Consider the following 92,010-nt stretch of genomic DNA (forward strand, 5'->3'; position numbering starts at 1 on the left):
CTTCACCACTACGCAACTGCTGAGCTGCTTTCTTGTAATCAATTTCTAAGTTGTCCATAATATAAAAACTGTGTTAAACTACTTTTATTGTAGCTTGACACAGTTTAATTTACACTCTCGCGAAGGCAAAACCATGTTGGTTTGCTCTTTGCTTGGCCGATGTTTTTATTTTTCTTCAGTTAGATACTCCTTTATTTGTTGCTCTAATATCGGAAGGTCGTTTGTAATCACATCCCAAACAACGTTGTTATCAACTTGAAAATATTCATGAACGATATAGTTCCTCATGCCGTTCACTTGTTTCCAAGGAGTCTTAGGATGCGCTTGTCGAAATTCTTCAGTTAGCATATTCGATGCTTCTCCAAGAATTTCGATGTTCTTGACTACTGCGTAATACATCATGTCGTCTGCGATAAAATCCTCAAAGTTTTTACCTTTTGTATATCGGCAGATTCTTTCTATCGCCTGGAGCATGTGCTCTAGGCGGTTTTTATCTCTACTTCGTTCTCTCATATACTAAGATTTTATCACGTTCTACTGATTCCTGTGCAAAAGGAAGTAAGGTTCCTTCTGATACCAAATCAACTTTTCTACCTAAGAGTTCTTCCAAATCACTCCACATGCCGAAGAATTTTAAACCAATAGGTTTGCTCTTGTCCAAAGAAACCATAATATCGACATCGCTATCCTTCGTTTCTTCCCCTCTGGAGAAAGAACCGAACAGCCAGGCTTTCAGTACGGGTTGGGTGCTGAAATAATGGCGTAAAGCTTCTATGATGGCTCGTTTACCCATAATATAATGATGTTGTTTCTTGGTGCAAAGATACACTTTTTATTCGAAAGAGCAAGCTTTTTTCTAGTTTTTTATTACCTTTGCATCGGTTTTTCGAAAATAATCTATGTTTTGCTTAGTTTTTCGCTTGGCTCAACTGTATGGATTATAAGTAACAGAAAAAAGAAAGACTGATGTATATGAAAATACTTTTTCGTGTGCATATAAGCTCGATGTTAAATCAAAAAAGAATTTGATATGAGACCTTATAGATACCCCAAAAAATTACGTCCCGATGTAGACTTTACCACATTGCGACGTAATCTTTCCTACATCACGACACAGATATTCCTGCGTCGCCATGTAATTTCAAGGACATCGGGAGAGATTACACGGATTCTTTATGAGATTATAATCGCTTCATGTAGCTTTTTCCAGAAAGAAACTCTCTTAAAACAATGAATATATGACAATCGGTCAAGCGAAGGCAAAACCATATTGGTTTGCTCTTTGCTTGACCGATGTTTTTTATTAAGCCCCTTTGTTGTTTTGTTATATTTTAGTTAAATATGGTTAAATTCTGTCGTTTTGTTTTGTTGTTGTTTTTTTTTTGTACTTTTGTAAGCGAAATATAAGGTTTTACTAACTCGAAAGAAATATGAGGAGATTTTTATTCGTTATAATCAGCTTGTTATCATTAGTCATAGTAAAAGCGCAGGAGCCCAATTCTGGAGTTTCACAGCAGAATGTTTTTCATGGAGAAATTGTGTCGAAGGAAGGAAATGGCGGAATTGCAGATGGCTATGTCCTGCTTATACTAGATGGAAAGATATTTAAAACCACTGCTTCTGATAAAAAAGGGCATTTTTCAATGAAGAATATTCCTGACGGTAATTATATTGTAGAGGTGACGTGCTTGGGTTATCAGTCGGTAAGTGATTCTCTTAAAATAAAAGGTTCAACCTGTCGTAATTTTCAGTTAACAGAAGAGGCAAAGGAATTGGGAGAAGTGACAGTTGTTGCAGACCGTAGCCAAATAGTAAAAAGGACAGCTAATGGTGAAGTGTTCTATCTGTCGTCTGCAGCCAAGAAAATGAGCAATCCTTTCAGAGCTTTGCAGGAGATTCCTGCCATCATATCAGATGCTAATACTTCGTCTGTAAAGACACTTGACGGTAAAGCTCCTTTGATTCTCATCAATGGCAATATGGTCAATTCGGGTATCGGACCGATTTCTCCAGCAGACATTGAGTCTGTTGAGGTTGTAAACTCAGTATCTGCCCGCTATTTGCAAGAAGGTGTTACGAGTATTTTGAACATAAAGCTAAAAAGACATACCAAACCATATTTATGGCTTGAAGGGGCAACACGTCATGAAATTCCTGTTGGCAATGGTTTTGGTGTGGGGTATTTTGAAGTGGGAAACCATAAGATAAGTCTTTATGGTAGAGCTGCCTATCACTATAAATATCATGAAGATGTGGAATCTTCTGTTAATCGCACGAACACAGGTTATAAACAGACTTATGACCAGTCAACTCGTAATGACACTCACAAATGGATAGGGGAATTGTTACTGAAGTATCTGATTACGTCTAATGATTACTTTGCGGCTCAGTTCTACGACTCATATAATTCTACAGAAGGAAAAAGCTTGGCACAGGGAAATTATCTTACGGATATTTCGCAGTTGTATAGCTTTCAATCCTTTGATAAGAATAAGAGTAATATTCTCACCACGAGTCTGTATTACAAACATTCATTTTCAAAAAGTAGTGATTTGGAGTTGCGCTTAGCATACAATTTCAATAAAAACGATTATAGTGCCAATCGTGTAGATTATTACGACGAGCAGCAGGTTGATGCTAATACTCTATATAACAACAAGCGTCATTCTGGAAGTTTTAATATAGACTATTCCAAAGAATATGCTAACAATAGCTCTCTTATAGCGGGAAGTCATAGTACGCTTATTATGGATGACATCGATAATGCCATTGGTGAAAATCCTCTTTTCAAACATCATAGCTATAATCAATATGTGTATGTAGGTTATGGTGGTTCTTTCAAGCAATTACGCTATAATGCATCAATAGGAATGGAGGGTATATGGGCAAAGGCAGGCGAAGCCAGCTACAGTTATTTCCGTCCAAGGGGCAATGTTAGTATGACATGGATAGCCAACAAACACAACTCTGTTCGCTTAAGTTACCAGCTTACAAATATGGCTCCGAATGTCGCCTATCTGAATCCTTACAATACATCAACAGATTCATTGTTTGTAAGTTTAGGTAACCCGAATCTGAAACCTCAGATGACACATTACGCCTCTATGTCATATACTTTGAATGTCGGAAAAATCTACTTTATCCCTACTGTTGGGTATAAATACGTAAGTGATGTGATAGAAAACTACGGTTATTCCGATGGGGGCATTTATTATAGCACTTATGCCAACACTGGGCATTTCTCCCGAGTATCAGCAGGCGCAGATTTGAGTTATCGTTTTAAGTGGGGACGGGTCTATGCCGGTGGGGGCTGGAAAGCCGATCATTATATGGGGCAAGATGCCAAAAACTCTGCTTATGCTTCATTTGGCTTTAACGCACAAGTGAAAAACTTTTCATTCTATGGTGATGTAGATTATAATTCAAGAGATTACACGGCATTGGCTTGTACCAGATATAAGCATCCGTCAGTTGCCAATCTTCAGGTAAATTTCAATTTTACGCCAAACTTTTATATGGGTGTCTGCTTACAGCATCTTACGGGTGAATATCAAAGCAAGGTGACGACGGTTGACGGATCTTTCCATTCTGTAATAGAGAATCATTACAAGGACCAGAAATTCCGTCCATGGGTAATTCTAAGATATACTTTCCGCAAGAATGCTGAGAAGAAACATAAACTCGGCAAAGTCTTGAATAGCACAGAAGAGGGTATCTCTATTTTGAAAAAGTAGAGTTCTTAGGTTTGAAATCGGTCAAGCGAAGGCAAAACCATATTGGCTTGCTCTTTGCTTGACCGGTTAAAATTTTATATACATATTTCTAAATCCTGATGAACTACATTTAATATCGGAGCTTGGAGAGCATCCTCAATAGATACAAGAGTGTCTATTGTAAAATTATGTGTTCCCCGCATCCATTTGCTTATTTCCGCTTCCCGTTTTCCGAGTAGAAGGGCTAGGTCTTTCTGCTTCATCCCTTTAGAAACCAGAATGTCATGTATCCTATCTACGATTTGGAAAGACAAATCTACAGACTTGCGAATCTCAGGATCAACATGTTTGCGGCGTTCTTCTAAAATCTTACTTCTTTTCATTTCTTGTAAAGTTTAAATTTCCAATTATTTCTTTGTCAACTAATACAATTGTTCCATCTTTAATTCTCGATTGAATGAAACGACTTGTATCTATCAAGAGTTTTACATAGGGAGCTAGTGTTGTACTTTGTTGCCAACTTTTAGCATCTTTGACTCCTCCGTTTCCGAAAATCAGAATTTTGTTAGATAATCTGATACAGTAGAGTCGAATCTTGTTACCAATATCTATTGGGATAACTCCAACACCATCTCCATAGTGGCCTTCCGGACGGAAATAACGTTCCAAAGCTCCTCGTTCGGAGATTTTGTCCAACCATGAAATGACGACATCTATTTCTTCATCGTAAGAACATCCTTCTGGAAATTTCTCAAAGAAATTTTCAAATTCAGAGAGTTCTTCTCCTTCAAGATGAATACTATAGAAGTTTATATCTTCATACTCTTCTATAAGCTCTATGTTGTACTTCTGTTCCATAAGCTTAACTTTTAAGTTATTTCGTTGCAAAGATAATACAATCTTCTTTAAGTTGTTTATAAATTAACTTAAAAATGAAGAGTAGATATGTTTTTTAACTATTATTTATTAGTCTTATAATGAAATTAGGATTACCTTTGCATCGTTTTTTCCAAAGAAAGTAGAAAATTTCTTCATTTTAGGGGTAATTAATTTCAGAAAAGCTTGTATATAAGAGTAGAAACAAGAAGAAAATGACGTGATGACAGAAGAAAATGAACAGCGGATGGAACGGCTGTTCCACGACCATTACGAGCAGATGTATCGCTTCGCTTTTGCCTTGCTCCATGATAATGAGGAGGCGAGGGATGTGGTGAGTGATGTGTTCTCCAGATTGTGGGATAAACAGCTGCTTCCAGACCGGGCTTACCTGATGCGGAGTGTGAAGAATGCCTGCATCAATCTTATAGCCAGAAAGAAGAGAGATGAACGACTGAAACGGCTTCTCCCTCTCTCGGAAGAGAAATTGACGGAGGAAGAACCTTCTCGTCTGGAAGAGCGATGGCAGGCTGCCGTGGATTGCATCGACCACGACCTGACCGACCAGACTGCTTCCGTCATCCGATTGTGCTATCGGGAAGGAATGTCGTATAAGGATACGGCGGAGGAGCTGGGCATCAGCGTCTCGGCAGTGAACAAGCATATCGTAAAAGGTTTGCGAACGCTCAGAGAAAAGTTGAAAGGAAAACAATAACCCTAAAATGAAGAAAGGAAAGAAAATGAAACATGAATTATCTGACATAAATCCTCAGAAGATGGATTCTCAGAAATGGGATATGCTCCTCGATCTCCTGGAGCATCCCGAAAAGTATTCCGAAACCCAGAAGGATGAACTTCTGGGCGATGAGGAAGTGAACGAACTCTATCAGCAGCTGATAGAGACCCGACAGTCTCTGGATTTCGCCAAGTCGAAGGAAGAAATGAAGATGCCTTCGATTGATGCAGAATGGGAGAAGCTGAAAGATGAGATGAAGCTGAAAGAAGAAAAGCAGCAGAAAGAAGAGATGAGTCAGAATGCAGAAACCCAGCAAACCACCAAGTCGTTTCCTCTCTGGAGCCCGATGAGAAAGGTGGCTGCCGTTGCAGCCGTCCTTGTCGTCTCCGGCATCACCTTTGCTGCCATTCATCTGGTAACCCGTTCTCATCAGGCATCAGATAACAGCAATACCGAACTCGTATCATCCCGAAAGGATTCTATCCAGCAGGTTTCTACTCCTCAGAAATCCAACATAGAAGAAAAGGCAGATTCTGCAAGTCTTGCCCAGCTCCCATTGGTTTACGAAAACGCTGAGCTTCAGAATATCCTGACTCCTATTGCCGGGCATTTCCATCTCCAGGTAACTTATCAGAACGAGTCGGCTCGCCATATCCGTCTCTTCCTGCAACTGGAGAAGAACATGAGTCTGGATGATATCATCGAATTGATGAATCATTTCGAGAAAGTGAATATTCGTCATGAAGGTCAAACTTTAATCGTGGAATAAGATGAAAAGATTAAGATATATCATGCTGCTGGCAGGTTTGATGAGCCTTTCTCTTCAGACCATCTATGCCCAACGCATCACCCGCAGCTTCCGCAATACTTCTATGTCAGAAGCGCTCACCATCCTTGCCAAGAGCACCAAGGATTATCGTATCAACTTTATGTATGATGAACTGGAAGATTTCACGGTTACCACAAGTATCGTGAAGCGAACTGCTCCGGATGCCATCCGCCAGATTATGGGCTTCTATCCGATGAAGATGACGATAGATGGCGAAAACATCTTTGTGGAGTGTACGCAGAAGACTCCCACCAAGATGATAGGCCGTATCATCGACAATAAGAAACGCCCTGTAGATTTCGCCAATGTAGCCCTGCTGAATGTTCGTGACTCTTCATTGATTAATGGCGGTGTGACGAATGAGAACGGCCAGTTCGTGATTCCCTGTGGAGCCAGAAAGGTGATAGTAAGAGTAAGTTGCGTGGGCTATAATACGACAAGCAATACATATAATACAGGTAAGATTGGTTCAATTACTCTGAAGGAGGCAACGATGAACCTGCAGAAGGTGATAGTGAAGGCGGTTCGCCCCAAGACAAAACTGACTCGCGAGGGATTCCAGACCCAGGTGCAGGGTACAATACTGAGTGATGCAGGTATGGTTGCCGACTTGTTGAAGCAGGTTCCAAGAGTGCGTGTGGATAAGGATGGAAACTGTTCGGTGTTTGGAAAAGGCACACCGGAGATTTATGTCAATGGCAGAAAGCTGACCGACAAAAATGAATTGCAAACCATATCTTCAAAGGATGTGAAGAACGTGACGGTTATCACGACTCCTGGTGCGCAGTATGATGCCCAGGTCAATTCGGTGATTCGTATAACCACGGTCAAGAAGCAAGGTTATGGATGGAGTGGTAATTTCCAGGCAAAATATGGTTTTGCCATGAAGAATACCTGGCAAGAGCAGGCTAATCTCAATTACCGTGTGGGTGGACTGGATGTATTCGGTGGATTGATGTGGTCAGATTCGTATTTCTATGATAAGTTGGGATTGGATGAATATATCAATGGAAATCAGCATCAGATATATCAAAAATCAGTAGGGCGCATTGATTCTAGAGATTATGGACCTGATGCCAATCTGGGTTTCAATTATGAATTCAACGAAAATCATACCATCGGTCTGAAATATAAGTTTGGTTCTGGCAATACTAAGTATTTTACTGTTAGGCAGAACTATTCCATCTTTCAGGATGGAGTTCACCAGGGAGATGTAAATTATCTCAACGATGAGTCTGATTCCAAGCAGACTCCTATTCATCAGGCTGACTTTTATTATAATGGTAAGATAGGCAAGTGGAGTATAGACCTGAATGCATCTGCTATGTGGCGGACGAAAGACCAGATACAGAAAGCCACCGAAACCAGTACTGAGTTGGGCGACCAGATTGTATGTTCAGATAGTCATACCAAAGGAAAGTTGCTTGCCGGTAAATTGGTTGTTTCTTATCCTTTGACCGACCAGTTGAACATAGACTTTGGTTCGGAATACACAAATTCTGATAGTCATACCAACAACCAGAACGAGGGTGGTGTGGCTGCATCCAATGATTCCAGAATCAAGGAACAGAACATAGCCGCTTTTGCTGAGGCTGCATGGTCGTTGGGAGATTATTCCCTGAATGCCGGTGTGAGATATGAGCATGTAAAATCAGACTATTATGCCGAAGGAGTGCTCAATCCGGATATGAGCAGAAAGTATGATAATGTATTTCCTAATGTATCCTTGGGATATGACAAGGGCAAGTGGCATTCTTCGTTGAGTTTCACGGCGAAGACCTATCGACCAAGTTACTTCCGTCTTTCCGGTTATACCCGATATACGAGTCGTCATTCCTATGAAAGCGGTAATCCGAACTTGCGACCAAAGGATGCCTATCATCTGGAATGGGATGCGCAATATTCCTGGTTGAGTTTCTCTGCTGAATATATTTACAACAAGAATGCCTCGGTATATATGATGAAGCCATTCCAGGGCAATAAGGATATAGCCCTGTCATATTACGAGAATGTAGATAAGATTCAGAACCTGAAGTTCTATCTTGAGGCTACTCCGGTGATAGGCTTATGGCATCTTGACTATACGGTAGGTCTGGTCAATCAGTTCTTTGATGCCAGCAAATACGTCAACGACTATAATGCCAACCGTCCTTCTCTCTATCTGGATTTGGAGAATACCTGGGTATTGCCACATCATTGGAAGGCTCGATTGGAATACGCTTACCAGTCGCGTAATTATAGCGAATTGGGTGTCAACTATGCATGGAATTCCCTTGATGCGTCTATTTCCAAGTCGTTCCTGAACAACCGACTGGTTGTGAGATTGGAAGCAGAGGATTTGCTTCATGGTCAGAACGAGAGTTGGAAATATAATAATTCGTATGCGCACTTCACCAGAACCGGTATAGATAATACCCGCATGTTCTTGGTCAATGTAACTTATAACTTCAATGCCACCAAGAGCAAGTATAAGGGTACGGGTGCTGGTAATGCAGAAAAGAGCAGATTATAGCTCATTTTTAAAACACGGACAAATTGAATTTGTCCGGACAATTTGTCCGGTTGGTTCTAAGTGGTTGATATTTAGAATATTATAAGCCGTCGGACAAAAGAGCCGGACAAATTCAATTTGTCCGTGTTTTTTTTTTCAGTGATTTTGGAGTCAAAATCATGCTTTTTTAGCTTTTCTCCCTATAGTTTTCTTCTCGTAACCCTATGCTTTTCTCCCCGTAACTCTATGACTTTTGGATGTTAACTCTATGAGTTAGGTTTTTTAAGAGATGATGTATGACAAAAAACGGGAATACATTCAGGCTAGGAGGGATGAAGAACTGGATGGAATCGGTAATTTGATGCAGTTATACAAAATTAACGGAAGAGATGTAATGGCTTTGGATAATAATGTGTACTTTTGTACTAGAATAATGATGAAATAAAAACATATATAAAACAAAAGATATAGGAACGGATGAAAATGTTAGATTTTAAGGTAAAAAGATTTGTTGGTATTATATTTCATTTGATTTTAGCTCAAATCTGTTTAGCTCAGACTGGTATCGCTAACCAAAATTTTGGAAAGGATACTCTGCAATTAAGGGAGGTTGTTGTTAGAGCAACCCGCCCTATGGCAAAGTTGAACAGCGAAGGCTTTGTGACAGAAGTCAAAGGTACCGTTTTGGAAAAACTTGGTTTTGCAAAAGATGTTATGGGTATGTTGCCTGGTGTACTGAATAATAATGGTTCCATTGAAGTCTTTGGCAAGGGAAAACCAGTCTTCTATATCAATGGACATATTGTCCGCAATAATATAGAAGTTGAGCAATTGAAGGCTAACCAAATAGATAAGATAACAGTTATAACGAATCCAAGTTCACGTTATGCTTCAACCGTAGGTTCCATCATAAAGATAACAACCATTAAAAAGGTTGGGGATGGTTTCTCCTTTGATAACATTGCTACTTTTGGTTGTCGTAATTATATGTATGGCAAAGACAATTTGGACTTGAACTATAGAATTGACAATTTGGATGTTTTTGGAACGTTGGGATTTGAGAAAGGCAAGAATACGAACTTTAGTAAAAATGTTCAGAATTCATGGCTCTCATCACATCATCAGCAGAATACGACTATGAAATCGACACAGCACTCAAAGTTGATTGATGGTAAATGGGGATTTGATTTTTCCTCGTCTCCAAAACTCTCATTTGGCGCATTTTACCAAGTGTCTTATGCTCCAATAAAGACCAATTCGAGCATTATGTCATCATTATATTCTAATGATGTAATTGAAAGTGAGACTTCTGCATACAAGGATATCAAATTAAGAGATTTGGAACATTTGTTAGATGGATATTGCCATGGGGTTTGGGGAAAATGGAATTTGGAAATGACTTTTGATTTAATGTGGAAAAAAACACGTGAAAATCAAAATGTTATAGAGCAAATCGGTATCAATCAGGATTTCGGAATAAAAGATGTTGGGCATGCTAGGTTAATGGCAACGGAATTATATGCGTCACACCCGTTTCTTAAAGGAAATTTTAGCTTTGGAGTAGATTTCACCAATAGTAGCCGTGAGGAAAATTCAGAAAGTGAAAATAGCATTATGGCAGGCGAGAACAATAAAATACAGGAGCTGAATATGGCATATTACGTTGAAACTATGCAGCATCTAGGCAATGTAATATTCCGTATCGGTGGCAGGTATGAGCATGTGAACAGTGAATATTTTATAGGTGGCAGAAAAAATCACGAACAGTCACAAGTTTATGATAAGTTTTTCCCGACTGCTTCATTGTCTCTGCCCATTGGAAAAACTATGGTGCAGCTGAGCTATTCTAAGCAATGCTGTCGTCCATTGTACTCTCAGTTGAGCAACACGGTTCACTATGTTAACAAATATCTCTATCAAAGTGGAAATCCGTATTTGCAACCATCCTATAGCGACAACATCTCTTTAAATTTGAGGTATCGCTGGCTGGCATTAACTGCTAATTATAAAAAGGTGCAAAACCAAATAATAACATCATATACATATTATGATGATGCGAAGACTATTGCTTTGCTCAAAAAGGAAAATTCTAGAAACAGTCTGTCTAACTTACAGATAATGGCTTCTTTTATGCCCGGATTCCTTTGGAAATGCTATTATCCTGTATTGGCATGTGGTGTTGTCTCGCAATTTTACAAGATTGATTACAGAGGAAATATAAAACACGTGGACAATCCTTTGGTTGTAGTTAAGTTCAATAATATTTTCAAATTCCATAACAACTATATGGCGACAGTAAATTACAGTTGGCGTAGTGAGGGAAATAGTGAGAATATTAAGATGGGGAGTGTTGGACAGATAAATCTTTCTTTGGCTAAGGACTTATCTGAAAAATGGAATGTCAAGTTGTCTGCAAATGACATCTTTAATACTGCCCGCAAAAATACTTTTACCATTTTCAGCGGAATGAATGATGTCTATATTGAAAAGGCTGCGATTGTAAGGGCAGTGGAATGTATCGTAAGATATAAGTTTAATACAGTTAAAACAAAATATAAAGGTAAAGGGGCAGGGAAAAAGGAAATGGATAGATTGTAAATGTTTAAACTCTATCCTTTCTGGGATATGCTTATCGATTGTTAGTCGTAGTTCATATACCCTTATAAATGCAGCTTTATGCTTCAATTTAACAGGATTTTTTCCTCCGTTTCTTTGCCATTTCCATCTTTTTCCTTAATTTTGCAGCGGAAACTCAATAATAGATATATGTAATGGCAATAAGAATGAAGATGAAACAGGAAAAGATAAGAAAGATTGGCATCGCTTCGGCTCTGGGCTTAGTGGTGCTCATGATGTTGGGACTGTATGGTGCCAGCAACTATATGCTCAATTATTCGCTTAACTATCCGAAGGAGGAGAGAATGACAGCTGAGCATTGGAAGAACAGAATGAAGAACGAGTGCCCCTGGATGATTGGCTGGATGGACTCTGTGTATCAGCACCATTGCGTGAGGGATACCTTTGTCACGATGCCATCGGGCTACAAGGCCCATGCCATCTATCTCTATGCACCGAAGACTACGGAAAAGACTGCCGTGGTGGTGCATGGCTATCAGGTGCGCTCCGAGGGAATGCTGCACATCGCCTATCTCTATAATCACGATATGGGGTATAATGTGCTCCTGCCAGATCTGTATGGACATGGAGAGAGCGAGGGCGACCATATCCAGATGGGATGGAAGGATAGATGGGATGTGATCAAATGGTCGGAAATCGCCAATGAGATTTTTAAAGTGAAGGGTGAAGAACGGAGAGTGAAGAATACCCGTCAGGTGATTCACGGCATTTCGATGGGTGCGGCAACCACGATGGCAGTATCGGGAGAGAAGACTCCCGATTACGTGAAGTGCTTTGTGGAGGACTGCGGCTATACCAGCGTATGGGATGAGTTTTCCGCTCAGCTCAAAGACCAGTTTGGCTTGCCTGCCTTCCCGCTGATGAATACCACTTCCGCCCTTTGCCATCATCGCTACGGCTGGTCTTTTGCCGAGGCTCAGCAGATAGAGCAGGTTCGCAAGAGCACCAAACCGATGCTCTTTATCCATGGCGATAAGGATGCCTTCGTGCCCTACGCCATGCTTCATCCCCTTTACGAGGCAAAGACGAAAGGCAGAAAAGCCATCTTCATCTCTAAAGGCTCCGTTCATGCTATGGCATATCGCGACCATCACGAGGAATACACCCGCATCGTGAAAGATTTTGTTTCTAAAGAGGAATAGGCTATTCTCCTATATGTTGTCCCACCACATACCCCGTGGTCCAGGCAGCCTGCAGATTGAAGCCGCCGGTGATGGCATCGATGTCGAGCACTTCGCCGCAAAGAATTCTGCGGCACCCCCACCAATAATTGCAATATGTAGTGATTGTGGCATATCGTATTTTTGGTTGATTAGGGTGCAAAGGTACTGCTTTTCTTTGATAAAAGAAGAAAAGTTCTCCTTTTTCTTTTGCAGATACGATAGATTTTTGTAACTTTGCGCAAAAATCATAGTATATCAAGAATCCAAATAGATTTATGGCAAAAAGAGAATATGTTGAGGCCAACAAACGTTGGCTGGAGGAAAAGGCAAAGGAGAAGGGCGTTATGGCGCTGCCTCGTGGTATATATTATAAGGTGTTGAAGCAGGGCGACCCGAAGGGAGCACAGCCTAGCCGACGCAGCATCGTGACGGCTCATTACACCGGTTGGACCATCAATGGCAAGAAGTTTGATTCCAGCCGTGGCGGTACGCCTTTCGCCATGCGATTGAGCGACCTGATAGATGGCTGGATTGTTGCCATGCAGCAGATGCACGTGGGCGACCAGTGGGAACTTTACATCCCTGCCGAGATGGGATACGGCAAGTTCTCGCAGCCGGGCATCCCAGGCGGTTCTACCCTGATATTCGAAGTAGAACTGCTGGGAGTGGGATAACCCGGATACTTGAAATTATAAAGATCATTAAGATAAGAGAGTCTTGTCCGGCTATAGTCGGTTCAATTCATCTTCCGCACTGTTCATGCCGTTGTATCTTCCCTTGCGCTTGTTGAATTTCCAGGTTACGGTCAACTTGTAGCTCCATAGCTTGTAATCCTCAGTCTGGGAGAAGTCAACGGCATGCTCGTGGGTTCGCTCCTTGAAGAGCTGCTGATGGAAGAGGTCGTTGGCACTGAAGGCAACCTGTAATCTGCCGTCCATCCACGATTTGTTGGCACCAAGACTCCAGTTCTGAGTGGGGCTGAACTTCGTTTTGCCCACTTGTCCTCCGTTGTCAAAACTGTAGGAGAGCGACAGCTGATAGTCGTTTGGTAGCGTGAAGTAATTGTCAAACGATGCATTCCAAGTTGCTCCGTTATAGCTGATTAGCTCTTTATGATCATTTACGGAGAAGCGCTGGTAAGTGATGCTTGCATTTACATTTGGGCGCCAGCAGCCGAAGACGTGACCCCAGTTGAGATATGCCATGTATTTCTGAATCTTGTTGAAGTTCATGAATGTACTCACGTATCTTACGGGCTTGTCTTCCGGCATCTCATGCACGTACATGATGGAGTGGTCGGTACGGGTGTATCTCAGCATTCCCATGAAATCTTTCCACTGCACCGAGTAGGTCAGACGATAGGTGTTGACAGGCTGTAGCTTCGGATTGCTGATCTGATACTGAAAGCGCGAGGTATAGTAGATGTTCCCACTGAGCTGACTGAAAGAAGGTCGGGCGGTGGTAGTGCGGAAGCTGAGCGAGTGATGCCATGATGGTTCTTTGATAGTGATACCGAACGATGGAAACCATTGGTCGTAATGGCGCTCCATATTATCGGGAGATATCTCCGACAGATTGGTGTATCGGGAGGTGAGATGCTCATATCGGATGCCTGCCCACCAGTTCCATTTGCCTGCTTCACCCTGATATTGCAGGTAAGCAGCCGTCTTGGTATCGTGGTTTTTGTATTCCGTAGTTCCAAGCATATCGGCAGAACTTTCGGTTTTTCCCTTGCCTTCCATCAGGCTCCATTCGCCACCATAGTTGATGGAATGTTTATCAGAGATGAGTTGCTTGACTTCGATTTTTCCACTATAGATATCGTAGTTGGAATTAGAGCGGTTGAGGGTTTCCTGCATCTCGCTACCTTCTTTCTCCGTGATAGGCTGGCTGTCAGAATCCTTGTTCCTGGCATAGTCCAGATAAATCTGTGATGAGAAATGCTTCGACCATTTAGCCAGATGGAAGAGGTTGAAGTGGTGACTGCGCTGGTGTCCCCATTGCTGGCTCTCCGCATCAAAATACTTCATCTCGCCATCCGCATCAGAAAGCTTCATCTCTCTATTTGTATCTTCTCCTGCTGGGTTAGGATAGCGATAGTACTGCTGCTGTTTCTCGCTTCTACCGCCATTCAGCCAAAGCCCTTCCCATTGTATTCCCACTTCGTGTTGCTTGCTGAGCAACCAGTCGAAGTTGAGTTCTGTAGCGTTATGATTTGCCTTGTTCTTGCCATGGCGGTCGGTTCCGAAGAGATATTCGCCATCTTTGGCTCTTACGAGCGCTTCCTGTGGCTGATGCACATTGTAACGGTTGTCTGTGTAACCGTAAAATCCTGTGAGCGAAATTTTCTTCGTTACCCAACCCAGAGTCAATTCCTCGTGGTTGGTGTTCACCTCGCTCAACTTATCATACACCTGCATCTTGCCGAATATACCCTCGTCTGTTCTTCTCGTCAGGATTCTCAGTACGGCTCCCGTCGTTGCATCATATTTTGCACCAGGAGTGGTAATGAGTTCTATTTCATCTATCAGCTTCACATCGAGATGAGAGAGTTCGGCTGAAGTCGCCTTCTTGTCGCTGAGGTAGATGGTGGGGGCTCCCAGTCCGTTTACTTCCAGAGTTCCATCGGCGGTTTGTTTCATGCCGGGTATGTGCTTCAATACATCTTCCAGCGTTGGCTCCTTTGCCAAAGGAGTATTACGGACACGGGTAACCAGGGCATCGTTTCTCATTTTGTACATCGGGCGATGACCTGTTACGGTTACGGCTTGAATCTCGGCCTCCTTATCAGCTTTGATTGAATCTTTTTCCGTCTGTTCTGAGTCTGCGGAAACTCCGGATGCCGGGAAAATCTCGTTTTGTGCTGTTGCACAGGTGGCGGTGGCTAGCATCGCACATATAACTGTTTCTTTCTTCATATTCTTCCTTGTTTTTTGTTTTCGTCTGCAAAGGAACAGCTTTTCGGGCTCAAAATCGCAAATAATCATTACTGAAACATTACGCTGGCAAAATAATCTTGCTTCACCTTATTATGTATAATGAAATCTTCGTACCTTTGCACTAAAAAAAAAAAATGATATGAATAGAAGAATCAAACAAGTCTGGCTGCTCGCCATCCTTTCCTCTTTCCTGCTGATAGGCTTGCAGACTTATTGGCTATACAATAGCGTGATCTATTCGATGGGAGAGATGGGGAAGAAAAACGCCGAAAAGGCGGAACAGGCGATTATTGCCTATCTGACAAATATCGGAGCGGCGGTAAAAGAAAAATCACATATCGGTTATGTCGTCTCGGCATATTTTTCAGACTTCAAGGGTCCCTGTACTACGGTTTGCTCTCCGCTGGATACGGATACAATCATTGGTGGAGTGGTGTATAGCAAGCCGGGATTCGGCAACGTGATGGAGAAGAGAGATACTTTCGATTTGCGTGAGACGGATTCCAATAATTCTTTTGATTGCCTGAATACTTACATCACTTACCAGCTTACCCGTTTTGACAAGGTGCATTTTGATCGTTTCGTCAGTAGGAAACTGGGCAATGGGTTCATCGAGTCTGAGATGAAGACGGGTAAGCATCGCCTTTGGCAGACAAGAATCGTAGAGCCTCCTACCTTGTTTCATCACGAAATGCTGGTAGAAGTGCCTTTCAATCCTATCCAGTATCAGTCGATGCAGATGAGGATGCAGGTGCCGATGCTGCCCATCCTGAAGGGAATGATGTGGCAGATGATAGGAAGTCTCCTGGTTACCATCATGCTTCTCCTGAGTATAGCCTATCTCATCAAGGTGATGCTCCTGCAGAAGAAGGTGGATAAGATGCGAAGCGACTTTGTGCATACGATGATTCACGAGTTGAAACGCCCCGTGCAGACGCTGAAGATGTGTGTATCTGTATTCTCTGCTCAAAAGACAGATGAGAAGGATGAGAATGCCCTTATCATGGAGACCGTAAGAGAGGAGAGCGATAACCTGACCGCCTATCTCGCCAAACTCCGGGAAGTAATCAGGGCAGAGGAACATATCCCGCTCCAGATAACTTCTTTCGATATCCACGCCGCCTTGCAGAATCTGGTGGCTGTGTATCGAAAGAACAGACAGAAGGAGGTGAATGTTTCGCTCGATTACCAGCGCACTTCCGACCGGATGATGGGAGATAGAGACCAGCTTCTGAATGTGGTCAGCAATCTGATGGAGAACTCGGTGAAGTATTCCGGCGATATTGTCAATATCCATGTTGCCTGTCGAGATACCGAGAAGGGGGAAGTCATGATTTCTGTATCAGATAATGGTATCGGAATTTCGCCCGACGAGCAGCAGAGAGTCTGGACGAAGTTCTATCGCAGCAATGCTTACCCGGATATGATGCAGCCGGGCATCGGCTTGGGTTTGAGTTTTGTGGATATGATTGTGAAGGCCCATGGGGGCAGGAAAATGATGCAGAGCGAAGTGGAAAAGGGAACCAGGATTTCGATTGTCATCCCGCAGCACTCCTGATGCATCCGGTTTAACGCTATAAAGAACAGAAAAAATGATCAAGATATTATTTGCAGACGATGACTTGAAGTATTCCATGTTGCTGAAGAGTTTCCTGCAGCAGCATGGCTACGATGTGACTTATGCCGGCAATGGCAAGAAGGCATGGGAGCAGTTCCCGGAAGTGAAGCCCGATCTGGTATTGCTCGACATCAATATGCCGGAGATGGATGGCTATGAGGTGGCTGAGCGCATCAGAGCTATCGACCCGAAGGTGCTTATCTTCTTTCTCACCGACCGTACGGAGAAGAATGATCGGCTGAAAGGTTTCTCCCTGAAGGCAAACGATTATCTTGCCAAACCCTTCTATCCGGAAGAGTTGCTGGCAAGAATAGAGGAGCGGTTCTCTATGAATGAGAGTGAGACGATAGAAGAGGAGGTGTATCATTTCGGTGAAACCACCTTCTGCTATAATAACAATGAGCTTCGTACCCGTTCCTCTCGTGTGCTCATCACCAGCCGACAAGCCGACATCCTCCGTCTGTTGGCGAAGAATATCGGCAATGTAGTAAGCAAGGAGATGATACAGGAGGCGGTGTGGGGTACCGTGAGCTATGCCAACTCCCTGGCTGTGAATGTGCAGATGACGTATCTCCGCCATGCTCTTCAGCATGATGCGACCGTTAAGATTGAGTCGCTGAAGAAAAAGGGATACGTTTTGTCTGTTATTTCTCCAGAGTAACGATGATGTAGCTTCTGCCATCCTTTTTCAGGCCTCTTTCCTGAATGGCTTTGGTGCCCTCTTTCAAGATCTCGATGGCTCTGATCTTGCTGGGAGAAATCTTGTTGAATTCCTCTTTGCTCAGCTCCTGCTCTCTGCCCTTGATCAGATAGTGAGGGTCTGGCTTGGGGGCAGGAGGTGTGGTAGTGGTGATGATATGAATCTCTATCACATCTCTTTTGGGTGCCGGCAGGACGTTGGTGTTTACCTGGTAATTCTTGATGGTTTTACCGATGAGTTCCTTGCCGGTGAAGTTTGGAATGCGCTCGCCGTCGATGCTGTAGATACGCAGGGTATCTGCCTTGGATGCCATACTGCTGGTTATGCCCAGCAGGGCAAATGCAATGGTGAAAATATACTTTTTCATAAGCGTGAAATGTTTTATCATTCGTTTAATTGTGCCAATGGAAGTAGCTGATAACTACCATCTTGTGTTTCTGTGATATTGATGGTGTAATGCTGCATGTTGCCGTCGTTGTCCAGGGTTGAGATAACGATGTTATCGCCTTGGCGGTTGATGGTAAGCTGCTCGGCAGAAGGCAGGGCGGCAGAGGCTACTTCATAAATCTGATTGAAATCTTCATGAATGCTTCTTTCTGTTTCAGAAGAGGTCTTTTCGGCATATTCTGAAGTCTTCTCTTTGTTTTCTGAAGTCTTCTTCGTATTACCTAAAGAGGTCTCTGCTGTCTTCCCAGCATCTTTCTCACTTCTTCCTGCGATATTCTTTCTTTTGGCAAGGGCCATCTTGCTTGACTTCATTTCCTGTGGAGTCACGATATTCTGGGTTGCAGCCAGGAAGAGGGAGTCGGCACGTTCCATCTTTTCGTATGCGTTCAGGTTCCCGTCTTCATCCTCGGAAGATGGCTGCGAACGAACCATCTGCTCTGTAGGAACCAGATTGGCAAGACCAGGTTGTTCGGAAGAGGATGAGAAATAATCCTTGATAGGGAAGAGCAGGAAGATGAGTCCTGCCAGCATTGCCGTAGCGAGAAGAAGGGCTGAGAGGCGTACCCATCTTGTTTCGTGCGTCTTAGAAGTTGCAAGGGACATCTCTTTCATATCTGACTGTTTATCTTCCTTTTCCACCTGATGAATATTCGGAGTATAGTTCTCCATTCCCAGCATCAGGTTTCTGATGTCGAGATCCTCATCCGTTAAATCCTTATTCTCGCAATGGCGATAGAAATCAGCCAATGCCTGTTCTTCCTCCACGCTGGTATCAGCATCGAGGTAGCGCTCTATCAGCTCGTGGCGATAGGTTATATCTTCTAGTTTCTTCATTTCTTTCCTTTTTAGAGTTTATGATGCAAGAAGAGGCGAAAGGTAAACAAAAAATGCTACCTTCGCACATTTCTGTGCAAAGATAGCATAAAAAATTGAGATATAGACATATCTTTTATTTTATTTGCGGATGAAGTGGTTTATTCCTCTGTTTTTGCCATCATTACAATGATATTACAGGTGCAGAAAATCAGTGATGTAACAGCTTTGTAATACTTATGTTTTACGGTAGAAATATCTTCTCCTTACCTTTGCAGTCGAAATGAAGAAGATGTCTTTCCGCATCATCGGAAAAGATTTCATTCGGAATAAACAAAATCAGATTTTCGTGTATATAATAATAAGGTAAGAAAGATAAGACATGAAGAAGAAAACGTATTTGTTGATGGCACTCACGATGGTGTCAATGGGAATGAATGCCCAGAATTCTGGAAACAGCTCTTTGGAGAAGGGCATCGAGGAGTTCACCAAGACCATGACCATTGGTGGAACCATCCGCTCTAAGTATGAGTACCAGACCGAAGAAGGGGAGGGACGATTCGAGGTGCGCACAGCCCGCATCAACGTGGCTGGCAATGTAACACCTCAGGTAAGCTATAAGGCAGAAATCGACCTCTGCGACGAGGGTAAGATCAAGATGCTCGATGCCTATACCCGCATCAAGCCTTGGAAGACTCTGCAGTTCACCATCGGTCAGAAGCGCGTGCCATTCACTATTGATGCTCACCGTTCTCCTCATCAGCAGTACTTCGCCAACCGCTCGTTCATCGCCAAGCAGGTGGGCAACGTGCGCGACGTGGGTGCCGAAATAGGATACACCTGGAATGTAGGTTTCCCAATCGTGGTGAATGCCGGTATCTTCAACGGTTCGGGCTTGACCAACCAGAAGGATTACTGGACCAAGGGCGTTAACTATTCAGCCAAGGCTCAGTTCCTCTTCCCGAATGTGAACCTGGTGTTGAGCACCCAGAAGATCAAGCCATCTGATGTTACGGTAACGATGTATGATGGCGGTATCACCTTCCACAAGGGTGGTTTCATTGCTGAAGCTGAGTATCTTTACAAGCATTACAGCAAGGATGCCTTCCACGATGTTCATGCATTCGATGGTTTCGTATGCTATGACATTCCGGTGGCTAATCCTAAGAGCCTCATCAGGAAGGTTTCGCCTTTGGCAAGATATGATTTCATGAGCGACCACAGTGATGGTACAAGATATGGCGGTTCTGATACAGAGCTTGGTGCCTTGAAGGTTAATGATTACAAGCGCCATCGTGTTACGGGCGGTGTAACCCTGAGCCTTGCCAAGCCATTCATCTCTGATATCCGTATCAACTACGAGAAATATTTCTATCGTAAAGGTGGTATAGCTAAAGTTTCAGAAAAAGATAAGATTGTTGTGGAGTTCATGACAAAGTTCTAATAATAGTTTATAGTTAAGAGTTTATAGTTTATAGCAACAGTCATCTATAAACTATAAACTCTTAACTATAAACTCCTTACAGCATTCCCTTAGAGCTAGGAAGTTCGAAGTGGTAGATGTCTCTCTTTACCGCCATTTTCAGCGAACGGGCAAGTGCCTTGAAGATGCCTTCTATCTTGTGATGCTCGTTCTCGCCCTCAGCCTTGATATTGAGGTTCATCTTTGCCGCATCACTCAGACTCTTGAAGAAATGCTTGAACATCTCGGTTGGCATTTCGCCCACCTTCTCTCTGTGGAACTCTGCATCCCAGATCAGCCATGGACGGCCACCGAAATCCAATGCCACCTGACAGAGACAATCATCCATCGGCAGACTGTAGCCGTATCTTTCGATGCCACGCTTGTTGCCCAGCGCCTGCAGCAGGCATTCGCCCAGTGCAATACCCGTATCCTCAATGGTATGATGCTCATCCACATAGAGGTCGCCCTTGGTATGGATGGTGAGGTCCATCATGCCGTGCTTGCCTATCTGTTCCAGCATGTGGTCGAAGAAACCGAGACCGGTAGAAATGTCGCATTTGCCTGAACCATCGAGATTTACCTTGATGTAGATATCCGTTTCCTTGGTGGTGCGCTTCACTTCTGCGATACGGTCACCGGCAAAGAGAATCTCGGCTATCTTGTCCCAGTCCATGCCATCCTTTCCGAGAATCAGACTCTTGCAACCCAGGTTTTCGGCAAGTTGGGCATCGGTTTCACGGTCACCGATTACATAACTGTTTGCCATATCGTAGGCAGGATTGTCGATGTATTCGGTCAGCATGCCTGTGCCCGGCTTTCTCATTGGCGAGTTATCCTCCGGGAAGTGGCGGTCGATGTGCTGCTTGGCGAAGTGGATGCCCTCGCTCTCCAGGGTCTGGATGATGAAGTTGTGTACTGGCCAGAAGGTGTCCTCTGGGAAGGAGTCGGTGCCCAGTCCGTCCTGGTTGCTCACCATCACCAGCTCGTAGTCGGTGTGCTGGGCAATGAAGGCGAGATTGCGGAACACGCCCTTGGTGAATACCAGCTTCTCGAAGCTGTCAATCTGTTCGTCCTCTGGTTCCTGAATCAGAGTTCCATCGCGGTCGATGAAGAGTAATCTTGTCTGTTTCATGTCTCTTATATATTATGTTAATACGATTAATATTTTTCTATCTCTGTAGTTGCCATTTTCTGGCTTTCCTTCATTCTCTGTTTCTCTTCGTCTTGCACCTTGTAAGAGCCGAATTGATAGGCAAGTGAAATGCCGAGCCAGCTCAGGGCGTAGATGATGAGCAGGAAGGTGATGGTGAACACCAGGAAGAGGAGTGGGGTGAAATAACCCGGCACACCGAGCGGGTCGCCATCAAGTGCACCGAGCTGTGAATAGAACTGTGCGATGATGAGGATGATGGAAGGCAGGGCTGCGATAAAGGTAGCGATGCCTACGATAATCATGCCGAGAAAACTGGTCAGAAAGAAACCTCCGAAGTGGCGGAGAATGCGGAGGAGGGATTTTCCTATCTTGCGCTTTTCGCCCTTAGGACACAGCTGCTTTCTTGGCAGAAGATGCCAGAATGATACGATAGCCATTACGATAGTGGCTCCGTAAATGATGGTTTGCAGAATGAACGAAGCCATCGGATTCACGGCTCCCCAATCGTGAAGCGGTTTGTTGGGGAGGAGGAAATAGAGTACGATAGCCAGCAATACAGCAAATGGAACATGGGTAGTCCATGTCTGTTTTACGAGTGATCTGAAGTCACTTGTTATGGTATCGTATGATGCTCTCATGCAGGAAGTTATACTTCGGTGCTTAAATAATTCATTTACTTCCATAACTATCTTGTTTTAATTTCTAATTATCGCTTTTGTATTTTTTACCTTTAAAAGTTTTTTACCCTTTTACTTTTTTACCCTTTTACCTTTAAAAGTTTCTTCTGAATTCTGAGCAGGTAATGGCGGTAGCGATAGCCACATTCAGACTGTCGGCGGTAGCTCTACCTTCCGGAAAGTTAGGGATGAGCAGCTTGTGGTTCACCTTTTTTGCCAGAGCAGGCGAAATACCTTTTCCTTCGTTTCCCATCACGATGAGTCCTCGGTTTTCGAGCGTTTGCTGATAGATGTTGTCGCCATCGAGCAGGGTTCCGTAAACGGGAACATCGGCAGGAAGTGATTCTACCAGTCCCAGCAGGTCGCCATATTCTACCTTCACTCTTGCTATGCTGCCCATCGTGGCTTGCACCACCTTCGGATTGTATACGTCGGCAGTATCCTGACTGCAGTAGATATGGGTGATGCCAAACCAGTCGGCGATGCGGATGATGGTGCCCAGATTGCCTGGGTCCTGAACGCCGTCGAGCGCCAGACTCAGTTCGCTGGTATTAATAGAGTAATCTCCTGATGTTGCCTGTCTGAATACGGCAAGCACCTGCTGCGGATGCTGTAGGAAACTCACCTTCTTCAGTTCTTCATCAGTAACCTCTATCACTTCGGTTTCAGCCCCGAAGTGTTTGCCCCGGAGCCATTCGCCGGTAGCCACAATCAGGTCGGCAGGTTGCAGAGCGAGCAGATCGTCTACCACCTTGAAACCTTCTGCCACGAACTTTCCTTCTTTATTTCTGTTCTTCTTCAGTTCGAGCGAACGTATGTACTTTATTTTATTCTTGCTAATCATTTATTTTTTGTCTATATGTGTGCAAAGGTAACATAAAATATAGACATTTCAAAATAAAAAGTGCTAAATATTTTGTATTTAATTTGTTTTGCATTATCTTTGCATATCAAAAACGATAGATATTTTGAAAATACAGAAGATTTCATTACTTGCCTTGCCGCTGCTCATAGCATCTTGTTCTTCAAGCAAAATGGTGCCGGAAGGGGAGTATATATTAAATAAGGTGGAAGTGAAGAGCGACTCGGCAGGGTATAATGCCGGGGCGCTCAAGCAGTATGTGCGCCAGAAAGAGAAACCGAAACTCTTCTCGCTCTTCAAGAATCCTTTCAGCAAGAAGCCTGTCATCTACGATACTTTGCAGGCGCGGCTCTCCTGTCAGGATCTGCTTACCGCCATGCAGAACCAGGGCTTCATGCATGCCGGAGTGTCGCTCTATACCACCAAGAAAGGAAAGAAACTGGATGCTACCTATCTGTTGCATCCCGGAGAACCTTTTATGATAGGTAAGGTGAAATATGAGGTGGAAGATGAACATATCCAGCAACTTCTGCATCTCGATAACCCCGATAATCAGCAGATTAAGCCGGGTATGAGATTTACGGTAGAAACATTGGATAATGAGCGCAGGCGTATCTCCAGCCTTCTGACCAATGATGGCTATTTCCGCTTTCATAAAGATTTTATCCAGTTTTCTGCCGATACGATTGCGGGACAGAAGGATATCGCCCTGACGCTCCACCTGATGAAGTATAAGGCAAACAGTAATGCTCCTGAGGTTGATCATCCCCGATATGAAATCAGAAACATCAACTATCTGAGTAATGACAGCGACCGAATCCATCTGCGCCATCAGGTTTTGCTCAATGCCACTGCCCTCAGAGAAGGCCGTCCCTACAGCGCTGCTGCCTTGCAGCGCACCTATAACAACTTTGCCCGTCTGCAGGCGGTGAAGTATACCAACATCAGTTTCTCTGAAGTTCCTGACAGCAACCAGGTTACGGAGAACGAAATGGAGAGGGATAGCATCAGCCGGCAGATGGATTGCAATATCCAGATCAGTACCAACAAGCCTTCTACCATTGCCTTCCAGCCGGAAGGAACCAATACGGCGGGCGACTTGGGAGCTGCTGCTTCGCTCACTTATACCAACCGAAATCTCTTCAGAGGTAGTGAGCAGCTGAGCATAGAACTTCGTGGAGCTTACGAGGCTATTACCGGTCTGGAGGGGTATCAGGATCAGAACTATACTGAATATTCGGTTGAAGGCAAACTGGTTTTCCCTCGTTTCTTGGCGCCTTTCCTTTCAAGAAATTTCAGAAGAAGACAGACGGCAAACAGCGAGTTGTCGGCAAGTTGGAATCTTCAGAACCGTCCGGAGTTTCATCGCCGCGTATTCTCTACTGCCTGGCGTTATCGCTGGACAGAACCGCGTCATCATCTGGCCTGGCGTTTCGACCTGCTCGATCTCAACTATGTGTATATGCCATGGATATCCGAGACTTTTAAGAGAGACTATCTCGATAATGCAGAAAACAGAAATGCCATCCTCCGCTACAATTACGAAGACCTGTTTATCATGAAGATGGGTTTCGGTTTGAGTTATAGCGATGGGGTAGATGCTGTGCGAGTGAATGTAGAGAGTTCGGGCAATCTGCTGAACGGTGTTTCCAAGGCTTTTGGTTTCAAGGTGAACAGCCAGGGGCAGCGTACATTATTTAATATAGCTTATGCCCAATATGCCAAGTTTGATGTAGATTATACCCATCTGATGCAGTTTGATAAGCGCAATGCTCTGGCGCTGCATGCGGGTATCGGCGTGGCTTATCCTTACGGCAACAGTACGGTGCTGCCTTTCGAAAAGCGTTATTTCTCGGGTGGTGCCAACTCGGTAAGAGGTTGGGGCGTAAGAGAATTAGGTCCGGGCAAGTTTAAGGGAACTGACGGCAGAATAGATTTCATCAACCAGACGGGTGATGTGAAGCTCGACTTGAATGCCGAATACCGCACTTCGCTCTTCTGGAAGTTTGAGGGTGCAGCGTTTATCGATGCCGGTAATATCTGGACACTTCGCAATTATCAGGATCAGCCTGGCGGCCAGTTCAAGATAGATGAATTCTACAAACAGATAGCTGTAGCCTATGGCTTAGGTCTCAGGTTGAATTTCGATTACTTCATCCTCCGTCTGGATATGGGTATGAAGGCAATCAATCCAGCCTACGGAACGAAGGAAGAGCATTGGGCGATTATCCACCCGAAACTAGACCGCGATTTCGCCTTCCATTTCGCAGTAGGTTTGCCGTTCTAAATGCAGCTAATAGTTTATAGTTAACAGTTTATAGTTAACAGTTTATAGTTAATAGCCAGGAGTTTCTGTATGGCATCTTTTTGATTATGATGCCCATCAGAAACTCCTTACTTTTTTCAAGGCAATTTATCCAACTTAATCTTCCAGAGCCCCTTTTCCATACACATCGGCAGTTGGAAATCGGCCTGTTCTATGAGCTGCGGATCCTGTCCGATGCTGTCCATCTGCAGAAAATTATGAACCGTAAGGGTAACGGTGGCACTTGTTTCATCATCACCGAAATCAATATCCGTAATCTCGATGCTGGCATCCTCCGGTTTCTGGCGCAGCAGTTCCACGTCGGTCTCGTTCACATTACTTGCAGCATAGCGCAGCCAGCGCTCCGATTCCTGGGTGCAATACTTCACGGCTTTCGGGAAATGCCAGTTGAAATAATAGTTGGCAAACGAATCAACATCAGCCTTCAGCTGATCCTCGCTGCCTTCGTGAGGTTCACATCCCGAAAGGCTGAATATACTTGCGGTCATGCATGCCACAGCTATGCATAAACCTATCATCGACTTCTTCATCATGATTCTCAAATCTTAAAAATTCTATTTTTTTGCGATATTTCGGCACAAAGATAGTAAAAAACTTTGTAATAAGAATCTTTTTTGCTAACTTTGCATGGAAAATAACAATTAAAATGCTGAAATTTATATCCTTTGGCAGTGGAAGTAGTGGCAATTGCTATTATCTTTACACTGATACGGATTCGATACTGATAGATGTAGGAGTAGGAATAAGAATATTGAAGAAGCATTTCCATAACTATGGACTTCGCTTCGAGGATGTGCATCACGTCCTCATCACCCATGACCACGCCGACCATGTAAAGTCGGTGGGGAGTCTGAGTACTGATTATCATCTACCGGTATATACGACCCGTAAAGTACATCAAGGCATCGAGCGCAACTATTGTGTTCGAAAGAAGATAGAGCCTAACCATGCTCGTGTGATAGAGAAGAATGTAACTTTCACACTGGGCGAGTTTAAGATTACTCCGTTCGGCGTACCCCACGACAGTACCGACAATGTTGGCTATTTCGTGGAGTGCGGAGGTGTGAACTTCTGCCTCATCACCGATGTGGGCCATATTACCGAAGAGATGCACGACTTTATCGGCCGTGCCAACTATCTTGTGCTCGAGGCGAACCATAGTGTAGAGATGCTCCAGCAGGGTCATTATCCCCAGTATCTGAAGGAGCGCATTCTGGGAGATAACGGTCATCTGAGCAACGACGATTGTGGCGAGGCGCTTGCCAATTATGCTACACCGGAGCTTCATCACGTCTGGCTCTGTCATCTCAGCGAGGAGAACAACCATCCTGAGCTGGCACGCAAAACCGTGGAGCAGATCCTGCGCAGCAAAGGCATCATAGCCGGCAAGGACTTCCAGCTGGAAGTATTGAAGCGCAAGACGCCGAGCGAAATCTTTAACCTGGTGTAGGGCAGGTGTAAAACTAAAAAGGTAGCCGGATAAGGAGTTATATTGAGTTAACTCCTTATCCGGCTATTTCATGAATACGAAATAAACGGCTGCAATCAGGCAGCAGAAGGCTGCGAAATGATTCCAGTGCAATCCCTGTCCCTGAAAGAGGATATTGGCGATGATGGCGAAGACGATAAGCGATACGCATTCCTGAATCACCTTGAGCTGGACCAGATTAAACGGTCCGCCATTATCCACGAAACCGATGCGGTTGGCTGGTACCTGACAGCAATATTCGAAGAAGGCGATGGCCCAACTGAAGGCGATGACACCGATAAGAGGCCAGTTGCTGCTCACGCCCGTTTGTTGCAACTTGAGGTGTCCGTACCAAGCCAGCGTCATGAAGATGTTGCTCAGCACCAATAATAATATAGTATACAATCCGTTCATAATCTTATTTTTTTTGCGGGTGCAAAGGTAATATATTTTTTTTAACCCTCCAAATTTCAGGGAAGTTTCATTTCGTTTTTGTTTTGATATGGCTGTTTTTGGCAGATAAATTTCCGATGTTCTGATATTTATCTCTGAAAGATAAGTGTGCTGTTTGCGTATGGCTAGTAGGCTGTTTGGGGCGAACAGCAGACTAGCGGAATAGGGAACAGTCGGCTGTTCCTATAAGACAGTCATCTCAGACGGGGAAACAGATTTCCCAATCCTATCAATATGATTTATGTTTAGCATTCTGCAAAAATCTCTTCACTTTTCACCTTTCCTCCCCAATCCCCTGTGTTTATCGGCATTTCGGGAGGTGAAGAGTCATCAGCAACTCTTCACCCGCTCTTCACCACTCTTCACCCGCCAACCTCCATGTGTCGTTTTTTCTGCGGTCAAGGCAGGAACCACTACCCGGTATAATGCCTTGCGAACTTCAAAGTTAGGGAAGCCCAGGATGTAAACGCCATCGTCGTAACCCTTGATGGTGAGATAACCCGACTGATAGAGGAAGAGCTCGGCTCCGCCATTCACTACATCCGATGTTTCCAGGGTATCGCCCTCGATGAAGCAATGGTCAAAGTATTCCATCCTCATCTCCATATTATCCACAAATTTTGGTAATAGGGAAGTAGCGCCAGATGAAGCCCAGTAATTTCTCAATTCCCTATCCGATAAGGCGTTGATGAGGCTGAACGGATTGAAAATATCCACCATGTTTCTGTGGCAGAAATGATATCCGTCGTAATAAGCCGTGAGCTGCTTCAGAGTCTCCTCTGGAGTCCATCCATTTTCTTCTCCCATTGCCTCAATCTCAGGTATGAAGTTTTCGGCAGCTTCCTGCTTTGAAATACCGCAGATGGTGGCGTAGGGTGCATCAAAACTGATGTTGCTCAGGTTGTTGAGCACGGAGAAGAGGGAGATCTGGGTGAACTTGGTGATGCCCGTGATGAAGACGAAACGCTCGTGTTCGTCTTCTTTTTTCAAGACGGCAAACACGGACTTGTAGATGGCTGTACAGGCATCATGCTGAGGAGTCTTCCAGGAGTGCTGCAATGGAGAATCATACTCATCGATGAGGATAACCGCCTGTTTTCCGGTCTTTTGAAACATCGTTTCGATGATGTTCTGGAAACGTACGGCAAGGGAAACCTCCGGACGTACCGCAACTTCATACTTCTGTTCGAGTTTATAGAAGGCATCGTCGAGATAGGAGTTGAGTTCTTCGGGGGTAGCTCCTCCGCAACTCATGTCGAGTCGAATTACGGGATAGCAGGTCCAGTCTTTCTCTAGCTTCATCACCTTCAATCCTTCGAAGAGTTCCTTTTCCCCCTCGAAGTAAGCCTGGAGTGTATCCACGAGAATGGACTTACCGAAGCGGCGTGGGCGGCTTAGGTAATGATAAGTCTTGTTGCTATGAGCAAGTCTCCATACCATATCAGTCTTGTCAACATATAGGTATCCTTCTCTTCTTATTTCTGCAAAAGACTGGATGCCTACAGGCAATTTTCTATCGTTCATTTCTGTCATAATCTAATCTCCTATGTTTTCAGGATAGCTTTTTGCGAGCTATTCGCCTTGCTACAAATTCTATTTGCAAAGATACGATGAATATTTTGATTTTGCAAGAAAAATGGGGGATAATATAAAAAAGGTGGCGAATCTTTTTGTTATCTCTGATTTTTGCAGTATTCTTGTCAATTCGTAAAATGGCGGGGCGTTTTATTTATGATGGAGGTAGCCCAATGTTTTTTCAGTCGGATTCGTGAAAAGGTATTCAGGTGAAGAGTGGTGAAGAGTGGGTGAAGAGCTGCCGAGAACTCTTCACCCCCGTCAACCGCCCTGTTTATCGGTGTTTCGGAGGGGTTGGTGAAGAGTGAAGAGTATTTCCGTGTTTGCTTTTGCTCATTTTAATATTATCTCTCGAAATATGTGTCAATGATGAAAAGAGTTTTAATTAATTGGCACCAAGATTTCGGTATAATCTGGCAAACTCTTCTAATCTAACTACTAGTACTCTTGGAAAATCGATGTTTTCTAAATCTTTGAAATGTTTATCATCTGATACAATGAAATCGGCATTGGCAAAGATTGCGCAATCCACAAACTTATTATCATCGGGATCCTGTGTGATAAGATTCCAATGATAATGAGCATCAACTCTTTGGGTATTCGGAGCTTGAGTTATAATCTCCAATACCATAGTTGCTATTAATCGATTCGTTTTTAAACAAAGTATTTCTTCGTATTCTTCTAGAATTTCAGTTGTAAAGCAGAGACAATAGTCCCCATTCAAGAATCCTTCCCATAAGAAATAATTCTTGCTTTTCCTTGCAATTATCTGCAAGAGACAGTTGGTATCTAAGACGATGTTTCTCTGCATAGTCAGTTTATTTATAAGCCGTGCGCAAATGTTCTGACTGCATTTCCTGCAACTTTTCATTGCTCATTTCGCCAGATTCCCAAAGCTTATCTATTTCTCGCTGCAAGCGATCATTCATGAACTTAACTAATGTTCGTTTCAAGTCTGCCAAGTCCTGTTCTGACTGTAAACAAGAGATAACATTGAGCACCGCCTGTTGAGCCTGATTGAATTGTAATACTTGTGTTGCCATAATTGTAATTTTTAAACATTTCACTCTGCAAAGATACAGATAATTATTGATACTCCAAAGATTTTGAGAAGAATATTTTGATTTCGCAAGAAAAAATGGGGGATAATATAAAAAAGGTGGCGATTCTTTTTGTTATCTCTTATTTTTGCAGTATCTTTGCATTCGGATAGATTCGCCCTAGGGTGATGACGTCTGTTTTTGTGGGTTAAAATAATAGCGTTTGCTGTTTATTCGATAATAATGTTCCTGAAGTTTGGCCGCGGAAGAACATATACCATAGGATAAATAAGTAAGCGTCCGCTATAGCGTGGACGTAAAACTTATCTATGGTATATAGGTTAGGCCAAACACCTTGGAACGTTGGATAAGTGGATCGTCCACGTTTCTGCGTTCTGATGGGGATGAGGCTGGTCTTGATGCAAACCTAGGTTGGCTTTGTTGCTATGGATAAGGGTGTTTGGTTGTAGCTTTTATTTTCTGAGTAACAAAGCAGTCGCATTAAAACTATATTTAAGCTTTAATGCTATGGCAAAATCATTGATTGAAGAGCTACCTCGCATTTCAAGCGAAGGTAGGCAAGAGGCTCAGCGCATCATCGAGCGATTGAGCAGTGGCACACGCATTGGGTTGCAAACCAATGAGCTGGTGTTGCCTCGCAAGGATGTCTCCGGATTCTTCCGTGGACAAGTTCCCAATATCCCTAATGCATTCAATGCCGCCCTGGATGGGGGGAGTTGGATGAACCGTCTGGTGTATGGTGATAATCTCCTGACCATGCAGGCGCTGCTTGCCGGAGATCCTCAGACGGGCTTGCCTTCTTTAAGAGGCAAAGTGGATTTGATATACATCGACCCGCCGTTTGATTCGAAGGCGGATTATAGAACTCCGATTACATTACCAAATGCAAGTTTTTCTCAAAGACCAACTGTTATTGAGCAGTTTGCCTATGCGGATACATGGGAAGAAGGAACGATTTCTTATCTGAAAATGATTTATCCTCGTCTTATGTTGATGAAGGAAATGTTATCAGAGAAAGGAAGTATCTATGTTCATATTGATTGGCATATAGGCGCATATGTAAAGGTTGTTTTAGATGAAATTTTTGGAAAGGAAAATTTCCGTAATGAGATCATATGGAAAAGAGGTACAGTAAAAGGTGCCAAAGCTGTAGGGAATCAATTTGCTAGAAATCATGATATGATTTTGTATTATTCTAAAGGTAATGACTATGTTTATCATACACAGTATTTACCTTATTCAGAAGAATATATTAAACAACGTTATACGAAGAATGATAATGATGGGCGTGGTCCATATACAGATCAAGCGATAGGTACTAGAAGTGAGGAATCTCTTGTTGAGATGGCAAAAGATAATCGTATATTTATTACTTCAACTGGGAAACGACGTGTAAAATATTATTTAAGTGAGGCTAAAGGAATTGCTATGGATGATTCATGGAATGATATTTCTGAGGTGAATTCAATGGCTAAAGAAAACGTAGGCTACGCCACACAAAAACCTGAAGCCCTCTTAGAACGTATTATTAAATCTTCTTCCAACGAAGGTGACCTCGTCTGCGATTTCTTCGGTGGCAGCGGCACCACAGCAGCGGTTGCCGAAAAGCTGGGCCGTCGCTGGATTACCTGCGACATCGGCAAGCCGGCATCCCTCGTCATGCGCAAGCGCTTCATCGACCAGGAAGTAAATCCGTTCCTCTATCAAAGCATCGGCGACTATCAGAAAGAGGCTTTCCATAACAACAAGAAGCTTCGCAGAGTGGGCGATCTCTCTCAGGTAGTCTTAGGCCTCTACGGCGCCTTACCATTCTCTCCAGAACAGGTGAGCGATAGAAACTTTGGCTATGTGAAGGGCACACGAAATCTGGTGATGGTGGATAGTCCTAACCGCCTGACCACTGCTGCTACCGTTCGCCGTGCCGTAGAAGCCAAGGCTTCTCTGCTTGGCGGCGACTGGGATAAAGTCATCGTGCTCGGCTGGAACTTCGCCTTCGACATCTCGCAAGCCATCGAGAAATATAAGAACAGCAATGTAGAGGTGCTGGTGATTCCGCCCGATCTGCTCGACAAGCTATCCAAGAAAGGTTTCAAGAAGCTCATCGCCGACAAAACCGTCCGCTTCTCTTCTTTGCAATATCTGGTGGTGAACCCAGTTGAAGTAACCGTGAACGGCAATGGCGAGGATGAACTCGACATCAGTCTCAGCAACTATGTGCTGCTCTCGCCAGATAATATTCCGCTGGATGATAAGGACAAGGAGAAGTTGCAGCAGGTGATGGAGCAGGACCCTCTCTCGCTGATAGAATATTGGAGCATCGACCCTGATTATGACGGCGATACCTTCCGCAGCACCTGGCAGGATTATCGTGAGAACGTGGATAACGACAGCGACCCGCTTCACTGCGTATATTCCACCCGAATTGCCATGCCGCATAAGGATGAGCGAAAAGTCTGCGTCAAGGCGGTGGATGTGTTCGGATTCGAGAGTCAGGTTATTCTGGATGTGATGTGTTAGTGATAAGAACGAATAGGAGATTACGACTATGGCTATCAATTCAAGTAATATATCTTTGGAATTGGCGCATCGACTCACCGATGTGGTCAATGCCGCCTGGAAGAGTGGGGAGATGCTGGAGAAGGTGACCCCAACCACCGCCTCGCTCTTAAACTATTGGTTTGGAGAGGGTTTCTGCAACGAGCGTGTGAGAAATTTCCATGAGGGTCAGCGACAGGCTATCCTCAACATCATCTATCTGCACGAAGTGATGGGAGAAAACTGCGTGATGGATGCCTATCAGGGCATCATTCCGGAACTGATGGATAGGGCCGACCTGGCTCAGCTTGCCAAACCTAAATATCAGATGCCTAAGTATGCAGTGAAGATGGCTACGGGCACGGGAAAGACGTGGGTGATGCATGCCCTGATAATCTGGCAGATGCTGAATGCCCGGCACGAGGATGTAGAGAGCGGACGATTTACGCAGAAGTTCCTGATAGTGGCTCCGGGTCTGATCGTTTACGACCGTCTGCTGGATGCCTTTTGCGGTAGAAAGAAGCGCGACGAAGAATATCGTGACCCTCAGACCAACGACTACTACATGAACCAGGACGTATTCATCCCAGAGCGTTATCGTGACGAGGTGTTTTCGTTTATACAGAACAATGTGGTGACCAAGGAGGATGGTATCGGCAGAAAGACCACCGGCGAGGGACTGATTGCCCTGACCAACTGGCATCTGTTTGAAAACCAGATGGAAGAGAAGGAACAGGATGAGGATGTGGACGATTCCAGCACGGTGACACCTGCTGAAATCATCAGCGACCTTTTGCCTATTCGTCCGGGCAAGTCGGCGGGCAACGACCTCGGCATGCTCGACCGCCGTGCCCTGGGTGGCACAGAACTGGAATATCTGGCGGGTTTAAAGGATTTGATGGTAATCAATGATGAGGCTCATCATATTCACGAAATCAAGCGTAATGGCGAAACCGAGGAGGTGGAATGGCAAAGAGGCCTGAATGCCATCAGTGCCACCAAGGGTACAAGATTCATACAGGTGGACTTCTCTGCTACTCCTTTTGATACGAAGGGTGCCGGAGAGAAGCAGGTGAAACTCTTCTTCCCGCATATCATTGTTGACTTCGACTTGCCTATGGCGATGAAGCAGGGACTGGTGAAACTGTTGCTGCTCGACCGCCGCCAGGAACTCACCGACCTGGAGAACTTGGATTACAACGCCGAGCGTGATGAGCAGGGAAAGGTAGTAGGGCTGAGCGAGGGTCAGCGCATGATGCTCCGTGCCGGATTGACCAAGCTGAACAAACTGGAAGAGGAATTCCTGAAGAATGATGCGTCTAAGAACCCGAAGATGCTCATCGTCTGCCAGGACACCACGGTATCTCCTTTTGTAGAAGAGTTTCTGAAGTCGGAAGGTTTGGAAGATGAAGACATCGTTACCATCGACAGCAACAAGCAGGGCGAGGTGAAGGATGAGGAATGGCTGGAAATCAAGAAGAAGCTCTTCGATATAGATAGGTATAAGAGTCCGAAGGTGGTCATCTCGGTGCTGATGCTCCGTGAGGGCTTCGACGTCAACAATATCTGTGTGCTCGTTCCGCTCCGTTCTTCGCAGGCACCAATCCTGCTGGAGCAGTTGGTTGGTAGAGGTTTGCGACTGATGTGGCGAGAGCCTGACTACATCGACATCAAGCGTGAAGACCGCCTCAGGGTATTGAAGAATCATCAGCCTCCTCGCACTTATATCGATACCTTGTCCATCGTTGAGCATCCGGCTTTCATCAAGTTCTATGATGACTTGCAGGATCAAGGCTTGGTTGCAGTGGATGAAGGCGACGTGGGTACAGGAGGAGCCACTGGCGATATCCTGACCGTGGGACTTCGTGAGGATTACGAAAAGTATGATTTCCAATGGCCGGTTATTCTGCATGATTCCTTAGAAGAGTTGGAAGATGCAGAAATAGATTTAGATGATTTACAGCCATTCACGATGTATCCGCTGTCTTTGCTCCGTAAGTTCCTGGCAAAGGAGGGGGAGACCTTCGTATCGCAGGAATCTTTGACCAAGACAACCTTTGGTAAGTATAAGGTAACGGCTAATCTCTTCAATGCCAATGGATATAATGAGTATCTGCAGAAGTTGCTAAGGGTAGTAACCCTGCGCTTTGAGAACTGTCGCCGTCAGGGTTTTCCTACCATTCAAATCAATGGTGCCCAAACGGTGCAGGTGATGGACTGGTACATTAGGGAGAAACTTTTCGCTATGCCTTTCGACCCGTTCCAAGGAAGCGACTGGAAGATATTGCTGGCGAAGGATGGCATCGTGACGAAGCACATCGTGGAGCAGTTTGCGGTGGCAATCTATAAAATGCAGAACCGCCTGACTATGGTAGATGCAGAGGTGAGCCATACGGATTTCTCTTCGCTCAAAGCTATCAAGATGAGAGAGTCTTACTCGTTAGATGTGCAGAAATGTATCTATCCCCGACTGGGTTATCCTTCTCATGGCGGAGGTTTGGAAAAGGCATTCATTAAGTTTCTGGATAGGGATGCCGAGGTAGAAAGATTTCTGAAGATTAATGAGAGTGGCCATTCCTTCGCCATCATCTTCTATGTAAGGAAGGATGGCTTGATGGCAACGTATCATCCAGATTTCATCGTGGCTACAGCTGATAAAGTTTATCTGATAGAAACCAAGGGCGACGATAAGGTAGATGACGTGAACGTGCGCCAGAAACAGACGGCAACCATCGAGTGGATAAAGAAAATCAACGCATTGGAATCTAAGGATAGAATGAATCGCACCTGGGAGTATGTTTTGATAGGCGAGAGCGTGTTCTACTCGTTGAGTGGAAGTGGCGCTACGATTACTGATATCTGCAACCAGTGCAAGGTATCGTATTCTGTGGCAACGGGTAATCTGTTTGATATGTAAGAGCATTTGCTACAAATGAAGCAAATGCTGCAATAATGATAAATAAAGCCAGCCTTTTTGCAGGAGAAGGCTGGCTTTCTTGTTCTTTACGTGGGGATTTTATCCGTATAATCTATTAATTTTCAGCGTTCTCTGCCATTTTCTTGTAGATTTTCTTGCAAGTTCCAATCTTTCTTCGTATTTTTGCACCAATAAGTAACGTGGAACTTTAAAAGCGAAAGAAATATGGAGGAAAAGAAATATCATATCGATGAATCGAAGATAGCCGGGGATAAGGTTTGTGAGCCATCGCCTGTTTATGCATCTGTTGCATCAGAGTCTGTATCTCATCACGTGATTGATTCTGAAATAGAGCAGAAAGATGAAATTCCTGTTCTTAAAAATCATTTTAGCTATGAGGGTCTTTTGGATAGTATCGATTATTGTGAAACCATTAAGGATGATCCTTCTAAATGGGAGTCTGTTGATGCCTTTAATGAACGTTTATATGAGGAATTCCCATGGCTGAGATAGTTGTCCACAAGCTGTATGAAGAAAAGGAACGTCAGTATATTATCGATGCTTATGAGAATTTTGGTAAGAAAACTGCTCGAAAGTGGAAAGAAGAACTGAAGAAAATTCAGAACTTCCTGAAAAAATATCCTGAAGGTAAGCCCCCTTTTCTTGGTGCACCAAAGTTTAGCTATTTGCTTCGGGGTGCTAATTTTATGCGTAATTTCAAGTTGGTTTATTATTATGATGAATCCTTGGATGTGGTGCATATTGTTGACATTTGGGATATGAGACAGAATCCAAAAAGGTTCTCTGTCTCAAAATACAAGTGATTTTATATAACTTTAAAAGCGAAAGAAATATGGAGGAAAAGAAATATCATTCTTCTCTTTTCTGTCGGATTCTTGAAAAAGTATTTAGGTGAAGAGTGGTGAAGAGTGGGTGAAGAGCTTCAGAGAACTCTTCACCTCCGCCAACCGCCCTGTTTATCGGTATTCCGGAGGGCTTGGTGAAGAGTGAAGAGTATTTGCCGTGCCAGTTATTCATTTTAATAAGGAGCAATATGATGTTACATCGAGATAAAATATTATGTTTTTGGGTTTTATTCTGCTGCTTCTTTGCATATACTCCTCTGCAAGCCCAGCAGCCACGCAAGAAGGTGGGGCTCGTGTTGGGTGGAGGTGGTGCCAAGGGTGCGGCTGAAGTAGGTGTGCTCAAGGTGCTGGAAGAGGCTGATATTCCTGTAGATTATATTGCCGGAACCAGTATCGGTGCCATCGTGGGCGGACTCTATGCCATTGGCTACGATGCTGCGGATATCGATAGCCTCTACCGTAACCAGAACTGGCTTTTCCTTTTGAGCGACCAGGTGAAACGTGAATCGGAGACTTTTCTTTCTAAAGAAGAAAGGGAGAAATATATCGTTCATATTCCTCTTTCCAAAGAGAGGAAGGTCTCGTTGCCAACCGGTTATGTGAAGGGGCAGAATATCTTTAACCTTTTCTCTAAACTTACCGTGGGGTATCATCAGGTGGATGATTTCTCCAACCTGCCTATTCCTTACCGTTGCGTGGCGGTAGATCTGGTAGAAGGCAAGGAGGTGGTGTTTTCATCGGGCTCGTTGCCATTGGCGATGCGTGCCAGCATGTCGATACCGGGCGTGTTTGCTCCGGTAGAATGGAAAGGGAAGATGCTGGTGGATGGCGGCGCCTTGAACAATCTGCCGGTTGATGTGGCAAAGGAAATGGGAGCGGATGTGATTATCTGTGTAGATTTGAGTACCGGTTGGAAGAAGAAGGAAGAGCTGAAATCGGCTTCTTCTGTTGTTGAACAGCTCATAAGTATGATGGGGCAGAACAAATACCGGAAGAATATGGCTGAAGCCGATCTTTATATCAATCCTTCTCTGAAAGGTTATTCGGCAGCCAGTTTCCAATCTGAAGCCATTGATACCATGATACAGCGGGGAGAACAGGCTGCCCGCCAGAAATGGGATGAGCTGATGGCTCTGAGAAAGTATATCTATGCTGATGCTTGTGATTCTGTTGCCTCTGATGATACATTACAGGATAAACGCATCAAACTGCAGAAACCTTCTCAGGCGGAAGCCTATCATATAGGAAGCATCCGGATAGAAGGCATCAGCGGAGAGGAGGAAAAGTGGATTAGAAAGAAAATTGCTCTACGGGAGAATTCGGAAGTCAGTCCTGAGGAGATAGATGGCACACTTGCTATGCTCAGGGGACTGAATATCTTTTCGCGTGTAGAATACAGACAGTCTAACGAGGAACCTTATGACCTGGTATTCATGCTGGAACCCAACGAATCCAGAAGAATCAGTGTAGGTGCACGTTTTGATACACAAGATCTGGCGAGCGTCATCGCTCAGATATCCAACAACCAGCAGTTTTCTACCCGTCATCATTATGCCTTTACAGGACGCATTTCCCGTAATCCATATCTGGAAATGAAATATGCCTATGGCAACCTTTTCGGAGCGAAAATTGGCATTTCCTATCGTATGGCTCATTATGATTTCGACCTTTATGCGGACAAGCATAAGTTGGATGCCCTAGAGTTTCTTTCGCATTCTTTCGCTGGATTCTATACCCGCGATATCGGTAATTTCAGATTGAAATCGGGAGTGCAGTTTGATTATTATCATTATCATTCTGACATGTTCGAACGCGACGGAAGCATCCAGACACGTTCGTCAGACCATTTCCTGAATTACTTTGCATCTGTTGTGATGGATACTTACGACCGCCGTTATTTCCCGACCCGTGGCAGCCGCATTCAGGTTCTGGGCATTCTGCATACGGATGACGGAATACATTATGCTGATGGTAATCCTTTTGGCGAGGCTGCTTTTCAAGGAGAATGTGCCGTACGTCTCAATTCCAGATTCTATCTGCTTCCTAAACTCAAAAGCCGCTTCTTGTTTGGAAGTTCCGTACCAGCCATTTATCAGAATTATGCAGGTGGAGCAGCTGATGGTTACTATCTGCCTTGGCAGGTGGCATGGGAGAGTGCGCAGCATGTTCATCTGCTGGAGCGCAATGTGGTGACAGGTCAGCTCGGTTTCCGTTATCGGGTAAAAGGCAAGTTCTACCTTACTGCCTTGGGAGAGTATGGCAAGGAAGCCCGCAAGTTTTCTCATATTCTCATCGGTGATGATTTGTGGGGAGGAGCCTTGCGGGCATCCTATGATTTCGTGTTGGGTCCGGTAAGCATTCAGGCTAATTATTCTAGCTTGGGTAAGAATGTTGGATTCTATATCAATGCAGGATTCGTATTCTGATTTCCTTAATTGCTGCCCATATAATAAATAAGGTGGGGTTTCTCTTTGCCGAACAAGAATAAATCATTACCTTTGCAGCTGTTTAGAAAACATATAGAATGTATTTTGCAATCTTGAATTTTAGAATATAATAAATAAAAAGAGAGAATAAGATGAAACTGAGATTTTTGAAATTGATGCTGCTGCTCTTCATCCTGCCTTTGCAGATGCTGGCGGCAGAACTGGGCGTGGCTGGTAAGCAATTGGCTGCATTGCCTGGAGTAAGTAACGTGGAAACGCTGAAAAGTACGCATTTCCCAGAAAAGTATGTGTTCTTTATCAAGCAACAGCTCGATGCCAAGGATGCATCCAAGGGCTATTTCGAACAGAGGGTAGTGCTCTGCCATAGAGGATTCGACCGTCCTACCGTGCTCGTGACTGAAGGATATAATGCCAACTATGCGTTGCGCGAAGGATATATCGAGGAACTTTCCAAGCTCTTCGATACGAATATCATTACCGTAGAGTACCGTTATTTCGACAAGTCGATGCCTAGTCCTTGCAACTGGGATTATCTTACCGTTGAGAATTCGCTCTATGATCTGCATCATGTAAACCAGACCCTGCATGCGATGTACAAGGGAAAATGGATTGCTACCGGCATCAGCAAGGGCGGACAGACTACGATGTTCTACCGTTCTTACTTCCCTGATGATGTAGATATTTCTGTGCCATACGTAGCTCCGCTCAACAAGGGTGTGGAGGATGGACGACATGAGAAGTTCCTGCAATATCAGGTATCAACCAAGGAAAACCGACAGAAGGTGCTCGATTTCCAGTTGCTCCTCTTCAAGCGAAAGGCTGCGTTGCTGCCAATGTTCGAGAAATATTGCAATGATAAGAAATATGTATTCAATGCTCCGCTGGCAGAGATTTTTGATTTCTCTGTATTCGAATACGCCTTTGCTTTCTGGCAGTGGGGAGAAGACATCAACAAGATTCCTGCAAGAGAGGCAGATGACAAGACGGTGTTTGATTACTGGATCAACATGTGTGAACCAGACTATTTCACCAATTATAATGCCACAGCCTCGTTTGATGTGCAGGCAGCCCGGGAGTTGGGTTATTACGGCTATTATACCAAACCATTCAAGAAATATCTCAGTATCAAGACAGCTAAGGGCTATCTGAAGAAACTGATGGTGCCAAAGGGAGCAGAAAACGTGAAGTTCTCGCCAGAACTCTATAATCATACGGTAGAGTTCCTGACCAAGAATGATCCGAAGATGGTTTATATTTATGGCGATATCGATCCTTGGGGAGCTTCGGGCATTTTTGGCTTGCCTTTCACCAAGAACAAGAAGAACCTGCATGTTTATATGTGTCATGGCGGTTCGCACAAAACTCGCATCTTGTCGTTCCCTGAGCCTACAAGACAGGAAATCATCAGTCTGATAGGTAGTTGGCTGAAGGAATAATGCTTTCATCAACCAACCATGATGGATAAAATGAAAGTTTTTTTCAAAAAATATCCATAAAAGTTTGGTGGTTTCAGAAAAATGTATTACCTTTGCACTCGCTTTTGAAAACAAAGCTTTTAGCAGAGGCACCCTTAGCTCAGTTGGTAGAGCAACTGACTCTTAATCAGTGGGTCTAGGGTTCGAATCCCTAAGGGTGTACAAAAAACTCCGAAGAATCAATCTTGGTTCTCCGGAGTTTTTTTTCTATGCCCCGCATGGAGTAACTCTGTTTTTTATCGTATCTTTGCAACTGATGAATAGAACAGACTTGACACAAGGTAGCATTTGGGGGAATATCACGACCTTTCTGTTACCTTATATTCTGGCTTATTTCCTACAGATTCTCTATGGTTTGGCCGATCTTTTCGTGATAGGTAGATATTGTGGTGTAGATGGTACTACGGCTGTATCTAATGGTGCGCAGGTAATTATGGGCTATCATTTTGGACTTCGTTCTGGAAGCAGCAGAGCGTTACTCTATAGATGCTACAGAGTTGCTGGCAGATTTCATCGAAAGTAATCCTGTTGCCCATACGCTACGTAATACGTATATTTATAAACAAGCAAGTTGATATTTATTCACTTACGAAACTTCAGTAATTTACAATTAATAGTTTATAGGTTGCTGTTTACTGATGATTTTGGGGGAATTGGCTGATAAGTTGCTGATGGGCTGGTGGCGATATAGGGGCGTCAGTATGAGAATATTAACAAAAAAAAGAGTGTGTCATGAATTTATGATACACTCTTTTTTTTATTCTGTTTAATTACATCTTCTTTATCCGTTTGCGATATTTCCGAAGAAATCGAATGAGGCATCCCAATCCTTCCAGACTGGCTCTCTGCCCAATTCCTTCAATCTCGCATTGATAACCTTGGCGGTACGCTCATCGCTCACGGTGAACTGCTCCAATGCCTGAGGATAGGTATGATAACCACCAGGATTTACCTTTGATTCTGCCGACATGGTGGTGACACCCAGTGTTGCCATGTTGTCACGGATGTAGGCAGGCTCACGGGTAGAGTAGGAGATATCTACATCGTGGTCGAAGATACGCATGGCGAAAGTTGCCTGTGCCAACTGCTTGTCGGTCATGAAGCAGTTTGGCTGGAAACCTTCGTTCTGTGCAGGGCGCATACGAGGGAAGTTCACGCTGTACTTGGTCTTCCAGTAGTGCTTCTGCAGGTAGCGCAGGTGATGAGCCATCATCACAACATCCGTGCGCCATTCCTTCTCCAAGCCGATGAGTACACCCATACCGATGGAATGAACGCCTGCCATACCCATGCGGTCGAAACCATCGCAGCGCCACTCAAACTTGCTCTTCATGCCACGTGGGTGGTAGAGCTTGTAGTGCTCGTGGTTGTAGGTCTCCTGGAAACAGATGACGCCGTTCATACCATGGTCGGCGAGGGTCTTGTAATCCTCTGTAGAGAGCGGCATCACCTCAATCTTCACGTTAGAGAAATACTTCTTGGCGATGTCGATTGCCTTGGCAAGATAAGGGGTGCCAGCCTTGGCTGGGTTCTCGCCCGTAACGAGAAGGATGTTCTCGAATGGAGCCAGCTGCTTGATGGCCTTGTACTCGTTCTCAATCTGCTCTGGGGTGAGGATGGTGCGTGCCATCGGATTCTCACGATGGAAACCGCAATACACGCAGGAGTTGGAGCATGAATTGGTGATGTAGAGAGGAATGAACATCGACATGGTCTTGCCGAAGCGCTCCTCGGTATATTTGCGGGAAAGACGCGCCATTACCTCCAGGTATGGCTCGGCTGCCGGTGAAATCAGCGCCATGAAGTCGTTCACATCGCAATGGTCCTTGGCAAGGGCACGACGCACATCATTATCGGTCATTCGAGCTATGCGCTCCGTGGTCTCCTCCCAACTGATATTCTTTAATTCGTCTGAAAACATTTTCTTACTTTTTAAACTTTCTCAAATCGTGTGTCAACTTGGCTGCACAGAAGTTTGGACCACACATGGTGCAGTACTCACCGTCTGTATGACCTGCCTCCTCGAAATACTTCAAGGCGAGCTCTGGGTCGAGAGAGAGGTGGAACTGGTCTCTCCAGCGGAACTCGAAACGTGCCTTGGAGAGGGCGTTGTCGCGGATAGTTGCACCTGGATGACCCTTTGCTAAATCGGCAGCATGAGCGGCAATCTTATAGGTTACCACACCTGTGCGCACATCTTCCTTGTTAGGCAAGGCGAGGTGCTCCTTAGGTGTTACATAGCAGAGCATTGCTGTGCCGAGCCATGCTATCTGGGCGCCACCGATGGCTGATGTGATGTGGTCGTAACCTGGAGCGATATCGGTAACCAATGGGCCGAGGGTGTAGAATGGTGCCTCGTGACAGTGGTCGAGCTGGCGCTCCATGTTCTCCTTGATCTTCTGCAATGGCACGTGACCAGGACCCTCGATGAAGGCCTGTACATTCTTGTCCCAGGCACGGGTAACAAGTTCGCCCATGGTATCCAACTCGGCAAACTGGGCTGCATCGTTGGCATCGGCAATACAGCCTGGGCGCAGACCATCGCCCAATGAGAGAGCAACGTCATACTGTGCCACGATGTCGCAGATGTCGTCGAAGTGCTCATAGAGGAAGCTCTCCTGGTCGTGGTAGAGACACCACTTGCTCATGATACTACCGCCACGGCTCACGATACCGCAAAGACGGCTATCGGCGAGATGCACGTTGTGGCGACGGATGCCGGCATGGATGGTGAAGTAGTCAACACCCTGCTCGCACTGCTCGATGAGGGTATCACGGAATACCTCCCAGTTCAGATCCTCTACCTTGCCGTTTACTTTCTCCAAAGCCTGGTAGATAGGCACGGTTCCTACCGGTACAGGGCAGTTGCGCACAATCCATTCACGGGTTTCGTGGATGTTGTCGCCGGTAGAGAGGTCCATCAAGGTATCGCCTCCCCACTTGCAAGACCATACAGCCTTATCTACCTCTTCCTCGATGCTGGAGGTAGTGGCAGAGTTACCGATGTTGGTATTGATCTTCACGAGGAAGTTGCGGCCGATGATCATCGGTTCGCTCTCCGGGTGGTTGATGTTGGCAGGAAGAACGGCACGTCCGCGTGCAATCTCATCACGCACATACTCAGGGGTGATATGGGTATCGATGCCCAACTCCTGGCAGTTCATGTTCTCGCGGATAGCCACATACTCCATCTCTGGAGTGATGATGCCAGCCTTGGCGTAAGCCATCTGGGTGATGTGCTTGCCAGCCTGTGCACGGCGAGGTAACTGGATGTGCTCGAAGCGGAGGTGGTCGAGGCTATGGTCAGCAAGGCGCTGCTTGCCATACTCGCTGGTAACCTCCTTGAGCTGCTCGGTATCGTTGCGGTCGATAATCCACTGCTCGCGCATTCTTGGCAAGCCCTTCTTCAAATCTACCTGATAGTTAGGGTCGCTGTAAGGACCGCTGGTATCGTAGATATAAACCGGAGCGTTTGGCTCTGTATGTGGAATGCCGCGCTCATCCTTCACAACAGTAGGAGTGAGGTTTACCTTGGTCATTCCAACCTTGATCTGTGGGAAGAGTTTTCCCTGCATATACGCCTTTTCTCTCTGGGCGTAAGCTTTCTTATCGTTTGGCATAATGTTTTTAAAGGTAAAAAGGTAAAAAGGTAAAAGGGTAAAAAGAGCGTTCTTGCTTCTTTGCCTTCATCCTTCATGCCTTTTATTATCTATATTATAATTAATCATTGAGGAATGCGGTGAGAGGAGAACTTGCCTCAGCACAATCGCTGATGGCTCCGAGACCTGCCTCGTAAGCACGGCGACCGCATACTACAGCTTCCTTGAATGCCTTAGCCATCTCTACAGGGTCACCGGCAACGGCGATAGCTGTGTTGACCAAGCAAGCGCTGGCACCCATCTCCATAGCCTCGGCAGCGTGGCTAGGCGCACCGATACCTGCATCTACTACAACTGGAACAGTAGCCTGCTCGATGATGATCTGCAGGAAGTCCTTCATTCTCAATCCCTTGTTGGTACCGATAGGTGCAGCAAGTGGCATCACGGTAGCAGCACCAGCCTCTTCGAGGTGCTTGCAGAGGGTTGGGTCTGCCTGACAATATGGCAATACCACGAAACCGAGTTTTACCAGTTTCTCTGTAGCCTTCAGCGTCTCGATAGAGTCTGGAAGAAGATAGCGAGGGTCTGGGTGGATTTCGAGCTTGAGCCAGTTGGTTCCGAAAGCCTCGCGAGCCATCTGTGCTGCGAAGACAGCCTCCTCGGCGTTGCGCACGCCACTGGTGTTAGGAAGGAGCTGGATATTTGGGTTCTGCACAATATGAGAGAGCAGATCGTCCTGCTTGTCTTCGAGTTCGATACGTTTCATAGCAACAGTAACCATTTCTGTTTCTGATGCTTTGATGGCTTCAGCCATGAGGGCATTGTTGTTAAACTTTCCTGTACCCAAGAAGAGGCGGGAGTTAAACTCTCTGCCTGCGATTACTAATTTTTCCATTGTTTTATTATAGAGTTGTTATTTTTGTTTTCATTTCTGTAGGAAAAGTACTTTTGGGTGATTCTTTTCCGCAGTATTCTGAGACCATTATCCTCCGCAGAACGCTTTTACGATAACGATGTCTGCTCCTTCTGCGATGATTGTGTTTTCCCATTCATCACGAGGCACCATTTCGTTACTGATAGCTACAGCAACTCCTGTAGCTGGCAAATCGAGTTCCTGGGCTAACTCCCTGATGGTTTTAGCCTGTGTCTCGGTCTCTTTGTTGTTGATAGTTACTTTCATATTCTGTTCGTTTTATATGATGAATAATCCGTTTGTTTACGCTTTTCTATCGCCCGAAAGCGATGATAAGATAATATGTAATCAAACACGGTGAACTTCCAGATGAAAGCCTTAAGAGAAAGAATAAAGCGCTATCAAATATCCCTGCGACAGCATTACCTGCATCAGGTTCTATGGGTATCATCTCAGCCGAATCTTTCAGCACCCCGTGATAATCGCTTGCAAAAGTAATGATAATATCGGAAAAACAATAGAATTTCAAAAATATTTATGCTAAATTAACGCAGAATGCACCTTTCGCTTTACTGGTGTTTCTTTCTGCAATCCGGGCATTCGCCTTTGATGACAAAGGAAATAGAGTGGGGGTAAAAGCCTTCGGGCAGCTCGAAACTTGGAATATGGATATCCTCCATACAGAAGGAACGCTGGCAAGATTCGCAGTAGAAATGAATATGCCCGTCGTGATGATCGCAAGCTCCTTTTTCTTCGCAGAGTTCGTAGCAGAGTACGCCTCGCCCATCTTCGAAGGCATGTACCACATCATGTTCCAGAAAGAGGGTAAGGGTACGGAAGATGCTCGACTTGTCCATCGAAACCATCTTTCGTTCCAGATTGCTCAGACTCTGCGGGTTCTGTTCGCCCATCAGGGTCTTCATTACGAGTATGCGGTTGGCGGTTGGCCGAATGCCTTTCGATTCCAGCCTGCTGATCATATCTTGTGAATTCATCGTTTCTTCTTTTTAAAATTTTTACTAACCGGTTGCAAAGATACAAAAAAAGCGTGTAAGTATGGTAACTTACACGCTTTTTCTTTATTTAAACGTAATTACTTTTTGCTTTCAATCTAGTTTATGCCGCAGCATGAAGGGATTGGAACCCTTATGCGCAAGCACAACCACGGCTTCTGTTCAAAGCCTCACCATACATTTCCATTGCGGTCATGTAATTTGCAAGAATAGCCTTCAAGGCCTTCTTGATGTTTGCATACATTGTTTTCATAATCGTTATCCTTTTTTTAAAAATTAATACTTGGCATTTCTGCCATTTCCTTTTTCCTTTTATTCATGAACGGTGGTCAATTTTACTTGCCCATCTCCATGTTGTTGTTTACATTTACAGCCTTGACAATCATAGCTGCCACAACTGCAAGAATCATTACTGTCGTCATCATAATTTGTTTCCTTTCTTTCTTTGTGGAGCCTCCATGTGAGGTCTCCTGTTTTACATTATCCTTTTACAATCTCACTGTTTTCTGGTGCAAAGGTAATGCCTTTTTCTTGAATATCTGTCACAAAGACATGACAAAATGATGAAAAAGGGGCTTTTTTTGATACACGTCAACTAAACAGCAATGGCGGCTTGATATACGTCAAGCCGCCATGCTGTCAAATTGAGAAATGTGTCATATTTCTTATGTTTCTTCGGATTTCTGATGCTAGATCAGTTCCAGAATCTTGTCGAGAATCTTTTCTACGGTTGAAGAATCGGTTGCTTCATCGAGTTTCTGGTTGATTTTCTCTTCCAGTTTCTTGCTTACCTTGTCGGCAGCCTGATCCATGGCCTGGTTTGCCTTGTCTTCCAGTTTCTTCTGAACGGAAGCGCCCAGTCCGTCTTCTTCTGAACCATCGCTGCTATTATCGCTTACCGAAGGGGATTCATCGGTTGATGAGCTGGTGGTTTCTTCTATCTGCAGATTGTCGGCACCTTCCAGCGCCTTCACCATATCATCAGCATTCATCGTGTAAACGCTGCCAAGGATTCCGAAGCTTACGGTGTGTTGCTTGCCATTAAACTCAACGGTTCCCTTAGAGCATACGATATAGTTGTGGTATTCGAAGAGCTGGTTCATCACTTCATCAATAGCGCTTCCTGCCATCATTTTGGCAATGGAACGGATGCTTTGGGTGAAGAAGTTGTTATCACTGGTTTCTGTAGCCTTGTCGATAGCCTTGGCTGCCTCAGTCTTAACCTTTTCTTTATGGGTATCAGGTCCTGGATTGGTTATGGCGAAAACCAGGAAGAGAAGTACGATAAGACCTAAGATGATTTTCCAGAGGGTCTTGCTCGATTTTTTCTTTTCCGGTTCCTGTCTGTAGCCCTGGTTCATGGCAGCGCCGTGCTGAAAGCCTTGCTGGTAAGCCTCCTGCTGTGCCTGCTGGAAACCCTGCTGGTTTGCAGCCTGAAAGTTTGCTGCTTCTGTCCCGTTGTTGCCGGCTGCATCTGCTGATGTTCCTTCTGCATTTTCTTTGTTGGCTGTATTAGCTTTGATTGCTTCTACAGTTTCAAGAACAGTCTTCAGTTCTGCTATTTTCCAAGCTGGAGTCCAGTCTTTCATGCCTTGTGCCCAAACAAGGGTTTCGGGTGTGATAGCCTTCTGGACGAGTTGCTCCTGACTGAATGGACCCGCTTGCAGTCCGTTATTCTCAATGATAAAATATTCCATCATGTATTCTTTTATATAATATTTTTCTTAAAAGCCAATAAGGAGTTTCTTTCACTCTTCATTGCTTATTAGTGTGTAGCTTTCCACCATGCTGTTTTCTCTCTGCCCTTGATAGCTACGCTGTGCTGGCTAGGGTCGGAGATAGAAAGACCGCAATAATTTTTCACTTTAAAGGTTGTACCTCTATAACTCATTAACCCTGTATAAGCCTGTTCGGTATGAGCAGCAGCTTTGATAGTGAGTTTCATCTGTGAATTAAATTTGTCTTTCAGAGAGCCGCTTGGAACAAGACTATCTACGTATACGCTCATGTCGTAGAAGAGGTTGGGAGAGAAACCATCCAAAGGCTGTATGGAATCGAGCGGAACGGATGATGAGAGGGTATATTTGCTGTTGATTTCCTTCATCACACTGGCTAGCTTTTCCATTTGTCTGCAGTCGATGGCTGCCATGTTGCAGAATGGAACGCTACTATTCTTGTAGAAATTGACAGTTCCGTTGACTAATCCTGAGTAGTTGGGTGCTGAACTGTTGAGGTAACTCCATATGGTTTTGTATGGATAGCCGGCTCCCATTACTTCGCTACTTGAACTGATCATGAAATTGGTAACATCTTTCAGTTCGTATGCAGTCTCTACATTGCCCATATAGCATGCATCGAAGAGAATGTATTGCATCTTGGTGCCGCTGAGTTTGATTCCTTCGGCCAGGGTAGGAACGTCGAGAGCGTTTTCTTCTAAACTTACGCTTCCGAAGAAACGGGTGATAGGATTGTTGGGATCGGGACCATACTGTATTCCGCTGAAATTACCGGTAGCGGTAGGGTAGCTGGTGCTTCCTTTCTGAGCAAAACCAGCATTAGGTCTAGCCATATAGGGATAGTTAACCCAATCGCTCTTGTAGGTCCATCCGCAGCCATGAGCTCCGATGATGAGCGAATAGTTCAGGGCTTCAGCACGGCGTTTCACCTCATTCAGAATCTCTGCAAATCCTTCAGCTGTAGTATATGTTGCTTCATCGTATGTCTTCAACGTGTCGCGGATGACGGCTTTCTTGTTGCCGTCATACTGAAGATCAATGAGATAGCTCTTCCTGTAATTCTGGCTCATGAAGACCATTACACGCGAATTGTTCAAGCCTTTCTTGGCAACAATACCTTCGCAGATACTGTCAACGTTGTTTTCCAAAAAACTTGTGAGACCGGAAGTGTTGGTTCCACCCGTCCAAGGATAGAAGACGAAGATAGTCTGCTTATTGACGCTTTCTACATCAATAGCTTCATCGCCACAACTGGTGAAAGTTGCTGCTAGAGATAGCGTACATATAAATAAGGTGAAAAGCTTCTTGATCATAATTAAAAATGTTGAATGTTGAATGTTGAATGTTGAGTTGCAATCTTGCTAACGAATCAGCTTGACTAATTCAACATTCTACACTCAACATTCAACATTAAATATAATACTATTATTTCTTCTTGAGTTCCTCGATGGTTGCCTTGAGGGCAGCAATCTTCTCAACAGAGTCGCTTTCCTTCTTGCGCTCCAGGGCTACTACCTTCTCAGGTGCGTGAGCTACGAAGTTCTCGTTGCCGAGCTTCTTGCGTACGCCCATCAGGAAGCCTTCCAAGTGCTTGAGCTGAGCCTCTGCCTTCTCAATCTCGGCAGCTACGTCGATGAGGTCGCCCAATGGTACGGCAAACTCGTCGGTACCTACCATGAAGCTTGATGCATCGGCACTCTTCTCAGCGATGACCTCAATCTTATCAAGGTTCGCCATCTTCAGCGTTACGTCGTTGTAAGCCTCGAAATCGTTCTTGCCTACTACCTGAAGAGACAACTGTTCCTTTTGGGCAATGTTCTTCTGGTTGCGAACGGTACGAACACCGGCGATAATCTGCTTCACAGCCTCGATATCTGCTGCCAACTTCTGCTCCTCGGTTGTAGGTGCAGGAATATCCAGCTTCTCGCGCATGATGCTCTCGCCATCCTTGCGGTCGTAGATGTGCTGCCACAACTCCTCGGTGATGAATGGCATGAATGGATGCAACATCTTCAGGAGGGCATCGAAGAAACGGAGGGTAGCATCGTAGCTCTTCTGGTCGATAGGCTGGCCGTAAGCTGGCTTCACCATCTCCAGGTACCAGGATGAGAACTCATCCCAGAACAGCTTATATACAGTCATCAATGCCTCAGAGATACGGTAGTCCTTAAACTGCTTCTGCATCTCCTCGTTCACCTCCTTGAGCTTGGCATCAAACCACTTCACGGCGATTTCTGCACTCTTAGGCTGCTCGATATCTGCTGTCTCCCAACCCTTCACGAGGCGGAAGGCATTCCAGATCTTATTGTTGAAGTTACGTCCCTGCTCGCAGAGGCTCTCGTCGAAGAGGATGTCGTTGCCCGCTGGAGCACTGAGCATCATACCCATACGAACACCATCGGCACCAAACTTGTCAATCAGAACCAGTGGGTCTGGTGAGTTACCGAGACTCTTGCTCATCTTACGGCCCAGCTTATCGCGGACGATACCTGTGAAATATACGTGCTTGAATGGCATCTTGCCACGATACTCGTAGCCAGCCATGATCATACGTGCTACCCAGAAGAAGATGATATCCGGACCAGTTACGAGGTCGGAAGTAGGGTAGTAGTAGTTGATCTCCTCATTGTCAGGATGCTCAATACCATCAAACAGAGAGATAGGCCACAACCATGAAGAGAACCAGGTGTCGAGGCAGTCGCTCTCCTGCTCAAGATCCTCAGCCTTGATGTTGGCATTCTTCTCCTGAGCGAGTTTCAGAGCCTCCTCTGCAGTCTCAGCTACCACGAAATCCTTCTTGCCGGCATTGTCGAAGTAGTAGGCTGGGATGCGGTGACCCCACCAGAGCTGACGGCTGATACACCAGTCCTTGATGTTCTCCAACCAGTGGCGATAGGTGTTCTTGTACTTCTTAGGATAGAACTCTATATCATCGTCCATTACTGGAGGAAGGGCGATGTCGGCAAAGTGCTGCATCTTGAGGAACCACTGTGTAGAGAGCTTTGGTTCGATAGGCACATTGGTACGCTCTGAGAAGCCCACCTTATTATTATAGTCCTCAATCTTCTCCATCAGACCGGCGTTCTGAAGGTCGATGGAAATCTGCTTGCGCACGTCCATGCGGTCCATACCTACATAGAGACCTGCTGCCTCGCTGATGGTACCATTGTCGTTGAAGATGTCGATGGTCTCCAAACCGTGCTTCAAACCGAGTGCGTGGTCGTTGATATCGTGAGCTGGAGTTACCTTCAAGCAACCAGTACCGAATTCGATATCTACGTATGTATCCTCGATGACAGGAATCTCACGGTTTACGAGAGGCACGATAACGTGCTTACCCTTCAGCCAGGTATTCTTCTTATCCTCTGGGTTGATACACATGGCAGAGTCACCCATGATGGTCTCAGGACGGGTGGTTGCTACTACAGCATAGTATCCCTTCTCATCCTTGTGTATCACGTTCTCCTCATCCACCTGCTTGCAGTCCTGCTCTACTACATAATACTTCAAGTGGTAGAGCTTAGAGTGCTCGTCCTTGTAGATAACCTCTTCGTCAGAGAGCGCAGTCTGAGCCTTAGGGTCCCAGTTAACCATGCGCACGCCACGATAGATGAGACCCTTCTTGTACAGGTCGCAGAATACGTGGATGACGGCACGAGAGCGGGTCTCGTCCATGGTGAATGCTGTGCGGTCCCAGTCGCAGCTGGCACCGAGTTTGCGGAGCTGTTTGAGGATGATGCCACCGTGCTCATGAGTCCAGTCCCAAGCATGCTTGAGGAACTCCTCGCGGGTAAGGTCGGTCTTCTTGATGCCCTGCTGAGCGAGGCGGTTAACCACCTTAGCCTCGGTAGCGATACTGGCATGGTCGGTACCTGGTACCCAACATGCGTTCTTGCCCTCCATGCGAGCACGGCGAACGAGAATATCCTGGATAGTATTGTTGAGCATGTGTCCCATGTGGAGCACACCCGTTACGTTTGGTGGAGGGATAACCACTGTATAAGGTTCACGACCATCTGGCTTAGAGCTGAAAAGCTTGTTGTCGAGCCAGTACTGATACCATTTACTTTCCACTGCTTGTGGATCGTATTTACTTGCTAATTCCATTGTTTATATCTAATTTTTATTCTTTTTCTTTCTTTTTCTTTAAAAAACGGTGCAAAGATACTAATTTTTGGGCGAAAAATACTATCTTTGCATCAAAATTATTAATTTTTGCACAAAACGATGGTTAGTAATACAGGAAAAGGACATACGAAAGAAGAAAAACTGGCGGCGTTCAGCCGCTTGCTGGATGTGCAGGACCGTTTGCGCCTGCAGTGTCCATGGGATAAAAAGCAGACATTCGAGAGTCTTCGTCCGAATACGATCGAGGAGACTTTCGAGCTTTGTGACGCCTTGATGAAGCGCGATTACAAGGATATCAAGAAGGAGTTGGGCGATGTGTTGGAGCACGTGATGTTCTATAGCATCATCGGCAGAGAAGACGGCGAGTTCGATATTTGCGATGTTTGCAATCAGGAGGCAGATAAATTGATGTTCCGCCATCCTTTCATCAACTGGAAGGAGGAAGGAAATTGGACGGTTTCGAATCCTGATATGTATATCAACGATGAGGGACAGGTGGTATATAGAGAGTCTGAAGAAGCAGAAACCGGGAAGGCTGGAACTGCCAGTTCGGAAGAAACCTTGGCTCTTGGCGCCAGCAAGCCGAAAACTGCTACTTCTGTTGAGAAAACCTGGGAACAGATCAAGCAGCAGGAGAAGGATGGTAATGAGCGGGTGTTGAGCGGTGTCCCAAATTCTCTTCCGTCTCTTATCAAGGCTTATCGCATTCAGGACAAGGCTAGAAATGTAGGCTTCGACTGGAAAGAAAAAGAAGATGTGTGGGAAAAGGTACAGGAGGAACTGGAAGAACTCAAGGTGGAACTGGCTAAAGGCGACAAAGAGAATTCTACCCGGGAATTGGGCGATTTCATCTTCTCTGTAATCAATGCAGCACGTCTCTATAAACTCAATCCGGATAATGCGCTTGAGAAAACCAACCAGAAGTTTATCCGCCGTTTCAGCTACGTAGAAGATCATAGCTTAAAGCAAGGTAAAAACTTGAAAGATATGAGCTTAGAAGAAATGGATAAACTATGGAATGAAGCAAAACTTCAGGAGAAAAAGGATGATAAATAACGGTGAATCTGATAATCTTATCGACTCATCAATATAATAATAAAAACTAAAGTGTTATGAAGAAATTAGTTTATGTAACAATAGCTTTGGTGGCGCTTTTCGCAGCCAACAGTTGTAAGAACAAAAATAATGTTCCTGTTATCAGTGCAGCAGATTCGGTAGAGGTAGAGGATGCAATGAACGATTCTACCATTTATGGTGTATGCGGTGAGGGAACCTCTATGCATAGCCTGGAGCTGATTTCTGATGATGGTGACACCCTTTCGGTGTTTATTGACGATGAGAATCCTGATGTTGTTCAGGGAGGATTGCTGGCTGGCGACCGTATTGCTCTTATCGGTTATAAGGCAGAGGATGGAGAGATGATGGCCCAGAAGATTATCAATCTGACATCCCTCTTGGGTAAATGGACTTCTCTGGATAAGAATTTTGATATCTTGGAAGGTGGAGAGGTGAAGAACAATGTGAAGGCTGAAACTAATCCTTGGACTAGCTGGAAGATACTCAATGGTAAACTTTTGCTGAATAAGGATACTTTCGCTATTGACAAATTGGGTTCTGACAGTCTTATGTTGGAGAATACTCAGGGTATCTTTGTTTTCAAGCGCCAAGAGTAAGGTCATCATGTTGAACCTGTAATTTATGATTTAGTTTTGGAACCATTTAAAGTACATATATTGGGGTGTGGCAGTGCTTTGCCCACCCTTCAGCATAGTGCCTCGGCTCAGATTATTGAGATGCGTGGCAAATGCTTTATGATGGATTGTGGAGAGGGTGCCCAGATGCAGTTCCGTCGCACTCATGTTCACTTTGCTAAGATAAATGCTATCTTTATTTCGCATCTTCATGGTGACCATTGCTTTGGCTTACTGGGACTTCTTTCTACCTTAGGTATGCTGGGCAGAACGGCTAAGTTAAAGGTGTATGCGCCAGAAAGTTACGGAGATTTATTTAAGCGTCAGATTGATTTCTTCATGCAGGGAATGGAATATGAAATCGAATTTGTTCCTGTAGATACCGAAAAGTCGCAAGTAGTATATGAAGATCATTCTGTAACCGTAGAAACCGTTCCTCTGCAGCATCGTGTGCCTTGTTGTGGGTACATCTTCAGAGAGAAACCGACATTGCCTCATATCCGTCGTGATATGATAGATTATTACGAGATTCCTGTAAGCCAGATTAATAACATCAAGAATGGAGCTGACTGGACAACGAAGGAGGGGGATGTAATACCTAATGCCAGATTGGTAATGCCTGCCGCTACTCCCCGCAGTTATGCTTATTGCAGTGATACCCGGTTTGTTCCGGGGTTGGCAGAAAAGGTAAAGGGGGTTACGGTGCTTTATCATGAGAGCACCTATACTTCGGAGAATGAGGACAGGGCTAAACTCTATTATCACAGTACGGCCCGACAGGCTGCAACTATAGCCAGAAATGCGGGTGTAGGCAAACTTCTTCTGGGACATTATAGTGCAAGATATAATAATGAAGAGGTATTGTTGAATGAAGCTAAAGAGGTGTTTGCGGAAAGTTATCTTACTCAGGAAGGTAAAGTGTTCTCTATAGAATAATATAGAAATATAAAAAAATGCCTTGCATCAAAAAAAAAGTTCATTTTTGATGCAAGGTTTTCTCTTTATATCGTTTAATCTTTAAAAAGGATTTGAAATTGGAATCGGAAAAGAATCTCTTAGACGACATCAATAGCGGCAGTCGGGCAGCCATGCACAGATTGTACGAACGCTATGTGGGGTATGCCATGGCCGTAGCGCTGAGGTATGTCCCTATGCGCGATGATGCTGAAGATGTAGTGCAAGATAGTTTTATAAAAGTCTTTTCCGGCATTTCAAAGTTTGAATATCGGGGTGAGGGAGCTCTTCAGGCTTGGCTCTTGCGGATAGTGACAAATGAAGCTGTCAACTTTGTAAGGCAGCAAAAACGCTTCACTATCGTGGACGAAGTTCCCGATGATATTGAGGATGAAGAGCCTGAAGTAGAAAGAGTTCCGCCTGCAGAACTGACAAGAATGATAGGAGAATTGCCTGATGGGTACAGACTGGTTCTTAACATGTTTGTTTTTGAACAGAAAAGCCATAAAGAAATTGCACAGCTGTTAGGCATTAAAGAAAGCAGTTCTGCTTCACAATATTTGCGGGCGAAAAAGCTGTTGGGCAAAAAGGTGAAAGATTATCTGAGCCAGGCAGATTGTAGTGATAATAAAGAGTTGAATCATATAAACGAGAAAAGTAATGAGTAACGATTGGACAAATAAACTTCGAGATCAGTTGGCAGACTACCAAGAGCCTGTCAGCCACGACATGTGGGCTGAGATAGAACAATCGCTTGCTCAGTCTAAAAAGGTTGGTGATGAGGAAACTGATGTAAAAAAGACCCCACGGGCTCGTTATGTTGTCTTGAAAAGATGGTCAGTAGCTGCAGCTATTGCTTTATTGGGAGTAGGAGGCAGTTATGTTTATCTGCATGATGATGAACCGGGACAGACTAACTTAGCTGTTCAGAGTTCTTTCTCTACAGCATCAGGTTCAAGCAGGACTTCTTCTGCTGTCCGTGCAGAAGCACAATCGGCAGGAAGTAAAAATGCTATCTTGCTTGCTGAAAACAATGCATCTGCACATCAGGTGAATCGTCATTTATCGGGGCGTCAATTGAACCATAGTAAATTTTCTGTCTCTTTCCAGGAGCGGACTGTTGCTGATGATCATGAAGTAATGCTTGCAGCAGAGGTAGAAATGCCAGAACAGTCTGTTAATGCAGAGGTAAATGGTCGGGAATTATCTGTTTTGCAAAAGCAAAATGAGGATTCTGAAAGACAGATGGCCGTATCTTCTAATCATGCAACCAAGCCGTTGGAAGCAGATGGTGGGCAGAAGCTTTATGCTGGCAGGGTGCAGGATGGTCATTTTGAACGCAGTTATAAGGACAAGTATGAACAGAACTGGACCATGAACCTGTATGCAGAGAATGTAAGTCTGGGCTCTGGCAGTGATGGAATGTCAAACGGCATGTATGCGTCTTCAGATCCTCTTGCTGGTGGCGGCTTAGCTGATCATGGTGTTTTCCTGGCTGCTGCTTCTCCTTTAAGATATGCAATACCGAAATATGTTGAAGCGAAACATCATGCTCCTTTGGCTATAGGTGCTCAGGTTGGTATCGGACTTGCGCCTCGTTTGTCTTTGAGTACCGGTGTCGTATATACGCGTGTTGCTTCTGATTTCAAATCTTATGGTGTTTCAGAATTTGATACACATCAGGTTTTGCATTATGTGGGTGTTCCACTTGGTTTAAACTATGAGGTTTGGAGCACGGGAGGCTTTCATGCGTACGTAATGGCGGGTGGAGAAGCCGATTTCAACGTAAAGAATGATACAAAGGTTTCTGGTCATAAAGAGGACGTGAAACGTGATGGCGTTCAGTTCTCGGGTAAGGCTTCGCTTGGTGCACAGTATGATGTTACACCACAAGTGGGCTTCTATATTGAGCCAGGTGCAAAATATTATTTTGATAATGGCAGCGAAATAGAAAATACGTTTAAAGATAAGAAGTGGAATTTTAATCTCCAGTTCGGACTTCGTATTAATCTGAAATAGTGTTTGAGTCCAATTATTAATAAATATATGTACGAACTACATTTCATTTTATAACATTACATACGAGAAAAGGAAAGGGCAGTCTGCGTGATGCATGGCTGCCCTTTATTGTTTCCCATTTTCTTATTTCTTATTCAATAATTTTTCGCTCATATTGAGAGCGGCCTTTCTGCCGTCTCCCATGGCAAGAATTACTGTGGCTCCTCCTCGTACGATATCGCCGCCAGCGTAGATTTCTTCGATGGAACTCTGCATCTGGTCGTTTACGGCAATGGTGTTCTTCCGGCCGAGTTCCAGTCCTTCGATACTCTGTGGAACGAGTGGATTAGGACTTACTCCTACGGCAACAATTACCTGGTCGCACTCCAGCGTGATGGTCTCGCCTGTAGCTTCTGGACGACGACGGCCGCTGGCATCAGGTTCGCCAAGCTTCATCACATCGAGAACTACAGCCTTTACTGCGCCCTTATCGTCTGCCTCATATTCTTTAGGATTGTGCAATGTAAAGAAGTTGATTCCTTCTTCCTTGGCATGCTTCACCTCTTCGAGTCGGGCAGGCATTTCAGCCTCCGAACGGCGATATACCAAGGTTACGTCTGCTCCGAGTCGTTTTGCAGTACGGCAACTGTCCATAGCTGTATTTCCGCCGCCTACAACAACCACCTTCTTACCCAAGTTGATAGGGGTGTCGCTATGAGGATTGGCTGCATCCATCAGGTTTACACGGGTAAGATATTCGTTAGAAGACATGATGTTCAAGGCATTCTCTCCAGGAATATTCATGAAGTTTGGCAGACCCGCACCTGAACCAACGAAGATTCCCTTGAATCCTTGTTCTTCCAGATCTTTTACGGAAATGGTCTTGCCTACGATGCAGTCTGTAATAAACTTTACGCCCATCTTCTGAAGATTCTCAATCTCTACATCTACGATAGCATTAGGCAAACGGAATTCAGGAATACCATATTTCAATACACCGCCAATCTCGTGTAATGCTTCAAAGACGGTAACGTCGAATCCCTTCTTTGCCATATCGCCTGCAAAACTCAATCCGGAAGGTCCTGAACCAACTACGGCTATCTTGATGCCATTAGGTTCATCGCACTTTGGTACAGAGATGTTTCCACTCTGGCGTTCGTAATCGGCAGCAAAACGCTCCAGGTAGCCGATAGCTACAGCAGGCTCGTTCATCTTGAGATGTACACACTTGCTTTCACATTGCTTTTCCTGTGGACAAACTCGTCCGCAAACGGCTGGTAGGGCAGAGGTGTTCTTTAAAACCTTGGCTGCGGCAAGGAACTGGCCTCGCTCAATATTCTTGATGAAGGAAGGAATGTTGATACTTACCGGACAACCTTCCATACAGGTAGGCTTAGGACAGTCGAGACAGCGCTTGGCTTCGGTCAAAGCCATTTCCTTGGTTAAACCGATATTTACCTCTTCCGTACGGGTTGTGGCACGATAAAGAGGGTCAAGTTCTGGCATCTTTACGCGCTCTATAGCTGTACGTTCTTTTGCTTTCATCGAAGCGCGTAACTCCTTGCGCCACTCAGCGTTACGGTCGGTCAACTCTTCGATGCTCGCATCTGTAGGTTCTACGTCCATGATTACATCCGTAGTTTCTTTCTTCTTTCCTGCGTCTACAGTTGCAAGGTGCTCTTCGAAGTGTTCCATCTCTTTGCGTTCAACATCCTTGAAAGTGCCCATGCGCTTGAACATCTCGTCCCAGTCTACCTGGGCGCCGTCAAACTCAGGACCGTCGATGCAGACAAACTTGGTCTTTCCACCGATGGTTAAGCGGCAGGCACCGCACATACCGGTTCCATCCACCATGATGGTATTGAGCGAAACGTCTGTGGAAAGATTATATTTCTGGGTCAGGAGACAGCAGAACTTCATCATGATAGGAGGACCGATGGCGAAAACCTTATCGATATGTTCCTGATTGATAAACTTCTCGATTCCTACGGTTACAACACCCTTCTCGCCGTAACTTCCGTCATCGGTCATGATGATGAGCTCATCGCTAGATGCACGTACTTCATCTTCCATAATCACGAGGTCTTTGTTCCTACCCGCAATTACGGAAAGGACTCTGTTTCCTGCGGCTTTCAGTGCCTTGATGATAGGGAGCATAGGAGCTACGCCTACACCACCTCCGGCACAAATGACAGTTCCGAAGTTCTCGATATGTGTAGGATTTCCAAGTGGTCCCACCACGTCGTGAATCTCATCGCCTTCATTCAATGCACAGAGTTTGGTAGATGAAAGACCTACCTTCTGCACAACCAGTGTGATAGTTCCTTTCTCAATGTCAGCATCAGCGATGGTCAGCGGCATGCGCTCGCTGTTGTTGTCTACACGGATGATAACAAAGTTACCTGCCTTTCGGCTCTTGGCTATAAGTGGTGCTTCTACATCGAAGCGGAATACTTTCTCTGAGTATTGTACTTTCTTGATAATCTTGTTCATGGGCTATTAAATTTCTTAATGCTGATATATTAATATTTCTGGTTAGCTGTTTAGAGTTTGCTTCATGGTACATAAAAATGCAAAAGGATAACATCGGCTACCTTTGTGGCAGTCGAAGTTATCCTCGTACAATATATGTTATTTTTGTTTTTCGAATGTTTTGTATAATCGAGAAAAACTGAAAGTCTTACCGATACTTCAAATTAATCGAAATTTTTGTCATCAAGCATCTCGAAACCGCAGTATGGAACCAATACCTTAGGTACGCGGATTCCTTCTGGGGTCTGATTGTTCTCCAAGATGGTTGCTACGATACGTGGCAAGGCAAGAGCTGAACCATTCAATGTGTGGCAAAGTTCAATCTTCTTGTCATCTGTATGGCGATAGCGGCAGTGGAGACGGTTAGCCTGGTAGCTCTCGAAGTTAGATACTGATGAAACTTCCAACCAGCGACCCTGTGCAGCACTCCATGTCTCGAAGTCGTAGCAGATAGAAGAGGTGAAGCTCATATCACCACCGCAGAGACGGAGAATATGATATGGCAATTCCAACTTCTTCAAAAGACCTTCAACATGGTCGAGCATCTCGTTCAAACTCTCGTAAGAGTGACCTGGCTTATCGATGCGAACAATCTCTACCTTGTCGAACTGGTGCAGGCGGTTCAAACCGCGAACGTCCTTACCATAGCTACCTGCTTCACGACGGAAACAAGCTGAGTAAGCACAACGCTTGATAGGGAGATCTTTCTCATCGAGAATAACATCGCGGAAGATGTTGGTTACAGGAACCTCAGCAGTAGGGATAAGGAAGAGATTATCCAAATTAGCATGATACATCTGACCTTCCTTGTCTGGCAACTGACCGGTACCACGACCAGAGTCCTCGTTTACTACGTAAGGAGGCTGAATCTCCAGATATCCGCTCTTGCGAGCCTCATCGAGGAAGAATGCCTCAAGCGCACGCTGGAAACGAGCCATCTTGCCGATATATACAGGGAAACCTGCGCCAGTAATCTTAACGCCGAGGTCGAAGTCTACAAGATTATACTTCTTCAAGAGATCCCAATGGCAGAGAGCATCCTCGCCGAGGTTTGGCTTTTCGCCGCCTTCTTTCACAACAACGTTGTCGGCTGCGTCCTTACCTTCAGGAACCTGCTCGCAAGGGATGTTAGGAATTTCGAGCAACTGGTTGGTCATATCGTTCTGTGCTTTCTCCATGATCTCTTCAAGAGCCTTAGCGTCAGCCTTGAGCATAGCTACCTGAGCCTTTGCGCTCTCAGCTTCCTCTTTCTTACCTTCCTTCATAAGGGCACCAATCTGCTTAGCAAACTGGTTAGCCTGCTGCTTGTTGTTATCCAACTTCTGCTGAGCTTCACGACGAATCTTGTCGTACTCCAAAACTTTCTCTACGGCCTCACGAGCATTTGGAAAATGCTTTTTTTCGAGACCCTTAACTACACGTTCAGTTTCCTCACTGATAAGTTTAAGTGTAAGCATAAAATGTCTTTTAATTAAATAATTTACTATTTGTAGGCAAAAGTACAAAAAATATTTGTGATAGCGTAAAAAATTGCTGACTTTTTTACAGGGAAGGGTAGAATTAAAGTTTTTTTGTGGTTTTACAGGGTTAAGGAGCTTAGAGGGGGTGTAATCCGTGCCTAAAAACTTATATAAACGAAGAAAGCCTGCTCTAGGTATGAGCAGGCTTCTATGTTGTTTGTTTGGAATAGTTTTTTCTAAAACTTTAAAAATTAAGCGTCAGCTTTTTTGGTCTTCTCAGCGTAAACCTCTGGAGAGAGAACAGAAACTGTACTCTTGTCCTTGCGACCCTTGTGGAAGTAAACGATACCATCTGCCAAAGCATACAATGTATCATCCTTACCCTGAGCTACATTCTCACCTGGGAAGTGCTTGTTACCACGCTGGCGAACGATGATGTTACCTGCGATGATGCTCTGACCACCCCAGATCTTAACGCCTAATCTTTGTGAAGCTGATTCACGGCCGTTCTTAGAACTACCAACACCTTTCTTATGTGCCATTTTCTAATTCCTCCTAATTTTAAGCGATTACAGATTTGATTGATACTTCAGTGAACTGAGCACGATGACCGTTCTTCTTGCGATAGTCCTTGCGGCGCTTCATCTTGAAGACGATTACCTTGTCACCCTTTACGAGTGGGTTCACTACTTCTACTACTACTTTTGCACCCTCTACAGCTGGTGCACCGACAGTGATTGAGCCGTCTTTGTCAACGAGCAAAACCTTGTCGAACTCAACAGTCTGACCTGCCTCAACATCCTTGATGTGATGTACGAAGAGCTTCTTGCCCTCCTCAGCCTTGAACTGCTGACCGTTAATTTCTACAATTGCGTACATTAAATTAATTATATAAACGGGTTTCTTCGGGAGGCGTCCTGCATTGTGCCGGATCTTCTTTGAGCCCCTTCGAACTAAACTTTTCTGTAACATTTGCCCAATCCATGAGCATTCGGGGTGCAAAATTACAAATTATCTTTGATATGAACAAAATGTTGGGGAAATAAAGATTGCTTTTTAGAAAGATTTAACAGAAAAGCCTGTTTTTTATAAGAATACCGATTATTTGCTACCAGATAAGGGACTCGTGAATAGTATAATGTTCTTTATTGGGTTCAATAATATACTTCCTTAGGTTCAATGATATGTCTCCTCTGGTTCAATGATATACTTCCTTAGGTTCAATGATATGGCTCCTTTGGCTCAATGATATGTCTTCTCTGGTTCAAGGAGATGTCTCCTTAGGTTTAAGGATACGACTTCTCTGGTTCAAGAAGATACCTTCGCTAAAGTTATGACTAGTGTCAGCAGCTCTGCTGAGCCTAGTCAGCAGGTCTGCTCACTATAGTCGGCAGGTCTGCTGACTGCAGTCAGCAAGTCTTCCGACTCAAGTGATATTACCTTTTAATTGTATTCTTTCTTCTTGGGAACAATATATGCTATATGCTATTTGATGGAGGAGGTGTATAAAAAGAAAAAAGCGATGACCTTCACAGGCTACCGCTCCAAATCTTCAATAGGTATTAGTTTCCATTAAGGTAAAAAGATTGTTTTCAGGATAACTGGCTGCAAAGATACACGATTTTTTTCAAATCACCAAATATTTATTTGATTATTTTTGTCGTAATTTAATTGTGTGGGCGCACAAGGGCATAAATTAACTTATTTTAATAATAAAGACTGTGTAATCGATTGCAATTCTGTTGTCTTTTTGTTTTTGTTTGGATATCTTCAAAAGTATAAAGAGACGAACTTCCGAGACGAGTAGTGAAGTAGAGAAAAATAAAAACAGGTTGGCGTAGAAGCGCCAACCTGTTTATGGAAAATACTATTATCTTATTCTGTTTGTTCGAATCAGGAAAAAGAAGTGATTACTTCTGCTTCTTGATTTTCTCTACGTAAGCATCAATGACAGCTACTGCTGTGATGTTTACGATATCCTGTACACTACTTTCTGAGTCAGTGAAGTGGATAGGCTTATTCAATCCCATCTGGATAGGGCCGATAATCTCTGCTTCAGGATTCAACCCCTGGAGAAGTTTGTATGCACCATTGGCGCTACTCAAGTTAGGGAACACCAAAGTGTTGACGTCTTTGCCCTTGAGGCGGGAGAATGGGTACTTCTCGTCGCGCAGATCCTTGTTGAGTGCATAGTTTACCTGCATCTCACCATCGATAGCGAGTTCAGGGAACTCCTTCTGCATCTCAGCAACGGCTTTCTTTACCTTAACAGGTGAGCCAATATTGTCTGTACCGAAGTTAGAGTAGCTTAACATGGCCATAACCGGCTCTTCGTTGAAGAACTTCACTGTACCTGCAGACAGCTTGGCAACATCAATCAGCACATCTTCGTCTGGGTGGCGGTTGATGAGCGTATCTGCGATATAATAAATACCCTTCTGGGTGTTAAGGATATGCATGGTACCGAAAGTCTTATATGGCTCACGGATTCCAATTACATCTTTTGCCACCTTAATAGTATTGCTGTACTTTGTGTAAAGACCAGTGATGAATGCGTCAGCATCACCCTGTTCTACCATTGACATACCGAAGTAGTTGCGCTCGTACATTTTATCATAAGCTTCCTCGAAGCTGTAGCCCTCGCGAGCACGCTTCTCTGCCAGATGCTTGGCAAACTTAGCACGGCGGCCCTGTTCGTTATCGGCACGCATATCTACAATCTCAATATCTGAAAGGTCAAGCTTCAAACGGCTAGCAACACGGTTCAAGCGGTCTGGGTTACCTAACAGGATTGGCTGGCAGATACCCTCTTGCTTTGCCTGGACTGCAGCCTTCAGCATAGTTGGGTTGCCACCTTCAGCGAATACTACACGCTGTGGGTGAAGGCGCGCTGTATCGTGGAGCTTGCGGGTCAGTTTGGTCTCCTGACCAAGCAGCTGGCGCAAATCCTGCTTGTACTTCTCCCAGTCTGTGATAGGGGTGCGAGCCACACCACTTTCCATTGCAGCCTTAGCTACGGCAGCAGAAACTTCTGTAATCAAACGTGGATCTACAGGTTTCGGAATGAAGTATTTAGGACCGAATGTAAGGTCGTTAACGTGGTAAACATCGTTTACTACATCAGGAACCGGCTGCTTAGCCAAATCGGCAATTGCATGAACAGCAGCCATCTTCATTTCTTCGTTGATAGCACGGGCGTGAACATCGAGTGCACCACGGAAGATGTATGGGAAACCGATTACATTGTTAATCTGGTTAGGATAATCTGAACGGCCAGTTGACATCAATACGTCAGGGCGGCTGTCCATAGCGTCCTCGTAGCTGATCTCAGGTACTGGATTGGCAAGAGCGAAAACGATAGGGTTGTCTGCCATAGAGCGAATCATATCCTTGGAGAGCACGTTACCCTTGCTGAGTCCTACGAATACATCGGCGCCTTTCACAGCCTCTTCGAGTGTATGGACATCGCGGCGGTCTGTTGCAAAGAGCTTTTTCTGCTCTGTCAGATTTTCGCGGTCGCTGGTAATGACACCCTTAGAGTCGAGCATAACGATGTTCTTTACCTGTGCACCGAGTGCTACGTAGAGTTTTGTACAGCTGATAGCAGCTGCACCAGCACCATTTACGACAATCTTCACATCGGCAATGTTCTTTCCTGCTACCTCAAGAGCGTTCTTCAAGCCTGCTGCAGAGATGATAGCAGTACCATGCTGGTCATCGTGCATTACAGGGATATCGAGAGTTCTTTTCAGGCGTTCCTCGATGTAGAAACATTGAGGTGCCTTGATGTCCTCCAAGTTGATTCCACCAAATGTAGGAGCGATTTTCTCTACGGTTTCACAGAACTTTTCTGGGTCTTTTTCATCGATTTCAATATCGAAGACATCCACACCACCGTAAATCTTGAAAAGCAATCCCTTACCTTCCATCACAGGCTTTCCGCTCATGGCACCGATATCGCCAAGTCCGAGCACTGCTGTACCATTACTGATAACAGCAACCAGGTTACCCTTGTCAGTATACTTGTATGCATCGTCTGGGTTCTGCTGGATCTCAAGACATGGGAATGCCACGCCAGGAGAATAAGCAAGGCTCAGATCCGTTTGTGTGTGATAAGGTTTTGTTGGCTTAACCTCAATCTTGCCAGGACGGCCAGTCTCGTGATAACTTAAAGCCGCCTCTTTTGTAATTTTTACCATAACAATATATTGGTTTAAAGTTTATTTTTCTTTCATATTCGTGGATTTTTCGCACGAAATTTAAAAGTTTGTGCAAAGGTACAAAAAAACTTAGTAAAAAAGAATGGTTTTTTGATTTTTTTTGTATCTTTGCACAAAAATAGTCTTCAAACAAGTAAAATGATAGAAATCAATCAATATAGACAAGAACTGAAAGACAGAATCATCTCTTATGCGATGCCTGAATTCTATAAGCGTGGGGTAAAAGCTGTCAAGATGGATGAAATCTCACAGGGACTTCATGTGTCTAAGAGAACTGTGTACGAGATTTTCGGTGACAAAGAAGAATTGTTGCTTGCTGGTATGATGCGTCAGCTAGAAGAAAATCGTTCGAAGTTAGAAAATTTCGCCAAGACCCAAGCGAAGAATGTGATAGATATTATCAGCTATGTCTATAAATTGCAGATGGAGCGCAATGGGATGGTGGGCGTTCTTTTTTATGAGGAGGTTCATAAGATGCCTCGTGTTGTGAAATTCTTCCAGGAAAATCATGCTCATGAACGGGAGGAGAGTGTGCGTTTCTTTGAGGCTGGTGTCAAGGAGGGGCTTTTCCGTAAGGATGTAGACTTCAATGTTGTTATGGACATAGGACATGTGATGATGGAGGAAATCATGCACCATCAGCTCTATCGTGTTCATTCGATGCAGGAGATATACGACAATTATATTTTGTGCCTGATTCGTGGATTCTGTACAGAGCGCGGCTTGGAGCAGCTTGACCGTGCTTTGAAAGAGTAGAGGCGTTGGCTTTAATATACAAAATGTACTTTTTGAGCGTATGTGTAATTACGCTTAAAAAAGAGAAAGAGGTTTCGGAGATGCTTTATATAGGCTCACGGAACCTCTTTTTCTTAATCCTTGTATAGCCAGTGGAGGAGCAGGTTTATAACTTTTGGATAGAAGCGGAACCAGCGAAACTTGGTAACAGGTTTGCCTCCGAAACCGAGAATGAATTCACGGTAGAGATTATTCTTAAGCGGAAGTCCTGCGTCCATAAAGTGGAGGTGTTGGGCATCCTGCTCCTGTGCATCAGAGAGTGCTTGCCAGATGGTCATTGTGTCCGGATGCAGATGGATGTAAGTCTTTCTCTTGAATGCAGAAAACCAAAGAAAGGCATTGCCTTGGTTGTAGATGCAGGTATAGCCGCCAATCACTTTGTCCTTATAGGTGATGATGACGTTTCTGGCATTACTACTTGTACTCAGTTTCTGAAAGAATGTTTCGTCAGGAACAAAACGGCGAATTTTCAGCCGATAATAATTTTTGAGCAACTGGTGATAACGATGGATGTCTTCGGGTGAAGTTGCCTCTCTACAACTTATTCCCTTTTTTTTCATTTTTTCAATCATAGCAATTTGTTTGCCTGAGAGTCGCTCTTGGGGAAGTTTGCTGTGTAGGGAGTTATGTATCTCTTGCCAGGCAATAGGTACATAGCCCAATTTTCTGAATTCCCGGTAACCCAGCATCTTTTTGCTCATTCGGGAGAACTCGATGTAAAAGCAGAGTCGTTTGTGTAAGTGGATAGTTATGCTGCGGAGTAACAATGGGAAAATAGCATTCTGTTCAGCATCGGGTGCATAAAGTCCCTCTCCATACGCGTGCGCGTGCGTATATAGATAAGGTGGAAATAAAGATTTGCGGTGATAGAGGATGACGAGCATTTGTCCTACCACCTTGTTCTCCTGTGTGGCGACAGCCATAAAAGGGGTTATGCCGGGTGTTTTTTCAAGAATCTGAAAAAGCTCCAAGCTATGAAAAAAGTCGCCTTCCAATAAATGCGGCATTTCTTCCAGTTTACCATATATTTCTACTTCATATTTTCTCACGAAGGCAAAAATAATAAATTTATCATAAAAAAGCAAGAAAAAGGGCTTCTCTATCGTTATTTTTTAGTATTTTTGCATAAAAAGTAGAACTTTAAACAAAATTACGTATGAAAATAGTGTTTATTGGGGCAGGTAATCTTGCTACCAATCTTGCGCTCGAAATATCGCAATCAGAACATCAGATTGTGCAAGTTTTCAGTAGAACTAGGGAGTCGGCCTCTCTATTGGCTGAGAAGGTGAATTGTGAGCCTGTCAATGAGATGAGTAAGGTGGTCTGTGATGCAGATTTGTACATCGTTTCAGTGAAGGATGATGCGCTTGAAATGCTTATTCCTGAACTGTGCAAAGGAAGAGAAGATAAGATGTTTGTTCATACAGCTGGTTCCATGCCGATGGATGTTTTCAAAGATTATGCCCGTCATTATGGCGTATTTTATCCGATGCAGACATTTACGAAAGATAAAAAGGTTGCATTCGAAAATATTCCTATTTTCATTGAGGGATGTGGTGCTTTCGAAACTTCTTTCCTGAAGAGGTTGGCAGAACAGATTTCTCGTAGTGTTTATGAATTGGATTCTGATAATCGTAAGTATCTGCACCTGTCAGCTGTTTTTGCTTGTAATTTTGCGAATCATTGCGTAGCTATAGGTCAGCAGATTCTCGAAAAGCATCACATTCCTGGCAGTGTTCTCCGTCCTCTGGTTATGGAAACTATGGACAAGGCTTCTTCGCATTCGGCAGCTGAAGTGCAGACAGGACCGGCTATTCGTGATGATCGGAACGTAATGGAGAAACAAATGCAACTTCTTGAAAAACAGCCAGAACTACAGCAGATTTATGAAATAATGAGCAAAAGCATATTCAACTTCAAGAGATAAAACGGTTGTCGGTTTAAGTTTGCAGTTAGAAATTTAAGTTCTAAAAACAGAAACAATTATGATTAATTACGATTTAAATAAAATAAAAGCAATCATCTTTGATGTTGATGGAGTACTGTCAAGACAGACCATCACGCTTTCCAGTGCCGGCGAACCTTTGCGTACTGTTAATATCAAAGATGGCTATGCCATTCAGCTGGCTCAGAAGAAAGGTGTTCGTATCGTAATTCTGACAGGCGGTAATTCTCATGCCATACAGGTACGCTATGAAAATCTTGGTGTAGAGGATATCTTCATGGGGTGTTCTGTAAAGATAAAGACTTATGAGGAGTTCAAGCAGAAATATTCAATTACAGATGAGGAAATAATATATGTAGGTGATGATATTCCTGATTATGAGATTATGCGTCGTTGCGGATGTCCATGTTGCCCAGCAGATGCATGCTCCGATATTAAAGAAATTTCTACTTATATCTCGGCTTGTAACGGAGGTGATGGTGTGGGACGTGATGTCGTAGAACAGGTACTGAGAGCCAAGGGTTTATGGCTTTCAGATGCTAAGGCGTTTGGCTGGTAGAATTTAGTTAATAGTTGAAAGCTGATAGTTTATAGTAGAAAGTTTGCAACTGAATTTTAATCATAAAGTTCAAAGTAATAAGGTTTAAAATAGATGAATTATAAGATTATTTTGGCGAGTAATTCGCCTCGTCGCAAGGAACTTCTGGCAGGTTTGGACATTCCTTTTGAGGTGAAGGTGATTAGTGGTATTGATGAAAGTTATCCTGCTGACCTCGATGCTTATCAGGTTGCAGAATTCATCTGCAAGAAAAAGGCTGAGGCTTACCGTCCGCTTTTGAACGGAAATAATAGTGTCGGAGAGTTGGACGAGTCAGAAACTTTGATTCTTACAGCAGATACGGTTGTGATTGCGCCAACAGCTGGCGAACAGAATGACCAGGAAGGAAAGGGAGTCATTCTCGGGAAGCCTCGTGATGCTGAAGATGCCAGACGAATGCTGAAGATGTTGAGCGGAAAGACGCATCATGTAGTTACAGGTGTTTGTCTTACTACCCAGCATAAGCAGCGTTCCTTTTCAGTAACAACAGAAGTGACGTTCAAACCGCTTTCTGATGATGAAATCAGTTATTATATAAATCATTATCAGCCGTTTGACAAAGCTGGCGCCTATGGTATTCAGGAATGGATTGGCTACATAGGTTGTACGGGGTTGAAGGGGAGTTATTTTAATGTGATGGGGCTTCCGGTTCAGCGTATCTATGAGGAATTGAGGCGAATTTAGATTTTTTAAAATTAAATATTGTTCTATGTCGTAGATAATGAGTATCTTTGTGCGTTTTATGTAACTAACAAGGATTATGAGTGAAGAAATTTTAGCAAAAGCTCATGAGGTTTTGGACAATTATATGGAGAGCAATCATCACCGGCGCACTCCGGAGCGTTCCACTATCCTCGACACCATTTATTCTATGGGAGAGCATTTCTCGATAGAAGATTTGGGCAGAGAGCTACTGAAAAAGAATTTTCGCGTTAGCAGGGCTACGCTTTATAACACATTGCATCTGTTCCTGGAATTAAGGCTTGTGGTAAAGCACAGTCTGGCAGACGGCACCAAGTATGAGGCCAGTTATAGCGAGGACAATCATGTGCATCAGGTTTGCACGATTTGTGGCAAGGTAACCGAAATTGTAGCACCGCAGGTTACGGCTGCTGTGAAGGATATCAGGATGCAGCGCTTTCGTAAAGATGCTTATGCTCTTTACATCTATGGCGTATGCAGCGGCTGTCAAAGCAAGATGACTCGCAAACGCAAAAAAGAATAAGTATCAAGATAAAAAGATAAAAAATGAACACAGGTAAAGTAGATGTCCTGCTGGGTTTGCAGTGGGGCGATGAAGGTAAAGGTAAGGTGGTTGACGTGTTGACCCCTAAGTATGATGTCATTGCTCGTTTCCAGGGTGGTCCTAATGCTGGACATACATTGGAGTTTGAGGGCGAGAAGTATGTGCTTCGCTCTATCCCTTCTGGTATTTTCCAGGGTGGTAAGGTGAACATCATCGGCAATGGTGTGGTTTTGGCTCCAGACCTCTTTATGGGTGAGGCTAAGGATCTTGAGAAGAGCGGTCATGATTTGAAGAGCCGTCTTTACATCTCTAAGAAGGCACATCTCATCATGCCTACTCACCGTGTACTCGATGCTGCTATCGAGGCTTCTAAGGGAAAGAACAAGGTAGGTACTACTGGTAAGGGTATCGGTCCTACTTATACTGACAAGGTTAGCCGTACCGGTCTTCGCGTAGGCGATATCCTTGACAATTTCGAGGAGAAGTATGCTGCTCACAAGGCTGCTCATCTCAAAACCATCGCAAGTCTCGGTTACACCGACTTCGATATCACAGAGGTTGAGAAGACCTGGATGGAGGGCATCGAATACTTGAAGCAGTTCAAGCTCATCGATAGCGAGGTAGAAATCAACAAGGTGCTCCGTTCTGGCAAGGATATCCTCTGTGAGGGTGCTCAGGGTACTATGCTCGATGTTGATTTCGGTTCTTATCCATTCGTTACTTCTTCTAATACTATCTGTGCAGGTGCCTGCATAGGTTTGGGTGTCGGCCCTAATCGCATCGGCAATGTTTATGGTATCATGAAGGCTTACTGTACACGTGTTGGTGCAGGTCCATTCCCTACAGAGCTTTTCGATGAGACGGGTGCCAAGATTCGTGACCTCGGTCATGAGTATGGTGCTGTTACCGGTCGTGAGCGTCGTTGTGGCTGGTGCGATCTTGTACAGCTCAAGTATTCTGTCATGGTGAATGGTGTTACCGAGCTTATCATGATGAAGAGCGACGTGCTCGATGGCTTTGATACCATCAAGGCATGCGTGGCATATAAGTTGAAGGATGGTTCTGTTACAACAGATTTCCCATACGAAATCGATGATGTAGAACCTGTTTACAAGGAGTTCAAGGGCTGGAAGACAGATATGACTAAGTTCACATCTGAAGATCAGTTCCCACAGGAGTTCAAGGATTATATTGCTTTCGTAGAAGAGTTCCTTGAGACTAAGATCGGTATCATTTCTATCGGTCCAGACCGTGCTCAGACTATTGTACGCAAATAAATCATATAGTGTTTAATGTTTAGTGTTTAATGTTTACTTTGAGGGGTTTACATGGCGCTAGACATTAAACATTTAACATTCATATTAAACATTAATAAATGGCTCAGAAACCAAGTATACCAAAGGGCACGAGAGATTTTGGTCCTGTTGAGATGGCGAAACGCAACTACATCTTCAACACCATCAAGGAAGTGTATGCTCTTTATGGATTCCAGCAGATTGAAACCCCTGCCATGGAAACCCTTCAGACTTTGATGGGCAAGTATGGTGAAGAGGGTGATAAACTGCTTTTTAAGATATTGAATTCAGGCGACTATATGAATAAGGTGAGCGATGAGGATATTCATTCTCTCGGATCACTCAAATTAGCAGCGAAACTTTGTGAGAAGGGTCTTCGTTATGACCTGACCGTCCCTTTCGCACGTTACGTAGTGCAGCACCGCGAGGAGTTGCAGATGCCTTTCAAGCGTTATCAGATTCAGCCAGTATGGCGTGCAGACCGTCCTCAGAAGGGACGTTACCGTGAGTTCTATCAGTGTGATGCTGATGTGGTTGGCTCTGATTCTCTCCTGAATGAGGTCGAGTTGATGCAGATTGTTGATACCGTGTTCACCAAGTTTGGTGTTCGTGTATGCATCAAGATTAATAACCGCAAGATTCTTACTGGTATTGCAGAGGTTATCGGTGAGGCTGAGAAGATTGTAGATATCACAGTGGCCATCGATAAGCTTGATAAAATCGGACTTGACAATGTAAACGAAGAGTTGCGCAATGACGGCATTTCTGAAGATGCCATTGAGAAGTTGCAGCCAATCATCTCACTGTCAGGAACTAATGATGAGAAACTTGAAGTGATAGCGAAGGTTCTCGAAGGTTCAGAAGTTGGTTTGAAGGGTGTAGAGGAAACCAAGTTTATCCTCGATACCTTGAAGACTCTTGGCTTGAACAACGAGATAGAACTGGATCTCACTCTGGCTCGTGGCTTGAACTATTATACAGGTGCAATCTTCGAGGTGAAGGCGCTTGATACTCCAATGGGAAGTATTACAGGTGGTGGTCGTTACGACAACCTCACCGGCATTTTCGGTTTGCCAGGTTTGAGCGGTGTAGGTATCAGTTTTGGTGCTGACCGTATTTATGATGTGTTAGGTGCGCTCGACCTTTATCCGAAGGAGGCTGTAAATGCTACTCAGGTACTGTTTATCAACTTCGGTGAAAAGGAGACAGCTTATTGCCTGCCTATAGTAAGTGCAGCTCGTGCAGCCGGTATCCGTACCGAAATCTTCCCTGATAAGGCGAAGATGAAGAAGCAGATGAGCTATGCCAATGCCAAGAACATTCCATTTGTTGTGCTTGCAGGTGAGAATGAGATGGCTCAGGGCAAGGTTACGCTTAAGAATATGGAAACTGGCGAACAAACCTTGGTTACTGCCGAGGAATTGATAGCCAAAGTAAATAAATAATACTCTCTTTCTCGTCCTCTCGTGCTCGTATATGTGAATATGCAGTGCGGCAGGGCGAGAGCTTTTTATGTGTTAGCGTGTATGCCTAACTATAATTTTAGTAACTTCTAAAAACTACAGACAAATGAAAAAAATAAAAGCTATTTTATGTGTATTCATACTGGCGTTGCTGATGACATCCAGCACAAAGACAACAACGATTTTTGTAATAGGTGATTCTACTGCTGCCGAGAAAGGTGGTTTTAGAAATAATCCAGAGCGAGGATGGGGGATGGTATTGCAAGGCTTTTTTGATGACAAGGTGATTGTTGACAATCATGCTGTTAATGGTCGTTCTTCTTTGAGCTTTATCAATGAAGGAAGATGGAAAAAGGTTTTGGATAGAATAAAGCCAGGTGATTATGTGTTTATCCAGTTTGGGCATAACGATGAAAAGTCAATGCCTGACCGTCATACTGATCCGGGATCTACTTTTGATGTAAACCTTGCCAGATATGTAAATGAGACCCGTGCCAAGGGTGGCATTCCTGTATTGTTCAATGCGGTGGTTCGTCGCTGCTATTATTCTGCAGAATTGAAGAATGATGATGACGAGAAGCTTCGCAATAAAGTATATGATGGAAAGGAACAGATTAATAGTGATACGCTTATCGACACCCACGGAGCTTATGTGATAGCTCCCCGCAATGTAGCAAAGCAGCTGAATGTTCCGTTTGTTGATGCTACCAAGATTACCCACGATATAGAAACGGGCATGGGTATTGAAGGCAGCCGCAAATTACATATGTGGTTTATGCCTGGCGAGAATCCGCAGGTTCCTAAGGGTAAGAAAGATAATACCCATTATAATGTATATGGTGCACGTGTGGTTGCCGGTGCGCTTGCTGATGCTGTAGCTGAGCAGGTGCCAGCGCTGAAGTCTCATGTCTGCCATTATGATTATGTAGTCTCTGCAGAAGGTCGGGGCAATTTCATGGATTTGCAGAAGGCTGTAGATGCGGTTCCTGTAGGCAAGAAGGCTGTTATCCGTATTTTGGGTGGTGAATGGAAGAAGCCAATCATCGCAAAAGGCAAGAAGATTAAGTTTGTCAAGTCATTTGGTGCTAAAATCAGATAGTAACAGGCTTTTTTAAAACTCCCGATATCTTTGAAATTACATGGCGATGTAGAAGTCTGTGCGTCGTGACATAGAACAAAATGCATCGCCATGTAGTAAACCTATACATAAAAGGGGTACTTTCACAAGCACCCCTTTTCATATTATACAAAAACATTATGAATTATTTCTATTAGCGAACAAGATTTTAATTTCTATCTTTGTCTCAATTATCTAAAAGTTTCAAACGTTCACCAGAATTACTTTTGGCAAGGGGCAATTCCTACTCGTAGGATAACCTCAGTTCTGATGTTTATCATTTACGGTTGCAAAGGTACGAAGATTTTTATAATTGTGCAATACCTAAAAATGGGGGTTTTGATGAATACCTAGAAATGAGGAATGAAAATGGGGGAGAGTAGATATGAAAAAAGGAAGTCCTTATTGAAGAACTTCCTTTTTTATGAGGTGTCTAGCGGAGTCGAACCGCTCTACACGGTTTTGCAGACCGTTACCTAACCGCTCGGTTAAGACACCTTGTGTAGAACAATCATTTCTGATTTGCGAGTGCAAAGGTACTACTTTTTATTGGTTCTACCAAATTTTTATGCAACTTTTTTAATTAAAACAATCACTTTCTTTGTATCTTGCTCATAATGAACGGGTTCTGAAATGCTTTAATTTTTGTCTGGTTTCCTCGCTGCATGACAGTAAAAGTAGTTTTAGCAGCTCTTTTATGAGAACTGCTCTTGTTCTTTCCGCTGAGTAGCCTCTTTCTTTTTATTCTTTTGGCATTTCTCAACGAACGGGCAACCTGAACATTGATAGTTTTTACACTCTCGTGCTTGTTTGATGGAGCGGTAGATACAAATGGCGGCATACGTGATGCATGCCGCCAATATGATTGCTATGATGATATACTGTATCATAAGCATAGGTAAATTAACATAATACTAACCTACGGCGTTATAACCATTGGTTGAGTTTTTGCGCATGATGTCGCGGATGTTCATCTCCTTGAAACCCTCTGCGCGTTTCTGCTCTTCAAGCTCTTTCTCTTCCTCGATGTCCTTTTCTGAACGGGTGAAAGTGAAAGCCTTGTACTTAAATTCTGCAATCGCCCAACCTACGAGGCCCACAGCGATTAATGCAACAAATCCAATTAATGCGTTCATTTCTCTTTATATTATAATAATGTATAAACTGAATTAATAATCATCGTCGGCTACGTCTTCTGCATCATCAAGACCGAGGTTCTCTGGGTCTTCGAAGGTAGTACGGTAGCTTTCCTCAGTAAGCTTGTCGTCATCGAATGCATCGTCATCCTCATCTGGATCGTTGTAGTGATCCTCGATTTCTGGTGCATCCTCGTCTTCATCCTCGTCTGGGTCGAGCAGGTCGTCGTTGCGTTTCAAATCATTCTCATCTTCGAATCTCATGCGAACCTTTTCTACCTTTGGCTTCTCCTTGGCAAAGATAGCTTCTACCCAAGAACCTTTTGGTACCACGAGCACTTCGTAGTCATCGGCGAGCTTTTTCTCGTACAGACCTCCTGGCTTTTTCAGGCGGTCAGCAGGAAGAGTAGTTGTGCTGATGTCGAAATTACTTTCGATGATGTCCTGGATGCTCTGAGGCAGACTCTCCCAGCCACCACCAAAGTTGCGCTCCAAGAGTTCGATGAGCTTATTGGCGGTGATGTGACTTACATTTTCGTAAGTAAGATCAGTAACACGCATGATAGGGCGCTTTTTGATGGCATATTTTTCTTTCTTGTCGTTGATACGGAAAGTGCCAATCTTAAAGCCGCGTGCCATCAGTTTGTCAATCACTTCAGGACGGTCTACCGTCACTGGTTCCATTTCGAATGCGCTGCGGATCACTGCGATATACTTGTTCTGGTAATCCTTGAGGTCAGCATCCTTTTCTGCTGCTTCCCAAAGACGGAACACATCGTTCTCCTGCAATTCCCAAATGCTACTTTTAGTAACATTCTTCAGTGTTAATATTTTATCTTTATTCATCTTCAATTGTGTTTGTGTGTGCAAAAGTAAGTACTTCTTTTTATATATCCAAATTTTCTTGCTGTTTTTTTGTGTTTTTGGTCACTTTTTTATTTGGAATTCGATTTTTTTCATTACCTTTGCACGTACTATGAGTGAACCGTTAGCTGAAAGAATGAGACCTCACACGCTTGCTGACTATGTAGGGCAGCAGCATTTGGTAGGTGAGGGGGCCGTGCTGCGCAAGATGATTGATGCAGGGCGCATATCCTCTTTTATCCTCTGGGGACCCCCTGGAGTGGGCAAGACTACCCTTGCTCAAATCGTGGCACAAACCATCAAGGTGCCGTTCTTCACCCTCTCTGCGGTGACCAGTGGCGTAAAGGATGTCCGCGAGGTGATAGAAAGAGCAAAGAGTGGTAGATTCTTTAATTCGGCTTCTCCTATATTGTTTATTGATGAGATTCACCGTTTCTCCAAGAGTCAGCAGGATTCGCTTTTGGGTGCGGTAGAGAAGGGTATTGTTACGCTGATAGGTGCTACCACCGAGAATCCTTCATTCGAGGTGATTCGTCCGCTGTTGTCCAGATGTCAGCTCTATGTGCTCAAACCGCTCGAAAAGGCTGATCTTGAAGGACTCCTGCATCGTGCCATTACGCAGGATGTAGAACTCAGAGAAAAGAATATTAAGCTGGAAGAGACGGGCGCGCTGCTGCGATATAGTGGTGGAGATGCCCGAAAACTGCTTAATATCCTGGAACTGGTGGTGGAATCAGCCGGATCTTCAGAGATTGTGATTACCGACAAGATGGTAGAAGAGCAGTTGCAGCAGAATCCGCTGGCTTACGATAAACAGGGTGAGATGCATTATGATATTATCTCAGCCTTTATCAAGAGTATCCGTGGAAGCGATCCCGATGCTGCGCTTTATTGGATGGCGAGGATGATAGAAGGAGGAGAAGACCCGCAGTTTATAGCCCGTAGGGTTGTAATCAGTGCCTCTGAGGATGTGGGACTTGCTAATCCGAATGCACTCCTGCTTGCCAATGCTGCCTTCGATACGGTGATGAAGATAGGGTGGCCCGAAGCGCGTATCGCCCTTGCTGAGGCTGTGGTGTATCTTGCCACGAGTCCGAAGAGCAACAGTGCTTATCTGGGCATTAATGATGCGCTGGCTACTGTACGGCAAACGGGTAATCTGTCTGTTCCGCTGCACATCCGCAATGCTCCTACCAAAATGATGAAAGATTTGGGCTATCATGACGGATATAAGTATCCTCACGATTATCCTGGACATTTCACTGAGCAGCAGTATCTGCCAGACGAACTGAAGGATGCCCGCTTCTGGCATGCGCAGCATTCGCCTTCCGAGGAGCGCCTCTACAACTGGATGGTTACCTGCTGGGGAGAAAGATTCAAGAATTAGTGATTAGAAAGAATAATTAGAAATTGATATTTAGAGCAACTAACTGATACGAGAAAATGATGATACATGGCGATCCTGAATTCGTGCTCACGCTTCATAGCGTGATAGAATTCATCGGTACATTTGCTTTTGCCCTTTCGGGCATTCGTCTGGCAGCAAGTAAGCACTATGATTGGCTGGGCGGTTTTGTTTGTGGTGTGGCTGTAGCCATAGGTGGTGGAACCATACGAGATGTGATGCTTGGTGTGCGTCCGTTTTGGATGTTGAGTCCTATCTACCTGATTTGTACGCTGTTTGCGCAGTTGGTAGTGATTGCTTGCCACCGCTATCTCAAGCGTCTTGACAATACCTGGTTTCTGTTTGATACCTTGGGCTTGGCGCTTTTCAATATTGCGGGCATCCAGAAGTCGCTCGAATGTGGTTTCTCTTTTTGGGTAGCCATCATCATGGGCTGTATTACGGGTGCTGCAGGCGGTGTTATCCGCGATGTGCTTCTTAATGAAGAGCCGGTCATCTTCCGAAAGGAGATTTATGCGATGGCTTGTGTCGCCGGTGGTTTGGCTTATTGGGGATTGAGCTATCTGGGTGTGAGCCTCTATATTACGGTGATTGTAGCTTTCAGTGTGGTCTGCGCCATCCGATTGCTGGCTGTAAGATACCATATTTCACTCCCGAAGCTGAGGGATGAAGAACAAACTGTAGAATGAAAAGGAAAAAAAAGAAATTGATAAATAACAGATAACAGATGAAAAGACTGAAAGCGATTTTGATGCTCGTTGTTGCAATGATGCTGATGTCGTCGGCAACAATGAAGGCTCAGAACAAACGAGAGTTTCGTGGAGCCTGGATACAGTGCGTTAACGGACAGTATCTGGGCAAGAGTACGCAGCAGATCCAGGCGATGCTTACCAGACAGCTTGATGAACTGCAGAAGGATGGCGTGAATGCGATAATCTTTCAGGTTCGAGCTGAGTGTGATGCTCTGTATAAGAGTGATTTAGAGCCTTGGAGCAAGTTTCTTACGGGGGTGCAGGGAAAGGCTCCTTCTCCTTATTGGGATCCGTTGCAGTGGATGATAGAGCAGTGTCATAATCGTGGCATGGAGCTTCATGCCTGGATTAATCCTTATCGTGCCAAGCATAGCGTAACTTCCTATGAGCAGGTTTCGCCGAAGAATATCGTGAAGAGGCGTCCTGATCTCTGTTTTCAGTATGGTAAGCTGACGCTGTTGAACCCTGGGTTGCAGGCTGCAGCCGACTATATTTGCGAGGTGGCTGTGGACATTGTAAGCCGATATGATGTTGATGGATTCCATATTGATGATTATTTCTATCCATATCCAGAGGCCGGACGTCAGATTCCTGATCAGCAGCTCTTCCGCCAGCAGTCGCGCGGCATGCGAAACATAGGTGATTGGCGCCGTGATAACGTGAGCCGGTTTGTAAAGCAGCTCAGCGAATCCATTCATGCCGTTAAGCCTTGGGTCAAGTTTGGTGTTTCTCCATTCGGCATCTACCGCAACAAGCGTACCGATCCTAATGGTTCAGAAACTTTCGGCCTCCAAAATTATGATGATCTTTATGCAGATGTATTGCTTTGGGTGAATAATGGTTGGATAGACTATTGTGTGCCTCAGATTTATTGGGAGATAGGCAATCGTGCTGCCGATTACAAGACGCTCATAACCTGGTGGAATAAGCATGCTGGCAACCGCCCATTATATATAGGTGAAGATATTGAGCGTACAGCCAAGTTTGCTGACCCAGTCAATCCGCGCAGTCATCAGTTGCCTGCCAAGCACCGTTTGCATCAGCAGATGAATAATGTGAAGGGCACTGTGCTCTGGTATGCGCAGACTGCTGCCGATAATGTAGGTAATATCGGACATACACTCCGCAATAATTATTGGAAGTATCCAGCATTGCCACCTTCTATGCCTTTCCTTGATAATAAGGCGCCAAAGGGGGTAAAGGGTCTCAAGCTGATGTGGACCGAGAAAGGTCCGCTGCTGGTATGGAAGGCTCCTAAGGCTAGCAAGAAAAAGTGGGGCGATCAGGTGAACCGTTTTGCTATCTACCGTTTTGAGAAAGGAGCTAAGGTAAATCTCAATGATGTTTCTGCACTCCAGGCAGTAACTTATGATAATTTCTATCGCATCCCTTATGTGAGTGGCAAGAAATATGTGTATGTAGTAACTGCTCTCGACCGGGTAGGAAACGAAAGTAAAGGTAAGAAAAAGAAAATTTCTTTTTAGATTGGTTAGATGATATAAACGGAAAGACCGTTAAAAACAGAAAAACCGTTGTACTCGATAGGAAAGAGTGCAACGGTTTTTTATTTTGTTGGGATGGGGGAGCGGGTAGTCCTTTCATCCTGTATTTTTTTTATTCTTTCAGCAGGTCGTTCAGGAAGTTATCCAGGTCGTTGTCCAGATTCTCCATCAAGTCACCACCTACAATGATCGTATCATCGTCAGCAAGATAGAGCTCGCCAATATGCTCTTTATCCTCATCTTCGAGCACAAAGCTGTATGGCTTGAGAATGCCGAGATGATCTATGATATCAGCCTGTTTGCGCAATACATCGCGAAGCAGCTTTGCTACCTCGTCGTAGAAGTCTTCATCCTTGTTTTCTATCCATTGCTCAACAACGCAGCGGGTAATCTCGTTGTCATCGTCGTCAAAGGCTAGGAGTTCGCCACTATCTTGCGAAACCCTTACGTGGATGTCGGTCATTTGAGAAGTCTCGTCGTCAGATTCTGGCGCTGGGAACTTTTGAGCCACTTTTCTGATAAAGCGCTCTACTTGCATGATTGTTTGCTCTAATGTTTCCATATCAATTCTTTAATAATCAATGCAAAGATACATAAAAAATTGATATCACCAAAAGAAGTTGCTAAAAAAAAGCATTTTTGCTTTTAATTTGTTTTCAAATACCCCGATTTTTAGGGCATAGATAACGTTTACGCTCCTTTTTCATATTTTCTTTTCGATTTTGTTTGCCATTTCTAAATAATGTAGTATCTTTGCACTTGAATTGCAAAAATGCAATCTCAACATTACAAATGAATAATAAAATAAAACATTCTGGCATCGTAGAGAGCGTAGAAGAAGGTTGTGTGTGCATTCGCATCGTACAGTCGTCAGCCTGCAGCGCTTGCAAGGTGGCTGCCCATTGTACTGCATCTGAATCGAAAGAGAAGATGATTGAGGTTTCTACCTCAGAGGCGTCTCTCTACCACAAAGGCGATAGCGTGGTGGTGACTGCTGATTCGGCTGTAGGCTTCAGAGCCAGTTTCTATGGCTATCTCTTGCCGCTGATACTGATGGTGATAGCTTTGGTCGGTGTACTGAAAGCTACTCACTCAGAGGGAGCCGCAGCGCTCTCGGCATTGGGCATTCTCATTCCATACTATGTGGTGCTCTACTTATTCAGAAACAAACTTAAAAACAAACTGAGCTTCTCTATTGAATCATAGGGTACGTGATGTGCTTCTGTAGTTTTAGTGGAGAACTCTTGTTTTAAAACAAAGAAAAAATAACAAAACAAAACACAAAAAATTATGAATTTTATTTTGATTGCTGTCTTGGTTCTCGGAGCAATCGCGCTGATTGCAGCGTTGGTTCTCTTCGGAGTATCTAAGAAGTTTGCCGTCGAAGAAGACCCTCGCTTGGGCCAGGTAGGAGAGATTCTGCCAGGTGCCAACTGTGGTGGTTGCGGTTTTGCCGGATGTTCCGGTATGGCTGCAGCTCTGGTGAAGGGTGCTGATGCCGGTTCTATCGATGGACTGATGTGTCCGGTAGGTGGTGCCGACGTGATGGGCAAGGTAGCCGACCTTTTAGGTATGGCAGTAGCCAATACCGAGCCAAAGGTGGCTGTGGTTCGTTGTAATGGTACTTGCGAGAATCGTCCTCGCATTGCCGAGTATGATGGTTTGCACACTTGTGCAGCTATGAATTCATGTGGCGCTGGCGAAACAGGCTGCGGGTTCGGCTGTCTGGGTTGTGGCGATTGCGTGGCTGCCTGCCAGTTTGGCGCAATCTCTATCAATCCTGAAACTGGCATTCCTGAGGTTGATGAAGAGAAGTGTACGGGTTGTGGTGCTTGCGCCAACGCTTGTCCACGTCATATCATCGAGCTCCGCAAGAAGGGGCCTAAGGGCCGTAGAGTTTACGTTCAGTGCGTAAATCACGACAAGGGTGCTGTTGCCAAGAAGGCTTGTAGCGTTGCTTGCATCGGATGCGGTAAGTGTCAGAAAGTCTGCAAGTTTGATGCTATCACCATTGAAAACAATGTGGCTTATGTTGACTTCAACAAGTGCCGCATGTGTACCAAGTGTGTTGACGAATGCCCAACAGGTGCTCTCGTAAAAGTTAATTTCCCAGTTAAGAAAAAGGAGGAATAATCATGAATTTGAGAACTTTTAGAATTGGTGGAGTTCACCCAGAAGAGAATAAGATTACTGCCGAGATGGCTACTCAGGTAGCTCCTCTTCCTAAGCAGGCTATTTTCCCACTTGGTCAGCACATCGGTGCTCCTGCCAAGCCTGTAGTTGCCAAGGGCGACAAGGTGAAGGTGGGTACACTCATTGCTGAGGCTGGTGGCTTTGTGAGTGCTCCTATTTACAGTTCCGTATCAGGAACCGTGTTCAAGGTAGATACATCTATTGATGCTACCGGTTATCGCAAGCCTTGCATCATTATTAATGTAGAAGGCGATGAGTGGGAGGAGAGTATCGACCGCTCTGATAAACTCGAAACGCTTGAGGCTCATACAGAGCTTACTCCAGAGGAAATCGTAAACCGCATCAAGGTAGCTGGTGTCACTGGTATGGGTGGTGCCGGTTTTCCTACCTTTATCAAGCTTTGTCCTCCTCCAGGAGCCAAGGCTGAGTGCGTCATCATCAACGGTGTAGAGTGTGAGCCTTATATCACAGCCGACTATCGCCTGATGATGGAGCATGCCGATGAGATTCTCGTTGGCTTGAACCTTCTGATGAAGGCGGCTAAGGTAGAGAAGGGCTACATCGGTATCGAGGATAACAAACCTGCTGCCATCAAACTCTTCGAGGAGAAGACAGCTAATGACGCTCGTATCGAGATTGTACCTCTGGCTAAAAAGTACCCTCAGGGAGGTGAGAAGCAGCTGGTGGATGCCGTTATCCGCCGTCAGGTTCCTGCTCCTCCAGCTATCCCTGTCAACGTTGGAGCAATTGTTCAGAATGTAGGTACTGCCTTCGCTGTTTATCAGGCAGTTATGAAGAATAAGCCTCTCTTCGAGCGCTATACTACCGTAACCGGTAAGCAGGTGAAGAATCCGGGCAACTTCCTCGTACGTATGGGTACTCCATTCTCTCAGATGATTGAGAACTGCGGAGGTTTGCCTGAGGGTGACAACAAGGTGCTGGCTGGAGGTCCGATGATGGGTAAGGCTGTAATCAGCCTCGATGTACCGGTAACCAAGGGTACCAACTCAATCACCGTATTGACCGATGCTGATGCTCATCGCAAGAAGGCTCAGCCATGTATCCGCTGTGCCAAGTGTGTGGATGCCTGCCCAATGGGCCTGGAGCCATACTTGCTCGCTACCCTGAGCGTAGTGAAGGATTATGAGCGCCTGGAGGCAGAGGAGGTTACATCCTGCATCGCCTGCGGTTCATGCCAGTTCACCTGTCCATCTCATCGTCCTATCCTCGATAATATCATCAACGGTAAGGCAGCGGTAATGGGCATCATCAGAGCTCGCAATGCCAAGAAGTAAGCGTTCACGTCAAGAATGAATTTCATTTAAGAAAGAATTTAAAAGATAAAATGGGTAAATTAATCGTTTCATTATCGCCACACGCTCATGGAAATGAGAGCGTAGAGAAGAACATGTACGGAGTGATTATCGCTCTCGTGCCTGCCATCCTCGCTTCTTTCTATTTCTTCGGCTTGGGTTCAGCAGTCGTACTGCTCACCTCTGTGGCAGCCTGCGTCTTCTTTGAGTGGGCAATTACAAAATATCTCCTGAAGGAGGAGACCAGCTTGCTCGATGGTTCTGCCATCATCACCGGTCTCTTGCTTGGCATGAACTTGCCAAGTAACCTTCCTCTCTGGATCATCATCATCGGTGCCCTGTTTGCCATCGGTGTAGGTAAGATGAGCTTCGGCGGTTTAGGTAACAATCCTTTCAATCCTGCGCTGGTTGGACGTTGCTTCCTGCTCGTCAGCTTCCCTGCCCAGATGACTTCATGGCCTGTTGCCGGTCAGATGCTCAGCTATACTGATGCTACAACGGGTGCTACTCCGCTGGCTATCATGAAGACCGCCATCAAGACGGGCGATGCTTCAGTTCTCAACCAGTTGCCTGATGCGCTGAGCCTGCTCTTCGGTGCCACTGGCGATACCTTCGGTGCCGGTACTACCGGTGAGGTTTGTGCATTCGCCCTCTTGCTCGGTTTGGCTTACATGCTCTGGAAGAAGGTCATTACCTGGCATATTCCAGTCAGTATCATCGCTACCGTATTCGTTTTCAGCGGTTTGATGCATTTGGCTAATCCTGTTTATGCCAATCCTCTGGCTGTCATCTTCAGTGGTGGTCTGATGCTCGGTGCCATCTTCATGGCTACTGATTATGTAACCTCTCCGATGACCCACAAGGGCATGCTTATCTACGGTGTATGTATCGGTCTGCTGACCGTCATCATCCGTAACTGGGGTAGCTATCCAGAAGGTATGTCGTTCGCCATTCTTATCATGAATGCGTTCACACCTCTTATTAACACATACGTTAAACCAAAGCGCTTCGGTGAGAAGCCTGTTAAGAAATAAGGAGGACAGAGACATGCAGAAATTAGAATCATCATTAAAGAACATGGTGCTTGTGCTGGTGGGCGTTGCGCTCATCGTAGGTGCTGTGCTTGCATATATCAATCATCTTACATCTGGTCCTATCGCCGAGAAGGCTGCACAGAGTCTGGCTGCCGGCATCAAGAGCGTGATGGGTACTGAAGAACTCCAGGTGGCTGAGCCTGAAGAGGTAAAGCAGGAGTTTGGCGGTAAGGAATTCTCTTTCACCATCCACAAGTGCTCTGACAAGAGCGGCAAGCAGCTGGGTGCTGCCGTAGAGAGTACTACCGGTGGTTTCGGTGGCGATCTGAAGGTGCTCGTAGGTTTCGATACCGAGGGCAAGATTATGGGTTATACCGTGCTTCAGGCTTCAGAAACTCCGGGTCTGGGCGCCAAGGCTGCTACCTGGTTCCAGAAGGACGGAAAGGGTAGCATCATCGGTAAGACTCCAAAGGATGGCGACCTCCACGTATCTAAGGACGATAAGAGTGGCAATGCAGTAGATGCCATTACCGCTTCTACCATTACCAGCCGCGCCTTCCTCAAGGCTATCAACCAGGCTTATGCCGTATATGCCAAGAAGGATGTTGACGGCGAGAGCGGTGCATCTCAGAAAGCAGATGCAGAGAGCGGTGCATCTAAAGTTGAACATAACGAAAAGAAAGGATAAACCGATATGAGTAATGTTAAGATTTTGATGAACGGACTCATCAAGGAGAATCCAACCTTCGTGTTGCTTCTCGGTATGTGTCCTACTTTGGCTACAACAACCAGCGCCATCAACGGTCTCTCTATGGGATTGGCTACCATGGCGGTGCTGATTTGTACCAACTTTGTTATTTCCTGTATCAAGAAGATTACCCCGGATATGGTTCGCATCCCTGTTTTCATCGTAGTGATTGCAGCCTTCGTAACCATCCTTCAGATGTTGATGAGCGCTTATGCTCCCGACAGCATCAATCAGGCGCTGGGTATTTATATTCCGCTGATTGTAGTAAACTGTATCATCCTGGGTAGAGCAGAGAGCTTTGCTGCCAAGAATTCGCCTATTGCCAGCCTCTTCGATGGCATTGGTTGCGGTTTGGGTTTCACCCTCGGTTTGACCATCCTGGGTAGTGCCCGCGAGATACTCGGTGCAGGTAGTGTATTCGGTATCACTCTGTTGCCGGAGACTACCAACATTCTGATGTTCATCCTGCCTCCTGGAGCATTCCTCACCTTGGGTTACATCATTGCTATATTTAATAAGGTAAAGAAGTAAGCGTAGGCATCGCTTCAAATCAATGAAATAAAATAGAAATTATGGAATATTTATTGATATTTATCTCTGCGATATTCGTCAACAACATCGTCTTGTCGCAGTTTCTCGGTATCTGTCCATTCCTGGGCGTATCGAAGAAAGTTGATACAGCCATCGGTATGGGTGGTGCCATCGCTTTTGTCTTGACCCTGGCAACCATCATTACCTGGTGTGTTCAGAAGTATGTACTCGATCCGTTCGGATTGCAATATCTCCAGACCCTGGCATTCATCCTCGTGATTGCAGCCTTGGTTCAGATGGTAGAGATTATCCTGAAGAAGGTTTCTCCTGCACTTTATCAGGCACTCGGTATCTTCCTGCCTCTGATTACTACCAACTGTGCCGTGCTGGGTGTAGCCATCCTGGTTATCCAGAAGGATTACAATCTGCTTGAGAGCGTGGTTTACGCTTTCTCTACCGCTCTCGGCTTTGCCCTGGCTCTCATTGTCTTTGCCGGCATTCGCGAGCAGCAGGCTTTGGTCCGTATTCCTAAGGGCATGCAGGGCGTAGCTATCGTCATGGTAACTGCAGCGCTCCTCAGCCTCGCCTTCATGGGATTCTCGGGCGTAGATGGCGGTTTGAAATCGCTCTTCGGATTGGAGTAAAACTTTTACTGAAAGTTGATAAAATAATAATGGGAATTTGCGAATGGTATGAACCGATGCAAATTCCCATTTTTTGTACTTGATTTTTCTTTCTCTCTTACTTGAGGTCTAGATTTTTCTTAACTCTCTGTCTTTATAAACTTGAAATTTTAACTCTTTCTCTTTTCTTATCTTCTGTGTCCGAAGCTTCCACCGCCATTGTTCTTGCTTGGTGTAGAAGAGCGAGGGGTGAATCCGCCGCCACGGTTGCCAGACCCGCTGCTGAATGAACGGCTCATGCTGCTGCGGTTGCCCCCGAAGATATTACTTCTTCCGCTTCCGAAGCTGCTGTTTCCGAACCCACGGCTGTTGTTTCCGAAACCACGGTTGTTGCTGGTGCTGCTGTTGCTGCTGCCGAAACCGCGGTTAGGGCGACTGTTGCTATTGCCGAAGCCCCGGTTGCTGCTGTTGCCGAAGCCTCCGTTGTTATTTCCGAAGCCTCCGTTCTGAGGGCGGCTGCTGTTTCCGAAGCCAGCGTTGTTGTTAGGGCGGCTTGCATTACCGAAACCACGGTTTGGGTTCATCTGAGGTCTGTTCTCGCGGTTCAGATTTCCGAAAGATCTTCCTCTGCCGTAATCACCACGATTGAATCCGTCTCTCATACCTACTCTAGGATATCCACCTGGGTGAGGTCCGCCAAATCTTCTTCCGTGATACCAGCTTCTGTTTCCGTTTACTCGCCAGCTATGACCTCCACGGTAAGATACGTAGAAGTGAGGGCGACCGAAGTAGAAATAGTCGCGGCGCGGATAGCGGGCGTAGATGCCGAAGTGCCAGTAGCCCGCATTCCAGTAGAGCGGACGGTAGAAATAGGTGGCATTGAGATATGTTCTATACTGCCAGTCGAGCAGGATATAGCTCAAATCCATATTGCGCTGGCGCCAGTAAGCACCATACAGGTCATCGTATGTATCTACACTCATCAGGTAGTCGAGGTTCACCTCGTAAGCTGCCTCATACTGGTCTTCCGTAAGATTGAGCTCGTAAGCCATCTTGTCTGTCAGGAAGAGAGCCTGCTGTCTTGCCTGCTCATAACTCATTGCTGAAGCGGTAGTGAATGTCATCATGAACATGGCTACAAGAGCTATTATCATTCGTTTCATAATCGTATATCTTTAAATTGTTATACTTCATGTTTCTTTTTCTGGTGCAAAGATACGATGTTTTTTGCTTCCACGGGCGGGATTTCCCCTAAAGGGGTGGGGGAAAATCCCTACTTCTTTATTTTGTGCCTGCGCAGTTCTATATATAATAAGGTATAGAACCGGAGTGGAGCGTAAAGGTTTGCGTGAAGTTTTTCGCTGTTTTTGGAACAATCAAACGAAATATTTACTACCTTTGCACTCAGAAAAAAACAATCTGATGAATAGATTGGAATTTAAAACGGAAAGTAAAATAATAAAAACAAAATAAACAAATCATGAAAGAGCTAAAAGCATTAAACAAGCGCACTGCTCCTAAGAGCGTCGCTCCAGAGAAAATCATTCAGTTTGGTGAAGGTAACTTCCTCCGTGCATTCGTAGATTGGATTGTATGGAATATGAACAAGAAGACCGACTTCAACGGTTCTGTCGTTGTAGTTCAGCCATTGGCTGGTGGTATGGTTGACTGGCTGAACGGTCAGGACTGCCTCTATCACGTAAACCTTCAGGGTAAGGAGAACGGCCAGGCTATCAACACATTGGAGCGTATCGACGTTATCAGCCGTGCACTGAATCCATATTCTCAGAACCAGGCTTTCATGGCTTTGGCTGAGCAGCCAGAGATGCGTTTCATCATCTCTAACACTACAGAGGCTGGTATCGCATTCGATGACTCTTGCAAGTTTACAGATGCTCCTGCAGCTTCTTATCCAGGCAAGTTGGTTCAGCTCTTGTTCCACCGCTACAAGTTCTTCGAGGGCGACCCAACCAAGGGTATGATCCTGATGCCATGTGAGCTGATCTTCCTCAACGGTCACCACCTCAAGGAGTGCATCTATCAGTATATCGAGCTCTGGAAGGGCGATATGGGTGCTGATTACGAGGGCTTCAAGGAGTGGTTCACCAACCACTGCTACGTTTGCGCTACATTGGTAGACCGCATCGTTCCTGGTTTCCCACGCGATACCATCAAGGAGATTCAGCAGAAGGTTTGCTACAAGGACAACCTCGTAGTTAAGGCAGAAAGCTTCCACCTCTGGGTTATCGAGAAGGCAGAAAATATGACAGTAGAGCAGATGCAGGAGGAGTTCCCAGCTCATAAGGCAGGTCTCCACGTGCTTATCACAGATAATGAGAAGCCATACCACGAGCGTAAGGTTACCCTGCTGAATGGTCCTCACACCGTATTGAGCCCTGTTACATACCTCAGCGGTGTAAACATTGTTCGCGATGCCTGCGAGCACCCGGTATTGGGCAAGTACATCCACAAGGTACAGTTCGAGGAGTTGATGCAGACGCTGAACCTCCCAATGGATGAGCTGCAGAAGTTCGCTTCTGACGTATTGGAGCGTTTCGAGAATCCATTCGTAGATCATCAGGTAACAAGCATCATGCTCAACTCATTCCCTAAGTTTGAAACTCGCGACCTGCCTGGTGTCAAGATTTATCTTGAGCGTAAGGGCGAGTTGCCACAGGGTTTGGTATTCGGTCTCGCTGCTATCATCACTTACTATAAGGGTGGTGTTCGCGAGGATGGTGCTCCTATCCAGCCAAACGATGACCAGAAGATTATGGACAAGCTCACCGAGCTTTGGGCTACCGGCGATACCCAGAAGGTAGCTGAGGGCGTATTGGGCTTCGACTATATCTGGCACGAGGATTTGAACAAGACAGTTCCTGGCTTGACTGAGTTGGTTAAGAAAGATCTTGACCTTATTCAGGAGAAGGGCATGCTGGAGGCTGTTAAGACTATCCTCTAATTAAAAAAAATGTTCGTTCATAGGTTCAAATAACGATTTAGATTTGAAAATAGTTATAAGGTTTTGTGTTAGTTGTTAGCTATAATCTTCTAGCTAATAGGTTAAAGGCGGGGAGCTTGTGAAAGCGCCTCGCCTTTTTGCTTATTTGTCAGCTTGGTGATGTTTCAGAATCCTTAATGACCTTAATGACCTTGTCCTTAACGACCGGATGGTTGATGATGAGCGGCACTCTTTCTACCACTACCATGGAAGTGTCGAGGCCCAATGCCTTAGGCTCGTCAATACCTATCTTGCTGATAAGAGCGTAGATACTCATCAGCAGGTTCTGTTGGCGATTATCTGAACTCTCCGGGTAATATACGCGGTGAATGATGATGAATCGGAAATCGCCCGGAATTCCGTATTTGCGCAGCGAAGGATAGGTGCTTTGCAAATCTACCTTTCCGTCTGTTACCAGATCTTCCACTACTTGTCGCAGATAGAGACTCACCCTAGGCTCTATGCGGAAACCAATGTGCATGGTTACGCTGTAGAGGGTGTCGGGAATCAGGGTCTCGCAGTTGTACTCCAGCGTGTCAGGTGTGTCAACAAACTCCATGTTGATAAGCCAGTAATGGTCAGCACGTTTCGGCTGCTTGTTGATGATGGAGTAGAGCAACTTGTCATCTACGGCACCTTCCTTGTTGGCGTGGTTCACATAAACCAGGTTGGAAGCGTACTTAGGGATGCTCTCGTCGGCCTTGATGTCGGAGATTATCTGATAATAATCATCCAGCGGTTTGGTGCTGATATAATGGCGGCGTATCTTCATGGCTTTCACCCACACGTACATCATCAGGAACAGGATTCCTCCAATGAGCATCGTACACCATCCACCTGCAAGAAACTTTGACAGATTGGCAGTCAGGAAGATGGCTTCGATGATGCAGTATGCGCCCATAAACAGCATCGTGAAAATCCGTGCCACACCCTTGCTGTGCAGGTAGAAACCGAGCAGCAGGGTAGTCATCAGCATGGTGATGGTGATGGCGAGTCCGTAGGCTGCCTCCATGTGCGAGGAGTCGCGGAAGAGCAGGATGATGAGAACCACGCCGATGTACATGGCGAGGTTGATCATCGGGATATAGAGCTGCCCCTTAACATGGGTAGGATGCTTGATTCGCATGCGCGGCCAGAAGTGCAGGTTCATGGCTTCGCTCAATATGGAGAAGGTTCCGCTGATGAGTGCCTGGCTCGCAACGATTGCCGCACCCGTGGCCATGATGATGGCGAAGAACAGCATGCTCTGCGGCATGATGGCAAAGAACGGATTCGCTGCCAGTGCCGTATCAGCATGATTCAGCACCCATGCTCCCTGTCCCAGATAGTTGAGAATGAGCATGGTCTTTACGAAGCCCCAGCTGATGGCGATGTTCTTTCTGCCGCAATGTCCCAGGTCGGAATAGAGAGCCTCTGCACCGGTAGTACAGAGAAATACGGCACCCAGAATCAGAAACCATTCAGGCGATTTTGCCAGCAGCATGGCAGCATAATAGGGGTTAAAAGCCTTCAGTATCAATGGGTAAGACGTGATGCTGAAAGCTCCCACCACGCCCAGCAGCAGGAACCATAGCAGCATAAATACGCCAAACGATTTGCCAATACTCTCTGTGCCAAACCGCTGCACGAAGAAGATGATGGTGATGATGGCAAGGGTGATGGGGATAACTGGCAGGTTGGGACTGATGCTTTCGAGTCCTTCGATGGCTGTGGTCACGGTGATGGCAGGGGTGATGATTCCGTCTGCCAGCAGGGTGCTTGCGCCAATGATGGCCAGTAGGTAAATCCACTTGTACTTGAGTCGGCGCAGCAAGGCATAGAGGGCGAGGATGCCTCCCTCGCCATTGTTGTCGGCACGCAGCGCCACGCATACATATTTGATGGTGGTCTGGAGGGTGAGTGTCCAGATGATGCATGACAGTGCGCCCAGGATGGTGCTCTCGCTGATGCTTTCGCCCGTATGCAGGATAGCCTTCATCACATAGAGAGGTGATGTTCCGATGTCTCCGAATACAATGCCTAATGTAACGAGCAATCCCAGGAAGCCTACTCTGTGATGATTGCAGGCTACTGAACTTTCTGCTTTTTCTTTCATTTTTCTTCTCTTATTTAAATTAAATATTATTCTTTTTGGGACATGAAAATGGCCTTTGTGATTATAAATTGCGTGCAAAGGTATAAACTTAAGAGGTAAGATAGAATTTGTTTAACAAGATTTATCGGATTTAACCTTTATTCTTTGGCGATATGAAGAGACGAATAGAGGCGAACGCCGATAAGACTACTCCCGAGAAACTTCTGAACCTTGCGAAACTTGAATAATTAATAAAGGCGGGGAGCTTGTGAAAGCGCCTCGCCTTTTACGTATGTTTTGTAAGTTTCTTTTCAAGTGACTGTTGTAAAGAAAAACAGTTATTCAATGATGTGGTTGATGACCATTCCTGCGATAGCCATTCCGAAGGTTGCGGTGATGTGGCAGAGCGAACCGTTGATCTGTGCCTTAGTAGAGCACCATTCGTGTTCTACCAGTTGCTGGTCGCCCGGAGCATCATATACGGCAGTATCGGTACCGCGCTCTCCGCTAATCAGTTTAGCTTTCGGGCATAGGCATCCGCCCGTGCCGCAGGCTTTGTTCACACCTTGGTTCTGCATCGGTTTTTCTTCACTGTATACGCACTGGAATTTTCGTCGTGGGAAGGTTTTGTTCTTCTTGAATTTCTTTCGCAGTGCTCTTGCCAGCGGGTCTCCATCCACCTTCCAGAATTCAGATTTTCTTACCATGAATGGGTCGGTGCGCAGGGCAGCTCCCATAGAAGATATAAAGGTGATTTCCTTAGGCAGGGCAGTGGCACGCAGAATGAGGTCAGCCTTATCCTTGAGCGAGTCGATGGCATCGATGATGAAGTCGTATTGCTCCATGTGGAATTCATCGGCAGTTTCTGCCTGATATATTTTCTGATAGGCTGTGATGTTGGCATCGGGGTTGATTTCGAGCAGTCGGTTGCGCAGCGCCTCTACCTTCACTTCGCCTATGGTTCGGCTTGTAGCCATCAGCTGGCGGTTGCAGTTGGTTACGCATACCCTGTCGCTGTCTACGATTGTGATGTTTCTCACGCCGCTTCTCAGGAGTCCTTCAGCGCACCATGATCCTACTCCTCCGATACCGAAGATGAGCACTCTTGCCTTCTGAATTTTCTCAAGATTATCTTTTCCCAGGAGCAGTTCGGTGCGTCGCTGCATTCCCCGCTCCATTGTCGTTATTTTATTCTCCATTTTATTGTTTGTAAAGAATTCTAATGTATATATCTGATGCAAAGTTAGTGAATAAAATCTGATGTCGGCTGATATGAATAAATGTTTATAATTCTTTAACTCATTTAACTTCTGAACTTGCGAAACTTGAATTATTACTAAGTGGATAATGATAGTCACATGCTTTTTTTAGTGGTTGAAATTTAGTTTCAGTAAGCGTTTCTGGAAGAAGAAGGGCGGGGGAGTAACTAATAATGAACTGTTACGCCCCCATGCATGATGTTACTCCGAGGGTAGTGCCGAGCGCCGTCAAGATTGTGAGTACAATCTGAAAAATCTGTTTCCAAGTTTCTTTCTTCATAATTTTCTAGTTTTTTTAGTGATTAATAATGTTCTTGATTACAGGTGCAAAGGTACTACATTTTTCCTACACCACCAAAAATCACCTTGCAGAGTTATGTAAAATTCCATTAACATTTCTGCCATATTGTGTTAAAGAAAATAACTCATCGTTTTGCGGGTCATAACATTAAGCTCTAAAGCAGCCAAAGGAGAATAAGAGAGGTTGGAACGTAAACAGTTGGGAATGAGCAGATTTGCACAAAGTTGCCAAATCGGCATAAAGCAAGCGAGTGAGGAATATTGAAGTAGTTCAGTTACTAAATCGTGAGCCACAGTTACCTATGCAAAGCAGGTAACAATGCGGAAAGG

General features: G+C 44.9%; 80 protein-coding genes, 2 tRNA genes and 1 riboswitch. Of the genes, 44 read left to right on the plus strand and 38 right to left on the minus strand.

Annotation, left to right across the window (positions count from 1 at the left end; all coding sequences use genetic code 11):
- Positions 1 to 165: 165 nt before the first annotated feature.
- Positions 166 to 513, minus strand: a complete 348-nt coding sequence (locus NNC77_RS08400) for a HepT-like ribonuclease domain-containing protein (protein ID WP_118065935.1) — start codon at positions 511 to 513, stop codon at positions 166 to 168.
- Positions 497 to 793: a nucleotidyltransferase family protein gene (locus tag NNC77_RS08405; RefSeq protein ID WP_117585943.1), complete on the minus strand. Its 297-nt coding sequence runs from the start codon at positions 791 to 793 to the stop codon at positions 497 to 499. The genes NNC77_RS08400 and NNC77_RS08405 overlap by 17 nt, the downstream gene beginning before the upstream one ends.
- Positions 794 to 1,430: 637 nt before the next feature.
- On the opposite strand from NNC77_RS08405, the gene NNC77_RS08410 reads away from it, so the two are divergent.
- Positions 1,431 to 3,734, plus strand: a complete 2,304-nt coding sequence (locus tag NNC77_RS08410) for a TonB-dependent receptor (protein WP_254970443.1) — start codon at positions 1,431 to 1,433, stop codon at positions 3,732 to 3,734.
- A gap of 74 nt (positions 3,735 to 3,808) precedes the next feature.
- On the opposite strand, the gene NNC77_RS08415 is transcribed toward NNC77_RS08410, so the two are convergent.
- Both NNC77_RS08415 and NNC77_RS08420 read right to left on the minus strand, forming a co-directional pair.
- On the minus strand, positions 3,809 to 4,096 hold the full coding sequence (locus NNC77_RS08415) for a helix-turn-helix domain-containing protein (protein WP_254970441.1): 288 nt from the start codon (positions 4,094 to 4,096) through the stop codon (positions 3,809 to 3,811).
- The gene (locus NNC77_RS08420) at positions 4,083 to 4,571 is read right to left on the minus strand and encodes a hypothetical protein (RefSeq protein WP_118189975.1); all 489 of its coding nucleotides are present in this window, start codon (positions 4,569 to 4,571) and stop codon (positions 4,083 to 4,085) included. The genes NNC77_RS08415 and NNC77_RS08420 overlap by 14 nt, the downstream gene beginning before the upstream one ends.
- Before the next feature lie 241 nt (positions 4,572 to 4,812).
- On the opposite strand from NNC77_RS08420, the gene NNC77_RS08425 reads away from it, so the two are divergent.
- The 5 genes from NNC77_RS08425 (at position 4,813) to NNC77_RS08445 (ending at position 12,424) form a co-directional block, all read left to right on the plus strand.
- Positions 4,813 to 5,304, plus strand: a complete 492-nt coding sequence (locus NNC77_RS08425; protein ID WP_254970439.1) for an RNA polymerase sigma factor — start codon at positions 4,813 to 4,815, stop codon at positions 5,302 to 5,304.
- A 25-nt stretch (positions 5,305 to 5,329) separates the two neighbouring features.
- Positions 5,330 to 6,094 (plus strand): DUF4974 domain-containing protein, encoded by a 765-nt coding sequence (locus NNC77_RS08430; RefSeq protein WP_254970437.1) that lies wholly within the window; start codon positions 5,330 to 5,332, stop codon positions 6,092 to 6,094.
- A gap of 1 nt (position 6,095) precedes the next feature.
- Positions 6,096 to 8,666 carry an outer membrane beta-barrel family protein gene (locus NNC77_RS08435; protein WP_254970436.1) on the plus strand — a complete coding sequence of 857 codons (2,571 nt, stop codon included), beginning with the start codon at positions 6,096 to 6,098 and terminating at the stop codon, positions 8,664 to 8,666.
- Positions 8,667 to 9,128: 462 nt separating this feature from the next.
- Positions 9,129 to 11,243, plus strand: coding sequence for a TonB-dependent receptor domain-containing protein (locus tag NNC77_RS08440; RefSeq protein WP_194252917.1), 2,115 nt, complete (start codon positions 9,129 to 9,131; stop codon positions 11,241 to 11,243).
- Positions 11,244 to 11,416: 173 nt separating this feature from the next.
- Positions 11,417 to 12,424 carry an alpha/beta hydrolase gene (locus tag NNC77_RS08445; RefSeq protein WP_254970435.1) on the plus strand — a complete coding sequence of 336 codons (1,008 nt, stop codon included), beginning with the start codon at positions 11,417 to 11,419 and terminating at the stop codon, positions 12,422 to 12,424.
- 1 nt (position 12,425) lies between these two features.
- Here the strand turns inward: NNC77_RS08445 and NNC77_RS16775 are convergent, their stop codons facing one another.
- Positions 12,426 to 12,605, minus strand: a complete 180-nt coding sequence (locus tag NNC77_RS16775; RefSeq protein ID WP_373121829.1) for a hypothetical protein — start codon at positions 12,603 to 12,605, stop codon at positions 12,426 to 12,428.
- Positions 12,606 to 12,720: 115 nt separating this feature from the next.
- On the opposite strand from NNC77_RS16775, the gene NNC77_RS08455 reads away from it, so the two are divergent.
- Positions 12,721 to 13,119, plus strand: coding sequence for an FKBP-type peptidyl-prolyl cis-trans isomerase (locus NNC77_RS08455; protein WP_203054585.1), 399 nt, complete (start codon positions 12,721 to 12,723; stop codon positions 13,117 to 13,119).
- Between the two features lie 51 nt (positions 13,120 to 13,170).
- Here NNC77_RS08455 and NNC77_RS08460 read toward each other — a convergent pair whose 3' ends face one another.
- On the minus strand, positions 13,171 to 15,363 hold the full coding sequence (locus NNC77_RS08460) for an outer membrane beta-barrel protein (protein WP_254970434.1): 2,193 nt from the start codon (positions 15,361 to 15,363) through the stop codon (positions 13,171 to 13,173).
- Between the two features lie 160 nt (positions 15,364 to 15,523).
- Here NNC77_RS08460 and NNC77_RS08465 point away from each other — a divergent pair, with 160 nt between their 5' ends.
- Positions 15,524 to 16,942, plus strand: coding sequence for a sensor histidine kinase (locus NNC77_RS08465; RefSeq protein WP_254970433.1), 1,419 nt, complete (start codon positions 15,524 to 15,526; stop codon positions 16,940 to 16,942).
- 34 nt (positions 16,943 to 16,976) lie between these two features.
- Complete coding sequence (locus NNC77_RS08470; RefSeq protein ID WP_118201233.1) at positions 16,977 to 17,663, plus strand: response regulator transcription factor; 687 nt, start codon at positions 16,977 to 16,979, stop codon at positions 17,661 to 17,663.
- Here the strand turns inward: NNC77_RS08470 and NNC77_RS08475 are convergent.
- A complete protein-coding gene (locus tag NNC77_RS08475; protein WP_233338796.1) occupies positions 17,647 to 18,069 on the minus strand; it encodes a hypothetical protein in 423 nt (140 codons plus the stop codon). The two genes, NNC77_RS08470 and NNC77_RS08475, sit on opposite strands and share 17 nt — an antisense overlap.
- A gap of 17 nt (positions 18,070 to 18,086) precedes the next feature.
- Entirely contained in the window at positions 18,087 to 18,983 is an 897-nt protein-coding gene (locus tag NNC77_RS08480; protein ID WP_254970431.1) for a hypothetical protein, read from the minus strand.
- A gap of 361 nt (positions 18,984 to 19,344) precedes the next feature.
- Between NNC77_RS08480 and NNC77_RS08485 the strand changes: the two genes are divergently transcribed.
- The gene (locus tag NNC77_RS08485; protein ID WP_254970429.1) at positions 19,345 to 20,406 is read left to right on the plus strand and encodes a porin; all 1,062 of its coding nucleotides are present in this window, start codon (positions 19,345 to 19,347) and stop codon (positions 20,404 to 20,406) included.
- Positions 20,407 to 20,482: 76 nt separating this feature from the next.
- On the opposite strand, the gene hisB is transcribed toward NNC77_RS08485, so the two are convergent.
- The 3 genes from hisB to NNC77_RS08500 form a co-directional block, all read right to left on the minus strand.
- Complete coding sequence (gene hisB, locus NNC77_RS08490) at positions 20,483 to 21,559, minus strand: bifunctional histidinol-phosphatase/imidazoleglycerol-phosphate dehydratase HisB (protein ID WP_254970427.1); 1,077 nt, start codon at positions 21,557 to 21,559, stop codon at positions 20,483 to 20,485.
- Between the two features lie 26 nt (positions 21,560 to 21,585).
- Positions 21,586 to 22,218 carry a hypothetical protein gene (locus tag NNC77_RS08495; protein ID WP_181976413.1) on the minus strand — a complete coding sequence of 211 codons (633 nt, stop codon included), beginning with the start codon at positions 22,216 to 22,218 and terminating at the stop codon, positions 21,586 to 21,588.
- Between the two features lie 133 nt (positions 22,219 to 22,351).
- Positions 22,352 to 23,101, minus strand: coding sequence for an RNA methyltransferase (locus NNC77_RS08500; protein WP_153088593.1), 750 nt, complete (start codon positions 23,099 to 23,101; stop codon positions 22,352 to 22,354).
- A gap of 190 nt (positions 23,102 to 23,291) precedes the next feature.
- Between NNC77_RS08500 and NNC77_RS08505 the strand changes: the two genes are divergently transcribed.
- Positions 23,292 to 25,406 carry a BamA/TamA family outer membrane protein gene (locus NNC77_RS08505; RefSeq protein ID WP_228114880.1) on the plus strand — a complete coding sequence of 705 codons (2,115 nt, stop codon included), beginning with the start codon at positions 23,292 to 23,294 and terminating at the stop codon, positions 25,404 to 25,406.
- Positions 25,407 to 25,522: 116 nt separating this feature from the next.
- Here NNC77_RS08505 and NNC77_RS08510 read toward each other — a convergent pair whose 3' ends face one another.
- Complete coding sequence (locus tag NNC77_RS08510) at positions 25,523 to 25,978, minus strand: hypothetical protein (RefSeq protein ID WP_254970424.1); 456 nt, start codon at positions 25,976 to 25,978, stop codon at positions 25,523 to 25,525.
- Between the two features lie 113 nt (positions 25,979 to 26,091).
- On the opposite strand from NNC77_RS08510, the gene NNC77_RS08515 reads away from it, so the two are divergent.
- Positions 26,092 to 26,895, plus strand: a complete 804-nt coding sequence (locus tag NNC77_RS08515) for an MBL fold metallo-hydrolase (protein WP_153093638.1) — start codon at positions 26,092 to 26,094, stop codon at positions 26,893 to 26,895.
- Between the two features lie 63 nt (positions 26,896 to 26,958).
- Here the strand turns inward: NNC77_RS08515 and NNC77_RS08520 are convergent, their stop codons facing one another.
- The 4 genes from NNC77_RS08520 to NNC77_RS08535 form a co-directional block, all read right to left on the minus strand.
- A complete protein-coding gene (locus NNC77_RS08520; protein WP_040553814.1) occupies positions 26,959 to 27,327 on the minus strand; it encodes a DMT family protein in 369 nt (122 codons plus the stop codon).
- A 369-nt stretch (positions 27,328 to 27,696) separates the two neighbouring features.
- Entirely contained in the window at positions 27,697 to 28,899 is a 1,203-nt protein-coding gene (locus NNC77_RS08525; protein WP_254970421.1) for an ATP-binding protein, read from the minus strand.
- A 427-nt stretch (positions 28,900 to 29,326) separates the two neighbouring features.
- Positions 29,327 to 29,752: a putative toxin-antitoxin system toxin component, PIN family gene (locus NNC77_RS08530; RefSeq protein ID WP_254970420.1), complete on the minus strand. Its 426-nt coding sequence runs from the start codon at positions 29,750 to 29,752 to the stop codon at positions 29,327 to 29,329.
- A gap of 7 nt (positions 29,753 to 29,759) precedes the next feature.
- Complete coding sequence (locus NNC77_RS08535; protein WP_119237108.1) at positions 29,760 to 29,984, minus strand: hypothetical protein; 225 nt, start codon at positions 29,982 to 29,984, stop codon at positions 29,760 to 29,762.
- 525 nt (positions 29,985 to 30,509) lie between these two features.
- Between NNC77_RS08535 and NNC77_RS08540 the strand changes: the two genes are divergently transcribed.
- The 8 genes from NNC77_RS08540 (at position 30,510) to NNC77_RS08575 (ending at position 40,765) form a co-directional block, all read left to right on the plus strand.
- The gene (locus tag NNC77_RS08540; RefSeq protein WP_254970419.1) at positions 30,510 to 32,519 is read left to right on the plus strand and encodes a site-specific DNA-methyltransferase; all 2,010 of its coding nucleotides are present in this window, start codon (positions 30,510 to 30,512) and stop codon (positions 32,517 to 32,519) included.
- 28 nt (positions 32,520 to 32,547) lie between these two features.
- Positions 32,548 to 35,454 carry a DEAD/DEAH box helicase family protein gene (locus NNC77_RS08545; protein WP_254970418.1) on the plus strand — a complete coding sequence of 969 codons (2,907 nt, stop codon included), beginning with the start codon at positions 32,548 to 32,550 and terminating at the stop codon, positions 35,452 to 35,454.
- Between the two features lie 225 nt (positions 35,455 to 35,679).
- Entirely contained in the window at positions 35,680 to 35,967 is a 288-nt protein-coding gene (locus NNC77_RS08550; RefSeq protein ID WP_254970416.1) for a hypothetical protein, read from the plus strand.
- Positions 35,955 to 36,278 (plus strand): type II toxin-antitoxin system RelE/ParE family toxin, encoded by a 324-nt coding sequence (locus tag NNC77_RS08555; protein ID WP_153080696.1) that lies wholly within the window; start codon positions 35,955 to 35,957, stop codon positions 36,276 to 36,278. The genes NNC77_RS08550 and NNC77_RS08555 overlap by 13 nt, the downstream gene beginning before the upstream one ends.
- Positions 36,279 to 36,508: 230 nt before the next feature.
- A complete protein-coding gene (locus tag NNC77_RS08560; RefSeq protein ID WP_254970414.1) occupies positions 36,509 to 38,746 on the plus strand; it encodes a patatin-like phospholipase family protein in 2,238 nt (745 codons plus the stop codon).
- A gap of 152 nt (positions 38,747 to 38,898) precedes the next feature.
- Positions 38,899 to 40,203: a S28 family serine protease gene (locus tag NNC77_RS08565; RefSeq protein WP_301331904.1), complete on the plus strand. Its 1,305-nt coding sequence runs from the start codon at positions 38,899 to 38,901 to the stop codon at positions 40,201 to 40,203.
- 128 nt (positions 40,204 to 40,331) lie between these two features.
- Positions 40,332 to 40,404, plus strand: a tRNA-Lys gene (locus NNC77_RS08570).
- Positions 40,405 to 40,498: 94 nt separating this feature from the next.
- The gene (locus NNC77_RS08575) at positions 40,499 to 40,765 is read left to right on the plus strand and encodes a hypothetical protein (RefSeq protein WP_194256791.1); all 267 of its coding nucleotides are present in this window, start codon (positions 40,499 to 40,501) and stop codon (positions 40,763 to 40,765) included.
- Positions 40,766 to 41,023: 258 nt separating this feature from the next.
- Here the strand turns inward: NNC77_RS08575 and thiH are convergent, their stop codons facing one another.
- From thiH to NNC77_RS08615, 8 genes are all read right to left on the minus strand, one after another.
- Positions 41,024 to 42,163 (minus strand): 2-iminoacetate synthase ThiH, encoded by a 1,140-nt coding sequence (gene thiH / locus NNC77_RS08580; RefSeq protein WP_006848700.1) that lies wholly within the window; start codon positions 42,161 to 42,163, stop codon positions 41,024 to 41,026.
- 4 nt (positions 42,164 to 42,167) lie between these two features.
- Positions 42,168 to 43,862 carry a phosphomethylpyrimidine synthase ThiC gene (thiC, locus tag NNC77_RS08585; protein ID WP_089542781.1) on the minus strand — a complete coding sequence of 565 codons (1,695 nt, stop codon included), beginning with the start codon at positions 43,860 to 43,862 and terminating at the stop codon, positions 42,168 to 42,170.
- A gap of 100 nt (positions 43,863 to 43,962) precedes the next feature.
- Positions 43,963 to 44,736, minus strand: coding sequence for a thiazole synthase (locus tag NNC77_RS08590; RefSeq protein WP_022121898.1), 774 nt, complete (start codon positions 44,734 to 44,736; stop codon positions 43,963 to 43,965).
- A gap of 87 nt (positions 44,737 to 44,823) precedes the next feature.
- Positions 44,824 to 45,021, minus strand: a complete 198-nt coding sequence (gene thiS, locus NNC77_RS08595; RefSeq protein ID WP_006848697.1) for a sulfur carrier protein ThiS — start codon at positions 45,019 to 45,021, stop codon at positions 44,824 to 44,826.
- A 124-nt stretch (positions 45,022 to 45,145) separates the two neighbouring features.
- Positions 45,146 to 45,240, minus strand: a riboswitch (TPP riboswitch).
- Between the two features lie 83 nt (positions 45,241 to 45,323).
- Entirely contained in the window at positions 45,324 to 45,749 is a 426-nt protein-coding gene (locus tag NNC77_RS08600; protein WP_006848696.1) for a Fur family transcriptional regulator, read from the minus strand.
- Positions 45,750 to 46,456: 707 nt separating this feature from the next.
- A complete protein-coding gene (locus NNC77_RS08605; protein WP_254970411.1) occupies positions 46,457 to 47,467 on the minus strand; it encodes a GYF domain-containing protein in 1,011 nt (336 codons plus the stop codon).
- A gap of 65 nt (positions 47,468 to 47,532) precedes the next feature.
- Positions 47,533 to 48,816: a clostripain-related cysteine peptidase gene (locus tag NNC77_RS08610; protein ID WP_254970409.1), complete on the minus strand. Its 1,284-nt coding sequence runs from the start codon at positions 48,814 to 48,816 to the stop codon at positions 47,533 to 47,535.
- A gap of 112 nt (positions 48,817 to 48,928) precedes the next feature.
- Positions 48,929 to 51,610: a valine--tRNA ligase gene (locus NNC77_RS08615; RefSeq protein ID WP_254970407.1), complete on the minus strand. Its 2,682-nt coding sequence runs from the start codon at positions 51,608 to 51,610 to the stop codon at positions 48,929 to 48,931.
- A 120-nt stretch (positions 51,611 to 51,730) separates the two neighbouring features.
- On the opposite strand from NNC77_RS08615, the gene mazG reads away from it, so the two are divergent.
- From mazG to NNC77_RS08640, 5 genes are all read left to right on the plus strand, one after another.
- Positions 51,731 to 52,687, plus strand: a complete 957-nt coding sequence (mazG, locus tag NNC77_RS08620; RefSeq protein WP_254970401.1) for a nucleoside triphosphate pyrophosphohydrolase — start codon at positions 51,731 to 51,733, stop codon at positions 52,685 to 52,687.
- A 56-nt stretch (positions 52,688 to 52,743) separates the two neighbouring features.
- Positions 52,744 to 53,304 (plus strand): hypothetical protein, encoded by a 561-nt coding sequence (locus NNC77_RS08625; RefSeq protein WP_022121891.1) that lies wholly within the window; start codon positions 52,744 to 52,746, stop codon positions 53,302 to 53,304.
- Between the two features lie 36 nt (positions 53,305 to 53,340).
- Positions 53,341 to 54,258 carry a ribonuclease Z gene (locus NNC77_RS08630; RefSeq protein ID WP_254970399.1) on the plus strand — a complete coding sequence of 306 codons (918 nt, stop codon included), beginning with the start codon at positions 53,341 to 53,343 and terminating at the stop codon, positions 54,256 to 54,258.
- A 92-nt stretch (positions 54,259 to 54,350) separates the two neighbouring features.
- Positions 54,351 to 54,944 (plus strand): RNA polymerase sigma factor, encoded by a 594-nt coding sequence (locus tag NNC77_RS08635; RefSeq protein ID WP_254970397.1) that lies wholly within the window; start codon positions 54,351 to 54,353, stop codon positions 54,942 to 54,944.
- A complete protein-coding gene (locus tag NNC77_RS08640) occupies positions 54,937 to 56,295 on the plus strand; it encodes a hypothetical protein (protein ID WP_254970395.1) in 1,359 nt (452 codons plus the stop codon). Before NNC77_RS08635 ends, NNC77_RS08640 begins: the two co-directional genes overlap by 8 nt.
- A gap of 123 nt (positions 56,296 to 56,418) precedes the next feature.
- Here NNC77_RS08640 and NNC77_RS08645 read toward each other — a convergent pair whose 3' ends face one another.
- The 5 genes from NNC77_RS08645 to NNC77_RS08665 all read right to left on the minus strand — a co-directional run bounded on the left by NNC77_RS08645 (position 56,419) and on the right by NNC77_RS08665 (position 64,465).
- Entirely contained in the window at positions 56,419 to 58,767 is a 2,349-nt protein-coding gene (locus tag NNC77_RS08645; RefSeq protein WP_200758068.1) for a bifunctional dihydroorotate dehydrogenase B NAD binding subunit/NADPH-dependent glutamate synthase, read from the minus strand.
- 203 nt (positions 58,768 to 58,970) lie between these two features.
- A complete protein-coding gene (serS, locus tag NNC77_RS08650; protein ID WP_006848685.1) occupies positions 58,971 to 60,263 on the minus strand; it encodes a serine--tRNA ligase in 1,293 nt (430 codons plus the stop codon).
- 254 nt (positions 60,264 to 60,517) lie between these two features.
- Positions 60,518 to 60,808: a 50S ribosomal protein L27 gene (rpmA, locus tag NNC77_RS08655; protein ID WP_006848684.1), complete on the minus strand. Its 291-nt coding sequence runs from the start codon at positions 60,806 to 60,808 to the stop codon at positions 60,518 to 60,520.
- A gap of 19 nt (positions 60,809 to 60,827) precedes the next feature.
- Positions 60,828 to 61,145: a 50S ribosomal protein L21 gene (gene rplU, locus NNC77_RS08660; RefSeq protein ID WP_006848683.1), complete on the minus strand. Its 318-nt coding sequence runs from the start codon at positions 61,143 to 61,145 to the stop codon at positions 60,828 to 60,830.
- A 1,031-nt stretch (positions 61,146 to 62,176) separates the two neighbouring features.
- Positions 62,177 to 64,465 carry an NADP-dependent malic enzyme gene (locus tag NNC77_RS08665; protein WP_117727682.1) on the minus strand — a complete coding sequence of 763 codons (2,289 nt, stop codon included), beginning with the start codon at positions 64,463 to 64,465 and terminating at the stop codon, positions 62,177 to 62,179.
- A gap of 159 nt (positions 64,466 to 64,624) precedes the next feature.
- On the opposite strand from NNC77_RS08665, the gene NNC77_RS08670 reads away from it, so the two are divergent.
- Complete coding sequence (locus NNC77_RS08670) at positions 64,625 to 65,242, plus strand: TetR/AcrR family transcriptional regulator (RefSeq protein ID WP_234564592.1); 618 nt, start codon at positions 64,625 to 64,627, stop codon at positions 65,240 to 65,242.
- Positions 65,243 to 65,355: 113 nt separating this feature from the next.
- Here NNC77_RS08670 and NNC77_RS08675 read toward each other — a convergent pair whose 3' ends face one another.
- A complete protein-coding gene (locus NNC77_RS08675; RefSeq protein ID WP_254970393.1) occupies positions 65,356 to 66,204 on the minus strand; it encodes a GNAT family N-acetyltransferase in 849 nt (282 codons plus the stop codon).
- A 233-nt stretch (positions 66,205 to 66,437) separates the two neighbouring features.
- Between NNC77_RS08675 and NNC77_RS08680 the strand changes: the two genes are divergently transcribed.
- From NNC77_RS08680 to NNC77_RS08710, 7 genes are all read left to right on the plus strand, one after another.
- Positions 66,438 to 67,208, plus strand: a complete 771-nt coding sequence (locus tag NNC77_RS08680; RefSeq protein ID WP_233338857.1) for a Rossmann-like and DUF2520 domain-containing protein — start codon at positions 66,438 to 66,440, stop codon at positions 67,206 to 67,208.
- Positions 67,209 to 67,266: 58 nt separating this feature from the next.
- Positions 67,267 to 67,785 carry a KdsC family phosphatase gene (locus NNC77_RS08685; protein WP_022121881.1) on the plus strand — a complete coding sequence of 173 codons (519 nt, stop codon included), beginning with the start codon at positions 67,267 to 67,269 and terminating at the stop codon, positions 67,783 to 67,785.
- A gap of 93 nt (positions 67,786 to 67,878) precedes the next feature.
- Complete coding sequence (locus NNC77_RS08690; protein ID WP_234564590.1) at positions 67,879 to 68,508, plus strand: Maf-like protein; 630 nt, start codon at positions 67,879 to 67,881, stop codon at positions 68,506 to 68,508.
- A 76-nt stretch (positions 68,509 to 68,584) separates the two neighbouring features.
- The gene (locus tag NNC77_RS08695; RefSeq protein WP_022121879.1) at positions 68,585 to 69,049 is read left to right on the plus strand and encodes a Fur family transcriptional regulator; all 465 of its coding nucleotides are present in this window, start codon (positions 68,585 to 68,587) and stop codon (positions 69,047 to 69,049) included.
- Between the two features lie 23 nt (positions 69,050 to 69,072).
- Positions 69,073 to 70,347 (plus strand): adenylosuccinate synthase, encoded by a 1,275-nt coding sequence (locus NNC77_RS08700; RefSeq protein ID WP_254970392.1) that lies wholly within the window; start codon positions 69,073 to 69,075, stop codon positions 70,345 to 70,347.
- A 98-nt stretch (positions 70,348 to 70,445) separates the two neighbouring features.
- Positions 70,446 to 71,810 (plus strand): histidine--tRNA ligase, encoded by a 1,365-nt coding sequence (gene hisS / locus NNC77_RS08705; protein WP_022121877.1) that lies wholly within the window; start codon positions 70,446 to 70,448, stop codon positions 71,808 to 71,810.
- A gap of 124 nt (positions 71,811 to 71,934) precedes the next feature.
- Positions 71,935 to 72,927, plus strand: coding sequence for a rhamnogalacturonan acetylesterase (locus NNC77_RS08710; protein ID WP_254970391.1), 993 nt, complete (start codon positions 71,935 to 71,937; stop codon positions 72,925 to 72,927).
- Positions 72,928 to 73,372: 445 nt separating this feature from the next.
- Here NNC77_RS08710 and NNC77_RS08715 read toward each other — a convergent pair.
- The 3 genes from NNC77_RS08715 to NNC77_RS08725 form a co-directional block, all read right to left on the minus strand.
- Positions 73,373 to 73,443: transfer RNA gene (locus tag NNC77_RS08715), tRNA-Cys, on the minus strand.
- Between the two features lie 416 nt (positions 73,444 to 73,859).
- Positions 73,860 to 74,081, minus strand: coding sequence for a hypothetical protein (locus tag NNC77_RS08720; RefSeq protein ID WP_022121874.1), 222 nt, complete (start codon positions 74,079 to 74,081; stop codon positions 73,860 to 73,862).
- Positions 74,082 to 74,114: 33 nt separating this feature from the next.
- Positions 74,115 to 74,927, minus strand: a complete 813-nt coding sequence (locus NNC77_RS08725) for a hypothetical protein (protein ID WP_006848669.1) — start codon at positions 74,925 to 74,927, stop codon at positions 74,115 to 74,117.
- A 130-nt stretch (positions 74,928 to 75,057) separates the two neighbouring features.
- Here NNC77_RS08725 and NNC77_RS08730 point away from each other — a divergent pair, with 130 nt between their 5' ends.
- Genes NNC77_RS08730 through NNC77_RS08740 form a run of 3 tightly spaced genes read left to right on the plus strand, consistent with a single transcriptional unit; the run spans position 75,058 to position 78,586 of the window.
- Entirely contained in the window at positions 75,058 to 76,332 is a 1,275-nt protein-coding gene (locus tag NNC77_RS08730) for a replication-associated recombination protein A (RefSeq protein WP_254970390.1), read from the plus strand.
- A 59-nt stretch (positions 76,333 to 76,391) separates the two neighbouring features.
- Positions 76,392 to 77,039: a trimeric intracellular cation channel family protein gene (locus NNC77_RS08735; RefSeq protein WP_117585997.1), complete on the plus strand. Its 648-nt coding sequence runs from the start codon at positions 76,392 to 76,394 to the stop codon at positions 77,037 to 77,039.
- 38 nt (positions 77,040 to 77,077) lie between these two features.
- Positions 77,078 to 78,586, plus strand: a complete 1,509-nt coding sequence (locus NNC77_RS08740) for a glycoside hydrolase family 10 protein (RefSeq protein WP_118154758.1) — start codon at positions 77,078 to 77,080, stop codon at positions 78,584 to 78,586.
- A gap of 130 nt (positions 78,587 to 78,716) precedes the next feature.
- On the opposite strand, the gene NNC77_RS08745 is transcribed toward NNC77_RS08740, so the two are convergent.
- Positions 78,717 to 79,166 (minus strand): hypothetical protein, encoded by a 450-nt coding sequence (locus NNC77_RS08745; protein ID WP_117585988.1) that lies wholly within the window; start codon positions 79,164 to 79,166, stop codon positions 78,717 to 78,719.
- 230 nt (positions 79,167 to 79,396) lie between these two features.
- Here NNC77_RS08745 and NNC77_RS08750 point away from each other — a divergent pair, with 230 nt between their 5' ends.
- The 7 genes from NNC77_RS08750 to rsxA all read left to right on the plus strand — a co-directional run bounded on the left by NNC77_RS08750 (position 79,397) and on the right by rsxA (position 85,067).
- On the plus strand, positions 79,397 to 79,810 hold the full coding sequence (locus NNC77_RS08750; protein WP_006848664.1) for a SoxR reducing system RseC family protein: 414 nt from the start codon (positions 79,397 to 79,399) through the stop codon (positions 79,808 to 79,810).
- Between the two features lie 84 nt (positions 79,811 to 79,894).
- Positions 79,895 to 80,737, plus strand: coding sequence for a Fe-S cluster domain-containing protein (locus NNC77_RS08755; RefSeq protein WP_117692396.1), 843 nt, complete (start codon positions 79,895 to 79,897; stop codon positions 80,735 to 80,737).
- 2 nt (positions 80,738 to 80,739) lie between these two features.
- Positions 80,740 to 82,092 (plus strand): electron transport complex subunit RsxC, encoded by a 1,353-nt coding sequence (gene rsxC / locus NNC77_RS08760; RefSeq protein WP_117727673.1) that lies wholly within the window; start codon positions 80,740 to 80,742, stop codon positions 82,090 to 82,092.
- A 50-nt stretch (positions 82,093 to 82,142) separates the two neighbouring features.
- Positions 82,143 to 83,144 carry an RnfABCDGE type electron transport complex subunit D gene (locus tag NNC77_RS08765; RefSeq protein WP_118416516.1) on the plus strand — a complete coding sequence of 334 codons (1,002 nt, stop codon included), beginning with the start codon at positions 82,143 to 82,145 and terminating at the stop codon, positions 83,142 to 83,144.
- A 13-nt stretch (positions 83,145 to 83,157) separates the two neighbouring features.
- On the plus strand, positions 83,158 to 83,832 hold the full coding sequence (locus tag NNC77_RS08770; protein WP_117727671.1) for an RnfABCDGE type electron transport complex subunit G: 675 nt from the start codon (positions 83,158 to 83,160) through the stop codon (positions 83,830 to 83,832).
- A gap of 6 nt (positions 83,833 to 83,838) precedes the next feature.
- Positions 83,839 to 84,423 carry an electron transport complex subunit RsxE gene (gene rsxE, locus NNC77_RS08775; RefSeq protein WP_022121864.1) on the plus strand — a complete coding sequence of 195 codons (585 nt, stop codon included), beginning with the start codon at positions 83,839 to 83,841 and terminating at the stop codon, positions 84,421 to 84,423.
- Positions 84,424 to 84,464: 41 nt separating this feature from the next.
- Entirely contained in the window at positions 84,465 to 85,067 is a 603-nt protein-coding gene (gene rsxA / locus NNC77_RS08780) for an electron transport complex subunit RsxA (RefSeq protein ID WP_006848658.1), read from the plus strand.
- A gap of 167 nt (positions 85,068 to 85,234) precedes the next feature.
- Here the strand turns inward: rsxA and NNC77_RS08785 are convergent, their stop codons facing one another.
- Entirely contained in the window at positions 85,235 to 86,209 is a 975-nt protein-coding gene (locus tag NNC77_RS08785; RefSeq protein WP_254970389.1) for a hypothetical protein, read from the minus strand.
- A gap of 317 nt (positions 86,210 to 86,526) precedes the next feature.
- Here NNC77_RS08785 and NNC77_RS08790 point away from each other — a divergent pair, with 317 nt between their 5' ends.
- Complete coding sequence (locus NNC77_RS08790) at positions 86,527 to 88,008, plus strand: tagaturonate reductase (RefSeq protein WP_117727669.1); 1,482 nt, start codon at positions 86,527 to 86,529, stop codon at positions 88,006 to 88,008.
- Positions 88,009 to 88,156: 148 nt separating this feature from the next.
- Here the strand turns inward: NNC77_RS08790 and NNC77_RS08795 are convergent, their stop codons facing one another.
- The 3 genes from NNC77_RS08795 to NNC77_RS08805 form a co-directional block, all read right to left on the minus strand.
- The gene (locus NNC77_RS08795; RefSeq protein ID WP_254970388.1) at positions 88,157 to 90,142 is read right to left on the minus strand and encodes a KUP/HAK/KT family potassium transporter; all 1,986 of its coding nucleotides are present in this window, start codon (positions 90,140 to 90,142) and stop codon (positions 88,157 to 88,159) included.
- Between the two features lie 317 nt (positions 90,143 to 90,459).
- Complete coding sequence (locus NNC77_RS08800) at positions 90,460 to 91,320, minus strand: tRNA threonylcarbamoyladenosine dehydratase (RefSeq protein ID WP_153073057.1); 861 nt, start codon at positions 91,318 to 91,320, stop codon at positions 90,460 to 90,462.
- A gap of 241 nt (positions 91,321 to 91,561) precedes the next feature.
- Entirely contained in the window at positions 91,562 to 91,660 is a 99-nt protein-coding gene (locus NNC77_RS08805) for a smalltalk protein (RefSeq protein ID WP_022121809.1), read from the minus strand.
- Positions 91,661 to 92,010 lie beyond the last annotated feature (350 nt).

Origin of the sequence: Segatella copri (assembly GCF_024330485.1) — a bacterium.
Taxonomy (GTDB): Bacteria; Bacteroidota; Bacteroidia; order Bacteroidales; family Bacteroidaceae; genus Prevotella; species Prevotella copri_L.

Bases quoted from the DNA above. Each gene is read 5' to 3' on its own strand.
- NNC77_RS08615 (WP_254970407.1), bottom strand. From the start codon at position 51,610: ATGGAATTAGCAAGTAAATACGATCCACAAGCAGTGGAAAGTAAATGG.
- NNC77_RS08500 (WP_153088593.1), bottom strand. From the start codon at position 23,101: ATGATTAGCAAGAATAAAATAAAGTACATACGTTCGCTCGAACTGAAG.
- NNC77_RS08700 (WP_254970392.1), top strand. From the start codon at position 69,073: ATGAACACAGGTAAAGTAGATGTCCTGCTGGGTTTGCAGTGGGGCGAT.
- NNC77_RS08560 (WP_254970414.1), top strand. From the start codon at position 36,509: ATGATGTTACATCGAGATAAAATATTATGTTTTTGGGTTTTATTCTGC.
- rsxE (WP_022121864.1), top strand. From the start codon at position 83,839: ATGAGTAATGTTAAGATTTTGATGAACGGACTCATCAAGGAGAATCCA.
- hisB (WP_254970427.1), bottom strand. From the start codon at position 21,559: ATGAAACAGACAAGATTACTCTTCATCGACCGCGATGGAACTCTGATT.
- NNC77_RS08480 (WP_254970431.1), bottom strand. From the start codon at position 18,983: ATGAAGAAACTAGAAGATATAACCTATCGCCACGAGCTGATAGAGCGC.
- NNC77_RS08710 (WP_254970391.1), top strand. From the start codon at position 71,935: ATGAAAAAAATAAAAGCTATTTTATGTGTATTCATACTGGCGTTGCTG.
- NNC77_RS08725 (WP_006848669.1), bottom strand. From the start codon at position 74,927: ATGAATAAAGATAAAATATTAACACTGAAGAATGTTACTAAAAGTAGC.
- NNC77_RS08610 (WP_254970409.1), bottom strand. From the start codon at position 48,816: ATGATCAAGAAGCTTTTCACCTTATTTATATGTACGCTATCTCTAGCA.
- NNC77_RS08600 (WP_006848696.1), bottom strand. From the start codon at position 45,749: ATGAATTCACAAGATATGATCAGCAGGCTGGAATCGAAAGGCATTCGG.
- NNC77_RS08555 (WP_153080696.1), top strand. From the start codon at position 35,955: ATGGCTGAGATAGTTGTCCACAAGCTGTATGAAGAAAAGGAACGTCAG.
- NNC77_RS08485 (WP_254970429.1), top strand. From the start codon at position 19,345: ATGAAGAAGAAAACGTATTTGTTGATGGCACTCACGATGGTGTCAATG.
- hisS (WP_022121877.1), top strand. From the start codon at position 70,446: ATGGCTCAGAAACCAAGTATACCAAAGGGCACGAGAGATTTTGGTCCT.
- rsxC (WP_117727673.1), top strand. From the start codon at position 80,740: ATGAATTTGAGAACTTTTAGAATTGGTGGAGTTCACCCAGAAGAGAAT.
- NNC77_RS08800 (WP_153073057.1), bottom strand. From the start codon at position 91,320: ATGGAGAATAAAATAACGACAATGGAGCGGGGAATGCAGCGACGCACC.
- NNC77_RS08680 (WP_233338857.1), top strand. From the start codon at position 66,438: ATGAAAATAGTGTTTATTGGGGCAGGTAATCTTGCTACCAATCTTGCG.
- NNC77_RS08575 (WP_194256791.1), top strand. From the start codon at position 40,499: ATGAATAGAACAGACTTGACACAAGGTAGCATTTGGGGGAATATCACG.
- NNC77_RS08515 (WP_153093638.1), top strand. From the start codon at position 26,092: ATGCTGAAATTTATATCCTTTGGCAGTGGAAGTAGTGGCAATTGCTAT.
- thiS (WP_006848697.1), bottom strand. From the start codon at position 45,021: ATGAAAGTAACTATCAACAACAAAGAGACCGAGACACAGGCTAAAACC.
- NNC77_RS08750 (WP_006848664.1), top strand. From the start codon at position 79,397: ATGAATAATAAAATAAAACATTCTGGCATCGTAGAGAGCGTAGAAGAA.
- rplU (WP_006848683.1), bottom strand. From the start codon at position 61,145: ATGTACGCAATTGTAGAAATTAACGGTCAGCAGTTCAAGGCTGAGGAG.
- NNC77_RS08470 (WP_118201233.1), top strand. From the start codon at position 16,977: ATGATCAAGATATTATTTGCAGACGATGACTTGAAGTATTCCATGTTG.
- NNC77_RS08460 (WP_254970434.1), bottom strand. From the start codon at position 15,363: ATGAAGAAAGAAACAGTTATATGTGCGATGCTAGCCACCGCCACCTGT.
- NNC77_RS08755 (WP_117692396.1), top strand. From the start codon at position 79,895: ATGAATTTTATTTTGATTGCTGTCTTGGTTCTCGGAGCAATCGCGCTG.
- NNC77_RS08530 (WP_254970420.1), bottom strand. From the start codon at position 29,752: ATGCAGAGAAACATCGTCTTAGATACCAACTGTCTCTTGCAGATAATT.
- NNC77_RS08665 (WP_117727682.1), bottom strand. From the start codon at position 64,465: ATGGTAAAAATTACAAAAGAGGCGGCTTTAAGTTATCACGAGACTGGC.
- NNC77_RS08740 (WP_118154758.1), top strand. From the start codon at position 77,078: ATGAAAAGACTGAAAGCGATTTTGATGCTCGTTGTTGCAATGATGCTG.
- NNC77_RS08465 (WP_254970433.1), top strand. From the start codon at position 15,524: ATGAATAGAAGAATCAAACAAGTCTGGCTGCTCGCCATCCTTTCCTCT.
- NNC77_RS08590 (WP_022121898.1), bottom strand. From the start codon at position 44,736: ATGGAAAAATTAGTAATCGCAGGCAGAGAGTTTAACTCCCGCCTCTTC.
- thiC (WP_089542781.1), bottom strand. From the start codon at position 43,862: ATGCCAAACGATAAGAAAGCTTACGCCCAGAGAGAAAAGGCGTATATG.
- NNC77_RS08690 (WP_234564590.1), top strand. From the start codon at position 67,879: ATGAATTATAAGATTATTTTGGCGAGTAATTCGCCTCGTCGCAAGGAA.
- NNC77_RS08545 (WP_254970418.1), top strand. From the start codon at position 32,548: ATGGCTATCAATTCAAGTAATATATCTTTGGAATTGGCGCATCGACTC.
- NNC77_RS08535 (WP_119237108.1), bottom strand. From the start codon at position 29,984: ATGGCAACACAAGTATTACAATTCAATCAGGCTCAACAGGCGGTGCTC.
- NNC77_RS08745 (WP_117585988.1), bottom strand. From the start codon at position 79,166: ATGGAAACATTAGAGCAAACAATCATGCAAGTAGAGCGCTTTATCAGA.
- NNC77_RS08805 (WP_022121809.1), bottom strand. From the start codon at position 91,660: ATGAAGAAAGAAACTTGGAAACAGATTTTTCAGATTGTACTCACAATC.
- NNC77_RS08430 (WP_254970437.1), top strand. From the start codon at position 5,330: ATGAAACATGAATTATCTGACATAAATCCTCAGAAGATGGATTCTCAG.
- NNC77_RS08625 (WP_022121891.1), top strand. From the start codon at position 52,744: ATGAAGAAATTAGTTTATGTAACAATAGCTTTGGTGGCGCTTTTCGCA.
- NNC77_RS08785 (WP_254970389.1), bottom strand. From the start codon at position 86,209: ATGAAACGAATGATAATAGCTCTTGTAGCCATGTTCATGATGACATTC.
- NNC77_RS08510 (WP_254970424.1), bottom strand. From the start codon at position 25,978: ATGATGAAGAAGTCGATGATAGGTTTATGCATAGCTGTGGCATGCATG.
- NNC77_RS08645 (WP_200758068.1), bottom strand. From the start codon at position 58,767: ATGAACAAGATTATCAAGAAAGTACAATACTCAGAGAAAGTATTCCGC.
- mazG (WP_254970401.1), top strand. From the start codon at position 51,731: ATGGTTAGTAATACAGGAAAAGGACATACGAAAGAAGAAAAACTGGCG.
- NNC77_RS08720 (WP_022121874.1), bottom strand. From the start codon at position 74,081: ATGAACGCATTAATTGGATTTGTTGCATTAATCGCTGTGGGCCTCGTA.
- NNC77_RS08400 (WP_118065935.1), bottom strand. From the start codon at position 513: ATGAGAGAACGAAGTAGAGATAAAAACCGCCTAGAGCACATGCTCCAG.
- NNC77_RS08795 (WP_254970388.1), bottom strand. From the start codon at position 90,142: ATGAAAGAAAAAGCAGAAAGTTCAGTAGCCTGCAATCATCACAGAGTA.
- NNC77_RS08495 (WP_181976413.1), bottom strand. From the start codon at position 22,218: ATGAGAGCATCATACGATACCATAACAAGTGACTTCAGATCACTCGTA.
- NNC77_RS08405 (WP_117585943.1), bottom strand. From the start codon at position 793: ATGGGTAAACGAGCCATCATAGAAGCTTTACGCCATTATTTCAGCACC.
- serS (WP_006848685.1), bottom strand. From the start codon at position 60,263: ATGCTTACACTTAAACTTATCAGTGAGGAAACTGAACGTGTAGTTAAG.
- NNC77_RS08455 (WP_203054585.1), top strand. From the start codon at position 12,721: ATGGCAAAAAGAGAATATGTTGAGGCCAACAAACGTTGGCTGGAGGAA.
- NNC77_RS08565 (WP_301331904.1), top strand. From the start codon at position 38,899: ATGAAACTGAGATTTTTGAAATTGATGCTGCTGCTCTTCATCCTGCCT.
- NNC77_RS08685 (WP_022121881.1), top strand. From the start codon at position 67,267: ATGATTAATTACGATTTAAATAAAATAAAAGCAATCATCTTTGATGTT.
- NNC77_RS08445 (WP_254970435.1), top strand. From the start codon at position 11,417: ATGGCAATAAGAATGAAGATGAAACAGGAAAAGATAAGAAAGATTGGC.
- NNC77_RS08640 (WP_254970395.1), top strand. From the start codon at position 54,937: ATGAGTAACGATTGGACAAATAAACTTCGAGATCAGTTGGCAGACTAC.
- NNC77_RS08550 (WP_254970416.1), top strand. From the start codon at position 35,680: ATGGAGGAAAAGAAATATCATATCGATGAATCGAAGATAGCCGGGGAT.
- NNC77_RS08475 (WP_233338796.1), bottom strand. From the start codon at position 18,069: ATGAAAAAGTATATTTTCACCATTGCATTTGCCCTGCTGGGCATAACC.
- rsxA (WP_006848658.1), top strand. From the start codon at position 84,465: ATGGAATATTTATTGATATTTATCTCTGCGATATTCGTCAACAACATC.
- NNC77_RS08410 (WP_254970443.1), top strand. From the start codon at position 1,431: ATGAGGAGATTTTTATTCGTTATAATCAGCTTGTTATCATTAGTCATA.
- NNC77_RS08435 (WP_254970436.1), top strand. From the start codon at position 6,096: ATGAAAAGATTAAGATATATCATGCTGCTGGCAGGTTTGATGAGCCTT.
- NNC77_RS08520 (WP_040553814.1), bottom strand. From the start codon at position 27,327: ATGAACGGATTGTATACTATATTATTATTGGTGCTGAGCAACATCTTC.
- NNC77_RS08735 (WP_117585997.1), top strand. From the start codon at position 76,392: ATGATACATGGCGATCCTGAATTCGTGCTCACGCTTCATAGCGTGATA.
- NNC77_RS08790 (WP_117727669.1), top strand. From the start codon at position 86,527: ATGAAAGAGCTAAAAGCATTAAACAAGCGCACTGCTCCTAAGAGCGTC.
- NNC77_RS08670 (WP_234564592.1), top strand. From the start codon at position 64,625: ATGATAGAAATCAATCAATATAGACAAGAACTGAAAGACAGAATCATC.
- NNC77_RS08695 (WP_022121879.1), top strand. From the start codon at position 68,585: ATGAGTGAAGAAATTTTAGCAAAAGCTCATGAGGTTTTGGACAATTAT.
- NNC77_RS08605 (WP_254970411.1), bottom strand. From the start codon at position 47,467: ATGATGGAATATTTTATCATTGAGAATAACGGACTGCAAGCGGGTCCA.
- rpmA (WP_006848684.1), bottom strand. From the start codon at position 60,808: ATGGCACATAAGAAAGGTGTTGGTAGTTCTAAGAACGGCCGTGAATCA.
- NNC77_RS08765 (WP_118416516.1), top strand. From the start codon at position 82,143: ATGGGTAAATTAATCGTTTCATTATCGCCACACGCTCATGGAAATGAG.
- NNC77_RS08675 (WP_254970393.1), bottom strand. From the start codon at position 66,204: ATGGCTGTCGCCACACAGGAGAACAAGGTGGTAGGACAAATGCTCGTC.
- NNC77_RS08425 (WP_254970439.1), top strand. From the start codon at position 4,813: ATGACAGAAGAAAATGAACAGCGGATGGAACGGCTGTTCCACGACCAT.
- NNC77_RS08415 (WP_254970441.1), bottom strand. From the start codon at position 4,096: ATGAAAAGAAGTAAGATTTTAGAAGAACGCCGCAAACATGTTGATCCT.
- NNC77_RS08540 (WP_254970419.1), top strand. From the start codon at position 30,510: ATGGCAAAATCATTGATTGAAGAGCTACCTCGCATTTCAAGCGAAGGT.
- NNC77_RS08440 (WP_194252917.1), top strand. From the start codon at position 9,129: ATGTTAGATTTTAAGGTAAAAAGATTTGTTGGTATTATATTTCATTTG.
- NNC77_RS08730 (WP_254970390.1), top strand. From the start codon at position 75,058: ATGAGTGAACCGTTAGCTGAAAGAATGAGACCTCACACGCTTGCTGAC.
- NNC77_RS08770 (WP_117727671.1), top strand. From the start codon at position 83,158: ATGCAGAAATTAGAATCATCATTAAAGAACATGGTGCTTGTGCTGGTG.
- NNC77_RS08420 (WP_118189975.1), bottom strand. From the start codon at position 4,571: ATGGAACAGAAGTACAACATAGAGCTTATAGAAGAGTATGAAGATATA.
- NNC77_RS08525 (WP_254970421.1), bottom strand. From the start codon at position 28,899: ATGACAGAAATGAACGATAGAAAATTGCCTGTAGGCATCCAGTCTTTT.
- NNC77_RS08505 (WP_228114880.1), top strand. From the start codon at position 23,292: ATGGTGCCGGAAGGGGAGTATATATTAAATAAGGTGGAAGTGAAGAGC.
- thiH (WP_006848700.1), bottom strand. From the start codon at position 42,163: ATGTTTTCAGACGAATTAAAGAATATCAGTTGGGAGGAGACCACGGAG.